Raw genomic sequence first — 112926 nt, 5'->3', positions numbered from 1 at the left:
TGCGCCTTCCTCCTGGTCAACCCGCCCAATCCTCCAGCAGATAGCGCGCGATCGCAAGCGGCGGCGGCGCCATGAATGACGCACCCATTTCGCCCGCAAGAGCGGCGCGCACCTCGGCCTTGTCGACCCACATCGCCGCCTCGATCTCGGTCGTATCGAGCGTTAGCGCAGGGTCTTTTGCGACGGCACGGCACCCGATCATCAACGACGAGGGGAAGGGCCAGGGCTGGCTCGCAACGTAGGATACGTCGCTGACATGGATGCCCGCCTCTTCGAACAATTCGCGCGCCACCGCTTCCTCCAGCGATTCGCCCGGTTCGACGAAGCCCGCGAGCGCCGAGAAGAAGCCCGGCGGGAAACTGCCCTGCCGCCCGACGAGGACGCGATCCTCATATTCGGCGAGCATGATCACCACCGGGTCGACGCGCGGGAAATGTTCGGCGTTACAGTTGCCGCAACGCCGCCCCCAGCCGCCGCGGAACAGGGCGGTCGGCGATCCGCACACCGCACAGAAACGATGCCGCGCATGCCAGTCGACGAGGCTGCGCGCGCCGCCGTATAGCGCCGCTTCTTCGGTCGAGAGCAGGGGCAGCAGCCGCATCACGGTCCGCGAGCGCGCGTCGACACGCGCACCTGCCGGCGCCTCGCGCACGAAACGCGGCGCGCCGGCATCGTCGATCCCGAGCAGCATCAGCGCCCGATCATCCGACGGATCGAGCGGCTCCCACAGCAGGCCGCCCCCCTCGCCCGGCACGAAATCAATACCGTCAAGCGCAAGGCAGGTCGCGCGCGGATCTGCGATCGCGGTCGCAAAAGCCTCCGCATTGGTGCGAAGCTGGTCGGCGCGGTCGAGCCGCGCGCCGGTGAAACCGAGCGGCAACGGCATCAGCGCGTCACATCCTGGAAGAAGGTCTCGCCGAACTTGCCCTGGAACGACACCGCATCGGGCGGCATGATCTGGGTATAGCCCGCCGCGCGATAGCCGAGCCCCCGATGGACGAAGCCGATCGTCCCGGCGGCGCCAGCCCAGCCGAAAATCCCCTCACCGCCCGGCGAAGTCGGCAGCGACACACGCCCGCCGGCGCCGAAGCCCTGCCCGTCGATAAAGGTGCCCTTGCGGTCGACGCTGTCGGAGAGGAGGTTCGACATCGCGATCCGCGCGGTCTCGCGCTTCATCACCCGCACCCCGCCCGTTTCGCCTTCGCCAAGCAGCATCGCAAGGAAACGGTCGTAATCGCGCGCGCTCGACACCAGTCCGCCGCCACCGAACGGATAGGGCGGCGGGTCGAGATAGATCGAACTGCCCGCAGGGTCGAAGGGGATCAGCGCGCCGCCGAACGGCGCATAATTGCTCGTGAAGCGGCCCACGTCCTTCGCGGCGACCATGAAGCCGGTGCTCGTCATACCGAGCGGGTCGAACAGCCGCGCCTTCAGGAAAGCGTCGAAAGCCTGCCCCGACACGACCTCGATCAACCGTCCCATCAGGTCGAGGCTGATCGAATAGCTCCATTTCGTCCCCGGCTCATAGACGAGCGGGAGCGCGGCGAGCCGGTCGGCCATCGCGGCAAGGCTGGGCGCCGGCTTGACCTCCGCAAAGCCCGGGATCGGCAGGCGGCTGGCCTGTCCGCCGACGATGCCATTATCGTCATAGGCCTTTTTGATCGGCCCCTTCTGGATGATATTATAGCCGAGCCCCGCCGTATGCGTGAGCAGTTGGCGCACCGTGATCGGCCCTTTGGCTGGGCGCACGTCGGTGATCGAACCGTCGGGGACATTCTGCACGTTCATCTTCGCAAAGGCGGGCAGGAAGTCGGCGATCGGCTGGTCGAGCTTCATCTTGCCGTCTTCGATCAACAACATCGCAGCGATGCCGGTGACGGGCTTGGTCATCGAATAGAGCCGCCACAGCGTATCGGGACCGACGGGCGTCGGCGAATCGTTCGACTGCACGCCGGCACCAAAGAAAACCGCTGCATCCTGCCCCTTGCCGATCGCGGCGAGCGTACCCGCCAGCTCGCGACGGTCGACGAAGCTTTTGATGAAGGCATTGGTCGCCGGATAAAGCGCGGCGCCATCGATCTTCCACGCCAGCGCGGCGCGCGGCAGCAACGCCCCCGCCCCGGCCAGCGCCATTCCGCCCATCAGCGCGCGGCGCGACACCATCATGTTCATGCGTCTCTCTCCAGCATCTTGTCGGTCAGTTTGCGATAGAGCGTCGGCAGCCCCGCCGCGTCAAGGTCCGCGATCGGCCACCACTCGCCTTCCGCTGCGGCATCGGGGGCTTCGGCTGGTGCCTCGCGGCGCACCACTGCGAGTGTCAGGTCGAAATGGGTGAAACCATGATCGACGCTGACAAATCCCGACTCGGACGGCGGCGCGTCGGTCCAGTCACCGCCGGGCAGCGCCCGCATCCCGCCGAGCATCCCCTTGTTGGGCCGGCGGACGAGCCAGATCGCCCCGTCGCGCTCGATCCAATAAGCCAGCCCATGCCGATGCGGCTTCGCCTTCTTCGGCGGCTTGACCGGCAGGCGCTCGATATCGCTGCGCCCGCGCGCGCGGCAGTCGGCCATCAGCGGGCAGATCGCGCAAGCAGGACCGCGCGGCGTACAGACCGTCGCACCGAGGTCCATCAGCGCCTGCGCGAAATCGCCAGGCCGGTCTTCGGGCACCAGCGGTGTCAGCGCGGCGCGAATCTCGCGTTTCGCCATCGGCAGCGGGGTTTCGATCAGCCGGTGGCGCGCGATCACCCGCTCGATATTCGCGTCGACAACCACTGAAGGACGCCCGAAAGCGATCGCCGCCACCGACGCAGCAGTATAATCGCCGATACCGGGCAGGGCGCGTAAGCCCGTCTCGGTATCGGGAAACCGACCGCCATGATCGGCCACCACCGCGCGGGCACAGGCGAGCAGATTGCGCGCGCGGGCATAATAACCAAGCCCCGCCCACGCCGCCATGACATCGGCATCGTCGGCCGCGGCAAGGTCGGCAACCGTCGGCCAGCGCTCGGTAAAGCGCGCGAAATAGCCGGCGACCGCGGCGACGGTCGTCTGTTGCAGCATCACCTCGGCGAGCCAGATGCGATAAGGATCGGGTATATGGTCGCTGCCCGGCGCGATGCGCCATGGCAACACCCGCGCCGACCGATCGTACCAGCCGAGCAGCCGATCCGCGAAATCGCTCACCATGTCGGAAGTCTGGACGCTCACCCCCCGCCTATGGCATGGCGCCCGCTATGGCGAAAGACACGGGACAGGATGAAAAGGCGAAAGCCAAAAAGGCCCGGCCGGCGACCAAGGCCGCCAAGGCCCCCGCCCGCCCCTACGAACGCCCGCGCGGCGGCGAAGCGCGCGCGATTTCCGACCTCGTCCCCGAAATCGGCCGCACCGCCTTTCGCAAATTCGGTTTCATCCAGAGCTCGGTCGTCAGCCGTTGGCGCGAGATCGTCGGCGACAGGCTTGCCGATGTCACGCAGCCCGCAATGATCCGCTTTCCCGCGGGACAAAAGGCAGGCGGTACGCTGCACCTGACGATCAGCGGCGCACACGCCCCGATGCTCCAGCATGTCGCGCCCGACATCGTGGGGTCGGTCAACCGCTTCTTCGGCTATGCTGCGATCGCCCATGTCCGCATGACGCACGGACAGGTCACACCTGCCGCGCCCGTTCAGCCGCCGGCAATGCTGAAACCCGTACCCGCCGAACTGGGGGACAGCCTGCGCGATATCGGCGACCCAGAACTGCGCACCGTGCTCGAACGCATGGCCGCGGGACTGGCGACGCCACCCAAGCTTCCCCGTATCAGTTAGGAACGACGGATGTCCGCTTTCGACGACCCGCTTCTCGACCGCCGCACCGCGGTGCTGGCCCTCTCGGGCGCCGCCCTGGCGCTGATTGCCGCGACGCCTGCCAAGCCCACACTCTGGTCGCAAACCGTCTCGACCACCCCGATCGGAGCCTTTCTGGTCGGCAACCCCGCAGCGAAGGTGAAGCTGGTCGAATATTTCAGTTACACCTGCCACGTCTGCGCCGATTTCGCGAAGGCGGGCTCGCTGCCGCTCAAGACCGGATATGTCGATCGCGGGCTCGTGCTGTTCGAATATCGCAACCTCGTCCGCGACCCGGTCGACATGACCGCTGCGCTCCTCGCGCGCTGCGGCGGCCCCGGTGCGTTCGCGGGCAACCATCAGGCGATCTTCAACAATTTCCCCGCGCTGATCGCCAAGATCCAGAAAGCGACCGAGGCACAGAAAAAGAGCTGGTTCGAAGGCACCACCGGCGAGCGCGCGCGCAAGATCGCCGCCGGCACCGGCCTCACCGCGCTGATGCGCGCGCGCGGCTATACACAGGCGCAGATCGACGCCGCGCTCGACAGCGAGGTCGCGCAGGCCGAACTCACGGGCATGACCAACATCGGCCTCAACGCCGACAATGTCGAAGGCACGCCCAGCTTCTTCGTCAATGGCCGCAACGCAGGTGTCACCGCCTGGCCCGCGCTCAAATCCAAACTCGACCTTGCGCTCAAGGCCTCGTAAAAGCCCCGCATTCCCGTTTTCGTGGAGAAAGAAAAAGATGACCGCATCGCTTCGTATCGCCCTCTTGTCCTCGCTTGGCGCGCTTGCGCTCGCCGGCTGCGGCGGCGGCGCCGATGATCCCGCCAAGGAAAAGGACGTGGTCGCCAAGGTCGCCCCGCCGGCCGGCAAGACCTGGTCGCAGGTCGTGCGCGTCGATGGCGACGGCGTCGTGATGGGCAACCCCGATGCGCCGATCAAACTGGAAGAATTCGGCGCCTTCACCTGCGGTCACTGTGCACAGTTCGCCAAGGATTCGCACGAAGAGCTGAAGCGCGACTTCGTCGACACCGGCCGCGTGTCGTACAAGCTGACCCCGTTCATGCTCCACCCGGTCGACGCGATCGCCGGCGCGATCGTCAAATGCACCACGCCCGACCGCTTCTTCCCGCTCGCCGATGCGACCTTCCTCGAACATGAAGCCTTCATCGCGGGTCCGTCGAAACCGCAGCCGGGGATCGAGGAAGCGATGAAATTGCCGCCCGCGCAGCGCTTCGTCGCCCTCGCCAAGGGCTGGGGCATCGATCAATTCTATCAGCAGCGCGGTGTCCCCGCCGCGACGATCCAGCAGTGCCTGAGCAAGGTCGAAAATGTCGAGGCGATCGAAAAGGGCACCAACGCGGGGGTCGAGAAATATCAGATCACCGGCACGCCGACCTTCATCATCAACGGCCAGGTCGTCGAAGGCGTTGCGGCATGGGGTCTGCTGCGCGACCGCCTGCGCACGATGGGTGCCCGCTGACCGAATTTTCCAAGGGGGTGAGTTAACCTTACCCCCCTTGCGACTCCCCCCGCCGCGCGGCATGACGGCTGCATGGGGGATATGTGACGACAAGGTTGCACCAGCTCCGATTCGCTGAGCTGCACGGGGGGATCCCGTGCAGATAAAGCGGCTGCGCCTTACCGGTTTCAAATCCTTCGTCGAACCCACCGAACTGCGCATCGAACCCGGGCTGACCGGCGTCGTCGGCCCCAATGGCTGCGGCAAGTCGAACCTGCTTGAGGCGATCCGCTGGGTGATGGGCGAATCCAGCGCCAAGTCGATGCGCGGCGGCGGGATGGAGGATGTCATCTTCGCCGGCACCTCGTCGCGCCCGGCGCGCGATTTTGCCGAGGTCGCGCTCCATTGCGATACCGAGGGCGCACTCGTCGCCGGCCTGTCGGACTCGAGCGACGGCGACGATCTGGAAGTCATCCGCCGTATCGAACGCGGCGCGGGTTCGGCGTACCGTGCCAACGGCCGCGACGTGCGCGCGAAGGATGTGGCGCTGATCTTCGCCGATGCCGCGACCGGCGCACACAGCCCCGCGCTCGTCAGCCAGGGCAAGATCGCGAACGTCATCGCCGCCAAGCCCACCGACCGCCGTGCGATGCTCGAAGAAGCTGCTGGCATCGCAGGCCTGCACGTCCGCCGCAAGGACGCCGAGCAGAAGCTGCGCGCGACCGAGACCAACCTCACGCGCCTGTCCGAAATCGTCGCGGACATGGAGGTGCGTGCCAATGCGCTGCGCCGGCAGGCGCGCGCGGCGGAGAAATACAAGAAGCTCAGCGACGACATCCGCATTGCCGAGGGACGGCTGATCTATGCGCGCTGGCGCGACGCCGCCGCCGCCGCCGATCAGGCACGCCGCGACTCCGACGCCGCCGAGGCCGCGGTGAAGACCGCGCAGGACGAACTCGAAATCATATCGAAGGCCCAGACCGAAGTCGCGACGCGCGTCGCCGCGGCACGCAGCGATGCACAGGCGCAGCGCGACGCGCTCGCCGAAGCGACTGCAACGCAGGTCCGGCTACAGGGCGAAGAGCGCGCGGCTCTCCAGCGGCTCGAGGATCTTGCGAAACAGCAAGCCCGGCTCGCCGACGACCGCAACCACGAAGGCGAACTGGCGCGCGAGGCGCATGCCGCGCTGACCGCACTCGACACCGAAACCAAATCCCTCGCGCAGGACATCGCCGGACACGACGCCGGAAAGACTGCCCTTGCCGAAGCCAATCTCGCAGCGCAGGCCCGCCTTCGCGATGCCGAGGTCGCATTGGCGCAGGCGCGCGCGAAGGCCGCGAGCGAAGCGGCCGACCGGCGCATCGCGGTTTCCGCCCGCGACAGTGCGGAAGCCGCCGTGCGCCGCGTTGCGGGCGACAAGGCCCGCGTCGATGCCGAAATCGCGGCGCTCGGCGACAGCGCCGCGCTCGCCGCCAGACAGGCAGAAAGCGTAAAAACTGCCGACGCGGCCGAGGCGGCGATCGCCGCCGCCGAAGGCGCATTGCACGGCGCAGAAGCCGACCGCGAAGCGACGGCCGCAGACCTCGCGAGCGCCGAAGCGGGCCTTGCCGAAGCGCGCGCGGCGCTCGCCGCACTCGAAGGCGAGGCGTCGACGCTCGAGCGCGCGCTCGCCGCCGCGCGCAGCGACGACGATCGCATCCTCGACCAGCTCCGCGTCGCCCCGGGTTACGAGGCGGCGCTCGCCGCTGCGCTCGGCGATGATCTGAACGCCGGCACCGACCGGGACGCGGCGCGCAGCTGGGGCGGTGCCGCTGCGGCGAAGGGCGACCCGGCACTTCCCGCCGGCACCAAAGCGCTCGCCGAATATGTGAAGGCCCCCGCCGCGCTCGCCCGCCGCCTGGAACAAGTCGCGGTTGCGAAAAGCGACGAAGGCCAGCCGCTCGCGGTCGGTCAGCGCCTCGTCACCACCGATGGCGTGATGCGCCGCTGGGACGGCTTTGTAACCCGCGGCGATGGCCCGACCGCGACCGAAAGGTTGCAACGCCAGAACCGCCTCGACGAACTCGCGGCGCAGCGCCCGCAGGTCGAGCTTGGCGTACAGGAGCTGCGCGACCGCCGCGACGCCGCCGCCGCGAAGGCGTCGGAACTGACCCAGGCCGCAGCTGCGGCACGCAAGGCACTGGCCGCAGCCGACGAAGGCCGCCGCACGGCGCTCCGCGCCGCCGATCAGGCGCAGGCGGCGCTCGATCGCCACCGCGACGCTGCGGCGCTGTTCGATCGCCGCCTCGCCGAGATCGCCGACGCGGCGAAGGAAGCCGCCGAAACGCTCTCGGCGCAGGAAGCCGCACTCGCCGCGCTGCCCGACGACAGCATCGCTCGCGCCGCGCTCGAAGCCGAGGAGCAGGCGGCCGATCGCGCCCGCACCGACGCCAATGCCGCCCGGGACGCGCTCGCCGCGCATGAACGCACGCTCGCATCGCTCAGCGAACGACAAGCGGTGGTGAGCGCCGAGATCAAGAGCTGGAAGGCGCGCGCGGGCGAGGCAGCACGCCGCGTCACCGAAATGGACAAGCGCGCCGATGCGCTTGCCGCCGAAGCCGCGAAGCTGGCCGACGCCCCGGCAAAGCTCGCCGAACAACGCATCGAGGCCGAGGCGCAGCAGGCGGCGCTACGCGAAAAGGTCGCCGCCGCCGAAGCGCAGGAACGCGCCGCCGAGGCGGCATTGCGCGAGGCCGAAACCGCACTGAACGCCATCCGCGAGCGCGTTGCCGCCGCGCGAGAAACCCGCGCGGGAGCGGTCGCCCGATCCGAAAATGCCGAGCTTCGCCGTATCGAGATGGGGCGCCTGTCGGGCGAGCGTTTCGAATGTCCGCCGCCACTATTGCCGCAAAAGGCCGGGTTCGAGAGCGCGAGCGTCGGCGACGCGAACGCCGAATCGTCGCAGCATGACCGGTTGATATCGGACCGCGAGCGGCTCGGTCCGGTGAATCTCGTCGCCGCCGACGAACTGGTCGAACTCGATACCGAGCGCGAAAAAAACGCCGCCGAGATCGAGGAATTGACGCAGGCGGTGAACCGCCTCCGCGGATCGATCGGCAGCCTCAACCGCGAAGGCCGCGCGCGGCTGCTCGCGGCCTTCGAGGCGGTGAACGGTCATTTCCAGCGACTGTTCACGACCTTGTTCAACGGCGGGCAGGCGCATCTCGAACTCGTCGATTCCGACGATCCGCTCGAAGCCGGTCTCGAAATCATGGCCCAGCCGCCGGGCAAGCGTCTCGGCACACTGACCCTGCTTTCGGGCGGCGAACAGGCGCTGACAGCCGTCGCGCTCATCTTTGGGCTATTCCTCACCAACCCCGCACCGATCTGCGTCCTCGACGAGGTCGACGCGCCGCTCGACGACGCCAATATCGAGCGTTTCTGCGACCTGCTCGACCGGATGAGCCGCGAAACCAATACGCGCTATCTGATCGTCACCCACAATGCAGTGACGATGGCGCGCATGCACCGCCTGTTCGGCGTGACGATGATCGAGCGCGGCGTGTCGCGCCTCGTATCGGTCGACCTCGGCGGCGCCGAGGAACTGCTCGCGGCGGAATAGCCCTAGGGCGCCATTCCCACGACCAGCATCGCGGCAAAGACCAGCAGGCCCGCGAAACGATTGCTGCGGAACTTCGCCAACGCATCCTCGCCATTCGCCGGGTCGAGCGTCACGACCTGCCCCGTCAGATGCACTGCGGCGGGCAACAGCGCGATCAACACCAGCGGATCGGGCCGCACCGCCCACAGCGCCCCGCCCCAGCATCCAAGCGCGACCGCATAGCATAGCGCCACGCCGCCCTTCACATGGCGTCCCATTGCGCGCGCGCTCGATTTCACGCCGATCAGCATATCGTCCTCGATATCCTGCAACGCATAGATGGTGTCATACCCGATCACCCACGCGATACAGCCGACATAGAGCAAGGGCAGCGCAACACCGTCCTGCCCGCCGACGGCAACCCATGCGACGAGGGCGCCCCAGCTGAAGACGAGGCCGAGCCACGCCTGCGGCCACCAGGTGATCCGCTTCATAAAGGGATAACCGGCGACGAGGATCAGGCTGCCAAGCGCGACGATCTGCGCCGGGCGCGGCAATTGCAGCAGCACGAGCAGGCCGACGAGCGACAAGAATAATGTCCACAGCAAGGCGTTGCGCACCGACACCGCCCCGCTCGCGACCGGCCGCGAAGCCGTCCGCGCCACTTTCGCGTCGAGGTCGCGATCGACGATGTCGTTATAGACGCAGCCCGCCCCGCGCATCGCGATCGCGCCGGCGAGCAACCACAGGAACAGCGGCCAGTGGCTGACCGCGCCGCCACCAAGCGCGAGCGCCCAGGCGCACGGCCAATAGAGCAGCCACCAGCCGATCGGCCGGTCGAACCGCGCGAGCAGCGCATAGGGGCGCGCCGCAGAGGGCAACAGCGCGACGAATCCGCTGAGCTGGCTATCGGGAGGATGGGTGGCAGTCATCGATGCGCCGCCGATAGCAGCCCCGATGCCGCGAATAAATGCCCGATCAACGCCGACGCGAATCCGGCGTCAGGTGCAGCTAGCCTTGGTGCCGGGAGCCTTGACCCCCGAAAGGTCGCGCGCTTCGCGAACATTATAGGCGGCGGTCGTGTGGATCGTCCTGTCGCCCAGCACCTTGCCATAGAGAAGCGGCTGATATTCATAGGTGATTTCGACGAACATCACCGCCGTTCCAGCCGCTGCTTTCACTTCGCGACCGACCGGCCCCATGCCCTGGAAATTATTGTCGTTCTTACCGGTGCCTTCGACCCCGAAGGCCGAGGGAACGCGCATGTCGCCAAAGCAGCGCTGCCACTTGATCGTCTGGCCGTTCGTCGCATTGCGCTCGAGGCTCGAGAGAATGATGCGGCCGTTGCTCCGCAGGTTGAGACTGGCGGCCTGCCGTTCGGCACCCGCAAACACCTCGTTGATGTCGACCTCGCGAATCTCCGGCAGCGTCAGATTGCTGCCCGCCGCGATCCGCGCCGCATTATCCGCGGTGTTGAGCGCGAGCTGGCTGATGCGCGTGTGAGTCAGCGTCAGATTGGCGATCTCCAGCCCGCCGAAACCGACGAGCACGAGAAAGGGAATGGCAAAGGCCATTTCGAGTAGCACCGCGGCGCGAACATTGTGCGCCAGCCGGCGCGCCGTAGCACGCGCGCGGCGATGGAGGTTGGACAAGAGGCTCATCCGCATTCCTCCGGTATGACGTCGCCGCCGACCGCGAACGGCTGGTTGCGCAGCAGGGTCGTGGCAGTGAGGGTCTTGGATTGCGGCTGGCCCAGCATCCGCCACACGGGTAGGACGCGGTCGAACTTCATCGACGCCGTATATTGGACGACGTCGTCGGCGCCGCCATTGCCCTGCCGGCCGCCATCCTCCCAGCAATCGATGGGCGAGGGATCCTGCTCATGATTGCCGTTCCGGTCTTCCCAGCGCAGCGGTTTGATATCGCTGAAGTCATCGAAGGTACGCCGGTTGAAGGTCACCGTGGCGTCCTTGAACACCTTCTTCACTTGCGTCTCGACCGCCTCGTCGAGTGCCTGCTGGTCGAGCGAATGCGCCTCGAGCGTCGCGTCGCGACCGGCCTTGGCGACCGCGCCCTGCAGAACCTGCTGCGCGTACATCTGCCAGCAATAGTCGAATATCCCGAGCAGGATGAGCAGGAAGACCGGGGCGGTCAGCGCGAATTCGACCATCGCCGCGCCGCGCTTGTTACGGCGCAGGCGGCGGAAGAGTGCGCGGATCATTGCGACAGCCTCAGCTTGGAAATCTGACGCGCGATCGCCTGGAACTGTTCGTTGAGCTGCTCGGCGTTATCGGCTTCGAAAGCCTGCCCCGACGAGGCGCAGCTGTTCAAATTGGTGTTGGTACCCACACCGAACGACACGACCCAGATGGTGACGCCGCGCGCACGCGCCGCCCGGCACAATTGCACGAAGCGGTTGTTGTGCCGCGCGACGGCATTGTCGTCGCTCGACGCGCCGATGCGCGCCATCGAACGTTCGTGCCCCTGGTGCGACAGGTTGGCGCGCGGCGTAACCATCTCGCCGTCGGTCATGAAGACGATATGACGGCTGACCGGCCGGCCGTTGGCGGGCAGTGCATTTTCGGTGGCGAAAAGACCGGTCGGCGAAATAAACCGCGCACCCCACGCCATGCCGGCGTCATGATAGGTATAGCCCTTGGGCTGCAGCGTCGCGATATAGTCGGTGAAATCGTCGAGATCGTCCGACGTCATCGTGGTCAGATTCTTCGCGGCAGCGGGGCATGCGGCATAATCGCCGCCCATTTCGACAAAATTATTCTTGTCGGCGCTGTCGGAGCTGGAGACCGCCTGCTGATTGCGTGGGAAGGTCACCGCTGGCAGGAACATTTTCCACTGCGTATCGACGGCATCGTCGCCCGAGGTGGTGGGCACCATGTCGATGTCCATGTCATACGCATCCGACGGCGCGGTTTCGTTCGCGGCAAACGGCATTGTCGCACGTTCGATGATGCATCCGCCCCACGACGCCGAATAGGATTGTCCGCTATCAGCCGTATCGGTATCGAGATTGCCCCCGGTCTTCAGCGCGGTGACGTCGAAGTTGCGGTCTTCATAGATATATTTATTGTCGAAGATGTCGCTCTTATAATCGACGGTCGTCGTCACATAGGTACGCGTGAAGCGCACATTCTTGTATTGAAGACGACATTTGCTGGACGACCAGCTATATTGATAGGTGCGATAAACATATTTCTGCACCTGGTTATAGGTGGTCGTCCGCTTGCCGTGACCGTCCTCATAGCGTGCCGTCTGATTGAAGTTCGGCGACCCATCGGGCGATGGCGACGTATCGGCGGGCTTTGCAAACCCTTCACATGTCTTTTTGTCCTTGGCCGTAACCGTGCCGTCGTTCGTCCAACTCGCGTCGGTGGTCTGAGCGCTTTCGACATAATCCGTTCCGGTCGTCGTCTCCGGATTCACATATTTGAACACCGGGGTGCGCGACGGCAGCAGGTCGCTGTTCGCGATCCAGTCTGAATTTTTGGCGATCAGGATCTGGCCGACATTGACCGACGAACTATACGGAACAACGCCGAAGCGCAGGCGGCCATCGCCGATATCGGCGCTGGTCAGCGTGTCGAAAAAGTCGACCGCCGCGGCGCGCAGCGCCACAATCTTGGTCTGCTTGTCGGTGGAGACGGCCTTGCTTGCCATCGATCCGGTGACGTCGAGCACCATCATCACATCGACGTTCGAAATTTCGAGCTTTGCGGTGCAATTGGCCGCCAGGCGGAACTCGTCCTTGCCGAAAATAAACATCAGCGCGGTCGGAAGGATCGCTGATGCGCTCGCTTCGACGTCCGACGCGTTGACCGACCGGCTGGAAAAGCTGATCGCGGTGCTGCCATATTTTTGTTCGGGAAAGTTAAAATTGAACATCTTCGACGCCTCGGCCTTCGCCGCGTCGCTATAGGTTCCGTTCGCCATCGCGCGCCGTCCCGCGAGCACACCCGAGTCGCAGGCCTGCTGCAGGCGCAATTGCGTCATATAGGCGCGGCCGATATCGACCGCCGATCCGACGATGCCGATCACCGGCACGATCGCGGCGGCAGTCAGCATGAAAGCGTTGCCGCGCTGGTCGCGCAAAAGCTTTGTGGTGCCGAGCCGCAGCCGGCTGAATACGGTCCCTCGCATGGCCTAAACCCCTCTTCGACCGGCGACGCCCCCCACTAGATGGCCCGCTGGTATCCTCGCACCTAGGGGGGAACTGCTTACCAAAAGGCTAATCGGGGGCGGGGAGACCGGTCCGGATCGGCCTTTTTGACCCGTATCGGGACAAGGAGCTGCGGCTCGCGGCAAAAGATGCACAAAATATCGCCTTCTGTTATCGGCCGCATATGCCCGCGACTCCTGCCTGGCCGCCTGCCAGTACGCCCCGCCTGTTCGTCGATGTGCCGCTGGGCCCCGATGCCGCCCCCGTGATCGACGGCGCCGCGGCGCATTATCTGCTCAACGTCATGCGACTGAGGGCCGGCGACCCGATCCTCCTTTTCGACAATGTCAGCGGCGAATGGCTCGCGGTGGTGGCCGATGCTGCGAAACGCACGCTCACGCTGCGTGTCGAGCGACAGACGAAGACGATCGAGCGCGTTCCCGACCTCTGGCTGTGCTTTGCCCCGGTCAAAAAGGCGCGGCTCGACTGGATCATCGAAAAGGCGACCGAACTCGGTATCGCCCGCCTGCAGCCTGTCATCACCGAACGCACGATCGTCGAGCGCGTCAAGCGCGAACGGCTCGAGGCGCAGATCGTCGAGGCGTGCGAACAATGCGGGCGCACCGCGCTGCCCACGCTCGCCGAGCCCGTCAAATTGCCCCAGCTCCTGAAAGACTGGCCGACGGAGCGCGGCCTGCTGTTCGCCGACGAGGCCGGCGGCGTTTCGCTAGCCAAGGTCGACGCGCCCGGCCCCGCCGCGATCCTGACCGGCCCCGAGGGCGGCTTTACCGAAAGAGAGCGCGACATGCTGATCGCGCACGCCGCCGTCCACCGGATCGCACTCGGCCCGCGCATCCTGCGCGCCGAAACCGCCGCCATCGCCGCGATCGGCGTGTGGATGGCGCAGCATGGCGACTGGCCGGCCGAATAGCAGACACGCCGATTCTGTCCCGCCGCCGAACAGAATTGATGCCAAGTTACCGATTTTAACCGGATATTAGCTATGGGCGGGCCATAGCGGCGCCATGCAACGGCGGGACCAGAGCCGATACCGCTGGCGTGGGGGCCAGTGTTTGCAGTCTGTGCGAGTATGTCTCATGCTCGTTTGGCTGGCGTTGACGCTTGCCAGCAATCCCGCCGCCGCACAGACCACAACCAATTACAGCAGCACGGCCACCGGCACGATCAACGAAACCGCGGCCACCTGCACCGCTCCGATGGTGCGAAGCTTCACCGTCGCCGCCAATGCGCAGGTCACCGACGTCAATATCGGGGTGCAATTCACGCACACATATCGCGGCGACGTGCGCGCGACGCTGGTGTCGCCCGCCGGGACGGTGGTCAACCTGATCACCAATGTCGGCACGTCCGCGGACAATCTGAACGTGCTGTTCGACGACAGTGCCGCCGCAAGCATTTCGACCCACACAAGCAACGACAACACCGCTGCCGCCCCGCCCTATCAGCGGACATTCCGCCCCGAGGGTTCGCTTGCCAGCTTCAACGGCCAGGGGTCGGCCGGGACGTGGCAGCTGACCATCTGCGATTCGCTGAACGGCGACAGCGGCAATTTCACGCGCACCGACCTGACGCTCACCACCGTTCCGATCACGCCGTCGGCCGACCTGTCGCTGACCAAGTCGGTGAGCAACGCATCGCCCGCGTCGGGCGCCAGCATCAATTATATATTGAGCGTGACCAACGCGAGTGGCTCGGCGCTGACCGCGACCGGCGTGATGGTACAGGACTTACTGCCCGCGGGGTTCGCCTTCACCGGCGCCTCGGGGTTCGGCAGCTACAACAGCGCGACCGGCGTGTGGACGGTCGGCAGCATCCCACCGGGGACGACGCGAACGCTGACGATCACCGGCACCGTCACAGCGACCGCGGGGGCGAGCATCACCAATGTCGCCGAGGTCAGCGCCTCGTCGGCGTTCGACTTCGATTCGACCGCCGGCAATGGCGCCGCGGGCGAGGATGATTATGACAGCGCGACCTTCACCGTATCCGGCGCGCGCGTAGCGGGCACCCCGCCGACGCTCGTCTGTCCGGTCGGAACGACGATCCACGACTGGGACAATGTCAGCTGGCCGGCCGGAACCACCAGCGGCAGCCAGTCGCTGACCGCGATCGGCACGACGAGCTTCAACATCGCGATCAGCGGCGGGGCCTTTCTCAGCAACGCAACCTATGGCGGCCAGTCGCCGACGCGGCAGAATGTCGTGACCGGCGGGATCTCGCCGGCACAATATTCGATTTTCCAGCTCGTCGATTTCACCAGTCAGACGGGGACCGTCACCTCGACGATCACGCTGCCGACGGCGGTGCCGGGCGCGCAGTTCCGGCTGCTCGACGTCGATTACAACGCCGCGCAGTTCGCCGATCGCGTCACGGTCACCGGAACATATAACGGGTCGACCGTCTATCCGGTCCTGACCAATGGCGTGGCCAATTATATCATCGGGAACAGCGCCTATGGCGATGTCCTGTCCGCCGACACCAGCGCCGACGGCACGGTCATCGTGACCTTTTCGACCCCGGTCGACACTATCAGGATCGAATATGGCAGCCACAGCCTCGCCCCCGCCAACCCCGGCCAGCAGGGCATGGCGATCCACGACATCACATTCTGCCGCCCCACGACCAATCTGACGGTCGCCAAGACCAGCAGCGTCGTCGGCGACCCCTTCAACGGCACCACCGATCCAAAGGCGATCCCGGGGGCGACGATGCGCTATTGCATCCTCGTCACCAACAATGGCAGCGGCACCGCGACGGGTATCGCGATCGCCGACGCCCTGCCCGCGAACACGACCTTTGTTCCGGGCTCGCTGCGTAGCGGCACCAGTTGCGCGGGCGCGACGACGATCGAGGATGATAATGCGATCGGTGCCGACGAAAGCGATCCCTTCGGCGCATCGATCGCGGGCACGACCATCGCCGCCACGACGTCGACACTGACGCCAGCGGCGGCAATGGCGATCGCGTTCGACGTGACGGTCAATTGATGCGCGTTCGTCCGGGCCATCTCGCGCAGCTTTGCGCGCTCGCCGTCGCCGCGTCGCTCGCGATCGCCCCGCCGGCCGCGGCGCAGCGCGTCATCGTGAACCCGTCGTTCGAATCGAACGATCCGCAGGGGCCCGGCGCCGCGAATTACGAGATTTATTCGAACGGATCGGTCACCGGCTGGGATTCGGCGTCAGGCGAGATCGAGCTGTGGGACACAGGCTTTCAAGGCGTGCCCGCCTATGCCGGGTCGGTCTTCGCCGAAATGAACGCGAACGTCCCCGGCGCGCTGTACCAGAATATCTGCATGGTGAGCGGCGAATCGATCGGCTGGACCTTCGCGCACCGCGCGCGCTCGGGCGGCGCGGCGACGCAGACCGCGCGTTTCCAGATCGCCAGCAGCACCGGGACGCTGATCCAGAATCTCGCGACACAGGCCTCAACGATCAACAATGTCTGGAACGTCAACACCGGCACCGCCACCTATAGCGGCGCATCGGGCGTGCAGCGCGTCCAGTTCATCACGGCCGACGCGGGCAGCTACGGCAATTTTCTTGATGACATCCGCATCACGCTCAACCCCTTCGTCGAGCTGTCGACGGCCAGCGCATCGGGGGTCGAATCGATCGCGACCGCCAATCTGCCGACGCTGACCGTGAACGGGACATTGTTCACTGCGCGGACGGTCAATGTCAGCATCACGGGCGGTACCGCAACGCGCGGCACCGACTATACGACGCCGGGCGGCGGGGCGAATTTCACCGTCACCATCCCCGCCGGCTCCTATCAGAACACCGCGATACCGCTGGGCATCCAGATCATCGACGACACCGCGACCGAGGGCAGCGAGACAATCCAGATCGCGCTGGCGGGCGGCACCGGCTACACCGTATCGAGCACGACAAGCTGCGGCGGCGCGGCGCGCACGGCCAGCACCTATACGATCACCGACAATGACTCGCCCGTCGTCCTCGCCAAAAACTGGTCGAACGCGATTACGGGTGACGCCGTCGGCCTCTCGATCGCCGGCGGCCTCCTCCCGACCGCCGGATCGTCGACCGTCGGCGGTACGGCGACCAACGCGACCGCGGTCGCGACCCCCGGCAGCACGCTGACGCTGACCGAAACCTATTCGGCGGGCGCGGCGGCGAACTACAACAGCAATCTCGAATGCCGCCGCAACAGCGACAACGCCGTCATCGCGACCTCGGGCAGCGGGCTCAGCCGCACCGTCGTCATGCCGTCGGGCACCTCGCTGACCTGCACATGGACGAACAGCCGCAAGTCGGCGACGCTCGTGGTGCGCAAGACTTGGGTCAACGCGCAGATCGCCAACGCCGTCACCGTTGCGACAAGCGGGCTTATCAACAATGCCAGCCTCGCCTCGGTCGCGAACAGCGCGAACGAGACCGACACCAATGCCGCGGTCACCGTCTATGCCGCCGAGAGCGCGGCCCTCAGCGAGAGCTTCACCGTCGGCAACGCCGCCAACTATGCGCAAGCGCTCGCCTGCACCGGCAATTCGGCCGCACTCGCGGGCAATGTGCTGACCGTCGCGCCCGCCGATACGGCGATCGTCTGCACCTTCACCAACACCTATATCGTGCCGCTTTCGATCGCGAAAACCTCGCTCGCCTATAGCGACCCGGTGAACGGCCTTACCAACCCCAAGCTGATCCCCGGCAGCTTCGCCAACTACAGCCTGACGGTCACCGCCCCATCGGGCACCGCCCCGACGACGGGCAGCCTGATCGTTACCGATGCGATCCCCGCGAACCTCGACCTGTTCGTCGGCACTTACGCGCCCGGTCCCGGACCAATCCTCTTCGCGCCGGGGGGAAGCGGACTGACCTATGGCTTTACCAGCCTCTCGAGCAGTGCCGACGATCTCGAATTTTCGAACAATGGCGGCGCCAGCTGGACCTACGCCCCCACCGCCGACGCCGATGGCGTCGATGCCGCCATCACCCATGTCCGTGTCCGGCCGAAGGGCGCGATGACCCCCGGATCGAGCTTCACGATCAACCTGCGCGCACGCGTCAAATAGGGCGCTATCAACAGCCGATTGCTTTCTGTACCGAACCGTATAATGGCGCGATATGAGCACGCGCACCGCCTCGGACAGCAACGATCCCATCGTCGAAAGCCGCGACCAGCTCGCCGGCCCCATGATCCAGGGCGAAAAGCCCAAGGACCGCTGGCGCATCGGCACCGAGCATGAGAAATTCGTCTATCGCACCGCCGACCATCGTGCACCCTCCTATGACGAGCCCGGCGGCATCCACGACCTGTTGATGGCGCTCACCCGCTTCGGCTGGGAACCGGTGATCGAGGGCGGCAAGGTGATTGCTTTGGCCGGCAGCGACGGCACCGTCAGCCTTGAACCTGCGGGCCAGCTCGAACTGTCGGGCGCGCCGCTCGAAAACCTCCACCAGACCTGCGCCGAAACCGGCCGGCACCTCAAACAGGTGAAAGAAGTCGGCGCCGAACTTGGCCTCGGCTTCCTCGGGCTCGGCATGTGGCCTGACAAGACGCGCGCCGAACTGCCGATCATGCCCAAGGGCCGCTACAAGATCATGCTTGAGCATATGCCGCGCGTCGGCACGATGGGCCTCGACATGATGCTGCGCACCTGCACGATCCAGACCAACCTCGACTATTCGTCCGAGGCCGACATGGTGCAGAAATTCCGCGTATCGCTCGCGCTGCAGCCGCTCGCGACCGCGCTCTTCGCCTCCTCGCCGTTCACCGAGGGCAAGCCGAACGGCTATATGTCGTACCGCAGCCATATCTGGACCGACACCGACCCCGCACGCACCGGCATGTTGCCTTTCGTGTTCGAAGATGGGTTCGGTTACGAACGCTATGTCGACTATATGCTCGACGTCCCGATGTATTTCGTCTTCCGCGACGGCAAATATATCGATGCCGCGGGCCAGAGCTTCCGCGACTTCCTGAAGGGCGAACTGCCCGCGCTACCCGGCGAGAAGCCGCGCCTCTCCGACTGGAACGACCATCTTTCGACCGCTTTCCCCGAAGTGCGTTTGAAGAGCTTCCTCGAAATGCGCGGCGCCGACGGCGGCCCGTGGAACCGCATCTGCGCGCTCCCTGCCCTGTGGGTCGGCCTTCTTTACGATCAGGGCGCGCTCGACGCCGCCTGGGATCTGGTCAAGGGCTGGAGCATCGAGGAGCAACAGACGCTCCGCGACGCCGTCCCCAGCGAAGGTCTCGACGCCCCCGCCCCCGGCGGCGGCACCGTGGGCGAACTCGCACACCGCGTCCTCGACATCGCGGCCGCGGGTCTTGCCGCGCGCGGCGAAGTCAATTCGATGGGCGACAATGAGGTCGGCTTCCTCGAACCGCTGCGCCGTATCGCCAAGACCGGCAAGTCGCCCGCACACGACCTGCTCGACCTTTATGAAGGTGCATGGGGCGGCGACCTTTCGAAGATCTACGACGAACTCAGTTTCTGACGGGCCACGCGCCGCAAAAGTGCAGCAAATGCGCAACACTGCTGACATGAACGTCGGCGGTGTGCGCTTCGGCGATTGATTGCGCGCGCGCGGAAAGCCAAAGAGCCTTTGGTTTTTCCGCTCTCCCATCATCAACTCTGTTTCAGGAAGCTCGCCATGCGCCACTTTCCTTCCACTATTGCTATAAGCATTGCCCTCGCCACGTCGGCCTGGGCCGCCCCCGCCGCAGCGCAGGACACCGCACCCGTCGCTGAAGACAGCGGCCTCGGCGACATCGTTGTTACCGCGCAGCGCCGCGAAGAAAGCCTGCAGGACGTGCCGGTCGCCGTCTCGGTGCTGTCGGGCAATACGCTCGATGCGATCACCTCGACTGGCTCGGACGTTCGCGTGCTTGCGGGCCGCGTCCCCAGCCTGAACATCGAAAGCTCGTTCGGCCGTACCTTCCCGCGCTTTTATATCCGCGGGCTCGGCAACACCGACTTCGATCTCAATGCTTCGCAGCCGGTCAGCCTCGTCTATGACGACGTCGTCCTCGAAAACCCGATCCTCAAGGGCTTCCCGATCTTCGATCTCGACCGCGTCGAAGTCCTCCGCGGGCCCCAAGGCACCCTGTTCGGCCGCAACACGCCGGCGGGCATCGTCAAGTTCGACACCGTCAAGCCCGGCAAGACCGGCGGCTATGCGCGCGCCAGCTATGGTCGCTATGGCACGACGCAGGTTGAGGTTGCGGCGGGTGCCGCCGACGACAATGGCTTCTCGGTCCGCCTCTCGACCCTCTTCCAGCATCGCGACAATTGGGTCGACAATATCGCGACGACCAAGAGCAAGGATCTCGGCGGCTATGACGACATCGCCGCTCGCCTCCAGCTCCAGTATGAAAATGGCCCCTTCACCGGCCGCGTGACCGGGCAGGTCCGCATCTATGACGGTTCGGCGATCATCTTCCGCGCCAATACACAGCTTCCGGGCAGCAACAAGCTCGTCGGCCTCGGCGGTGCGGGCACCAAGTTCAAGCGCGACGAAGTCTATCAGGACGGGCTGAACTTCCAGAAGCTCAACACCTATAACGCCGGGCTGAACCTCGAATATGATTTCGGGCCGGTGACCGCTTACTCGATCACCTCCTATTGGAACGGCAATTTCCGCAGCCGCGGCGATATCGACGGTGGCTTCGGCAACCAGTTCGCGCCCGTTAGTGGGCCGGGCCTAATTCCGTTCTCGGCGCAGAGCCAGGACAATGTCCCCAGCCTCGACCAGTTCACGCAGGAAATCCGCATCGCGTCGAACAACAACGGCGGGCTCGGTTACCAGTTCGGCGCCTTCTACTTCGACGAAAAGCTCGACATTTCGAGCTTCGAGTTCGGCGGCCCGACCGACGCGACCCCGTCGGCGATCGCGATCCAGCGTCAGGATAGCGAAGCTTACGGCCTCTTCGGCTCGGTCAACTACGAGTTCGACAATGGCTTCAAACTGCAGGCCGGCGCGCGCTACAACCATGACACGCGTAATTTCGTCGCGTCGCGCCCTGTCGAAACGCGCCCGATCTTCGTCGTCGATCCGAACACGCCGGTCCCCCCACAGGCCGCCAAGGTCAAGGGCAAGCTGCTGACGTGGGACGCCAGCGCGACCTATGAGGCGTCGGACGCAGTGACGCTCTATGCCCGCGTCGCGCGAGGCTATCGCGCGCCTTCGGTGCAGGGCCGCCTGACCTTCTCGCGCGTCATCTCGACCGCCGATCAGGAAGAGACGATGTCGTATGAAGCGGGGATCAAGACCAACTTCCTCGACAACCGCGTCCGTTTCAACCTGACCGGCTATTTCTTCGACACCAAGGATCTCCAACTCACCGCAGTCGGCGGCACGTCGAACGTCGCGAGCCTGCTCAATGTCGACGCCAAGGGCCATGGCATCGAAGCCGAACTGCAGGCAGCGCCGGCGAAGGGCCTGACCTTCTCGATCGGCGGTGCGTGGAACGTCGCCAAGATCGACGATGCCAACGCCTTTGTCGCAGGCTGCGGCTCGGCGACGCCTTGCACCGTGCTCGACCCCGCACGTCCGGGCAGCCCGGGGATCTTCTCGATCGACGGCAACCAGCTGCCGCAGTCGCCGAAGTTCACGCTCAACTGGACCGCAGGCTATGAAGTCCCCGTCGGCGACGGCGCCATCTATGCCTTCACCGACTGGTATTACCGCTCGAAGATCCAGTTCTTCCTCTACCGCTCGGTCGAATTTTCGGACGACAAGCTGCTCGAGGGCGGTGTTCGCCTCGGTTATAAGACCGACCGCTTCGACTTTGCGGGCTTCGTGCGCAACATCACCAACGACGCGTCGCCGACCGGCGGCATCGATTTCAACAATCTGACCAGCTACGTCAACGAACCCCGCATCTACGGGATCGAAGCGAGCGTCAAATTCTGATGCAAATCTGGCCGCGCGGGGACATGTTCCCCGCGCGGATCAGGCCACCGGCCCGACGCGCTCGTCGGGTTCGAGGCGGATCAGCGGGCGCCTTCGTCCGCTGAGTTTCGCAAAGAAGCGCGGAACCAGCGCATGGTCCTGCGCCCAGTTCCAGTAAGCGACATAGGCCGGATCCGCGAGGAGATGCTTTTCCTCGGTCTTCGCGCGCCAGTAATAGACGCCGCTGACCAGCCCCAGCAGGATGACGTTGCGCGCCGCTTCGACCCAGCCGCCCGCGGTGACGAGGAACGGCAGCGAGCCGACCCACCAGCTCATATTCTTCGAAATATAGGCCGGATGGCGCGTATATTTATACGGGCCATGCGTAATCACGCCGCGGTGCGTCAGGTTCGAAAAGCGGATGCCGAACGCCATCGTCGCCCAGCTGTAGACCGCGGTGAGCAGCACCAGCACAATACCCCAGGCGATCAGCAGGCCCTCATCTCCCTGCAACCAATAGCCCCAGTCGGATCCATTAACCTGATAGTCGAGCGGGCCACCGTTCATCAGGATGAAGGGCGGGTAGCAGACGAGCGCGGCGACCCACGCCATGCCATAGGGATTGGCGGTACGGATATGCGCGTCGAGCGGTTTCAACGTCAGGATATAGCCGACCGTCGCGATATGGACGTCGACCAGATAGAGGAAATTGATCGCCCAGATGCCGGTCATATAGGGGTTGGCGAGCACCTCGCTCATCGGCACCGTCACCAGCGACGAGAAATTCCCCGGCACGATCGACAGCATGAAGGCGGTGAAAAACCCCTTCACCGCCCAGGCGCGCAGGTGATGGCCGATCGCACGGCCGTCGACCGGTTGCCCCGGCGCAATCAGCCAGCGGCCGAATTGCCAGCAGCCGTCGCGCGGTTCGATCATGCGGCGGTCGAGCCACAGCATATAGGCTACCGACGCGAGCAGCAGCCATGGCGCGACCGTCTCGAGAAGATTCATCGAAAAGGCGTAATTGCCCTCCCAATAATAGCGCATCGTCGCATAGATCAGCGCGATCAGCCCCCATGTCGCCCACATTCCGGCGAGCTTGGTCAGGCTGATGTCGAGCGTCTCGCGCCACGGACGGCGCAGTTCCCAGTCGATTCCGGTCGACGGATTGCGGTGTACCTTGTCGACGAAGACCGACCACAGCACCATCGGCAATCCGCACGCGAGCACGCTCGCAATCGCCGAATTGGGGCCGTTCATGGCGCCGCGATTGCCCCAGTCGATACCAAGGAACGCCGCGATGTCGGGCGCGAAACGCGCGATAAGCAAATAGCTCACCAGACCCGCGAGGCCGACGATGCCGACGCCCGCGCTCACCGCCGAACGCGGCCGCGCGCCCACCGGCGCGGACGGGGTGCTTGCCGATTCGGAGGCAGCGGAACGAGCAGATTCGGCCATGATATTCACCGCTTAACCCTACCCAAAATTGGTAAGCAAGCCGTCAATATAATCGGCCGATTCGCCCGCGATTTCCTACCAAAATGGCATTGTTCGCACCCTTTGACACCGTTCACCGCGCGATGGTTTCGACTCGGCTCGACTCCTGCCCCAAAGATTCGCTCCGGTGAACGCTGCCTGATAAGGCGCGCATCAATCGGGGCGGAGGGCTCCAATAAAACACAAGATGGGGTCGCCACTTGTCATCGAAAACAACGGGTCTGCGCCAGTTGCGCCAGCGCGTTTCTGCGCTGTTTCAGGACCATGAAATCTTCGTTCGCACGCACGGTCATGTCCGGTTCCTGCGCGTCAGCGCCGTGTGGCAAAAGCGCGTCGCGCTGATCGCCGGCGCGGTTCTGCTGGCGTGGGCGGCGGTCACGCTCGCCATATTGATCAACCAGTTGCTCAAGGCCGACGAACGCGCAGCGGTCGCGGCGCAGCAGGCCGAAGCAAGCGCCGCCGAGGCCCGCATCGCCAAATATCGCGACAATGTCGCCGAAACCGCCGCCGACCTCGAAGACCGGCAGGAACAGCTCGAAGAATGGTCGAAAGTTCATTTCGGCGTCGAGCCCGCGGCCGTGACGCCCGAGGCCGGCACCGAAGCGGCTGCCCCGGCCGCCGAAAAGGCGCCGCTCAAGACCAGTGCGCTGATCGACCCAAACCTGCCGCCCGAAGCGCAGATCCTTGCCCGCCTCGAAGCGCGGCAAGAAGATTTCGCCAACCGCCTGTTGACCGCGGTCAACGAACGCGCGGCCAAGGCCGAAGGCGCCGTCGCCAAGCTGGGCATGAACCCGGCGGCACTGATCCGCAACGCCGCGGCGGGCCGCGGTGGTCCGTTCATTCCCTATCGCGGAGCCAAGGGCCGCGCGAGCTCGCTGGGCAAATCCTTCGCCGCGCTCGAAAGCGCGCTGTTCCGCATGGAGGTGCTCGAACGCACGCTCGTCGCGATCCCGTCGGGCCAGCCCGCGAACGTGCTGATGCTCTCGTCGAGCTTCGGCTATCGCAGCGACCCCTTCACCGGCGCCGGCGCGATGCATTCGGGGCTCGACTTCCCCGGACCGATGGGCACCCCGATCCTCGCCGCCGCCCCCGGCCGCGTCGTCTATGTCGGGCAGAAGTCGGGATACGGCAATGTCGTCGAGGTCGATCACGGCCAGGGCATATTGACCCGCTACGCCCACTTGTCGGGCTTTACGTCCAAGGTCGGTGCGCAGGTCGCCGCCGGCGAGCAGATCGCCAAAATGGGCTCGACCGGCCGTTCGACCGGCAGCCACCTGCATTTCGAAGTCCGTTTGAATGGCGTCGCGGTCAACCCGCGCCGCTTCCTGGAGGCCAAAGCCGATGTTCTCGAAGTCAAAGACGACGCCCGACAGCGAGTCGGTTCCGTCGCTGCCGTCCGCGGTGCCCGCTAAGATGGCGACCGGTTCGCGTCACACGACCTTTTCGATCCTCGGATCGGATGTCGTCGTCACCGGCAATGTGTCGGCCAGCGTCGACCTGCATGTCGACGGCAAGATCGACGGCGACCTGAAATGCGCCAACCTCGTCCAGGGCGAAGCGAGCGAGATCAAGGGTTCGGTCATCGCCGAAACCGCGAAGATAGCAGGCCTGCTCGACGGCGCGATCGAGGCGAAAACGCTGATCGTCCACGCAACCGCGCGGATCACCGGCGACGTCACCTATGAAAACATCACGATCGAAAATGGCGGCAAGGTCGAAGGCAAGCTGAGCCACCGCCGCCATGGCGCCGCCGCGGCGAAAGCCCCGCCGCCGCTCGAAGTCGTCTCCAACTAAGCCGGCTTGTGATCGGGCCGCGGTCGCGCGGCCCCTTCAATTCGATATGGCGACCTCGCGGCCCGCCGCGCGCTCCGGCGCGTCATAATGCCGCTGGACCACGACTTTGTTGCGTCCGCCGCGCTTGGCATCATAGAGCGCCTCGTCGGCAAGCCGGTATAATTGCTGGAAATCGCACGCTGGCCGAACCTCGGCCACGCCGACGCTGGCGGTGACTGGCCGGTCGCCAACCGTCTCACTATGATCGCACGCGGCAATCCCGCGCCGGACACTCTCGGCGAAGCGGCCGAGGATGATCCCTTCCATCCCGATCGTCAGCAGCCCGAACTCCTCGCCGCCGAGCCGCGCGACGGTACACATCGCGCCTTCCCAGCGTTCGATCCGGCGCGCGATGCCGCACAGCACGACGTCGCCCGAATCATGGCCATAGATATCGTTGATCGACTTGAAGCGATCGATGTCGACGAGCAGCAGGGCTGCCGGCAGATTATCCGCCCGCGCGCGATCGAGTAGCGGCGTCACACTCTCGACGAAACCACGGCGGTTGGGCAGGCCGGTGAGCGGATCGCGCCGCGCGAGCTGCTGCGCCTGCGCTTCGGCGCTGCGCGCATGGTCGCGTTCGATCCTGAGATGCGCAAGCCGGCGCGTCGCTGCCGCCGCGAGCCACAGCGCCTGCCAGGTCGCCGCCGCAAGGACCAGCAGCTTCGACCCGCCGCCCCAGAAACCATTCTCGACGTCGACGATATGGATGATCGCGAGCACCGCCATCGGCAGCCCCCACGCCGCCAGGAAGTCCCGAGCCTCGACCGAACCGCGCCGCCACGCCCAGCCGACATAGGCCGTCACCGCCAGCAGATCGGCGATGATCACCAGTCCCAGGATGTCCGCGAGCGGCCCGAGGCTTTCGCCGCGGATCAGCGCCAGCGGAATGCCCGCTATCCCGACACCCAAACCGCAGACGAGCGCCGCGGTGCGAAGCCATTTCGGCGCCCTGCCGCGATCGACGGCGGTCGCTGCGCTGATCGTCGCAAGCGCGATGGCGAGACACGACAGAAAGGTACAGATCTGGGTCGTCACCGTCCCCGCCAGCCCCGGTATCAGCGCCAGATGAATTTGCGACCAGAGCGCGCCCCAAAGCAGCATCGTGCCCGACCAGGCCGCCTGCCAGGCCAGATACTGGCGACGCACCGCAAAGGCGAGCGACAGGCTGTAGATGCAGCTCACAAGCAACAGGGTGAGCGCCGCGCCGGCCGCCGCGGCCATGCCGGCCGCCTGCATTCCCGCCTCGGCTTTCGGGATGATCCGCGCCCGGACGAACCGATGGCTCGACAGGCCGTCGAATCGCATGGTCACCGCGGTCAACGCCGCACCGCGTTCGGGCGCTTCGAACAATATCTGTCCGCCGGTGCGCCAATGGGCACCGTAATCGCCCGCCCGCACCTGCTGCCAGCGCGTTGTGCCATCGGCATAGGAAAAGGCCACGGCAAGCCGATCGAAGCGCGATTGGTGGACCATCAGGGCGGCATCGCCCCGCGCCGCGTCCGCGCCGCCGATCGGCGCGCGAAGCCAGAGGCTTGCCTGCTGATATCCCGCCGGACTTCCGCTGCACGAAAAGCGAAGCGTGGGGAGTGCGGTGTCGGACGCGGCAAGCCCGCTTTGCGCGTGGCACAGGTCGCGGTCGACATCGAGGATCGCTGCGGCAGCCGGCAGCGCCCACAGCCCAAGCACGAGCAGGGCGAAGCCCATCCCGAGCCGGCCGCACAGGTGCGCCAGAAGATTGCCCGCCGCGATCATCCCTACCCCATCGCATCAATATGTTCGAAAATCTTTACCACCATGGCGAGATTCGCGCGAGCCTAGGCGCGGCCGACCCGCATGCGGACCGCGATCCGGTCGCCGACGCCAACCTGCTCCGACTTCTGGACCGCGACCTTCACCGGCAGCAAATAGCCGCCCTCGCGCGGGAACAGCGAGGTCGCAAACAGCGTGTCGCCGATCGTCGCCACCACCGGCACGACGCCCCAGCCATAGCTTTCGGTCATCGCCGCATAGCGGATGGCACCGATATGTTCGTCCGGGACCGGCGCAAAGAGGAAGGGCGCGGGACCCCGCCATTCGATGATGACGGTTTCAAAGACAAGCTCGTCCATCAGTTCCTCGGCGCCTGCCGCCGATAGCTGAGCGCCTCGGCGATGTGGATGCGTCCGATGTCGTCGCTGCCCGCCAGATCGGCGATGGTGCGCGCGACGCGCAGGATCCGCGTATAGCCGCGCGCCGACAGCCGCATCGCTTCGGCCGCCTGTGCCAGCAGCTTGCGTCCCGCATCGTCGGGCGTCGCGACCGCTTCGATCAATTCGCCGTCGATTTCGGCATTGGTCCGCGCCTTGTGCGCCGCATAGCGCGCGGTCTGCACATCGCGCGCCGCCGCGACACGCGACGCGACCTCCGCGCTGCCCTCGGCGGGCGGCGGCAGGACGAGGTCGGCGGCGCTCACCGCCTGTACCTCGACATGCAGGTCGATACGATCAAGCAAGGGCCCCGAGAGCTTCGCCTGATAGTCGGCGGCGCAGCGCGGTGCGCGGCTGCACGCGAGCGCCGGGTCGCCGAGATGGCCGCAGCGGCACGGGTTCATCGCCGCCACCAACTGCACGCGCGCGGGGAAGGTCACATGCGCATTGGCGCGCGCAACGCTGACCTCGCCCGTTTCGAGCGGCTGGCGCAGCGAATCGAGCACCCCGCGCTGGAATTCGGGCAATTCGTCGAGGAACAGGACCCCCAGATGCGCGAGGCTAACCTCGCCCGGCCGTACGCGCAGCCCGCCGCCGACGAGCGCGGGCATCGACGCCGAATGATGCGGGCTGCGAAACGGGCGCGCGCGGATCAGGCGGCCGCCTTCGAGATGTCCGGCAACCGACGCGATCATCGACACTTCGAGCGCTTCGGCAGGGGTGAGGTCGGGCAGGATGCCGGGCATGCACGCCGCCATCAGCGACTTGCCCGCCCCCGGCGGCCCCGACATCATCAGATTATGCGCCCCCGCCGCGGCGATTTCGAGCGCACGCTTCGCGGTCTCCTGCCCCTTTACCTGACGGAGATCCACGGTGCGCTCGGGCACTTCGATCTCGCCCGGCACCGGCGGCGCGAGCGGCGCATTGCCCCTGAAATGATTGAGCAGCGAGAGAAGGTCGGGCGCGCCGAGCACCTCGACATTGCCCGCCCATGCGGCCTCCGGCCCCTGCGCCGCAGGACAGATCAGCCCGAGCCCGGCGCTTCCGGCATGGATGGCAGCGAGCAGCACCCCCGGCGACGCCGCGACGCGCCCGTCGAGGCCGAGTTCGCCGACGACGACGTAGGAGGCGAGTGTTTCGGCATCGATCACCCCCATCGCGCCGAGCAAAGCGAGCGCGATCGGCAGGTCGTAATGCGAGCCTTCCTTGGGCAGGTCGGCGGGCGACAGGTTGACGGTGATGACCTTGGGCGGCAGCGACAGGCCGATCGCGGCGATCGCGGCGCGGACGCGCTCCCGACTTTCGCCGACCGCCTTGTCGGGCAGGCCGACGACGACGAAGCGCGGCACGCCGGGCGTGACCTGGCACTGCACCTCGACGCCGCGCGCCTCGATGCCGAGATAGGCCGTGGTTGAAACGACTGCGACCATATTCCCCCCGGAACTGCGCCGATGTGCCCCCTTTGTTCCAAACCCTCTTTAGGCGAAGTGGCGGGAAGGTCGAGTCTTTTTCGGATGTTGGCGAAAGTGCCGCGCAGCATCGGGTCCGAGCCGGATTTGACAACATACCAACTAGTCGGTATGTTGATTCGCATGAACCAGATACCAGCCTCTCCGAACAGCAGCAGCACGGCCCGGGCTCCGCGGGGTAGCGCGCGGGCGAAACTGATCGCGGCGGCGCATGCGACGGTGCGCAAGCAGGGCTATTCGGCGACCACCGTCGACCAGATCTGCGCGTCGGCGGGCGTGACCAAGGGCGCGTTCTTCCACCATTTCGCGTCGAAGGAAGATCTGGCGATCGCGGCGGCCGAAGGCTGGACCGAGCGCGCGCGGCCGATGTTCGAACTGGCGCCGCATGTGAAGCTGGACGATCCGCTCGACCGCCTGCTCGGCCATATCGATTTCCGCCTGTCGATGCTCGACGGACCCACCGAGGATTACACCTGCTTCGTCGGCACGATGGTGCAGGAAGCCTATGCGACCAACGACCGTATCCGCGCTGCGTGCGAGGCGAGCATCAACGCCTATTGCCAGGCGCTCGCTCCCGACATCCAGGCGGCGATGGATGTTTACGGCGTGCCCGAAGACATCACCGCGCTCGGCCTTGCGCAGCATGTCCAGTCGGTACTGCAGGGCGCCTTCGTCCTGGCCAAAACGACGAACGATCCGGCGATTGCGCGCGGCACCGTCACCCATCTGAAGCGTTATGTGCGGATGCTGTTCGGCGCGGGAAACGCGCCATGATGTGGCGCGTAATTGCCGCCGCGCACCGTGTACGCTGACAACAAAAATCCAACACCCCCAAGGAGAGAGTAGATGCCCCAGATGATTTTCGTGAACCTGCCCGTCACCGACCTCGACAAATCGAAGGCTTTTTACGAGGCCGTCGGCGCGGCGAACAACCCCGCCTTCACCGACGACACCGCCGCCTGCATGGTCGTCGAGGAAGGATCGATCCACGTCATGCTGCTGACGCATGAAAAATGGGCGACCTTCACCTCGAAGAAAATCCCCGACGCGCACACGACCGCGCAGGTCCTGCTCTGCGTATCGGCCGAGAGCCGCGATGCGGTCGACGCCCAGGTCGACAAGGCGGTCAAGGCGGGCGGCAAGGCCGACCCGACCCCGACGCAGGAATATGGCGACTTCATGTACGGCCGCAGCTTCGAGGATCCCGACGGCCATATCTGGGAAGTGATGTGGATGGACCCGACCGCGATCCCCGCCGACGCGCCCGCCGAAGCCAGCGCATAAAGTCGATACGGGAGGAGGAAGAGAAATGACCGATGCTATCCCCCCCAAGGGTCAGTTGATCGCAGGCCATGTTTTAAGCGGCCTTGTGATCCTCTTCCTCCTCTTCGATGCCGGGCTGAAGCTGATCGCGCCGCAAATCGCGATTATGCATAGCCCGCCCGGCCTCGGATGGCCGCTCGACGGCCCGACGATGTATATGCTCGGCACGCTGCTGCTCATCCCGACCTTGCTTTACATCTGGCCGCGCACCGCGATCCTCGGCGCGATCCTGATCACCGGCTATCTTGGCGGCGCGATCGGTACGCATGTGCGGATCGGCAGTCCGTTGTTCAGTCACAGCCTGTTCGGTGTGTACCTCGGCGTGATGCTGTGGGGCGGCCTGTGGCTGCGCGATCCCCGCGTTCGTGCGCTGATCCCGCTGCGCGCAGGAGCGGGCGCATGAGCTTTCAGGCCTATCTCGACAATGTCGAAACCAAGACCGGCAAATCGGCCGAACAATTGAAGAGCATCGCGATCGACAAGGGCCTCGCCGACGAAAGTGGCCTCGCCCCCGGCGTCAAAGCCACCTCGATCGTAGACTGGCTGAAGAGCGACTTCGATCTGGGCCACGGCCACGCGATGTCGATCGTCGCCTACATCAAAGGGAAGAGGAACTAGACATGCCCGTAAACCCCGACAGCAAACTCGAAGTCACCGCCTTCGACTGGGTTCCCGATTTCGCGCGTGGTTTCGTCCGCGACCTGCGTCCGCGCTGGGCGTGCGAGGAAATCGGACTCGATTATGCCGAGCATCTGATCAGCGCGATCAACCGTCCGGCCGACCATTTCCTGTTCCAGCCATGGGGTCAGGTGCCGGTGCTCAACGACGGCGGTATCCGCCTGTTCGAAAGCGGCGCGATCCTGCTCCACCTCGCAGAGAAGGACGCGCGACTGATGCCCCGCGATCCGCAGCAGCGCGCGAACACGCTCGCTTGGCTGTTCGCCGCCTATAACAGCGTCGAGCCGATGCTGTTCGAGCTGGGCAATGTCGATATTTTCTCGGCCGAAGAGGAATGGGCGAAGCTCCGCCGCCCGAGCCTGATTGAGTTCATCCAAGGCCGGCTCGGCCGCCTGAACGATGCGATCGGTGACAAAGACTATCTGACGGGTGAGTTCACCGTCGCCGACATCGCGATGGCGACCGTGCTGCGCGAAGCCGTCGAAGCCGGGCTGATCGCCGAACAGCCGCGGTTGCAGGCCTATCTCGATCGCTGCCTCGCCCGCCCCGCCTTCCAGCGCGCGATGGACGCGCAGCTGGCCGCCTTCAGCGAAGAAGCGGGACCGCCCGCCGCCTGAAATCCCCTCCCACCCCCCAAGGAGAGACAAGATGACCTATGTAGAAGGATTTGTGGTCGCGGTGCCGACCGCCAACAAGGAAGCCTATCGCAAGCATGCCGCCGACGCGGCGCCTTTGTTCAAGGAATTCGGCGTGAGCCGGATGATGGAATGCTGGGGCGACGACGTTCCCGACGGCAAGGTCAATGATTTCAAGGGCGCCGTGCAGGCCAAGCCCGACGAGACCGTCGTATTCAGCTGGTTTGAATATCCCGACCGGGCGACGCGCGACGCCGCGAACGCGAAGATGATGAGCGACCCGCGCATGGAGGCGATGGGCGGCGAGATGCCGTTCGACGGCAAGCGCATGATCATCGGTGGGTTCGATTCGATCGTCGACGATCGGGCCGAGGGCGAGACCAGCTATGTCGATGGCTATGTCGTGCCCGTCCCCGACGGCAACAAGGACGCCTATCGCGCGATGGCCCAGAAGGCGTCCGAAGTGTTCCGCGACTATGGCGCGACGCGCGTCGTCGAAGCGTGGGCCGACGACGTCCCCGACGGCCAGGTCACCGACTATGCGCGCGCCGCGCACAAGAAGGATGGCGAAAGCGTGGTCTATAGCTGGGTCGAATGGCCGAGCAAGGAAGCCCGCACCGCCGGCTGGGAAAAGATGATGACCGACGAGCGGATGAAGCATGATCCGGAGAACAATCCGTTCGACGGCGCACGCATGATCTACGGCGGCTTCGCGCCGATCGTCGAGGCGTAGCGCTCCAGATCCTCCCTGTGCCGCAGGCATGGGGAGGTGGCAGCACGAAGCGCTGACGGAGGGGCGATGACGCAACGTCGCTGCCCCTCCACCATCCTTTGGATGGTCCCCCTCCCCATCGCTTCGCGGCAGGGAGGATCAGAGGGAAGAGACCGATGGCCGATACGCAAAAACTCGCCGCGTCCTGCCAGTGCGGCACGGTGACGCTCGAACTCACGGGCAAGCCGATCGTCGCGGCGACCTGCTATTGCCATAGCTGCCAGACGGCGGGGCACGCATTCGAGGCGCTTCCCGGCGCGCCGGCGGTGGTCGGTGCCGACGGCGGCACGCCGTATCTGCTCGTCCGCAAGGATCGGCTGCTCTGGCTGTCGGGATCGGACAAGCTGGACGAACACCGGCTGAAACCCGACTCCCCGACGCGGCGTTTCGTGGCGCGTTGTTGCAACGCGCCGATCGCGCTCGAATTCACCAAGGGCCATTGGCTGAGTGTCTATTCGGCGCGCATCCCCGAAAGCGAGCGCCCGGCAGCCGAAATGCGAACGATGGTCAAGGACCGGCCGACGGGCGTCGAGCTGCCCGACGACATCCCTAATTATGCGACCCCGTCGGGCAAATTCATGTGGCGATTGCTGAAAGCGTGGGCCGCGATGGGATTCCGCGCCCCGCCCGTTGAGGCAACGAAAGGATATGCGCCGTGACGAGTATCGAACATCTGTCCTTCCCGAATGAAAGCGCGGACTATCGCGCCGCGCGCGCCGAGCTGCTCGCCGACGAGATCGCGCTGCGCCGCCAGATCGAGGCGGTCGCCGCCAAGCGCCGCGCATTGCCGCCCGGCGGCACGGTTCCCGAGGATTATGGCTTCGAGCGGATCGGCGCCTATCAGCGGCCCGAGCGCGTGATGCTGTCCGAATTGTTCGCGGGAAAGCCCAGCATCATCCTGCAAAGCTTCATGTTCGGACCCGAGCGCGACAAGCCGTGCAACGGCTGCACGCACATGCTCGACGCAATCGACGGCAGCGCACGGCACGTCGGGCAGCGCGCGCCTTTCTATGTCGTCGCGAAATCGCCGATCGCGCGGCTGGAAGCGTGGGCGAAGGACCGGCGCTGGCCCCACCTGACCTTCCTGTCCGACGTCGACGGGCGTTATTCGGCGGATTATTTCGGCGACACGTCGAAGATCAGTGACGCGAAGCGCACCGAACGCGGCATGAAGCCGGACGAGAATTGGGACGAGACGATCTTCAACGTCTTTCGCAAGGACGGCGATACGATCCGCCACGTCTGGGCGAGCGAGATGGCTTATGCACCCGAAGACCCCGGCCAGCACCATCGCGCCGGCGACCTCGTCGACCCGCTCTGGGGCCTGCTCGACATGACGCCCGAGGGGCGCGGCGACTGGTTCCCCAGCCTGACCTACTGACCATCATCGAGGAGAGAGACGATGACCGAGGCAAGCAACTTCATCTGGTACGAACTGATGACCCCCGACCCGGCGGGCGCCGCGCGCTTTTACGGCGCGGTAGTCGGCTGGAATATCGCATCCGAGCGCGATCCGGCAGCCGGCGACATGGATTATCGCATGATCGGGCGTAGCGACGGCGGCAATGCCGGCGGCGTGCTGGCACTCAACGCCGACATGATCGCGGGCGGCGCGCGGCCGATCTGGATCGGCTATCTCCACGTCGCCGACGTCGATACCGCGGTCGCGGCGATCACGGCCGACGGCGGCAGCGTGCATATGCCCGCGATGGATATTCCCGTCGGGCGGATCGCGATGGTCGACGACCCGCAGGGCGCGGTCTTCTATGTCATGGATCCCAAGCCGCCCGAAGGTAGCGAGGCACAAGAAAGCGACGTCTTTTCGGTCACCGAGGCGCAGCGCGTCCGCTGGAACGAGCTTGCGACGAGCGATCCCGACGCCGCCATCGCCTTCTATAAAAAGCATTTCGGCTGGGGGCAGGACGGCGAGATGCCGATGGGCGAGCTGGGCGCGTACCGTTTCATCCAGCGCGGCGACGTCGGGCTCGGCGCGGTGATGCCTTTAATGGAAGGCTATCCGGTGCCGGTGTGGAATTTCTACATCGGGGTCGACGACATCGACCGCGCCCGCGATGCGGTGGCCGCGAATGGCGGCACGATCACCAACGAACCGATGGAAATCCCCGGCGGCGAATATGCGATGAACGCGATCGACCCGCAGGGCGCGCCGGTCGGCTTCGTCGGCCCGCGAAAGGCATGATTCCCCGGAAAAGATCAGGAGAGAGACGATGACGAACCAACCGACGAGTGCGCCCGTGAGCCTGTGCCTCTGGTACGACAAGGACGCCGAGGAGGCGGCGAACTTCTATGCCGCGACCTTCCCGAACAGCAGCGTCGGCGCGGTCCACAAGGCGCCCGGCGACTTTCCCGGCGGCAAGAAAGGCGACGCGCTGACGGTCGATTTCACCGTGCTGGGCATCCCGTGCGTCGGGCTCAACGGCGGTCCGATCTTTCCGCACAGCGAGGCTTTCTCCTTTCAGGTCCACACCGACACGCAGGAAGAAACCGACCGTTACTGGAACGCGATCGTCGGCAATGGCGGCAAGGAAAGCGCGTGCGGCTGGTGCAAGGACAAATGGGGCCTCAACTGGCAGATCACCCCGCGCGTGCTGACCGATGCGACGATGGGCGGCGACCCCGAGGTCGCAAAACGCGCCTTCGACGCGATGATGACGATGCACAAGATCGATATCGCGACAATCGAGGCCGCCGTCCGGGGCGAAGCCGTTGGCGCGGCGTAGCCCGGCGCTCTTCGCATGGGCCCTCTGCGGCACGCTCGACATCGTCTATGCGGCGGTGTCGAGTTTGCTGCAGGGCGGCACAATCTCCTTGATGCTCCACGCCGTTGCGAGCGGGCCGTTCGGCGACGCCGCGCGCGGCTGGGGCATCGGCGGCGATATCGCGGGACTGGCGACGCATTATGCGATCATGGGCGCGATGGTCGCGGCGTGGTTTTTCATCGCGCGGCGCTGGAGCGCACTGACCGCATGGCCGTGGTGGCTGACGGGCACGCTCTATGGGCTGCTGCTCTATGTCATAATGAACGCGATCGTGCTGCCGCTCCGCTTCGGATCGCCTTTTCCGCCGACCGACCTCGTCAAGGGCGCGATCGCGCTTTTCCCGCATATATTCTTCGTCGGCTGGCCGCTCGCCTGGCTGACGCGCAAGGATGGTAATTGATGCTCATTTTCTATGGCCACCCCTTTTCGTCCTACACATGGAAGGTGCTGATCGCCCTCTACGAAAAGGGGATCGAATTCGATTATCGCTCGGTCGATCCGGCGTTTCCGGAGCATATGCCTGAACTGAAGGCCTATTGGCCGGTGGGGCAGTTTCCGTTGCTCGTCCATGACGGGGTGCCCTGGTTCGAAACGTCGATCATCATCGAATATCTCGACCATCTGGTGCCCGAACCGCGGCTGATCCCGCAGGATTTCGACGCGGCGCTCAAGGTCCGGCTGTTCGACCGCATCTTTGACCATCATGTGATGAACCGGATGCAGGAGGTGGTGAACGACGCGCTGCGCGGACCCGAAAATCATCTGCCGATCATCGTCGAACAGACGCATGTGCGGCTCGACACGATTTATGCGTGGCTCGACAAGGAACTGGCGGGCGGCGGCTGGGCGATGCCCTATGGCTTCACGCTGGCCGATTGCGCGGCGGCGCCGTCGCTCTTCTACGCCGACTGGGTCTATCGGATTCCAGAAAAATACGAGAATCTGCGTGCCTATCGCGCACGACTGCTCGCGCATCCGACGGTGTCGCGCTGCGTCGAGGAGGCGCGGCCGTACCGTGCCTATTTCCCGCTCGGCGCACCCGATCGGGATTAGGCGTCCCGAAACGGGGTTAACGGGCCGCTGACGCTGCCTGTTTGCCAGTTGATAGGCGCGCACGCGCGAAGGCGGACGCATGGTTTCGCCGTCCGCCTTCCTGCGCACGCTCATTATCGCTGCTTTCGCGGCGGTGCTGGCGTTCGCGCCGGCGCATGCGCAGCAGGTCGTGACGATCACCACGACGACGGTGACATGGACCTATGACGATGCCGGCGACGACGACGGCTCCGAATATATCGACGAGGACGCCGCGCTGCTGGGCGACGAGGCGCTCGCCGAGGATGCCGATTTTGCCTCGACGCGCCGTTATGCGCCCGCCGCCACGCTCGCGACGCTCGGCCATGCCAAGGCGCGCTATGGTCCCTTTTCGGTGATCGACGGCACGACGGTTCGCATGGCGGGCGATGTCACCTCGGCGACCCCGCGCCAGTTCGCGGCGATGCTTGCGGCGCACCCCGGACTCAAGCGGCTCGAGATGATCGACTGCCCCGGCAGCCTCGACGAGGAAGCCAATCTGATCCTCGCGCGTGCGATCCGCCGCCAGGGCATGGAAACCGTGGTGCCGGCGGGCGGCTCGATCCGCTCGGGCGCGGTCGAGCTGTGGCTTGCCGGCGTCACCCGCCGCGCCGCGCCCGACGCCGAGTTCGGCGTGCACAGCTGGGCCGACGAATATGGCCGCGAGGCGAACGATTATCCGGCGAACGATCCCGTCCACGCCGAATATCTCGGCTATTATCGCGAAATGGGCATGGATAACGCCAAGGCGCGCGCCTTTTACGCGCTGACCAACAGCACCCCGTTCGACGACGTCCGCTATCTGACGCGCGGCGATATGGCGCGGTTCGTCACGCTCGACTGACGTCGCAGCGCACCCCGCGCTGCTTTATCCTTGTAACACGCCGCACCCTCCCCCACATCGCCCTCTATGGCGAAGCGGAGCCTCTATCAGCGATTGCGATCGACCGCGCAGGTCCGTCTTGCGCTGTTCATCCTCGGCATGGTGATGATGATCGTCTCGCCGATCGTCGGCATCCTGCCCGGCCCGGGCTTCATCATCCTCTTCCCGCTCGGGCTGATGCTGTGCCTGCAGAACAGCGCATGGGCGAAGCGCATCTATGTGCGTTTCAAATGGCGCCACCCGCGCTATGCGGCGTGGACCGACCGCGTGATGCGGCGCGCGAGCGCGGCGCGGAAACGCGAGCGCGCGGCAATGGATGCGATCAAAAAGGCAGCTTTCCACGGCAAGACACCGGAAAACCGCCGCGATGGGAATTGACTTTGCCCCGACTCTCGCTTATCCGCGCCCCCATCAGTGGCCGCCCACGTTTGGCGGCCCTTTTCTGTTAGAGCCTTTAGAGAGAATTTGGGGATACCGCGATGAAGCGTACCTATCAACCGAGCCGCCTCGTTCGCAAGCGTCGCCACGGTTTCCGCGCCCGCAAGGCGACTGTCGGCGGCCGCAAGGTTCTCGCCAACCGTCGCGCCCAGGGCCGCAAGAAGCTGTCGGCCTGATCGCTGACGCTTCTGCACCGGTTATGCTGGTGCGAACGCTTTCAAAACGCAGCGAATTTCTGGCCGCGAACCGCGGCCTTCGCTTTCCCATGCCCGGCTTTGTCCTGCTCGTCCGCCAGCGCGGCGACGGCGACGATTCGCTGGGCATCGGCTATACCGTCAGCAAGAAAGTCGGCAATTCCGTCACCCGCAACCGGATGAAGCGCCGGCTGCGCGAACTCTGCCGCGCCGCGCTTCCCGAATCGGGGATCCCCGGCGCCGACCATGTGCTGATCGGCCGGCCGGGCGGCAACGACATCGTCTTTGCCGAACTGGGCGAGCATCTCGATTCGGCGCTGAAGCGCGCGGCAAAGAAGCTCGTAAAACCGGCATGATCGCGAAACTGCTGATCCTGATCGCGCGCGGGTGGCAAATCGGCCCCTCGCGTATCCTTCCGCCCACCTGCCGTTATTCGCCGTCGTGCAGCGCCTATGCCATCACCGCGCTTCAGCGCCATGGTGCGATCAAGGGTGGCTGGCTGGCGACAAAGCGGCTATTGCGCTGCCATCCTTGGGGCGGTCACGGCTACGACCCCGTGCCTTGAGCACGGCCTATCCCGACATTATTTGACGAAGAGAGACGAACGCGTGGACGACAAGCGTAACATGATCGCGGCAATTTTGTTGTCGGTGGCCATCCTGATCGGATGGAATTTCGTCTCCGAGAAATTCTTCCCCACGCCTGACAAGCCCGACGTGACCAAGACGGTCGCGGGTCCGGATGGCGCAGCGCCCGCGGCAACGCCGGGCCAGCCCGCCGCGCTCCCCGCGCCCGGCGTGCCCGCCACCGCGCCGCAGGCGATCCGCCCGATCGAAGCGGTGCTGGGCGACGGCAACCGCATCCCGATCGACACCCCCGCGATCAAGGGGTCGATCAACCTCGTCGGCGCGCGCGTCGACGACATCACGCTCAGCAAATATCGCCAGACCATCAAAAAGGATTCGCCGCCGGTCCGCCTGTTCGCACCCGCCGGAACCAAGGCCGCCTATTTCGCGAGCATCGGCTGGTCGGCGCAGGGCATCGCTGTGCCGGGCGCCACCACCGTCTGGACCGCCAGCGGCACGAAGCTGACCCCGTCGACCCCGGTGACTTTGAGCTGGGCGAACACGACCGGCCAGACCTTCCGCATCGAATATAGCATCGACGACGATTATCTGATCACCGCAAAGCAGACGATCGCGAACACCGGCGCCACGCCGGTCGCGGTGCGCAGCGGCACCTATATCGACCGCACCGGCAAGCCCACCGATCCGCATGAGCAGGATAGCTGGACGATCCATGTCGGCCCGACCGGCTATCTCGACGGCAAGTCGAACTTCACCGATTATGGCGAGGTCGAAGAGGCGTCGAACGGCACGGTTTCCTACACCGCCGCCGGCTGGCTCGGCTTCACCGACAAATATTGGCTCGCCGCGGTCATTCCGGCGAAGGGCGAAAAAGTCTCGGCCGCGTTCAACGCCCTGCCAGGCGGCGCCTATCGCGCCGCATTCGCGCGCGATCTTGTCGAGGTCGCACCGGGCAAGCAGGTCACGACGACCAGCCGCGTCTTTGCCGGGGCCAAGGAAGTCAGCACGCTGTCGGCCTATCAGGACGACCAGAGCATCCCGCGCCTGTCGAACGCGATCGACTGGGGCTGGTTCGAATTTTTCGAGGTGCCGATCTTCAAGCTGCTCGACTGGCTGTTCAAGCAGGTCGGTAATTTCGGCGTCGCGATCATGGTGCTGACGCTCATCATCCGCGCGTTGATGTTCCCGATCGCCAACCGGCAGTTCGGATCGATGGCGCAGATGCGCCTCGTCCAGCCGAAGATGAAGGCGCTGCAGGAACGCTACAAGGACGACAAGCCCAAGATGCAGCAGGAGCTGATGAAGCTCTATAAGGACGAGAAGATCAATCCGCTCGCCGGCTGCCTGCCGATCCTGATCCAGATCCCGATCTTCTATGCGCTGTACAAAGTGCTGATGCTGACGATCGAAATGCGGCACCAGCCGTTCATCCTGTGGATCAAGGATCTGTCGGCGCCCGATCCGCTGCACATCCTCAATCTGTTCGGCCTGCTGCCCTTCACCCCGCCGTCGATCCTGTCGATCGGCATCCTCGCGGTGATCCTGGGCATCACCATGTGGCTGCAGTTCCGCCTGAACCCGCAGGCGACCGACCCCGTGCAGCAGCAGGTGTTCAAGATCATGCCGTGGCTGTTCATGTTCATCATGGCGCCGTTCGCGGCGGGCCTGCTGCTTTACTGGATCACCAACAACCTGCTGTCGATCGCGCAGCAGCAGTGGATGTACCGCAAGTTCCCGGCGCTGAAGGCGGCACCGGCGACGACGACAAAGTAGAGAGCCGTCATCATTGGGGTGTGTCCCCGCGCAGGCGGGGATCCATCTCCGGTGGTTTCGGAATTGAACAGCAGGAGATGGACCCCTGCCTGCGCAGGGGTACGGTCGAATATGACTGATGAAATCGAGAATCTTGACCCCGGGGCCGACCCCGAGCGGGCCGAGCGCGCGCGAAAGCTGTTTTCGGGACCGATCACGTTCCTGAAATCGGCGCCCGCGCTCCAGCACCTGCCGCCGCCGAGCGCGCCCGAGATCGCGTTCGCGGGCCGGTCGAACGTCGGCAAGTCGTCGCTGCTCAACGCGCTGACCAACCGCAACGGGCTGGCGCGCACATCGGTGACACCGGGACGGACGCAGGAACTCAACTATTTCGACGTCGGCGAAAACCCGCTGATCTTCCGGCTCGTCGACATGCCCGGTTACGGCTTTGCCAAGGCGCCGAAGGATGTCGTCAAGAAATGGCGCTTCCTGATCAACGACTATCTTCGCGGCCGTGCGGTGCTGAAACGCACTTTGGTGCTGATCGACAGCCGCCACGGGATCAAGGACGTCGACCGCGACGTCCTCGAAATGCTCGACACCGCGGCGGTCAGCTATCGCATCGTGCTGACCAAGGCCGACAAGATCAAGGCGACCGAGCTCGAAGCGGTGCAGGCCGCGACCGAGGCCGAGGCGCGCAAGCACCCCGCCGCGCATCCGCAGGTGATCGCGACGAGCAGTGAAAAGGGCATGGGCATCGCCGAGTTGCGCACCGCGGTGCTGGAAGCGGTCGAGAGTTGACCTTTTCCTCCCACCCCTTGAGGGTGGGGCCAAGGAGACCCCATGAAACTATTCCTCGGAAACAAGGCCTATTCGAGCTGGAGCCTGCGCGGCTGGCTTGCGGTCAAGCATAGCGGCTTGCCGTTCGAGGAAGTCACCGTCCCGCTTTACGACGAGGAATGGAGCCAGCGGCGCGAGGGCGACGAGTTCGCGCCGTCGGGCGGCAAGGTGCCGATCCTGTGGGACGGCGACGATATCGTCGTGTGGGACAGCCTCGCGATCATCGACTATCTCAACGAAAAGACCGGCGGGACCAAGGGTTATTGGCCGGATGACATGGCGGCGCGCGCGATGGCACGGTCGATGGCTGCCGAAATGCATTCGAGCTTTGCCGCGCTCCGCCGCAATCACAGCATGAACATCCGGCGCATCTATCCGCCCGCCGAACTGCTGCCCGAGGTGCAGGCCGATGTCGTGCGTATCTTCCAGATCTGGGCCGAGGCGCGTGCGCGCTTCGGCGGCGAAGGCGATTATCTGTTCGGCACATGGTCGGCCGCCGACATCATGTTCGCGCCCGTCGTGACGCGCTTCGTCACTTACTCGATCCCGCTGCCGCGCTTTGCCGCCGCTTATGCGCAGGCAGTGATCAGCCATCCATGCATGCAGGAATGGATCGGCGGCGCGCAGGCCGAGGACTGGGTGATCGAGAAATTCGAGGGGCCGGTCGAGGGGTAGCAAGCGGTAACATCCGCTTCCCCCGCTCACATATGCGATATGACCTCGGGCGCGTTCCACCAATTGTTCGCCGCGCCATCCATATGCTGCACCGGCAGCGCCGCCATTTCGGCCGGCGTCAGATCGTCGAGGCACGCGATCGACACCGAATAATAAGCGCCGCCGATCTCCTCGACATAGCCATGGCCGAACGACGACACGCCGCACGTCTTGCAAAAGACATGATGCGCGCTGCCCGATCCGAACACATATTCCTCGAGCGCCGCGGGATCGGTGAGCAGGCGGAAGGCGTCGGGCTTGATCTGCGCGCTCCAGTTCCTTTTCTTCGTGCAGATCGAGCAATTGCATTTGCCCGTCCCCGCATCGAGATCGATATCGGCCTCGAACTTGACGGCGCCGCAGTGGCACGAACCATGGTGGGTCTTGAGCATCGTAAATCCTCCGGTCTGGCGGCGCTCGCTGCGCCCTCAGCCGGGGATAGCCCACCCCCCTGACAGATAATGTCAGGAGGCGGCATCCAGTCCGTTCTGCCGCCACCAGTCGGCCATCAGCACCGCGCGCCGCCGCCCGAAACCCTCGTCGCCGATCCGCGCCGCCGCGATCCGGTCGATGCGAAAGCTGCGGAAATCCTGCCGCAGCAGGCACCAGGCCGCGATGATCTGCTTCTCTTCGAAATAGGCGAGCACCGCGGGCCAGATCGCGCGTTCGGTCGCCGTCCCCTTCTCGTCGGCATAGTCGATATGCAGCACCTTCTCGGCGCGCATCGCCTCGCGCACCGTCGCGAGCAAAGGCGCATTGCTCTCGCGCCAACGGCTGTTCACCGGCCACAGCCCCGACTCGTCGATGCGCTGTTTGAGCGGATCGGGGCTCGCCGCCGCGATCTTCGCGAGCGCCAGCCCGGCGGCGCGCGACAACGCTCCGTCCTGCCGACCCTCGACCCAGCGCGCGCCGAGCACCAGCGCCTCCAGCTCGTCGGCGCTGAACATCAGCGGCGGCAGGAAAAACCCCGGCCGCAGCATATAGCCGACGCCCGCCTCGCCCTCGATCGGCGCGCCGAGTGCGATCAGCGCCTGGATGTCGCGATAGAGCGTCCGCACCGACACGCCCTGTTCCTCCGCCAGCACCTCCGCCGTCACCGGCCGCCGCCGCCGGCGCAGCCCGTCGATGATCGCAAAGAGCCGCCCCGTCTTGGCCATCAGCGCCGCCGATAGGTCCAGCGACGCGCCTTCGACCCGTCGATCGCCGAAATCGTCGCGGTCAGCGTGTCGCCGCTGCGGGCATAGGCGATGCGCTGCGGATAATCATGCTCGGCATTCTCGAAGGTCGCGCTCGTCTTGTCGTGCCGCGCCAGCGCAAACGCGACGGGCGTCCCGCCCTGCGGCATCGCTATATAGGCAAGCGCGCCATCCTCGCCGCGCGCGATGCGCAGAAACTCGAACTCGCGCAAGTCATCGCCGCGCCCCGACCGGCTGTAACCGATCATCATCCCGCCGCGTGGGCTCGCCCAGCTCTCCTCGGTCCAGCGCCCGTCCGCCTCGCTCACCCAGTCGCCCGCGAGCCAGCCGAGATCGTCGACGCGCACCGCCGGGCTCGCCGCGACGAGCAGGAACGCCAGAACCGCCGCGATCATCCGCATGACACTCTCCCTCGCCGCCCTTTACCACCGCCGCGTCGCCATCATCAATGGACAGCCTTCGCGCCCGCGCCTATAAGCCTTCCATCCCCGGGGAGCCGCGTCTGCAATGGCCGGTTGAGAGCGGAATAGACCGCGACCCGTTGAACCTGATCCCGGTAACTCGGGCGGAGGGAGGGCCGGTATTTCCCACGCGGAATCCATGCCCTCGCTCCGATAAAATGGAGCGACTGCACATGGCCGACATCGACTCGAAGTTCGAATCCGCAACCCCCATCGGCGTCACCACCGGGCCTATTCGGGGCAGCCGCAAGATCCATGTCGCGACGCAGACCGGCAGCGGCATCCGCGTCGCGATGCGCGAGATCGACCTCGACCCGCACAGCGGCGAGCCCCCGGTCCGCGTCTACGACACCAGCGGTCCCTACACCGACGTCAATGCCAAGATCGACATCAACGCCGGCCTCGCCGAACTCCGCCGCGAGTGGATTTTCGGCCGCGGCGACGTCGAGGAAGTCGCGCAGCGCGAGGTGAAGCCCGAGGACAATGGCCAGCTCGGCCCGGATCGCTCTGGGGGAGTCCCCGCCTTCCCCAACGTCAAGAAGCAGGTTCTCCGCGCCAAGCCCGGCCAGAACGTCAGCCAGATGCACTACGCCCGCCGCGGCATCATCACGCCCGAGATGGAATATGTCGCCGAGCGCGAAAATCTCGGCCGCGCGCGCCTCGCCGAATATAAGCGCGACGGCGAAAGCTTCGGCGCCAGCATCCCCGACTATGTCACGCCAGAATTCGTCCGCGACGAAGTGGCGCGCGGCCGCGCGATCATCCCCAGCAACATCAACCACCCCGAATCCGAGCCGATGGCGATCGGCCGCAATTTCCTCGTCAAGATCAACGCCAATATCGGCAACAGCGCGGTCGCCAGCGACGTCGCGAGCGAGGTCGACAAGATGGTCTGGTCGATCCGCTGGGGCGCCGACACCGTCATGGACCTGTCGACCGGCCGCAACATCCACGACACGCGCGAATGGATCATCCGCAATTCGCCCGTCCCGATCGGCACCGTCCCCATCTATCAGGCGCTGGAGAAAGTCGGCGGCATCGCCGAGGATCTGACCTGGGAAATCTTCGCCGACACGCTGATCGAACAGGCCGAACAGGGCGTCGACTATTTCACCATCCACGCCGGGGTCCGCCTGCCCTACGTGCCCCTCGCGGCCAAGCGCATGACCGGCATCGTGTCGCGCGGCGGCAGCATCATGGCGAAATGGTGCCTCGCGCATCACAAGGAAAGCTTCCTCTACGAACGCTTCGACGAGATTACCGAGATCATGAAGGCCTATGACGTCGCCTACAGCCTCGGCGACGGCCTCCGCCCCGGCAGCATCTACGACGCGAACGACGAGGCGCAGTTCGCCGAGCTCTACACGCTCGGCGAGCTCACCAAGCGCGCCTGGGCGCAGGATGTGCAGGTGATGATCGAGGGTCCGGGCCACGTCCCGATGCACAAGATCAAGGAGAATATGGAAAAGCAGCTCGAAGCCTGCGGCGAGGCGCCCTTCTATACCTTGGGGCCGCTCACCACCGACATCGCGCCGGGTTACGACCATATCACCAGCGGCATCGGCGCCGCGCAGATCGGCTGGTACGGCACCGCGATGCTTTGTTACGTCACGCCCAAGGAGCATCTGGGCCTGCCCGACCGCGACGATGTGAAGGTCGGCGTCGTCACCTACAAGCTCGCCGCGCACGCCGCCGACCTTGCGAAGGGCCACCCCGCCGCGCAGGTCCGCGACGACGCGCTATCGAAAGCGCGCTTCGAATTCCGCTGGCGCGACCAGTTCAACCTGTCGCTCGACCCCGACACCGCCGAGCAGTACCACGACCAGACGCTCCCCGCCGAAGGCGCCAAGTCGGCGCATTTCTGCAGCATGTGCGGCCCCAAATTCTGCTCGATGAAGATCAGCCAGGAAGTGCGGGAATTTGCGAAGCTGCAAAATCAGGACAGCGCGGGCTCCATCGCGGCGGAGGAAGCCGAAAAGGGCATGGCGGAAATGAGCCAGGTCTATGAGGACACGGGCCGCGAGCTGTATATGGGTGCGGGTGACAGGGAGCATGATTGAGGGGCGCGATCATATCGCCGCAACCTCAAAATTTTGGCCACGTGACGCTGGTTAGGTGTTCCTCTGTGTAATCCTCTAGGAGAGCTGAGGCCCAATCGTTTTTGTCGGGCCGGAAGTCCAAAATGAAAGATTTGAAGGAGTTTTTTTCATCGCAGCTGACATAAAATTTGGCAGAAAATCGAATTTTACCGCGAGTGTCAGCCGCTATAAAGTCCAGCGCCTTCTCGTCTGGAGCGCTATGCAGATTCAGAGCAAGCGTACATCTATCGGAGCTTATAGTACCTAATTTGACTTCAACACATTCGCTTGACGGTACAAGATCGATAGGACGCTTTAGCTCTAATAACTCGATTGAGGTAAGCTCCAAATCCTCATCTGATTTGCCGCTTCCTTTCATATCTGAAACAAATATTCTGATATTCTTAGCAGGATTTTTTCCGTAATTTTCGAGATAGAATCCCAATTCTATTTCCCATGGCGTCTCCGGAGGGTCTCCAGTGTAGGATGACAACACTCCATCGCTCCAAAGCTTTACCCTAAACTTTGGCCTTCTGAGATAGCTTATTAAGTTAAAAGACTGCGAGAGCGCGAATCCTATCAGCGCGCTAATTACGGACAGTAGGATTTTTTCCATAACAGTTCTGCTTCCTAATTGGGCGCAGGGATTTCTCAGCCTATCACAGGAATTTTTCGTCCCCGCTATTAAGTACGACCCAATTTTCTAGGAATTGGCGTGTCTACCGGCCAATATCCTCTTTTATCAATGTGCTGGAACTGCCTTGACCGCCAAAGGTTTGTGCCCAGCACTTTTGACTTGTCGCTCCCGTCTATGACGTAGCCCTCCGCCTCCAAGCGCTGAAGAAGCTCGCTTCGGGTCAGCGGCCGCCCTTCTGACAAAATTTGACGTCTCGCTGCAGCCATCATTTCGGCGACATAGGCAGAACGACCACGCCGCGAGCGGCTCCCCTTCCACAGATCGAGCTGCGGCAAATCCTGCTCCTTGTCTAGCATGGACAGCTGCCGATAAGTCTCAATCAATTTTTCGAGTGCCTCGGACTCCAAACGCAACTCATCACGTCTTTTCAGTAGTTTAGATAAAAGTTCTCGGATCGATTCATCCGCCATTCCTGCCTCCGATTCCACGACTTGGCACAGAATAACACACAAATGCTGTCCGGAGAACCGAAATGGGGTTGCACTCGCGATTAAGAGTGCCTATGCAGGATTCGCGAAGCCGTACCTGCGAGTCTCGCAGTAAGGCGGAGCAACAAGCGAAGGGCGAATCAAATGGGGGCCACCCCAAAGGATGACCCCCTAGCAAGCTGAGTGACGATGCACTCGGGCCTACCTAGCAGTTGCCTGCTCGCATGCATCGCCACTTGGGTCAACCTGAAGTCCGACGATTTCAGGGGAAGGACCGGTGGGTAAGATGTTTGCAGGCTGTGGAAAACCGCACGTGATCACGCTTATTCACCCGCGCCCCAACCTGACTTCGTTCGGCCTTCATCGATCGCAACGATGAATGTTCGAAAGGTAAAATAAGATGAAGGTTGCCGCATATCACTCGATCAAGCCCGGCACGCGTGTCCATCACAACGACAACAAGTGCACCGAGGGCAACAACATCGAAAGCTACAATCGCCGCAGCGGCACTGGCGGTCATCCGCTCTGTGACCACTGCAAGCGGCTGTAAAAAACAGGGGGTGCGGCGCCGATGGCGTCGCACCAACACCATGCTACACTCCCACCCATGCGCGCCCGGAACCCGCTCTACATCATGGCCAAGCCGCCGCCCGAGGTTCAGGCGCAGATCGCCGCGCTGCCGCGCAACGACCCCGGGCGCGGCCCCGACCTCCTCCACGTCACGCTCATCTCGCTCTACGACCTGCACCATGTGCCGCCCGAGTGGCTGCCCGCGACCATCGCCGCGCTGGACGGCTTCGTCGCGGCGCCCTTTCCGCTCGCCTTCGACCGGATCGAGAACCGCAAGGCGGTGACTTTGCGCACCCGCGATCCGCTGGCCGGGGCGCGGGCGTTCCAGAAGGCGCTGGTGAACCATCTGCTCGCCGCAAAGGCGCCGATCATGGACGGCACCACCCCCGAACCGCATATCACGATCAACTATCGCGGCGACCGGCTGGGTTCGCAGACATTGAACGCGCTGAAATTGCCGCCGATCGGCTGGATGGTCGACGAGATCATCCTGACCGAAAGCATCGTCGGCAAGACCACCCATGTCGAACATGGCCGCTGGCGACTGCGCGAGGTTGCGGGCTGAGCGATTGCGTCACCCACTACCGTCACCCTCTAACGAGACACGTGGCTCGTTAGACTTGATCCGGGGTGACGAAGTAGAGGCAGGTAATGAACGACCGCGCGGATTGGCCTAAGCCGCCCCGGACGCCCGTCAGCCGAAGCGACGACGGAACCAGCCGCGCTTTTTCGGAACGATCGGGGACTGGCCGGAAATCCGGACCAGATAATTGCCCAATATGGCCGCTTGCTGCTTGGTCATAACGAAACGGAACAGGTCGGGGTCGTGCCTTTTTGCCGCTTCCGACGACTGCACGCTTTCGATCCGGAGCATGATGCGGTCGCCCGCATCATGATGTTCCCACCCGACCAGTGCGCCAAAACTCTCCACCATCTCGCCTTGCCCCTCCCGATCTTCGCACGACCGATGCCGACAGCCCGAGGCGCGAGTTTACCAGAGCATCGGCCGAATGTCGCGCCATCGATCCCGTTTCGCATGCCCTCGCCCCGCTCAGCCTGCCCGGCGCTAACCCGCCGGTTTCAGCCAATTGTAGAGAAAGTCCTGGATCGCGTCGCCATAATGGCGGTCGGTGTCCGCCGCCGCGTCGTACAAAAGCTGTTTTCCCTTGGGCCATTACGGCTGCGGCAGCTTGAGCGTCGCATCGCTGTACAGGCGGATCGTGTCGCGGAACGGCGCCCAACGATTGCCCGCGTTCGACTGCCGCCATTTTTCGGTCAGCATCGCCTGCCCCGCCGCGCGCACGCGTTTGTCCAGCAGTTCGGCCTTCTTCGGGTCGCGGGCATAGATGCCGACCAATGTCGGCCAGCCCGCCGCCTCCGGCTTCTCCCACTCGGTCTGCCACATCGCGACCAGTTCGCGGGCGAAGCTCTGCATCATCCCCGGCGGGGTCGTCACCGCGGTCCGGCTCGCCTTGTCTGGTTTGCCGTCGGCGCCGAGGCGGGTGAGCTGGATCACGCGGTCCTTGGGAAAGGCGAACTCCTCGAGCAAGTCGATCTCGCCTCCGTCGAGCTTGCCGTCGCGGCGCAGGTGGCGGATCACCAGCTTCGCCTCATCCTCGCCGATATATTTGCGATAGAGGCTGGGGTTCTTCGGATCCTTCACCGGCGCCCATTCGGTGAGCAGGCGGAAAATCGAGCGGCTTTGCATATCCCGCCTCCCACTCGGTCGCGGGCAAGCCCCTGACCTCGGCGACGGTGCCGCCGGTCTGGGCGAGCGCGGGGATGGTTGCGGACAGGCTGAGCGTCAAGGCAAGCGCGGCGAACGGCGCACGGATCGATCGAAACATATTCCCTCCATCGACCCACGCCCTGCCTATCAGTCCGCCGCGAACAGGCAAGCGCGAACCGCACGCGGCTCGACTTGGCCGGACGGCGCCGATAGGCTGGCGGTCCTTGGTAATATCGGGAGAATGACGATGCGCGGACAGGCTGGGCTGATGATGGGTGCGATGCTGGCGCTCGCCGGCTGCGGCGATGCCAAGGCACCCACGGCACCCGAAAAGTCGGTGCTCGCCGATGGGCCCAAGGCCGACATCAGCAAGCTCGCCGCGACCGACCTGCCCGCCGGCGTCCGCGACGCGGTGCTCGCCCGCGTCCCCGGCATGACGATCGCCGAGGCCGAGCGCAAGGAACGCGACGGCAAGATCTTCTTTGACGTCGAGGGGACGCGCCCCGACGGCAGCGCGGTCGAACTCGATCTGATCGAGGAGGACGGAAAATACCGCGTCGTCGAAATGCAGCGCGACATCGCCTGGACCAGCGCGCCCGCCCCGGTACGCGCCGCCGCCGATGCCTTCACCCCGGCGCGCGTCATCGAAAGCACGCAGGAGGACGGCACGATCGTCTATGAGCTCTTCGCCCCCGGCAAAGCCGACGAACCCGCCGCCGAGGTGAACTGGAAGGACGGCAAGGCGGCGCTGCGCACGACACGAAACGAATATTGACGTGACCGACGCCGCCGCGATCGAACGGCGGCTTGCCAAAGTCGCGCTACAAATGTAGCGCATGTAGCACATCCTCTTGCCGTCCTGACCGGGAGTTTCGATGCTGACCACCCTGCTCACCCTCGCCGCTGCGACCGCAACGCCCGCGCCAGCCGCATCCCCCGCCGACCTCTCGGCGATCGAGGCGACCTGCTTCGACTATGTCGACGGCCAGCTCGAAGGCGACACCGAGCGCGTCAAACGCGCGCTCCACCCCGACCTCGCCAAGCGCCGCGTGCTCGGCGACACCCCCGACGAGCGGCTCGGCCTGCAGCGCATGAGCCGCGAGGAGCTGGTCGACCTGACGAAGCGCGGGGCGCTCAAGACGCCGCGCGATCAATGGAACCGCTCGTGCCGCATCCTCGACGTCGCGGGCGACGCCGCGGCGGTGCGCGTCGAAACGCCGTGGTTCGTCGATTATTTCCATATGGGCAAATTCGGCGAGCGCTGGGTGATCGTCAACGCGATGTGGCACATGAAACCGCGCGAGGCGACGAAGTGAAGCTCACGCTCGCCGCCGCGCTGCTGCTCGCGCTGCAGGCCCCCGCCGCCGCACCCGACCCCCGCCGCCCGGCGCCGACCTTCGACAGCGTGGCGCCCGAGCTGCCCGTGCTCGCCCGCCCTGCGGTGCTGATCGTCAGCAAGACCAACGGCTATCGCCACGACAGCATCGAACAGGCGGTGCCGGCGATCGAAGCGCTGGTCGCCAGGCGCGGCTGGAGCAGCTTCGCGACCGAAAATGCTGCGGTGTTCAACCCCGAACAGCTCGCCAAATTCGACGTCATCGTCTTCGCCAACGCCAGCGGCGACATCACCACCACCGCGCAGCGCGAGGCATTTCAGGCGTGGATCGCCAAAGGCGGCGGTTTCGTCGGCCTCCACAGTGCGGGCGACGGCAGCCACCCCGACTGGTTCGTCAGGATGCGCGGCAACGGCAATTTTACCGGCCATCCGGGCGGGGCCGACCAGTTCCAGCGGACGAACCTGACCGTCGAGCGCCGCAACCATCCCGCGACGCGCCACCTGCCCGCGATCTGGCCGTGGACCGACGAATATTATAGCTGGGACGCCGCGCCCGGGGCCGACGCGCACATCCTTGCCCGGCTCGACGAGAAGACGATGCGGCTCGATCCGAAGCTGCAAATGGGCGACCATGCGCTGATCTGGTGGCGCTGCGAAGGCCGGGCGCGGATCTTCTACTCCGCGCTCGGGCACAAGGCTGAGGCGTGGTCCGACCCGGTCCATATGCGCATGATCGACGGCGCGATCGCATGGGCCGCGCGCAAGGAAGGCATGGGCTGCGACTAAGCGCCGGGTCTGACCGCCGGTCCCCGGACGGCATCGACCGCCTTACCCAACGCATCGGCAGCATAGATGCTCGCCGCCGACCCCGACCGGGCACCATAGAGCCAGACCAATGTGTCGAGGATCGCCGCCGCGCTGTCGCGCGAAATCGCCGGCGTCCACCCCTCGCGGTCGCGATTTCCGGCCTCGATCGCGTCGAGCAGCGCCGCCGCCGCGGCCCCGTCGCCGCTCATCCTTTCTTCGGACGCGCCGACTTTTCGAGATTGGCCTCGACCGCCGCACGCACCAATGCCCTGAAAGCCGCTTCGTCGACCATATCGCCCTCGAACAGGTCGATCGCGCGGCGCGCGTTGCCGTCGAGGCTCGAATTGAACAGCCGGGCGGGATCGGCAAGCGCTGCGCCCTTGGCAAAGGTCAGCTTGACCTTGTCCTTATAGGTCTCGCCGGTGCAGAGGATACCGGCATGCTCCCACACCGGGACGCCCGCGGGATTGGTCGGCTTCTGCCACTTCACCGTCTCCTCGACCTCCGGGTCGGCAGCGTGGATCAGCGCGCGCAGCCGGGCCAGCGTCGCGCCGCGCCAGTCGCCGAGCCCCGCGATCTTCGCGTCGATCAGATCCGCTGCCATCCCGTCCTCCTCACATCTTCTCGCCCGGCAGCGCCGCCGCCTGTTTCACCCAGTCCGCGAACGCCGCCTCGTCGACCTTGTCGTCTTCATGGATGTGGAAATAGCGCGTGTCGCCGCTTTTCGACGCGACCGGCGGCACGGGTGTCAGCGACTGGCCGCGAAAGAAGGCGACCTTGATATAGCGGTCGAAGCAATGGATGCTCAGGAACCAGTGCGTCGGCTCATCGGGTTGCCCCGGCGGGCCATAGAGTGGCGAGTTCCATTTGACCGCCTTGGCGACCCCCGGAACCGTCCTTTCGATCAGCGTATCGAGCCGCGCCCACACGGCCGACTTCCACCCCGGCATCGCCGCGATATAGGCCTGCACCGGCGTGTCGCCATAGCCTTTGGCAATCTGCGGATTGCCGCCCGACAGCAGCACGGGTCCGGTTTCGGTCACGCAGCGCTCAGCGTTCGTCGCGATAGAAGGGGCGGTCGCCGGCGATCGTCACCCGTTCCATCCGCCGCACCGCGGGGAAATAGTCAGACGCCGCATAATGCTGCCCCGCGCGATTGTCCCAGAACGCGATCGACCCGGCGCGCCAGCGAAAGCGGCACTGGATCTCGGGCACCGCCGCCTGCGCGTAAAGATGCGCGAGCAGCCATTCGCTCTCCTTTGCCGACACGCCCTCGATATGGCTGGTGAAGGCGGTGTTGACATACAGCGCCGGCTCGCCCGTTTCAGGATGTGTGCGCACCACGGGGTGGAGCTGCGGCGGATATTGTTCGTGCAGTTCCTCGATGCTCTTGCCCAGTCTTTTGGCAAAGACGCGCGCGATATCGTGAACCGCGCTCAGCGAGCGGCACCAGTCCTGCATCGCGGGCGACAGGCCCCGGAACGCCGCCGCCATGTCAGCGAACAGCGTGTCGCCGCCGACCTCGGGCACCTCGATCGCGCGCAGGATCGACCCCAGCGACGGTTCGGCGCGCCAGGTGACGTCCGAATGCCATTCATTCTCGCGCCCGCGCGAATCGGGTCCGTGCGCGATATGCAGCACCTCGGGGTTGGGCTGGTCCCTCGGCGTCGCGGGATGGATTTCGAGCGGTCCGAAGCGCCGTGCAAAGGCGATATGCTGTTCGGGCGTGATGAACTGGTCGCGAAAGAAGATCACCTTGTACGCGAGCAGCGCGGCGCGGACTTCGGCGATCGTCGCGTCGTCCTGCTCCTGCGTGAGGTCGATGCCCGAAATCTCGGCGCCGATCGACGGCGTCAGCGGCGCGACCTTCAGCCGCTCGAAAACCTGCTGCGTTGCAACCCCGGCCATGGCGTTCCGCTCCTGCTATTTTCTTGTCGGAGCATGAGAAAGCCATGGCGACGGCGAGTCAAGCCGCCGTGCGGTTATCCGACGATCTCGGCGGTTGCGGCGCGCTCGATCGCGGCACGCCAGTGCGGCCGGACGGGCAGCAGGAAGATCTCCGACAGGACGCGCGCGATCTCGTCGGCGACCAGATAACGCCGGTCGATGCGCCCGTCGGCCAGTCGCACCGTCAGGCGGTTGTCGCGCAGGCCATAACGCGCCTCGGCGGTCGTGCGCGCGGCGATCAGCTGGTGACGGAAATGCGAATCGGGGTGCGCCGACGTGTACCAGTTGCCGATCTCGTAATCGATTGCCGGGGGCGGCGTATCCTCGATCCGGTACAATGTCCGCCATTCGCCCTCGACCGACAGGGCAACCTGCCATTCGGCGCCCTGCCGGACGATACGATAGCTTTCATGCCGCGTCGGCTGCGCCTCTTCGTCGTCCAGCGCCAGCGGCTGCGGCGGCACCGCCGCGCCGAAGCCCACATCGGTCAGCCAGCGCCGCCCATCGATCGACACGCGAACGACCATATGCGTGCGCGGCGTCGGCGGCGCATCGTCGGGCAGCATCCAGCGGACGCGGCCGAGCAGCCCTTCGGCTTCGAACCCGATCGCACGCAGCACGCGCAGGAACAGGCCATTCTGTTCGAAGCAATAGCCGCCCCGGCGCTGTCTGATCAGCTTGGCGTCGACCGCATCGGCACCGATATCGATCCCCGCGCCGGTCAGCGCGTCGATCGCCTCGAACGGGATCGTCGCGATGTGCGCCGCCTGCAAGGCTGCCAGCACCTCCAGCGTCGGCGCCACCGGGCCGCGATAGCCGATCCGCGCCAGATAGCGCGGCAGCAAGGCCGCGGCGGGCGCATCGTCATCCATATCGAAAGCATCGGACGAGGGCGTGGCGGGGTAGTGCAGCATGGACAAAAGCTCCGTTCGCGAATCAACTGTCCGGCCCTTATGAAAGCTCAAGCCCGGTTGAGGTCAAGCGCGGATCGATAGAATCCGCTGGCCTCGCAAAGCGCTATCATCTTGGTAACTTAGCCATTGCGGACGCCCCCTTGCTGCGGCAGACCTGACCGACAAGATAAGGTCGCAGACCATATAATCTTCCAGGAGCCTCCATGCGCACCAACTTCGCTATCCGCCTCGCCGCCGCGCTCGCGCCGGCAACCATCCTCTTCGCCGCGGGCACCGCCAACGCCGCCACCTGCGAAGAGGCCTTCGTCAAAAAGGGCAATGCCATCACCGGGCTGCGCTTCACCGCCGCGGTGACCGTCGCCGACCTGCCGCCCGCCGTCGCGATCGGCCAGATGCGCGGGCTCGTCGCCGCCAAGGGTTACGACATCATGGCCGACGAGGCCGAATATGGCTCGATGCTGATCGAACAGCCGATGACCGGCGGTGCGCGCGCCTTTCCGATCCAGATCACCGCGACGCAGACCGGCGGCATCGGTACCGTCGTGATGGAAGCCAAGCTGCGCGCCGGCCAGACGGTTGGCAGCGATCCCGCGAAGGCCGAAATGTGCGGCATCCTGAACCAGATTCAGGGCGGCAAGGCGGGTGCCGCTGCGGCAAAGAAGGGCGCGGTCGCGACCACCGTCGCCGCCGCGCCGGTCAAGATCAGCGCGCTCGGCTTTTCGCAGCAGGTGTCGAAGGATACCGAACGCAACGCCGCGGGCGTGCTGACACGCTATAAGGGCAAGCAGTTCACGATCGACGGTTCGGTCGAATATGTGACCAAGGACGGCAAGGATTTCCGTGTCGGTTACAAGGTTCCCAACCCCTGGGAACAGGCGATCCGCCTGCCCAATCAGGCGCCGTTCAAGACCGACATCGTCTGCTATATGGCGCCGGGACAGGCGGCCTATTCGCTCCAGCTCAAACCCGACAAGGGCATCAAGCTGACCGGAACGATCGAGGATTTCGACGAATATAAGCATATCATCTGGCTGAAGGATTGTCGCCCGGCGCAGTGATCGGGGCCCGACAGCGACGGAAAGGGACGCCATGCGTGGAACGATAGCGGCAATGCTGGCTTTCGGCATGGCGGCACCCGCCACCGCCGAGGCGCCCGAAAACGAGACCGCAAGCCTCCGCGCCTTCGCCGACGCGTTCGACGCGGCGCAGATCGCGCAGGACGGCGACGCGCTCGAAACCATGGTCGCCGACGACCTCGTCTTCATCGACGGCAGCGGCAAACGCTTGGGCAAAGCCGCTTTCATCGCCGGCTGGACCGGGGCCGACGACGATTATGACCCGGTCACGCTGACCGATCGTATCATCCTGCCGTTTGGCAGGGACGGCGGCCTCGCCAGCGCAGAGGCGATATTGTCGGGCCGTTCGGCGGGCAAGTCGTTCCGCGTTCGCATCCGTTTCACCGACATCTTCCGGCGGCACGGCGACAGCTGGCAGGCAAGCTATATCCACGTCACACGGATGGCGGTCGCGGACAGCCCGCCCTCCTGACATGCGGCCGATTGCCTTGGCGCCGCGTTACGCCGATAGTCGCACCATCCTTGCCGCAGCAGATATGTCATGCGCTTTTCCCGTTCGCCCTTCGCCGCAGCCTTGCTGATCGGCGGTGCCGCGCTGACACTCTCGGCCTGCGGCTCCGAAAAGGCGCCGGCCGCACCGACACCGGATAGCAAGACGGCAGCGACCACGACCGATGCGGCCCCCGCCAAGGCCCCGGCGACCGCCGCGCCAGCCAAGGCAGGCGCGCCCGATCTGTCCGCCTATGTCGGCAAATATCCGTTCGACAAGGTCGACGGCGTCGCCTTCGGCGACCATCCGCTCGTCAAGGCAGGCATCGCGGCGACTGTGACCGACGCGCGCGTGCGCACCGCAATCACCGCCACCGCCGGCCCCTCGGCGCCCATCGAAATGATCGACGGCAAGGTCGCGTCCTGGGCGTGCCAGCAGCATAAATGCGGCGAGCATCAATGGACCGTGCTTGTCGATCCCGCGACCGGCGCGACCGACGTCTGCTATGTCAACGATCCCGCGATGACGAACGAATCGCGCTGGTTCCTCGCGGGAGGCAAGGAAGAAAAGCGCAAGGGCGACTGCGCCGCCGAAAAGAACTGATTGCCGCGACCCCACCATTTCGCGCTCTGGGCCGGATAGGATTCGACTCTCGCCCGACATGAGAACATAATAGGAACATTGATCCGATTCGGAGGAATGGACGATGGACCCGATGTTCCGTTATTTTCTGGGTTTTCAGGTGGCGGCCGACCGCGCCGGCTGGCTCGCGCGCCAGTTGCCGCCCGTTTCAGGTGACCTGTTCGCGGGACTCAAGCCGCAACATTACCATCTGACGCTCTGCACGATCGCCGAAACCGACGAGCAACAGCCGTTCCTGCACAAGCGGGTCGCGGCAGCCTTTGCATCGGGGCTCCCCGCCGCGAGCCATATTCCCTTCGGTCGTATTGTGAGCCGGGACGCGGGCGCCGAACTCGTCACCGTCGGGCACGTCGGCGGGCTGCGCCATCTCTATGAGCGCATCGTCGCGCGTCTCGACACGCAGGGCATCGAACCGATGCACCGCAAGTCAGGGTTACGGCCGCACATCACGCTCGGCTATGGCGCGTGCGACTTCGACCCCGTCCCGACGGTCTGGCGATGGACCCCGCGCGAGCTCGTCCTGATCGAAAGCCATGTCGGCCATCGCCGCCACCGCGTGCTGCAACGCTGGACGCTCGAAGCGCCGGCGCAGGGCAGTTTCGCCTTCATGACCGACGAATTGCCCGCGCCGCTGCTCCGCGCGGCCTAAGCCTCGAGGCTGTGCTCGAGCGTGATCTCGCAGTTGAGCAGCTTCGACACCGGGCAATTCTTCTCGGCCTCGGCGGCGATCGCAGCAAACTCGTCGGCGCCGATCCCCGGTACCTTGCCCACCAGCGTCAGCGCCGATTTGGTGATCTGGAAACCGCCGTCGACCTGATCGAGCGTCACCACCGCGCTCGTTTCCAGCGTGTCCCCGCTATAGCCCGCGCGTGCCAGGCCGAACGACAGCGCCATGGTGAAGCAGGCTGCGTGCGCCGCGGCGATCAGTTCCTCGGGGTTCGTCCCCGGCTGGCCCTCGAAGCGCGTGCCGAAACCATAGGGCTGCGCGTTCAGGACGCCCGATTTGGTCGTGATCGCTCCCTTGCCGTCCTTGCCGAAACCTTCGTAACGGGCCGATGCGCGATTGGTGGTCATGCTTCTGTCTCCTTGCCGGGTTGAGTCTCTTGCGTGTTTCTACACCATGACGACCGCCGGACTATCCCGACAAAAGTATGGTGATCCCCATCCTTCGGTCAGGCGAGGCCGCGCCGCGCGCCGACGCGCTTCCAGGCCTTTTCATGGAAGAAGAATGCGACGGCATTGATACAGGGCTCGATAATCGCGATCCCGCCCGCCAGCGCGACCGACCCGGTCATCACATAGGCGACGCTGAACCCGATCGTCAGATGGATCGAGAGATAGGTGAAGGTCTTGATCAGATCGGTGGGCATGGCCCGTCTCCAGCAAATGCGAACCCGTCCAAATTAAGAATGGTTCGCAATAAGTGCTAGATAGACCTTTAGGTCAGTCTGATCGATTTTCCCGGCCTTCGCCTGCCCGCTATGTCCGGATCTTCCCGACCAGCTCCACCGCAACGTCCTTTGCGGTCGCGTCCGGCGCGCTGCCGATCGTCAGGATCACAAAGCGGCTGTCGTCGAGGAAGACATTCATCTGATTGATTCCCGGTACGAAGAACGCGGCCTTGCCCAAGCCCGCGACATCCACGATCTTCTTGTCCGAAAAGGCCGCCATGGTCTTTTCGGTCGTCTCGCGCGTCTGCCGGATCGCGGCGTCGCTATTGTCGGCGATCGGCGACCGGCGCGCCATCAGCGTCGCGCTGCTCCCGCCCGCGAGGCGATAAGTGCATTCGGATGTCGCAGCGTTGGCGCCTTCGGCCTTGTTGACGAACGCAAGGCTGGTTTCGGTCACCGTGTCGCCCAGCGCTGCGCCGACCGCCGCCTTGTCGAGCAAAGCGCAGGCGTCGCTCGCATCCCAGCCGCTCGCGGCGATCTTCGCCTCGCCCTTTTCGGCGGCCTCATCCTTCGCTCCGCCGTCACAACCGGCGAGCAACAGGACGCCCAGACCCGCAACGATCGCTCCGTTCACACCCTTACGCATAAGCTTCTCCCCATCTGCGTGGTGCGACCCACTGCGACGATGCGCGCAAAATGCCATCATCTCAAGCCGTTCGACGCTTTGGAGAAAAACCGGTCCTCAGACCGGCGGCCGGGCGACCCCGGCGCGGTCGAGTTCGGGGCCCAGCCGCCCCGTCAGCCACAGCCCCCACATTTTGAAATCGGCGGCAAGGCTCCAAAGCGGATAGGTAAAGGTTGCCGGCCGGTTCTTCTCGACCCCGAAATGCGCGACCCAGGCAAAGAAATAGCCCGCCACCGGCAAGGCGATCAGCCAGCCCCAGCGACCCGAAAGGACCGCTGCGATCGCGATCAGCACGACAAGGCTCGTGCCGATATAATGCAGCGCGCGTGTCGACGCCTTGCTGTGCTCGCGCAGGTAAAAGGGCCAGAATTCGGCGAAGCTCGTATAAAGCCGGGACATGCGCCAAAGATGTCGCGGCCGCACCGTGCGGTCAAGCCGCCCCGCGATTTCTCCCATAGCCTCGGCCCGATATCCTGTTACGCTCGCGAACAGAAAGATAATGGGGGAGGAATATCATGAAGAAATCGACGCGCGCCTTGCTGGGGCTGATCCTGCTCGACCTGATCGTCGTCGCGGGTGCCTGGTGGATGATCGAGCGGACCCGCAGCGGAGCATGGAATTCGAACGATCCGGCCGGCTCGATCACGATGGTCACCACGACCGCGGGCATGGTTGTCGGCGTGATCACCGCGGTGCTGTTGCTCGCCTTCGTCATGCACCGCCGCGCGGGGAACTAGCGCCCGAATCGGCGCAGTCCGCATCACTCGCGCGGATAAATTTCGCAAAACATCGAAAAGAAAATTCTACCCGCGCTTCAGCCGGACCAAAGCGCCATCCAGCGCCTGCAGGAATGATGAGCGGTCGGCCTTCGAAAAGGGCGGCGGGCCGCCCATTCCATCGCTCATTCCCGATCGCAGGTCGGCCATGATCGCGCGCGTCGCGATCGCGGGGCCGATCGACGCCATGGTGAAAGGCTTGCCGTTCGGGCCGAGCACGGTCGCGCCCGCCTTCAGCGCCCGGTCGGCGAGCAATATGTCGGCGGTGACGACGATCGACCGCGCATTCGCCGCCTCGGCGATCCAGTCGTCGGCGGCGTCGAATCCGTCCGACACCACGACCCGCTCGATCAGCGGATGCTCGGGCACGCGCAGCCGGCTGTTGCTCACGACCTTCACCGCCACCTCGTGCCGCCATGCGACACGATAGATTTCGTCCTTCACCGGACAGGCGTCGGCATCGACAAGAATCTGGATGGCATTCGTCATGGGCAAAGGGTCAGCCGACCTCGACGCCTTTCCAGAAAGCGATGCGATCCCTGATCGCCTCGGCCGCCTCCTTGGGGTCGGGATAATACCAGGCGGCGTCCTTGTTCACTTGGCCTCGGGCGGTGACATGATGATAATGCGCCAGCCCCTTCCACGGGCAGATGCTCGTCGTCGCGCTGTCCGACAGCACGCCCGCGTCGACGGCATCGCGCGGGAAATAATGATTGCCCTCAACCACGACCGTATCGTCGCTGTCGGCGATCACCGCGCCGTTCCACACTGCCCGCACCATCGATCCGCCTCCCGCGTCAGCCCGCCAAGCCGTCCCACACCAGCTTGGCGCCGAGCAGGACCATCAACAGATAGATGATAACATAGAAACGGGCGCCATCGATGCGCTTCAGCCAGCGCACGGTGAGCAGCGTCGAGCCGATCGCCAGCGGCATCAGCAGCAGCGCGGCGACAAGCACCTCATGCGGAAAGGCGCCGAGCGCGATATAGGCGGGCACCTTCATCCAGTTGATCGCGGCGAACAGGATCGAACTCGTGCCCACGAAGACAAGGTGCGGCAGGCGACGCGGCGTCACCCACATCTGGAACGGCGGCCCGCCGGCATGCGCGATCTGGCTGGTAAAGCCCGTCGCGACCCCGAACAGGCTGCCGACCCAGCCCGGCGAGGTCGATGCGGCAACGACACGCCCGCCGCGCTCGACCCACAGCCGGTAAAGCCCGAACGCCAATGTGATCGCGCCCAGCGCCGCCATCAGCTTCGCCTCGTCGACGCGCTCGGCATAGAGATATCCCGCCGCGATGCCGACGGCAGCGCCGGGCAGCATCCACGCGATCACCCAGCCGTCCCACGTCTTGCGGAACGACCAGACGCTGACGACATCCTGCACGATCAGGATGGGGAGCAGCAGCGCCGCGGCGATCGTCGGCGGCAGCACCAGTGCGACGAGCGGCGTCGCAAGCGCCCCGACGCCCGACAGGCCACCCTTGGCAAGCCCGAGCAGGATCACCGCGGCGGCAACCACGATCAGCGTCAACGGATCGGCCAGCAGGCTCATGCGGCGGCGACGTCCACCGCATCGGGCAGACGCCAGTCGATCGGCCCGCGTCCCTGCGCTTCCAGAAACGCATTCGCCTGACTGAACGGCCGCGACCCGAAAAAGCCGTTATGCGCCGACAAAGGCGACGGGTGCGGCGCACGCAGGATCAGGTGCGGACTCCCCGCGCCCAGCCCCGCGACATTCGCGGCTTTCTTCTGCGCATGGCTGCCCCACAGGATGAAGACCTTGGGCGCCGGGTCGGCGGCAACTGTCGCAACCACCGCATCGGTGAACTTCTCCCAACCCTTGCCCTGATGCGAGGCCGCCATGCCGCTCTCGACCGTCAGGCAATTGTTGAGCAGCAGCACCCCCTGCTCGGCCCAGGATTTAAGATAGCCATGCGAAGCACGGGGGATGCCAAGGTCGCTCTGCATTTCCTTGTAGATGTTGACGAGGCTCGGCGGCGTGCGCACGCCGGGCTGCACCGAGAAACAGAGCCCGTGCGCCTGCCCCGGCCCGTGATAGGGATCCTGCCCGAGGATGACGACGCGCACATCCTGCGGCGGCGTTGCATCGAGCGCGGCGAACCAGTCGCGCGGGCGCGGAAAGATCGCCTTCCCCCTTGCGCGCTCGTCCGCAAGAAATTGCTTCAGCGCCGCCATATAGGGCTGTTTGAACTCGCCGCCGATGCGCGCGAGCCAGTCGGGATGCAGTTTGACCTCGGCCATGACCGCGCTTCACCAGAGCAGCGCGGGCTTGTCCAGTGTCGTTACCTTGCGAAGCGCGACATGTGGATATCTTGGGGGATAACCCCCGTATAATGCTGTGGATCAGCTGTTGAGCGCGCGCCGGATCGCGGCGATTTCGGCGTCGAGCTCACTGTCGGCGATGCGCAGCGCCTCGACCGTGCGCACCGCGTGGATCACCGTCGAATGATCGCGTCCGCCGAAGCGGCGCCCGATCTCGGGGTAGGACCGCGGCGTCAGTTCCTTTGCCAGGTACATCGCGACCTGACGCGGGCGCGCGACGGCACGAACGCGGCGCTTCGACGCCATTTCGGACTTGTCGAGGCGGTAGTGGGCGCAGACCGCGCGCTGGATCTCGTCGATCGTGATGCGCGGACGCGCGGTACGGACATTTTCGGCGAGCCGGTCTTCGGCAAGCGTCAGGTCGACCGTTGTGCCCGTTAGTGCTGCATAGGCGAGCAGCTTGTTGAGCGCGCCTTCGAGTTCGCGAATGTTGCGCGTGAAATGCTTGACCAGATAGGCGACGACATTGTCGGGTACATCGACCATCGGCATTGCGGCGAGCCGCTGGCGGATGATGCGTTCGCGCAGGTCATCCTCGGGCGCCTCGATATCGGCGACGAGCCCGCCCGACAGGCGCGACAGCAACCGTGCCTCGACCCCGTCGAGCATCGCGGGCGGGCGGTCGGCGGTGACGACGAGGCGCTTGCCCGCAGTCATCAGGTCGTCGATCGTGTGGAGCAGTTCTTCCTGCGTCGAATTCTTGCCGATCACAAACTGGAGATCGTCGAGCAGCAACAGGTCGGCGGCGCGCAGCCGCGCCTTGAACGCCATCATGTCGCCGCCGCGCATCGCGCCGACGAATTCGAGCATGAACTTTTCGGCCGACATCAGGATGATGTTCGCGGTCGGGTGCGTCGCGGCATAATCCTGCGCGATCGCCTGGAGCAGGTGCGTCTTGCCCTGTCCGGTGCCCGAGCAAAGGTAGAGCGGGTTGAACTGCGGCGCCTCGACCATCGCCATGCGGCGCGCGGCGTTGGCGGCAAGGATGTTACTACGCGCGACGACAAAACGATCGAACGACAGGCGCGGATCGAAACCGAGCAGCGCGGGGTTGGCGGCAGGCACCGCCGGCGCGGGCGTATCGAAGCTCGGTAGCGGCGAGGCGGCAAGGCTTGCGGCGCGGTCTTCCGCGGCGGCACCGCCGCGCACCATGACGCTGCGCACTGCGGGCAGTTGCTGGCGCCATGCGAGTTCGAGCCGGTCGCCGAAGCGTTCGTTGATCCAATTCGCGGAGAAACGGCTGACGGTTTCGAGCGTCACCACGCCCGAGAGCGAACAATAATCGGCAAAGCGCACCGGCTTCAGCCAATGGTCGAAGGTGCGCACGCCGAGGTCGCGGCGCAGCCCTTCGGCCACGCGCGGCCAGAGCGTTGCGGCATCGCCGCTCACTGCTCCACCCTTTGCGTTATGCCCATGCCAATTGCCGCTCTCTGTCACGCTGTGCCGCCCCCTCAGGTCCCCTCGTCACCAAACGATCGGGCGGCCCCCACGCGCCGATTCGTCGCCCGCGCCGGGCGCAGGCATACTGTCCGGGGCAATGCAGCCCGGGAAGTCGCGAATCATGTCGATGTGGCGGCCACCGGCGAAGGCCGACGACGCACCCTGTCTAGTCAGGCCGCGCCGAGTCGATCAAGGGCACGGCATGTAAAAATACTGAAATAAAAATCTTGACTCATCCGGGGCGCCGGAATCGCGCCGAAACGTCATTTTATCACGTATTTTCAATAGCTTAATTGTTGCATTCGGATGACTAAACAACGAATCGCAGTAATTCCGTCACTTACCGCGCTGCAACACTATTGCCATCGCGCTGTCACAATATCGGACGCAAAAAAGGACCCGCGGGCATGAAGCCAGCGGGTCCTTTTTGTTCCCTTTCGGGACAAGCCGGATCAGGCGATCGCGTTGACGCTCTTGGTCAGGCGCGAGAACTTGCGGGCCACAGTGTTCTTGTGGAGCACGCCCTTGGCAACGCCGCGCGCCATTTCAGGCTGCGCTGCCTTCAGCGCGGTAGCAGCAGCGTCCTTGTCACCAGCGGCGACGGCATTCTCGACCTTCTTCACCAGCGTGCGAATGCGCGAAACGCGATTCTTGTTCACGATGGTGCGCGCGGTGTTGCGGCGGATGCGCTTCTTTGCCTGCGGCGTATTGGCCATAAATTCCTCTAATCTTTCAAACGGTCTACATGGTCGGAGCACAGCCTCAGCGGAGCAGCCGAATCGCGCGAATTGCAGCGAATCAATGTCCGGATGCGGCCGGTTCCGGACGACCGGACCCTGCTCGAAGGGTGCGCGCATAGCGGCGAAGGGCGATTTGGTCAATGGCTTTGCGGGCAATCACCCGCATTACCGCTGGCATTTCGGGCAATAAAAGGTCGAGCGACCCGATTGCACGATGCGCGCGATCGTCCCGCCGCATTCGCACGCCTCGCCCTCGCGGCCATAGACGCGCCAGTCCTTGGCAAAATAACCAAGGTCGCCCTCGGGGCTGAGAAAGTCGCGCAAGGTCGAACCACCCGCAGCGATTGCCGCAATCAGCACCTCCTTGATCGCGGGCACCAGCACCGCGAGCTTCGCCCTGGACACGTCGGCGGCGGGCTTCGTCGGCGAAATGCGCGCCATGTTGAGCGCCTCGCAGACGTAGATATTGCCGAGCCCCGCGACGACCGTCTGGTCGAGCAGCATCGCCTTGATCGGGGCGCGCCGTCCGGCGAGCGCCTTGGCCAGATAGGCTGCGTCGAACGCCTCGGACAGGGGCTCCGGGCCGAGCGTCACGAACGCGGGGAACAGCGTCAGCGGATCGCCGCTCACCAGATCGACCGACCCGAAGCGCCGCGGATCGTGAAGGAAAAGTCGGTGCCCCGCCCCGGTTTCGAGCAGCAGATGATCGTGCTTGCCCGCCTCGCCGCCTTCGGTCCGCCAGCGCCCCGACATGCCGAGGTGAAAGATCATATGATCGTCGCGGTCGGTCGAGATCACGCCATATTTGGCACGGCGCGAAAGCCGCGTGACCGTCGCGCCGGTCAGCCGCTGCGCCAGATCGGCGGGAAACGGCCGGCGCAGGTCGGGACGGAAAGTGGTGACCGCAGTCAGGCGCTGCCCTTCGAGGAAAGGGGTAAGGCCGCGGACGGTGGTTTCGACTTCGGGCAATTCGGGCATATCGTCTGTCGGGCTACGCGCCATTTGCGCGGGCGGCAAGGCCCCGCTAAAGGCCGTTCGACTTTACCTCTCCCCCGCAAAAGGCGCGCACTCCATGGCCACTCCCGACACCGTCAGCTTCGGCTATGAACAGGTTCCCGCGGGCGAGAAGACCGCGATGGTCGGCGAGGTGTTCAGCCGCGTCGCGCGCAAATACGACATTATGAACGATGCGATGTCGGGCGGCATGCACCGGCTGTGGAAAGATCGCTTCGTGCGCCGCGTGAAGCCGCGCGAAGGCGAAACGATCCTCGACATGGCGGGCGGCACCGGTGACATCGCCTTTCGCATGGAGCGGTTCGGCGCCAGCATCACCGTCGCCGACATCAACCCCGACATGCTCGGCGTCGGCGTCGAACGCGCCGCCGAACGCGGCATCGACAGCCTCGTCTGGTCCGAACAAAATGCCGAGAAACTCAGCTTCCCCGACCAGTTTTTCGACGCCTATACGATCGCCTTCGGCATCCGCAACGTCACCGACATCCCGGCGGCGCTCAAGGAAGCACACCGCGTGTTGCGCTATGGCGGGCGCTTCTTCTGCCTCGAATTCTCGACCAACGAATGGCCGGGTTTCGCGCAGGCCTATGATGCCTATTCGCACCACCTCGTCCCCAAGCTCGGCAAGCTGATCGCCGACGACGAGGACAGCTATCGTTACCTGATCGAATCGATTCGCCGCTTCCCGCCGATGCCCGAATTTGCGCGGATGATCCGTGAGGCGGGCTTTACCGCGGTCAAGGTCGAACCGATCCTCGGCGGTCTCGTCGCGATCCACAGCGGGTGGAAAGCTTGACCCGACCCGTCACCCATATCGCCCGCCTGCTGAAGTGGGGGCGCATCCTTGCGCGCCACGGGGCGCTGCGCGGGATCGAGAGTGCGCCGCAGACCCCGCCCGGCGTCAAGCGGCTGTGCCGGCTCGCGCGGCTCGGCACGATCCAGCCGAAGGTGCCCGACTATGCCGCGGCGTTCCAGGCGATCGGCCCCGCCGCGGTCAAGCTCGGCCAGACACTCGCGACGCGCCCCGACCTCGTCGGCGAGGAAGCGGCGCATAATCTGCTGACGCTGCAGGATGCGCTCGCGCCCGTCGCGTTCGAGCGTATCAAACAGGAAATCGAGGCGACCTTCGAAGTCCCGCTCGAAAGCCTCTACAGCGAATTCGATCCCGAACCCGTCGGTTCGGCTTCGATCGCACAGGTCCACCGCGCGGTCACGACCGACGGCCGCAAGGTCGCGGTGAAGGTCCGCCGCCCCGGCATCGACAAGCAATTCGCACGCGACATCGACACCTATGAATGGGCAGCCGCGCACCTTGAGGCACTCGGCGGCGAAGCGACGCGGCTGCGCCCGCGCGAGGTCATCGCCAATTTCCGCCGCTGGACGCTGCGCGAACTCGACCTCCGCCGCGAGGCGGCCTCTGCATCCGAACTGCGCGACGCGATGGTTGGCGTGCCCACTTATGAAGTCCCCGCAATCGACTGGGACCGCACGGCATCGCGCGTGATGACGCTCGACTGGATCGACGGCATCAAGATCTCGCGCCGCGACCAGCTGATCGCCGCCGGACACGACATGGAGACATTGTCGGCGAACCTCGTCAACGCCTTCCTGCGGCAGGCGATTGCCGAGGGTTTCTTCCACGCCGACATGCACCAGGGCAATTTGTTCGTGAAGGCCGACGGCACGATCGCCGCCGTGGACTTTGGCATCATGGGCCGGATCAACCGGCAGGCGCGCTACTGGCTCGCCGAAATCCTCTATGGGCTGACGACCGGCAATTACCGCCGCGTCGCCGAAATCCATTTCGAGGCGCAATATGTGCCCGCCTATCACAGCGTCGAGGAGTTCGCGACGGCGCTGCGCGCGGTCGGCGAGCCGATGCGCGGCAAGCCGGTGAGCGATCTCAGCGTCGGGCAGATGCTCGACGGGCTGTTCGCGATCACGCGCGACTTCGACATGCAGACGCAGCCGCACCTCCTCTTGCTCCAGAAGACGATGGTAATGGTCGAGGGCGTCGCGACGATGCTCAACCCCAAGATCAATATGTGGGACGTCTCGGGCCCCTTCGTCAGCGAATGGATCCGCGACGAACTCGGCCCCGAGGCCGCGCTCGCCGACGGCATCCGCGAACAGGGCAAGACGCTGGCGCTGATCCCCGATATCATCCGCCGCCTCGACGCACAATTGCCGAGGAAGGGTGCCGCTCCGCCCGCCCCGCCGCTGCCCGACATCGCGCTGATGTGGGACACGGGCGAGAAAAAGCGCTGGTGGCGCTATGCGTTGACGGCGATCGCCGGCGCCGCGGCAGGCGCCGCCGCGCTGTGGGCCGCCGGGATCAGCTAGACGCCAGATCCTTGAGCGCATCCTTCTCGGGCTTCTTGCCGAGGTTGCGGATGCGCCACACGACCACCGACAGCACGCCGAGCGCACTGACCAGCGCGAGCAGCATCGCGCGCACGCCGCCGATACTGTCGGTCAGCCGCGAGACCATCATGTCGAAACGCCCGATCGCGTCGGCCTCGACATCGACCGCGATCATGCGGCTGTCGATCGTGTCGAGCGGCTTGCCATTCTGTTCGGCGAGGCTTTCGACCTTCACCCCCAGCTTGAGCTTGCCATCCTGTTTCGGCGAGACGGTCCAGTCGAACGAGAGCATCCGCGACAGCCCGCGCTCCTTGCACTGGCGCGCCGGACCGTTTAGTTCGAACTGCGTCGCGAGCAGTTCGGCGCAGATCCACGAGCCGAGCCGGATATCGACGGTCTTGACGTCGCCCGCGTCGGTCGCGCTGTCTACAACCTGTGCCGCGACCTCCTTCGCGCCGATCACCAGCTTCACCGGATAGTCGCGCCCCATATCCATCCGGCGCGGCGGGTCGAAGGCGGCAACCCCGCTCTGCATCGTCGCGAGCAGGCCCGAATAATTGGCGCATTCTTCCGGTGTTGCGAGGCCGCCGAGCTGGGGGCAGGCAACCTTGCCGACGGTGGCCTGATCGCTTGCGGCACCTACAGCGGAATCGGCCATATGCGCGGGCTCCGCCGATCCGCCACTGGTGTCGGGGAAATTGATATGCCCTTTGCGCGCGGCTTCGACCTGCTTCTTCGCCTGCGCCACGGCCGCCTTGGCTTCTTCATAGGCACGCATGGCTTCGGAACGTGCCGATTGCTGTTCGCGCGCGGCTTGCTGCGCCATCGCCTCTTGCCGGGCGCGATCGGCGGCTTCACGCTCCGCGCCATAGGGCTCGACCCCACCCGGTGCGGGCGGCAGCATCTCGGGCGCCTTTTTCGCATAGCCGCACCCCGAGAGCGCAAGCGCCATCGCGAGCAACAATGCCCTGCCACAAGCCTTGTTCATCCAGCCCCCCATGCCCGAAGGCGACCCCCGGGACATGAAATTGCATGTTTGCCGGGCGGCGTCCACCGGAAGCGCGCTGTGGTTACCGGACATTTACCTTAAATCATTATGACCCGACCTCGACCAACCCCGGACATGAAATCCGGACAAAACCGAGGTTTCATGCGCCACGACACCCTGATTGCCGACACCATATTACCCGTCGATGCGCTTCCCCTAGAGGTCGCGGTCGTCGTGCCGACGCTCAATGAAGCCGGCAATGTCGAAAAGCTGATCGAAAAACTGTCGGTCGTCCTCGCGGGCCGCGGGTGGGAAGTCGTGTTCGTCGACGACAATTCGCCCGACGGGACGAGCGAGCTGGTGCGCCGGATCGGCCGCGGATCGCGCCATGTGCGGATCGTCCAGCGCGTCGGCCGCCGCGGCCTGTCGTCGGCGGTGGTCGAGGGTATATTGGCGACCGCCGCGCCCGTAATCGCGGTGATGGACGGCGACCTGCAGCATAGCGAAGATGCGCTGCCGAAGCTGATCGACGCGATCGTGGCGGACGGAGCGGATATCGCGGTCGGTACGCGCTATGTCGCGGGCGGCGGGATCGGCGATTGGGACAAGGATCGCGCACGGATGAGCCGGCTCGCGACCCGCGCCGGACAAATCGCGCTCGGCACCGATGTGTCCGATCCGATGAGCGGCTTTTTCGCGGTGCGCCGCGACGCCTTCGAACGCGCACTGCCGCGCCTGTCGGCGATCGGGTTCAAAATATTGATCGACATATTGGCATCGAGCCCGGCACCGCTGAAGGTTGCCGAAATCCCCTATCAGTTCCGCACGCGCGAGGCGGGCGAGAGCAAGATCGGCGCGCGCGTGATCGCCGAATATGCCGAACTGATCGCCGACAAGACGATCGGGCGCTTCGTGCCCGTCCGCCTGCTCAAATTCCTGATGGTCGGCGGGCTCGGCGTGTTCGTTCACCTTGCCGTGCTGCGCACGATCCTCGGCACCGGCAGCGCCTTTGTCACGGCGCAGACCGCAGCCGTGATGACGGCAATCGCGTTCAACTTCTTCCTCAACAACAGCTTCACCTATGCCGATCGCAAGCTCAAGGGCTGGCGTCTCGTCGGCGGCCTTGCCAGCTTCTATGCGATTTCGGCGCTGGGCGCGGTCGCCAACATCGGTATCGGCACCTGGATGGCGGGGCATGACGAGCGCTGGTGGGTCGCCGGGGTTGCCGGCGTCGTCGTCGGCGCGATCTGGAATTTCGCGATGTCGTCGGCGCTGACATGGCGCAAATAGCAACCGCCGCACCCGGCTGGAACCGCTTCGTCGGCGTTTCACGCCCCATCGCGGCGGCCATATTGGGCCTTCTCGCCTTGTTGATGGCATGGGGTGCGACGAGCGACGTCGGCCGCGATCATGTGAGGGTCGCAACATCCTCCTCGCCGCATTTCGACGGCCTCGTCGGCGATCATGCGCTCTACGCCCGCATCGCGCAGCGCGTCGCGGCGGGCGAATCCTATTATACGACGGCCGCGGCGGAACATCGCGCCGGCGACTATCCGCTGCGCCCCTTTGTCGCCGTTCGCCTGCCGACGCTCGCCCATATCGTCGCCGCGCTCGGCGAGAAAAAGGCGCAGCTCATATTACTCCTTATCGGCGGAGCGGCGATCTCCGCCTGGTATCGCCGGCTGCGAACCGAACCGGACCTGCCGCGTGCCGCCGCAATCGGTGCGCTGTTCGTCGCGGCGAACCTGACGCAGCTTGCGGCGCGCGAATGGATCTTCATCCACGAAGTCGCAGCCGGGGTGCTCATCGCATTGGCGCTGGCGCTCTATCGGCCTGCCCGCCCATGGGCCGCAATGGCCATCGTCGCAGCAGCGGTCGCGATCCGCGAGACCGTCTTGCCGGTCGCAATGCTGTTCGGGCTCTTTGCATTGATCGACCGCGACTGGCGCGCCGCGGCGGGATGGCTCGCGATCGGCCTCGGCTTCGCCGCGGGCCTCGCAGCGCATGTCGCGGCGCTGGCTGCGGTCACGACCCCCGCCGACGCCGCGAGTCAGGGCTGGAACGGACAAGGCGGCTGGATCGCCTATCTTTCGTTCGTCCAGGCATCGTCGCTGCTTCGCTTCTTTGCCGGATGGGTCGGCGCATTGCTCGTCCCGCTCGCGCTTCTCGGCTGGGCGGCATGGCGCTCGCGCCTCGGGCTCGCCGCGCTCTCGATCCAGCTTGGCTATGCTATGCTGTTGATGATGTTTGCGCGGCCCGCCAATTTCTATTGGGCGATGCTTGTGACGCCGACCCTGTTCATCGGCCTCGTCTTCGCGCCCGCGGCGCTCGCCGAGCTCGCACGCTCGCTGCGCGGAGAAAACGCCCCCAATCGAGCCACTGCCGTATAAGCCCTGCGCTTGAACTGCGGCAAGGAAGCGCATAACTGATGCGCGAAGGAGACGGCGATGAATCACCCCCTGTCGATCGCCGCCCCTGGCGGGCGGGCCTGCCACCACTGATGGCCGCACCGCGCATTCTTCTGATCATCGGCGGCGGGATCGCCGCGTACAAGAGCATCGAGCTCGTCCGGCTGCTGCGCAAGGGCGGCTATGTCGTCCGCTGCGTGATGACGCGTGCGGGCGAACAATTTGTGACGCCGCTGACGCTCGCCGCGCTGTCCGAGAACAAGGTCTACACCAATCTCTTCGACCTCAAGGACGAGGTCGAAATGGGGCATATCCAGCTCAGCCGCGAGGCCGATCTGGTCGTCGTCACGCCAGCCACTGCCGACCTGCTCGCCAAGATGGCGGCGGGGATCGCCGATGATCTCGCGACCACGCTGCTGCTCGCGACCGACAAGCCGGTGCTCGCCGCCCCCGCGATGAATGTCCGCATGTGGCTCCACGCCGCGACGCGGCGCAATGTCGCCACCCTGCGCGGCGACGGCGTGACGGTGATGGAGCCCGACGAGGGCGAGATGGCATGCGGCGAATATGGCCCTGGCCGCCTGCCCGAACCCGCCGCGATCAAGGACGCGATCGACGCTGCGCTCGCCAATGCGCCTGCCGTGCGGCCCCTCACCGGCCAGCCCGACTTTGCCCCGGCGGACCATCGCCCGCTGTTCGGGCGCCGCATCCTGATCACCGCCGGGCCGACGCACGAGCCGATCGATCCGGTGCGCTACATCGCCAACCGGTCGAGCGGAAAGCAGGGTTTTGCGATCGCCGCCGCCGCCGCCGAAGCGGGCGCCGAGGTGCTCCTGATCGCGGGGCCCGTCCCGTTGCCGACCCCGCCGGGGGTGATCCGCGTCGATGTCGAAACCGCGGTCGAGATGGCCGCCGAGGTTGCCGAGGGCCTGCCCGTCGATGCCGCGATCATGGTCGCCGCGGTCGCCGACTGGCGCGCCGCCGACACCGCAGCCCAAAAGATCAAGAAGGATGGCAGCGGACAGGTTCCGCCGCTCGCGCTCGCCGAGAATCCCGACATTCTCGCCAGCGTCGCCAAATCGCCCGAACGCCCGAAATTGCTGGTCGGCTTTGCCGCCGAAACCAACGACGTCATTCCGCACGCACAGGCAAAACTGGCGCGCAAGGGATGCGACTGGATCGTCGCCAATGATGTGTCCGCCGATCCGATGGGCGGCGAAAGCAACCGGGTGCATATCGTTAGCAAAGACGGCGTAGACAGCTGGGACCGGCTGCCCAAGCAGGCCGTCGCCCGCAAATTGATGGAAAAGATCGCCGATGAGCTCGAAAAACGCGCACCCCTTGAAAGAGATTGAGATCGCCCTGCAGCGGCTGCCAAACGGCGGCGGCCTGCCCCTGCCAGCCTATGCCAGCGATGGTGCGGCGGGGATGGACGTCGTCGCCGCCGAGACGCTGACGCTGCGCCCTGGGACGCGACACGCGGTGGCAACCGGCTTCGCGATGGCGATCCCCGCGGGTTACGAGGTGCAGGTGCGCCCGCGCTCGGGCCTCGCGCTCAAACATGGCGTCACCTGCCTCAACACGCCGGGGACGATCGACAGCGACTATCGCGGCGAAGTGAAGGTGATCCTCGCGAACCTCGGCGACGAACCGTTCGAGATCAAACGTGGCGACCGCATCGCGCAACTCGTCCCCGCGCCCGTCCAGCGCGCGACCTTTGCCGAAGTCGAAACGCTCGACGAGACCAAGCGCGGCGCAGGCGGTTTCGGATCGACCGGCGTCGAAAGCGATGCGGCCGACGAGACCGCGGAGACAGCAGGCGTCGCTTCCCTGTCAGGCATCAAGCTGCGCTAACCGGTGCTCAGCGACGCCGAACTCGACCGTTATGCCCGCCAGATCATCCTCCCGGCCTTTGGCGGGGCGGGACAGGCGAAGCTGAAGGCGGCGCATGTCGTGATCATTGGCGCGGGCGGGATCGGCTGTCCGGCGATCACCTATCTGGCGGCGGCGGGCGTCGGCAAGCTGACTATCATCGACCATGATGTCATCGAGCTGTCCAACCTGCAGCGGCAGCCGCTCTTCACCGATGCCGATATCGGCGCGCTGAAGGCAGAGGTTGCGGCCGGCGCGGCGCGGCGCATCAATCCGCACGTCGATGCCGTCGCCGTCGCCGAGCGGATCGACGCGGGCAATGCCGATATGCTGCTCGAAGGCGCAGACCTGATCCTCGACGGGTGCGACAATTTCGAAACGCGGCTCGTCGTGAACCGCGCGGCGGTGGCGCAGAGTATTCCGCTGCTGAGTGCGGCGATCGGCGCGTTCGATGGGCAGGTCGCGCTTTACGAGGGCTGGCGCGTGGGCCATGCCTGCTACGCCTGCCTTGTCGGTAACGACCCCGACCGGCCGGGGATCAATTGCGCCGAAACCGGCGTCATGGGCGCGCTCGCGGGAATGATCGGCACGATGGCCGCGCTGGAGGCGGTACGCGCGCTCAGCGGCTGGGGCTCCGCGTTGACGGGACGGCTCGCGATCATCGATATGCTCGACCGGCGCTGGCGCGAGGTCGGCGTGCCCAAAGATCCCGAGTGCCCGATATGCAAGGCCTGAACATCATCGTCGCGGTCGCCGAGGGACGGCGGCTTTATGCCGCGCTCGAAGCGGCGATGGCGGCGGCGGCGCTCGGACGGCCGGTGCGCATCTTCCTGCAGGGCGAGGCCGCGGTCCTGCTGCGCGCTCCCCTGTCCTTTTCGGGCGACGAAGCGCGCCGCGCCGCGGGGCAGCCCGACCTCGCATCGCTGGTCGAGGAAGCGATCGCGATGGAGGTCGCCCTCTTCGTTTGCCAGTCGGGCATGGCGCTCGCCGGCATGACCGCCACCGAACTCGTGCCGCATGTACGCGCGGCGGGGCTGGTCAGCTTCATGGCCGGGATCGACACCGACGACCGGCTGATCGTCTATTAGGGCCAATTCCCTTCAGGGATTGTCGCAGACCTTGATCGCATCGGGCTCGGGGCGCTTTCCTTCGGGCTCGAAGCGCGCGAGATAGCCGCCCGCATGCTGCTTGTCGTCGTAGGAGACGAGTTTGTAGCCCACCGCCTCGAACTCGCACACCAGCAGGCGGAAGGGCGTGCCGTGCTGCGCGACCGGACGATCGCCGTCGACGACGAGCACCTGCCCACCCTTGCGAAGCGCCGGGCGCAGCCGCCAGAGGAAGGCGTAAGGCTCACCGATCTCGTGATACATATGGACCATGAACACGCGGTCGAAGCTCGCCGCGGGCAGGCGCGGATCGTCGACCGCCCCGAGTTTGAGCGAGATATTGTCGAGCCGCTCGCGCGCAACGCGATCGGCAAGGCGCTCGATCACTTCGGGAATGATATCCTGCGCCAGCACGCGTCCGCCCGCCCCGACGCGCTGCGCGAGGCGCACGGTATAATAGCCGTCGCCCGCGCCGATGTCGGCAACCGTCATGCCCGGGCGGACGTCGGCCGAGTCCATCACATCATCGGCTTCGTTGACGCGGTCGCGCGCTTCCTCGGTCGACCATTTGGTCGAGACCGTCGGTGCCACCGGCCGGTCGGCGGGCGGAAAGTCGCGCGCGGTTTCGGCGCGGTCGCTGCCATCGTCCCACGGCGCGTCGCAGCCGCTCAGCAGCGGCAGGAACGCCAGCAGGACGGCGGCTGCGCGCTTCATCAGTCGATGTCTTCCACTTCGACCTTTTCGCCCGTCACCTTCTGCGACAGCGCCGCCGCCATGAAGGGGTCGAGCGCTCCGTCGAGCACGTCGGACGGCGCCGTCGAGGTCACCCCGGTGCGCAGATCCTTCACCAGCTGATACGGCTGGAGGACATAGGAACGGATCTGGTGGCCCCAGCCGATCTCGGTCTTCGCCTGATATTCGCCCGACGCCGCGGCCTCGCGCTTTTGCAGCTCGGCTTCGTACATCCGCGCCTTCAGCATGCCCATCGCGGTCGCACGGTTCTTGTGCTGCGAACGGTCGTTCTGGCTCGCGACGACGATGCCGGTCGGGATGTGCGTGATGCGCACCGCCGAATCGGTCGTGTTGACGTGCTGGCCGCCCGCGCCCGAAGCGCGATAGGTGTCGATCTTGAGGTCGCCCTCGTTGATCTCGATATCGATATTATCGTCGATCACCGGATAGACCCAGACCGACGAGAAGCTGGTGTGACGGCGCGCCGAACTGTCATAGGGCGAGATGCGGACGAGGCGGTGGACGCCGCTTTCGGTCTTGGCATAGCCATAGGCATTTTCGCCCTTCACTAGCATCGTGGCCGACTTGATGCCCGCCTGTTCGCCCGCCTGATATTCGACCAGCTCGACCTTCAGTCCGCGCTTTTCAGCCCAGCGGCTGTACATGCGTTGAAGCATTTCGGCCCAGTCCTGGCTTTCGGTACCGCCCGCGCCAGCATGGACCTCGATATAGGCGTCGTTCGCGTCGGCTTCGCCCGCGAGCAGCGCCTTGATCTTGTCTTCCTCGGCGCGCGCGGCGAGCGTCGCAAGGCTGGCGACCGCCTCATCGACCATCGCCTCGTCGCCTTCCATTTCGGCCAGCTCGATCAGTTCGGCGGTGTCGGCGCATTCGGTTTCGATCGCGCGCGTCGCGGTGATCGCCTCGTCGAGCCGGCGGCGTTCGCGCATGACTTCCTGCGCGGCCTTGGCGTCGTTCCACAGCGTCGGGTCTTCGACCTTCGCATTGAGTTCGTCGAGCCGCCGCACCGCGCGGTCCCAGTCGAGGAAACGCCGCAACAGCGCCAGCGCGGCGCCAATCTTGTCGATATGATCCTGCGCTTCGGCGCGCATGTCCTTGCTCCTGAAATATGTTGATCCCGCCCTTACGGCCTGACGGGCCGCAGGGGAAGGCGGTGCGCGACGTCAGATAATGCCGCCGCGGTCGTCGAGGAAATCGCTGTCGGTCCGGCCGGTCGATCCCTTTTGCGCGGGACCGCTCGAGCGCTTCGGTGCCTTGATCGGCTTGATTTCCTCTTCGCGAATCGTCCGGCGCGGCTCGCTCTCGGGCTTGAAGGCCTCCCAGATGATCGACGCCTTGGGATCGGTACCCGGCCAGCTGCCATAGACGCGGCGCCCCGACTGACGGTCGATGCGTACCATGCGCACGCCCTTGGGCGCACTGAAGGGGATCGGCTGGCGATCGGCAAGCGCGGCGAGCGCGAAATCCTTGAAGATCGGCGCCGCATAGCTGCCGCCCTGTGCATAGCCGCCCATGCTGCGCGGCTGGTCGAAGCCGATGTACATGCCCGCGATGACGTCGGGAGTGCCGCCGACGAACCACACATCGTTCGGGCCGGAGGTCGTGCCCGTCTTTCCGAACAGCGGGACATTGAGGTCGCGCAGCCGCACCGCGGTGCCGCGCTGGACGACGCCTTCGAGCATATGGACGACCTGATAGGCGGTGATCGGATCCATCAGCTGCTTGCCCGACTTGGCGAAGCGCGGCATCGGCCGGCCGTCCCAGTCCTTCTTGTTACAGCCTTCGCACGGCCTCCAGTTCGCCGGGAAGATCACCTTGCCGCGGCGGTCCTGCGCATAATCGATCACGCGCGGTTTCAATTCGCGGCCGTGATTGGCGAGCATCGCATAGGCATTGGTCATCTTTTCGACCGTCGTCGACCCGGCGCCGAGCGCGGTCGAAAGATAGGGCTCGTGCTTGCCGATCCCCATCGTGCCGATCATTTCGACCACCGGTTCCATGCCGATCTGGCTCGCGGTGCGCACCGTCATCAGGTTGCGCGACTGTTCGAGACCCCAACGCATCGTATGCTCGCCGCTGCCGCCCGCACCGCCGAAGTTGCGGAAACATTTGTTGCCGAAGCGCGCGCCCTGATAGACGCAAAAGGGTCCGTCGACGATCATCGTCGCGGGGGTCATGCCGTTGTCGAGCGCGGCGGCGTAGACGAAGGGCTTGATCGTCGAGCCCGGCTGACGTTCGGCCTGCGTCGCGCGGTTGAAAGGCGACAGACGGACGTCGAAACCGCCCTGCATCGCATAGATGCGGCCCGAATGCGGGCTTTCGACGACCATGCCCCCCGACACTTCGGGAATGTTGCGCAGCGCATAGCTGCTGCCACCGCTCGATTTGACGACGATCAGATCGCCCGGACGCATCGCCGAAAAGGCGCTGCCGCCGGTCTTGCGATACCCCATCGTCGCGGCGCTGGCGGGCAGCGTGCCCGTGTCGCCATTCGCGAAACCGATGCGCGCCGCACCCGCCGATTTCGAAAGCACCGCGGCGACACGCCAATTGTCGTAATCGATACCGATGAAGCTCGACGCGAGGCGGCTCTGCCACTGGTCGTCGGCCTCGATCGTCGCGATCGGCCCCGACCAGCCTTTGCCCGCGTCATAGCGCTGGAGCCCCTTGCGCAGCGCCATCGTGGCGCCTTGCTGCATCTTGCCGTCATAGGGTGTGCGCACCCAGAGGCCACCGGCATAGACGCTGTGCGGGCCCTTGTCGGCGGTTTCGCCGAACTGGGCGATCAGCTGGCGCCGGACCTCTTCCATATAATAGCCGCCGACCTGCGCGACCGCGGTGTTGCCCGTGTTGGTGAGGCCAAGCGGCATCGCACGCGCGGCGTCACGCTGCGCCGCTGTGATCCAGCCATTGCTCTCCATCGACCCGAGCACGAAATTGCGGCGCGCGAGCGCTTCCGCCGCGTTACGCGCGCGACCATATTTCTCCGGCGCCTTGGGCAGGATCGCAAGAAATGCCATTTCGTGCAGCTGGAGCTGGTCGACATCCTTGTCGAAATAGGCGCGGCTCGCCGCCTGCACGCCGAAGCTGCGGCGGCCGAGCGGGATTTCGTTGAGGTAGAGTTCGAGAATCTGTTCCTTGGTCAGCGCATCCTCGATGCGCATCGCGAGGATCGCCTCGCGCACCTTGCGGCGATAGCTGAGCTCGTTGGTCAGGAGCAGATTCTTCGCGACCTGCTGCGTGATCGTCGAGGCGCCGACGGGACGGCCGCTGCTGGTCAGGTTGGTGAAGATCGCGGTCGCGATGCCGGGATAGTCGATCCCGCCATGGCTGAAGAAGGTCTTGTCTTCGGCCGCGAGGAAAGAGCGCACGAGCAGTTGCGGATATTCGCTATATTCGAGCTGGACGCGCCGGTCGCGCGCATAGGCATGCACGGGCTTGCCCTCGCCGTCGCGAACCATCGTCGGCAGCGCCGGCTCATAGTCGCGAAGCTGGTCGACCGAGGGCAGATCGCGCGCAAAAACCGCCCAGATCAGCGCGATACCAAGCAGGCCCGCAAGCGCGAGATAGCCAAGCCAACGGAACCAGCGCCGCCCCCACATATCGCTCAGCCATGCGATGACGGCGTTGCTGTCGCGGCGCAGGCGCAAACGGAAATCGGGCGGACTATCGGCGGCCATATGCCCCCGCCTCTAAAGCCTGTGTCGACGAAAGGGAAGCGTGCATGCGGCGAGGCGCAAGACTAGACGCTGGTTGCCAGATCGCGCAGCGCCGAGCCGAGCATATCCGACACTTCGGCACGCACGGCAGCGGCCGAAACGCGGTCCTCTTCATACAGCATTTCGTCGGCGGCAAAGCCGAGTTCGACCGCGAGCCGCAGCCGCGCCCAGAGCGCTGCGGTGTCTATACCGCGAAGGTGCGGCACACAGGCATCGGCGAGCCGGTCGGTCACATGCCGATGCGATTCGAGCCGGACGTGGACAAGACGCGGCGTCGCGTGCAGCGCGCGCAATATCCACACCGCCCCCGGCTCGGCGCGCGTCACCGCGGCGTTTTCGGCCAGAAGCGCACCGATATGATCGGCCATGCCCGCGATCCCGCTCGCCGCATGCAACGCAAGCCAACGGTCGAGCACATCATTCTGGCGCTCCATCAACCGCCGCCCCAGCGCTTCGATCACCGCATATTTGTCGTCGAAATAGCGATAGAGCGCGGGCGGGGTCAGTCCGGCACGCGCGGCGATCATATTGGTCGAAATCCGCTCGAGCCCGACTTCGGCAAGCAAGTCGCCCGCGACGTCGAGCAAGCGTTCGCGCGTCTGCCGCGCGCGATCCTGTTTTGGCGGCTGGCGCGCGGCGACGATCACCGCGCGCGGCCGCGCGCGCTCACCGGCCAGATATCGATGAGCGTGTCGCCCGCGACGATATGATAATGGTCATAGAGATTCACCGTCGGGTCGCAGTGCGGCACGGTCAGGCTGACCGGATCGCCGGGCTGGAGCTCGTTCCCGATTCCCGGCGCGATCAGCGCGGCATGTTCGTCGCCCATGAACGCGAAGAAGGCGGTTTCGGGCGCTCCGCGCTGGACGACCGCGACGCCGCCGTCGGTCGAAAGCGACTTGTAGCCCGCATCGATCGTGACGAGCCCGCTGTGATTGGCACTGACAACGCGTGCGTCGACGGCAAGCGAAACCTCGAACGGGGGTTCGGCGCCGTCGGCGATGTCGCAGTCGAGATATTGCTTGTCCATGAAGACATAGCTGCCCGCCTGCAGCTCGTTGAAGACGCCGAGGTCGAGGTCGATGCGGTGCGTGCCGGTTCCCGATCCGGTAATGATTTCGGGCGCAAAGCCCGCCTCGGCCAGCGCGGCGATCACGTCCTGCAGATAGGCGGTGCGCTCGACGATCGCGGCGCGGCGATCGGCATAGCTTTCGATATGCTGCTGCGACCCGCAATAGAATTGCACTCCGCGATATTCGAGGTTCGGCGATGCGGCGATCGCCTTCGCCAAGGCCACGGCCCCTTTAGCCGACGCGACGCCGGTGCGCGCGATGCCGGGGTCGATGTCGATAATGACGTCAAGCTTCGCCCCCGCGGCCACCAGCGCCGCGTCGATCCGCTCGGCGACGGCCGGGTGATCGACCACCGCCATCAGCCCGTCGGCGGTCGCCGCCAGTTTCGCTAGCCGTTCGATCGCTGCGGGCGCCGCAACGGGCGAGGTGATCAGAATATCGGTCACGCCGCCCCCGGCCAGCGCTTCGGCCTCGCCGATCTTCGCACAGCATACGCCGACCGCGCCCGCTGCGATCTGGCGTTTGGCGATATCGACGCTCTTGTGCGTCTTCGCATGCGGGCGCAGCGCGACGCCGCGATCCGACGTGAGCGCCGCCATTCGCCCGATGTTGCGGTCGAGCGCATCGACATCGAGGATCAGCACGGGCGTGTTGAGGTCGGCACGCGATCCCTGCTGGCCGATCAGATGGTCGTGCAATTCACGGTCGGTCGTCATGCGAACAATGTCTCCAGATGCGGGTTGAGGAATTTACCGCCGGGATCAGCGGCGCGGCGAACCGCTGTATAGCGCGCAGCCATCGGGTAAAGCGCGGCGACGTCGGCACGGCTCAGCGTATGACGCTTGGCCCAGTGCGGCCGCCCCCCGGCACCGCGAAAGATCGCCTCGGCATCGGCGAACAGCGTAGCCCAGGGCATTTTTGCATATTGGTGCATCGAGATCGCGGCCACGGGCCCCGCGTTCATCGGGCTCATCCAGATATCGTCGGCGGCGACGGTGCGATACTCGAAGGGGAAGGTGACCGGCAGCCGTTTCTTGCGGATCCAGCCGACAACCTCGTCGAGCGTTTCAAGCCCGGCGGCACGCGGTATTTCATATTCCATCTCCTCGAACCGGATCGTGCGATCCGAGGGGAAAATGGCGTGCGCAGGGCCCCGGCGCCGACCGCTGATGTTCGTTCGCATCATCAGACGCTGCAGAAAGGGCGTGAGGAAAGGCAGCCGCGCCGCAATGTCGAGAATGCGCCGGAATGTCGCCTCCTCCATGTCGGTCGTGCTCGGCGGCGGGTCGCACGGGTCGCAGATATCCAGCGTTTTCAGGATCACATGGTCGCTGTGCGGAAAGAACCAGAATTCGATATGGCGGTGCTGCCGCGCCAACTCGTCATAGCTCTCGCGAATTTCGGCCCAGCGGCGCTTTTCGATCCGCTCGGACAGGTGAAAGGCGGGAACCACCGCGACCTCGATTTCGGTCGCGACACCGAACAGGCCGAGCGAGAGGCGCTGCGCCTGATAGAGGTCGGCGTTGGTTTCGGCATCGCACCAATGCGTCTCGCCATCGGCGCCGACGAGGCGGAAACCCCTCGCAAAAGTCGCAAGCGACCCCAGATCGACCCCGGTGCCATGCGTGCCCGTCGCCATCGCTCCAGCGAGCGACTGCGGATTGACGTCGCCCTGATTGGCGAGCGCCAGCCCCTCCTCCCACAGTGCCGCGGTCAGGCGGCGGATGCTCCAGCCCGCGGGAATGCGCGCGGTCCGGCGGTCGGCGGCGATACGCATCGTCCCCGCCAGATTGTCGAGGCTGACGATCAATTCACCCGATTCGCAAAGCGGCATGAAGCTGTGCCCGGCGCCGGTGACGCGCAGCCTGCTCGCGCTGCGGACGAGCGCCGCCAGTTCGTCCTCGCTTTGCGGGCGCGCGACCGCGCCGTTTGCGGTGACGCTACCCGACCAGTTGCTCCATGCCATGCGTCTCTCCCGCGACAAGCCGCGGAAAGTTGTGCGCCACAGAAAAGTTAGTCAAGACTATATTATAGCCGGCAAGTCGGCTTCAACGCGGGGCAATCCGCCGCGCGAAATGAACCTGCACCGCGTTACGCACGCCCCGCGCGACCTGTTTCTGTCCGGCGGACGAAGCGAGGAATTCGCTGTCCTCCTTGTTCGAGATGAAACCCGTTTCGAACAGGACCGACGGGGTATCGGGCGCCTTCAGCACGATGAACGAGGCGAAGCGATGCGCGGTGGTGCGGAATTTGACATCGCCCGATGCCTCACGCTGGAGCAAGCGCGCAAAATCGGACGCGACATTCATCGTCTCGCGCTGCGTGAGGTCGAGCAGGATCGCCGACACATCGCCGCTGTGCGCGCCCAGATCGACGCCATTGATGATATTCGCCTTGTTCTCGCGCGCCGCGAGCCGCGCCGCCTCGCGGTCGGAGGCAACCTCGGACAATGTGTAGATCGACGCGCCGCTCGCCTCGCTATTCTCCGCGGCATCGGCATGCACCGAGATGAACAGATCGGCTTTCAGCCGCCGGGCGATGCCATAACGTTCCTCGAGCACCAGAAAGCGGTCGTCGGCGCGTGTCAGCGCGACACGCACGCGGCCCGAGGCGAGAAGGTCGGCACGGATCGCGCGAGCCAGCGCGAGCGTGATGTCCTTTTCGCGTTTTCCGCTGTGCGGGCTGATCGCGCCGGGATCGTGCCCACCATGCCCCGCGTCGATCACGACAAGCGGCAGGCGGCCGTCCGCCGGCCCTTCGATGCGTGGAAGCGACACCGACGGCCTCGGCTTCCCGATCGGAACGGTCACGCTGTACCGTTTTCCAGGGCGCTTGGCACGGAAGCCAGCCGAAACCCGTAACTCGCTACGCGGCCTGTCGAACGTCGGATCGACGGTTGGCCGTCCCGCAACAGCTGCGGACGGAGACGCGATCATGCCAAGCAGGGCGAGCAGGCTCATGGCGCGTCTATGCCGCCGGAAACGCGCGCGGGTCCAGCGCTTATTGGATGACGCAGGTGGCAGGCCGCATAATAATGTGAATCGAGCATTAGGCATCGCGCGCCAAACGCGCTTGAACCGGCGGGGTTGGCAGGCAATTCAACCTGTTCGCCGATGCGGGTTTTCTTGCAACACCTTCGCACCAACCTATCTTTGTGCGGTGGTTGTGGTTGCCGTCGGCAGATGCCAATGCTAGCACGCCCTCACTGACGGTGTCGTTCCCGGTGCCGTCCGGCCTTTTGAGGGGAAGGCCTGCTCCGCTTATGTGCGGATCATGGCCGCCTTGGTGCCGGACATGCGGGGAAGGGCGACCTGCCGCCAGTCCACCCGGTTGACCGGACAGTCAGGGCGTTCGCAAACGCCCGCCCTGCCCGCCCGCTCATCCCGTAACAGGTTGATGCCGTATGAGGCTTGCCATGCCCTCTTTGAATCCCGACGCGGGCGCTTTCGCCCCGGCCGTCGCCGGATTTGAAGACCGCATGCGCGTCCAGGACCGGACGCAGGCTCCTTTCGGCAATAACGTATTTTTTCTTTTCACCCGTATCCGCCGTGGCTTTCCCTCGGGGAGGTTCGCGGGATTTTTTGATGGCGCGCTGACGCGCGCTTGGAGTGTATCTAATGACCACGCGCATGTTGATCGACGCGCGGCACCGGGAAGAAACCCGGGTCGCCGTCACCAAGGGAAACCGAATCGAGGAGTTTGATTTCGAGTCCGCCGAGCACAAGCAGCTCAAGGGCAATATCTATCTGGCCAAGGTGACCCGTGTCGAACCGTCTTTGCAGGCGGCATTCGTCGAATATGGCGGCAATCGCCACGGCTTCCTCGCCTTCAGCGAAATCCACCCCGACTATTACCAGATTCCGAAAGAAGACCGCGACGCGCTGCTGCGCGAAGAAGCCGAACATGCCGCCGCCGCCGCACAGCGCGCCGAGGAAGACCTCGACGAGCTCGAAGGCGATGTCGCCGACGTCGAATATCATGACGAAGACGAAAATGGCGACGCGCCCGCCCCCGAAACCATCGGCGAAGACGGCGACGGCGACGGCGACGAGGATGGCGACGTCGAAAATGGCGATGCCGGCGAAGCCGAAGATGGCGCCGAAGAAGGCAAGGACGGCCGCGGCGGTGACCGCAAGCGCCGCGGACGCGACGGCCGCAAGGGCGGCCGGGGCCGCGGACGTGGCCGCCGGAACGACGACGAGGATGGCGAAAGCCGCATGTCGCTGCGTCGTCGCTACAAGATCCAGGACGTCATCCGTCGCCGCCAGGTGATGCTGGTGCAGGTCGTCAAGGAAGAACGCGGCAACAAGGGCGCCGCGCTCACCACCTATCTGTCGCTCGCCGGCCGTTATTGCGTGCTGATGCCGAACACGATGCACGGCGGCGGGATCAGCCGCAAGATTTCGAACGGCGCCGATCGCCGCAAGCTGAAGGCGATGATCGACGAACTCGCGCTGCCGCCGACGATGGGTTGCATCGTCCGCACCGCGGGGATGAGCCGCACCAAGGTCGAGATCAAGCGCGACTTCGACTATCTCGCGCGCCTGTGGGACGAGATTCGCCAAAAGACGCTCGAATCGAGCGCGCCCGCGCTCGTCCATTCGGACAGCGACCTGGTGAAGCGCGCGATCCGCGATATTTATCATAAAGACATCGAAGAAGTGCTCGTCGAAGGCGACGAGGGCTATAAGGCCGCGAAGCAGTTTATGAAGCTGCTGATGCCGAGCCATGCCCGGCGCGTGAAGCAATATGCCGATCCCGTTTCGCTCTATCAGCGCTATGGGGTCGAGGACCAGCTCGCCGGGATGCTCAATCCCGTCGTCCAGCTCAAATCGGGCGGCTATCTGGTGATCAACCCGACCGAGGCTTTGGTGTCGATCGACATCAACTCGGGCCGCTCGACGCGCGAGCATAATATCGAGCAGACCGCGCTCAGCACCAACCTCGAGGCTGCGGCCGAAATCGCCCGCCAACTGCGCCTGCGCGATATGGCGGGGCTGGTCGTGATCGACTTCATCGACATGGATCATGGCTCGAACGTCCGCAAGGTCGAGCGCGCAATGAAGGATGCGCTGAAGAACGACCGCGCGCGCATCCAGGTCGGCCGCATCTCGGGCTTCGGCCTGATGGAGATGAGCCGCCAGCGGCTGCGCACCGGCGTGCTCGAAGCTTCGACGCGTCCGTGCCCGCATTGCGAAGGCACCGGCCTCGTCCGCACCGCCAGCTCGGCCGGTCTCAGCGCGCTGCGCCTGATCGAAGAGGAAGCCGCACGCGGCAAGGGCAACAAGATCACCCTGCGCGCAAGCCAGGAAGCGACCTTCTACCTCCTCAACGAAAAGCGCCGCGAATTGCGCGAAATCGAGGAACTCTATGGCGTAACCGTCGAAATCCTGCCCGACGGCGAGACCGAGGGTGCGCGCATGGCGGTCGAGGTCAGCGGCCCGCCGCCGGTCGCGCGCCGCAGCTTCGCCCCGATCGCGCCGATCGAGGACGATGACGACGACGATTATCCCGAGGACGAGGAAGAAGAAGCCGAAGAAGAGGCCGCCGACGAACGCCCTGCCCGCTCGCGTGATCGCGAAGAAGGCGCGCGCGACCGTGAGGAAGGCGACGGAGACGGTGAAGGCCGCAAGCGTCGCCGCCGCCGCCGCCGTGGCCGCCGTGGTCGCCGCGATGACGAAGGCAATGAGATCGTCGAAGGTGGCGAAGAAGCCGACGATCACGAAGGCGAGAGCGCCGAAGCCGACGCAGCCGAAGCTGCACCGGTCGAAGCTGTCGAGGCTGCGCCTGAAACGGACGCCGAGGAAGCCGAAGCCAAGCCCCGCCGCCGCCGTGGTGGACGTGGCCGCAAGAAGGCCGATGCGACCGACGTTGCCGAAGAGGCTGCCGTCGAAGCAGAAGCGCCTCCGGTAGAGGTCGCGGAAGCCGCCGAGCCGGTCGCCGAAGAGGCCCCGGTCGCCGAGGAAAAGCCGAAGCGCAAGCGCGCACCGCGCAAGACCAAGGCCGCTGCGGCAGCCGAGGCCGCCGCCGAAGCTCCGGTTGTCGAAGCGCCCGCCGCCTCGGCTCCGGCCGAAGCCGAGGCCGAACCCGCGAAGCCCGCGCCGAAAAAGCGCGCAAGCCGTGCGAAAAAGGCGGTTGCGGCCGAAGCGGCAGCCGAACCCGCAACCGCGGGTGAAGCCGAACCGGTTGCCGCGGATGCCGACAGCGAGGGCGCAGGCCCCGACGGCGAACCCCGCCGCGGCTGGTGGCAACGCACCTTCGGCAATTGATCGGCCGAACCGATCGGGCGGCAATTGATCGGGCAAACCGATCGTGCTGTGACTGATCGGGGCCGATTGATCGCATAAGCATGATCTGCACCTTGCGTCCGCGCGACCTGCCCCCCAATAAGCCCTTATGGCTTCACTCGGGGTTCAGGCGCGCGGCGCAAGAGAGGCGGGGATGACTGCCCCCTTCCCGCCGCCCGCGTGCGGTGCGCACAGGCTGCGCGCCATTTTTCGTATCGCGCTGACATTGCTTGCGATGTTCGCCATCGCGATGCGTCCGGCGGCGGCACAGTCGATCCTGCGCGACGCCGAAACAGAGGCCTTGTTCCAGGACATGATGGACCCGCTGCTCGTCGCCGCGGGGCTCAAGCCCGGGCAGGTGCGCGTCCATCTGCTCGGCGACCGCAGCATCAACGCCTTTGTCGCCGGAAGCCAGGACATCTATGTCTTCAGCGGGTTGATCGAAGCCGCCGACAGCGCCGAAGAGGTACAAGGCGTGCTCGCCCACGAACTGGGCCATGTCATGGGTGGCCACGCGATCCGCGTGAACGACGGCGCCAAGGCGGCGACGAACATCTCCCTGCTCAGCCTGCTGCTCGGGGCCGCGGCGATCGCGGCGGGGGGCGGCGAAGCCGGCATGGGGATCATGATGGCGGGACAACAGGCCGCGCTCGGCAAATTCCTCGCGTTCAGCCGGGTGCAGGAATCGACTGCCGACGCCGCCGGTGCACAATATCTGTCAAAGGCCGGGATCAGCGGTCGCGGCAGCCTTGCCTTTTTCAAGAAGCTGCAAAATCTCGAATTTCGGTACGGGGTCAAGCAGGACGACGATCAGGCCTATGGCCGCACCCATCCGATGTCGGGCGACCGCATTCAGGCGCTGCGCGAGGTCTATGTTATCGATCCCGCATGGGAAAAGCCCGCCGACCCGAAGATCGAGGCGCGCTTCCAGCGGATCAAGGCCAAGCTGTCGGGCTATATGGCCGAGCCCGAACGGACGCTGCGCAAATTCCCCGAGAGCAATACGACCATCCCGGCGCGATATGCGCGTGCCTATGCCTGGCACAAGAGCGCCTATCCGCAAAAGGCTTTGACCGAGGTCGAAGGCCTGCTCGCGACGAGCCCGAACGATCCCTATTTCCTCGAACTCGAAGGTCAGGTGCTGCTCGAATCGGGACGGCCGAAGGAAGCGATCCCGGCGCTGCGCAGGGCGGTCAGCCTGTCGCGATCGCAACCGTTGATCAGCGCCACGCTGGGCCATGCGCTGATCGCGACCGAGGATCCGGCCAATTATGCCGAAGCCGAAGAGGTGCTGAAAACCGCGGTCGCGCTCGACAACCAGAATCCCTTCGCCTGGTATCAGCTTGGCATCGTCTATGCGAACAAGGGCGATCAGGCGCGCGCCGCGCTCGCCTCGGCCGAACGTTACAGTCTTCAGGGTGGACAGTCGGGGCTCGCACTGCGTAATGCCGAACTGGCGATGCAGGGCTTGCCCCAGGGCTCGCCCGACTGGATCCGTGCACAGGATATTTCACTGGTCGCTCGCGCCGAGGTGGAACGCGAGCGCAAACGGCGTTAGATTCAACCGGAAAAAGCGGGGACCGCATCGCCAATGATGATGCGCAAGGGCAACAAGTGACTGACAGAAAAGACGATTATTACCAGCCATGGCTGCGCGACCCCGCGTCGACGCCGACAGGCGGCGCGCCTGCGCATGACGAGGGACTGGCCAAACCGAAAGAGGAGCCCCCGGTCGGCATCGACCTCACGCGCTATAGCAAGACCGAAAAGCCGCGCGATCCGCTGGTGAAGCCCGAAGCGATCAAGGCGGGCGCCGCGAATCTGTGGGATCGCATCCGTGACGGCGCCGAAGCCTTCGCTGACTGGACGATCCGTGTCGGCGACCGCGCCGATATTCCCGCGCGCGTCGAAGCGATGGAAATCCCGCGCCGTTCACGCGAATTCGCCTCGAAGACCGGCGTCCTCACCGCGCGCGCCGCGCGCGCCGCCGGACGCGGATCGGCACAAGCCGGCCGCGCCGCAGCAAAGGCGAGCGGCGAGGCGTGGGAGAAGATGGCGCTTGGCGACAAGGCGCGCAAATTGTCGAGCGAGGCCGGGCGCGGTCTCGGCGAAGTCGCCGGCAAGACAAAGGCCGGCGTCGTCGATATCGCCAAGGCGAGTGGCGAGAGCCTGCGCGACGGGATCGGCGATGCGGCGAGCAAGCTGCGCCCTGCGCCGCGCGAGGAATTGGCGCCGCCGCCCTCCGGTCTCGAACAATTGCTCGCGCGCGAGGAAGCCGCCGCCGCACAGGCGAACGCGCCTGCCGCGCCGGACCTGCCGCTCTTTGCGGGCGAAGCCGCAATTCCGGCCCTGGCGAAACCCGCGCCGGCAGACAGTATCCACACGATGGAGGGTGACGATCGTTCGCCGATCGCGCCGGCGGAGAAAAAGGCCGCAACGACCAAGGCGATGTCAGCGCAGAGCTTGCCGCAAATAAAGGGGATGGGGATGGAAGGCGTTTCAACGCGCCCATGGGCCATGGCTGCGGGCGGGATACTCCTGCTCGCCGCCGTTTTCTGGCTCGGCGGGCGCTTCGGCGGCGGGATGAGCAAGAGTGAGGTCGAGGGCGTAGTCGCCGATTATATCAAGGCGAACCCGCAGATCATTCCCGAAGCGCTCGAAGCGCAACGCAATGGCGAAATCGCCAAGGCCATCGACGCGATCCGCCCGGCGCTTGAAAAGCCCTATGCGGGCGCGTGGGCGGGCAATGCCGACGGCGACGTCACATTGGTCGTATTCACCGATTATGCCTGCGGCTTCTGCCGCGCGAGCGTACCCGACGTCGACCGGCTGATCCGCGAGGACAAGCGACTGAAAGTCGTGTTCCGCGAACTGCCGATCATCGCGCCGCAGAGCCGCGATGCCGCGATCATGGCACTCGCCGCAGCCCGGCAGGGCAAATATGATGCCTTCCACCATGCGATGTTCGCGGCGGGTTCGCTTGACAAGTCGGCGATTGCAGCGGCGGCCGAAAAGGTCGGGGTCGTTACCGACGGCACCGCCGACGCGACCGCGAACGAGGCGCTGTTCCAGCGCGAGCTCGACAGCAATCTCGCGATCGCGACCCAGCTCCAGCTCAACGCCACCCCGACCTGGATCGTCGGCAACCAGCTGTTCCAGGGCCAGATCGGATATGACGCGTTGAAGCAGGCGGTCGCGAAGGCCCGCGCGGCGAAAAGCTGAGACAGCGAGCTTGGCGACCGTCACGATCGATCAGGCGCTCGCCAACGCCCGCCAGCTTCTGACCGGCGAGCCCGCCGCCGCACTTGCGCAGGCGCGGGCGATCATCGACGCGGTCCCGACATCGGCGGCGGCGCATCGCCTTGCCGCGCATGCGCTGCGCGCGCTGGGCCGCGAGACCGAGGCACAGGCCGCGTCGCTCGATGCCGTCGGCGCGACGATCCATGACGAGGCGATGGTGGATGCCGCCCTTGCCCTCGCCGAGAACCGGCTACCCGATGCCGAAAGCGCGCTCCGCCAGCGCCTCCGCGAAGATGCGACCGACGTCGCCGCGATCCGCATGCTGGCCGAAGTCGCGGGACGGATCGGGCGGTATGAGGACGCCGAAAAATTGCTGACGCGCGCGTTGCAACTCGCGCCCGGTTTCGGTGCCGCGCGCGCCAATCTCGCGACGGTCTATTACAAGCAGAACCGCTTTGCCGAGGCCTCCGACATGCTCGATGCGGTGCTCGGCGACGATCCCGACAATCCGGCGCACGCCAATTTGCGCGCCGCCGCGCTCGGCCGCATCGGCGGTTATGACGAGGCGCTTGCGCTCTATGAGGAACTGACCCGCCGCTTTCCCGGCCATGCGAAATTGTGGATGAGCTATGGCCACATGCTCAAGACCGTCGGGCGACAGGACGACAGCATCGCGGCCTATCGCCATGGACTCGCGGCCGAACCGGGACTCGGCGAAATCTGGTGGAGCCTCGCCAACCTCAAGACGATCCGCTTCGATGGCGATGACCGGACCGCGATGGAAACCGCCCTCGACGATATCGGCACCGGTACAGATAGCGACGCGCGCGCCGACGACCGGCTGCACCTCCATTTCGCGCTCGGCAAGGCGTATGACGATGCCGGCGAGCATGAACCGGCGTTCCGCCATTATGCCGCGGGCAACGCGATCCGCTCGACGCAACTCGGCTATCGCGCAACCGAAACGACGGCGGCGGTCGATGCGATCATCGCCGCCTGCACCCCCGAATTTTTCGCGGCGCGCGCCGACGCGGGCGACCCGGCCTCCGATCCCGTCTTCATCCTCGGCATGCCGCGCGCGGGGTCGACGCTGATCGAACAGATCCTTAGCTGTCATTCGGCAATCGAAGGGACGATGGAGCTTCCGGACATTCCCGCGCTTGCGCTTGGGCTCGGCCGCGAAAAATATGACGACGGGCGCCGCTGGATCGATGCACTGGCCGAAACACCGCCCGAACGGCTGGCCGAATTGGGCGCGGCCTTCCTTCAGCGCACCGCGGTCCAGCGCAAGACCGGCAAGCCCTTCTATATCGACAAGCTGCCGAACAACTGGCTCTACACCGCCTTCATCCGCGTCGTCCTGCCCAATGCGAAAATCATCGACGCGCGGCGGCATCCGCTCGACTGCTGTTTTTCCAACTTCCGCCAGCATTTCGCGAAGGGTCAGTCGTTCAGTTACGGCCTTTCCGATATCGGCGGATATTATCGAGACTATGTCCGCCTGATGGCGCACATCGACGCGGTCCAGCCCGGCCGCATCCACCGCGTCATTCACGAGGCTTTGCTCGACGATCCCGAAAGCGAAGTGCGGTCGATGCTCGCCTTTCTGGGCCAGCCCTTCGAAGACGCGTGCATGGCGTTCCACACCAATGCGCGCGCGGTGCGGACGGCGTCGAGCGAGCAGGTGCGCAAACCGATCAATCGCGACGGCGTGGACCAGTGGCGGCCCTATGAAGAATGGCTCGATCCCCTGAAACGCGCGCTCGGACCGGTTCTCGACGCCTATCCGGCGACTCCCGCCGCTTTCCGGTAACGCCCCCGCGACAAAACGTTGCCTTTCGGCAACAGCGCACGACATTTTCAACCAACGACTGCCGCACTGCACAACAATGCTTGCGCTTGCGCTACGGCGCGTCATGTTCGCGTCATACAGCTGTCATCAAGGGGGGATTCCATGCGGAAACTATCGGCAGTATTGACCAAGGGCGGTGCATTTCTGTTGGGCAGCACGATGTTGTGCACGTCGGGCGCGGCGCTCGCGCAGCAGAGCAATACCGACGACGATCGCGACATTGTCGTCACCGCGTCGAAACGCGAACAAAATCTGCAGGATGTGCCGCTGGCGATCACTGCGATCGGGACTGAGCGGCTCGACGAATTGCAGGTCAAAGAATTCCAGGACGTCGTCAAATTCCTGCCGTCGGTGACCATCCAGACGCTCGCGCCGGGTTTCAGCCAGGTCTATTTCCGCGGCGTCGCCTCGGGCGAAAATGCCAACCACTCGACCTCGCTGCCGACCGTCGGCACCTATCTCGACGAAATGCCGATCACGACCATCCAGGGCGCGCTCGACATCCATGCCTATGACCTCGCGCGTGTCGAGGCGCTCGCGGGTCCGCAGGGCACACTCTACGGCGCCAGTTCGATGGCAGGGACGATCAAGCTCGTGACAAACCAGCCCGATACCAGCGGGACATACGGTTCGGCGGGGCTGGAGCTCAACACCGTTTCGCGCGGCGGCATCGGCGGCGTCGCGGAGGGTTTCCTCAACGCGGCGCTCAGCGAGCGCGCGGCGTTGCGCCTTGTCGCCTGGTATCGGCATGATGCGGGCTATATCGACAATATCGCCGGCAGCCGCACCTATCCTACCAGCGGCATCACCCAGAATAATGCGCCTTTCGTCGAAAAGGATTATAACGACGTCGACACCTATGGCGCGCGCGTCGCGCTCGGCATCGAACTCGACGACGACTGGACGATCCGCCCGAATCTGATGGGCCAGATCCAGAAAGCCAATGGCAGCTTTGCGCAGGAACGCTCGGCCGCAGTGACGCGCAGCCTGCAAACGGTGCAATATAATCCCGAACGCAGCGACGATAAGTGGATTCAGGCCGCGCTGACGATCGAGGGCAAGATCGGCAACTGGGATCTGACCGCAACCGGCGGCCACCTTCGCCGCAAGACGCTGACCGACAGCGATTATTCGGACTACGCCTATTTCTACGACGCGATCAACGGATCGGGCGCCTATTTCGAGGACAATGACGGCGACCTGATCAGCCCGAACCAATATATTCAGGGCATCGACCGTTATAAGCGCAGCTTTGGCGAAATTCGCGTCGCATCGCCCGTCGATGCGCGCGTCCGCTTCATCGGCGGCCTGTTCTGGCAGCGCCAGTCGCACAATATCGAACAGCATTATATCATCGACGACCTCGCCGACGATCTGCAGGTTCAGGGCACCGTCGATAATATCTGGCTGACCAAGCAGCTTCGCGTCGACCGCGATTATGCCGCCTTTGGCGAACTCAGCTTCGACATCACCGACAAGTTGACGCTGACCGGCGGCGGCCGCCTCTACAAGTTCGACAACAGCCTCGTCGGCTTTTTCGGCTACAGCAACCCCGGCTACAGCACCAATCCGGTCTATGCCTGTCAGGGGCCGGCGGTGGTCGCGGGATCGCCATGCACCAACCTCGACAAACGGACGAAGAAAACCGACTTCATCCACAAGCTGAACCTGACCTATAAGCTGACCGACGATGTGATGGTCTATGCGACCTGGTCGCGTGGTTTCCGCCCCGGCGGGATCAACCGGCGCGGTTCATTGCCGCCCTATGGATCCGACACGCTCGACAATTATGAGGCGGGGTGGAAAACCAGCTTCGGCGATGTCCGCTTCAACGGTGCGGTCTATCAGGAGGACTGGAACAATATCCAGCTGTCCTTCCTGGGTGCGAACGGGCTGAGCGAAGTCCGCAACGCGGGCATCGCGCGCATCCGCGGGATCGAGGCCGATCTCAACTATCGCGCCGGCGGCCTGACTTTGAGCTTTGGTGGTAGCTACAACGACGCGACGATCCGCCGTCCCTTCTGCGCGATCGCCAACGCCGATTTCGACTGCACGACGCTCGGCAATGACGAACTCGCGCCGTCGGGCTCGCGTCTGCCGGTCACTGCGAAGTTCAAGGGCAATGCCGTTGCACGCTACGAATTCCCGCTGATGGGAACCGATGGCCATTTCCAGTTTGCGTTGAACCATATCGGCAAGCGCCGGTCGGACTTGCGCACCATCGAAAACGACATCGTCGGCAACTTCAAGGCCTATACCACCGCCGACGTCAGCTTTGGCGTCAAGGGCGAGAGCTGGACTGCCGAACTGTTCGCGACCAATTTGTTCAACAGCCGCGGGGTCATCAACAGCGCGGTTCAGTGCGGAGAAACGATCTGCGGCGATGCCGAAGGCGACACCGTCAATGGCGGGGTCTTCTATGACAATGTCATCCGCCCGCGCCTGATCGGGATCAAGGTCAGCAAGGATTTCTGACCGGGTGACCGACACCGCAACCAACAACGAAAGGCCGGGCCAAAAGCTCGGCCTTTTGATGTGCGTCGCGCTCGGCATGGGCAATATGATCGGGTCGGGCGTATTCCTGCTCCCCCGCGATCTCGCCCCATTGGGCTGGAATGCCGTCGTCGGCTGGGGGGTATCGATCGCGGGCACTTTATGCCTCGCGGTCGTCTTCGCGCGGCTCGCGCGAAGGCTGCCCGAAGGCTGCGCCGCCTTTACTTATGCCGCTTCGGCTTTCGGTCCCGGAACCGGCTTTATCGTCGCGTGGAGTTACTGGATCAGCTGCTGGACGGTGGTGGCGACACTGGCGGTCGCAGCGATCAGCAACATGTCGATTCTGATGCCCTGGCTCGGCGAAAAAGGCGCGGCGCCGGCGCTGATCGCCATCGCCTGCATCTGGTTCTTCACGCTGGTCAACCTGTTCGGTGTCCGCCGCGCGGGCGGCGCGCAACTGCTGACGCTCGGGCTCAAGCTGATCCCCGTGATCGGCGCGGTGTTCGTCGGCGTCTGGGCGCTCGGCACGGGCGCGGCGCCGCCGCCGACGATGGCGGGCACCGAGCCGATCAGCCTGTCGGGCGTCAGTTCGGCCGCGACACTGACCCTGTTCGCGCTGCTCGGCTTCGAAAGCGCGTGCGTCGTCAGCGACCGGGTCAAGGATCCCGAGCGCACCGTTCCGCGCGCGACGGTCATCGCCGCCGCGGCCGTCGGCCTGCTCTATCTGTTGTCATGCACGACGGTCACGCTGCTGGTACCGGTCGATGCGCTGCATGATTCGAACGCCGCTTATGCGACCTTCTTCTCGCGGCTGGTGAGCCCGGGCGCAGGACAGGTCGTTGCGCTGTTCGCCGCGATTGCCGCGCTTGGTGCGCTCAACGGCTTCGTGCTGCTGCAAGGCGATATCCCGCGCGACCTCGCGCACCGGTGCCTGCTCCCCGCCGCCTTCGCGCGCGATAATAAATTCGCGTCGCCATGGATCACCCAGATCGTGTCGAGCGCGCTTGCCAGCGTGATCGTCTACGCCAATTATTCGCGCGGGCTCGCCGACCTCTTCGCCTTCATGGTCAAGGTGACGACCTCGACCGCGATCATCCTCTACATCGTCGGCGCCGCCGCCGCGCTGCTGCTCGAGCGGCGCGGCGCGATCAAGGTTTCGGCGGGCTTCGCCGCCGCGACCGTCATCGGCTTTCTATACAGCGCCTGGGCCTTTTACGGCGCCGGGCTGGAAGCAAGCCTGTGGAGCCTCGCGATGACGGCGGCGGGCCTGCCGATCTACCTCGCCATGCGGCGATCGGCGCCAGCCTTAACGCCAGCGGGGAGCAAAGAAGCCCCGATCGCGTAGAATGACCTCGGCGGCATTATGCCCCGGCGCGCCGGTGACGCCGCCGCCGGGATGCGTTCCCGCGCCGCACATATATAGACCCTTCACCGGCCCGCGATAACCGCCGTTGCCGAGCACCGGACGCGCCGACCATAGCTGGTCGAGGCTCATATTGCCGTGCATGATGTCGCCCCCGACAAGCCCGAATTTGCGTTCGAGCCCCTTGGGCGAGAGGCGCGTCTGAGCGATGATGCTCGCGCGGAAACCGGGTGCATGTTTTTCGACCGTGTCGATAATCGCATCGGCTGCCGCTTCTTCCTCATCGTCCCAGTCGCGACCGTCCGGCAGTTCGGGCGCGAACTGCTGGCAGAAGAGGCTCGCCACATGCTGGCCCGGAGGGGCGAGGCTGTCGTCGACGGTCGAGGGGATCAGCATCTCGACGATCGGCGCTTTCGACCAGCCATGCTGCTTCGCGTCGAGGAAGGCGCGGTCCATATAGTCGAGCGTCGGCGCCAGGATGATCCCCGACTGGTGATGCTCGCCGGGTTCGGGAAGACAGGTGAACTTCGGCAATTCACTGAGCGCGACATTCATGCGGAAGGTGCCGCTGCCTGCCTTGAACCCCTTGATCCGGCGTTCGTAGCCTGCGGGCAGGTCGCCCGCGTCCATCATCCGTTCGTAAAGCAGCTTCGGCCCGACATTGGCGACAACACGCGCCGCCGCGATTTCCTCGCCGCCGACCAGCTTGACCCCGACCGCCTTGCCGCCGTCGACGAGCACCTTCGCGACCGGGCTTTCGAGGCTGATCTCAACACCCATGTCGCGGCAGACCTTCGCCATGATCTCGGTGATCTTGCCCATGCCGCCGACGCTGTGGCCCCACGCGCCCTTTTTGCCGTTCACTTCGCCGAAGACGTGGTGGAGGAGGACATAAGCGCTGCCCGGGGTGTCGGGGCTGGCATAGTTGCCGACGACCGCGTCGAAGCCGAAGGCCGCCTTGACCGCCTCGCTCTCGAACCAGCTATCGAGCATCGTGCGCGCCGATTTGGTGAAGAGGTCGAGCACATCGCGCTGCTGGTCGAGACTGAGCCCAGCAAAGCGCCGTCCCTGCCGTGCCCCGTCGAGCAAAGTGCGGAGCCCTTCGCCGACATTGGGCGGGACGCGCAGCGCGAGGTCGCGAAGCAGCTCGGCGACATTTTCGAGCGCATCATAATATTGCGGCAGCACTTCGGCGTCGCGGTTCGAGAATTTGCGGAACTCGGCCTGCGTGCGTTCGAGCCCGCCGCCGAGCTTCAGATAGCCGCCATCCTCCTGCGGCAGGAAATTGCTGATCGGCCGTTCGATCACGCGATAGCCGTGATCGGCGAGCTTCATGTCGGCGATGACCTTGGGCTGAAGCAGGCTGACGGTGTAGCTCGCGACCGAATTGCGGAAGCCCGGCGCGAATTCCTCGGTCACCGCAGCGCCGCCGACGACGTCGCGCGCCTCGACGATGCGGACCTTCAGCCCCGCCTTGGCGAGATAGAAGGCGCAGACGAGGCCGTTGTGGCCGGCGCCGATAATCAGGGCGTCATAGGCTTTGGTCATGAAAAGTCTTTCGCAAGCGGGGATTGGACATGTTGGCGGCCGAAGCCGAGGCCGAGAATGCGACCGGGGATGCGGCGCAGCAGCGGGACGGCGTCGAGCAGGCGGACGGCGAAGGGCACGCGCGTGATTTCGCCGCGCAGCATCGGTTCGATGACGCGCTGGTGGGCGAAGCGCTGGATCGCCTGCATCTGCGTCGTCGGCGTCCAGCGGCGCTCCTGCACCCTGGCGAGCAACGGGTCGGGATCGGCGCCCGCGGCGAGCGGCGCAGCGAGGATGTTCGCGGTCGCGACGGCGTCCTGCACCGCGAGATTGATCCCGACGCCGCCGACCGGCGACATCGCGTGCGCGGCGTCGCCGATCGCGAGCAGCCCGGGGCGCGACCAGCGCGTCAGCCGGTCGAGCGCGACCGAGAGCAGTTTGACGTCGTCGAAGCTGTGGATCGCGTCGATCCCCGCTGAGAGTCCGGGTGCGATCTCGACGACCTTGTCGCGGAAGGCAGCGATCCCGCGCGCCTCGATCGGCGCAAAGCCGCCTTTTTCGATGATCTGCGCGCATTGCCAATAATCGCCGCGGGGGATCGCGACGACCATGCCGCCCTTGTCGATCGTGCCGAGCGCGACTTCGGACATATCCATACCCGCCGGAACCGGGATACGGAACCACAGCACATCCATCGGCGCACCGAGATCTTCGAGCGGTAATTCGGCGGCATCGCGCAGTACCGAGCGGCGCCCGTCGGCGGCGATGACGAGCCGTGCGGGCAAAATCTCCCCGCTCGTCAGCGTCACGCCGCTGACGCGGCCCGCGTCGTCATAGGTCAGCCCGGTCGCCTCGGTCGACATGCGGAGGTCGAAGGTCGGATATTTCCGGCCCTGCCCGGCGATGAAATCGAGCAAATCCCATTGCGGCATCATCGCGACGAAACGCGCCGCGACGGGCAGATGCTTCATCGTCGCGATCGTATATCGCCCGCCGAGCAGATTGAGCGTCATCGTGTCGATCGCGGCGTGCGGTTCCTTGAGCAATTCTTCGAGCAGCCCGATCTCGTTGAACAATTCGAGCGTCGAGGGATGCACCGTGTCGCCGCGAAAATCGCGGAGGAAGTCGGCATGCTTTTCAAGGATGGTGACGCGCACGCCGGCGCGCGCAAAGAGCAGGCCCGCGACCATGCCGGCGGGGCCGCCGCCGACGACCACCACGGGCGCGCTGTCGTTCAAGCGCGGCTCCATCCCGCCTTCGGCGCCCGCTCCAGTCGCGCCTCGGGGATCAGGTCGCGCATCCGCGAACAGAAATGCTTGAGGCACACTTCCTTGTCGCTGAGCGGGCCCATCGAAAAGCTTTTCGACTGCATCCCCATCTGGACGCGCGTGATCAGTTCGGTGTCCTCGGCATTGACCTGACGGTTGATGCGCCAGTTCAGGTAACGCGCGGCCTTCATTTCGCGGCGCTCATCGGGAAGCACATAGGATATTTCGCGGATCAGGCACGTCGTCGGCCCGGTGGGCAGCCACTGCATGAAATCGACCTGATCGGGATAGATATCGAAGGCGACGTTCGGCCACAGCTTGAAATAGAGCCAATGGCGCTGGTTCGCTTGCGGAAGATGCGGCACCAGCGGCAGCAGCCGCTGATACATGCGTTCGGACCAGTTGACCGAGGGCCGGTCGATCAAATCGCCCCACATCCGGTCGACATTGTCCTCGGCCTCGACGCCATAGCTTTTGCCGAACAGCCGCGTCAGGCCGGGGTGGGCGACGGGAATGTGGAGCCCGTCCGAATAATTGTCGCCGACATTCTTCCAGTTCACCTCGCGCGGGCGAAGCGTGACGCGGCCGAGCGCACCGAGTTCCTCGAAACGATAGGGCGCGACCTGCGCCTCATAGGGCGCCATCATCGACGCGACCGACGGGCCGCCGTCGTCCTCGAGCCGCACGAACCAGAAGCCGCGCCATTGCTCGAGCCCGACGGGAACGAGCCCCGCCTTGCCCTTGTCGAGCGTCGGATAGCTCGCGCTGTCCGGCACACCGGTCAGCCGCCCGTCGAGTTCGTAGGTCCACGCATGATAAGGGCAGACGAGCTTTTTCGCGCAGCCGACCGCGCCATCGACAAGGCGCGAGCCGCGGTGGCGACAGACATTGGTGAAGGCGCGCACAGTGCGATCGGTGCCGCGCACGAGAATCACGCTCTCGCCGCAATAGTCGATGCTGTGCCAGTCGCCGACGTTCGGAATGTCGCTGTCATGACAGACGACCTGCCAGCTCGGACGGAAAATCCGTTCCATTTCGGCGGCGTAGAAATCGGGATCGCTGTACGTCCACGCGGGCAGCGACCAGCCATCAAGAGGATCGAAATTCGAATCGCGAACGGGTGCAGTTGCCATGGCCTCTTCCTTGTTGTACGAATGTATAACAAGATGACCGCCGCTCGCCAAGCCTTTACGCGCGAAAGCGCCGACGCCCGCAGGGCGGACCTGATCGAGGCGACGGCGGCCGTGCTGGCCGAACATGGACTGGCGGGAACGAACGTCCGCGCGATCTGCGCGAAGGCGGGGGTATCGCCCGGCCTTTTGCGCCATTATTTCGGCGGTATCGACGATCTGGTGGCTGCGACCTATCAGGCGACGAGCGACCGTATGGATGCGATTTTCGCCGCTGCGGTCGAGGGCGCAGGCGCCGATCCGCGCGCGCAATTGACCGCATACCTGACCGCCAGCTTCCGCCCCCCGGTGACCGATCCCGAACTGCTCGGCGCTTGGACCGCCTTCTGGGCCCTTTCGCGAAACGATGCGCGAATGGCGGATATCCACGCGGAAAGTTACGCCGGCTATCGCGCACGGCTTGGCGAGCTGCTAACCGCATGCGGCGCGCGCGACGCCGAACGGCTGGCGATCATGCTGACCGCGATGGTTGACGGGCTGTGGCTCGAACTGTCGCTCGACGCCGCCAGCTTCGGCGCGGAAGCGGCGGCTGCGATGGTCGAAACGGCCGTGACGGCGCTGCTCGACTGAACAGCGCCGTCAACGGAAAGCGTCAGAAGCTGCCCTTCACCGGGCGCACGATGATTTCGCTGACGTCGACATCATCGGGCTGTTCGACCGCGAAGCGGATCGCGCGGGCGATCGCGTCGGGGGTGATCGCGATGCTACGAAATTCGGCCATGGCCGCCGCGCTGCCCGGATCGGTGATGTCATGGCCGAGTTCGGATTCGACGACACCGGGCGAGATGATCGTCGCGCGGACATCCTGATGCTCCTGCCGGATGCCGTCGGTGATCGCCCAGACCGCGAACTTGGTCGCGCAATAGACCGCGCCGGTGGGCACGACATAATGCGCGCCGAGCGAGGCGACATTGACGAAATGGCCCGAACCCTGCGCAGTGAAGCCAGGGAGCGCGGCCGCAATGCCGTTGAGGACACCGCGGATATTGACGTTGATCATGGCGTCCCAATTGGCGGTTTCGAGTGCAGCGAGCGGCGACAGCGGCATGATGCCGGCGTTGTTGACCAGCACATCGACACGGCCGAAGCGCGCGATCGCGTGATCAACAAACGCCTGCATGTCGGCGCGGCTGGTGACGTCGAGCGCCCGAAACTCGGCGATCCCGCCTGCGGCCGCGATTTCCGCCGCCAGGGCTTCGAGCCGGTCGGTGCGGCGGGCGCCGAGAAGCAGTTTCGCGCCGGTGCCGGCGAGTTCGCGCGCCGTCGCGGCGCCGATGCCGCTGCTCGCGCCGGTGATCAGGATGACTTTGTCGTTTGCGGTGGTCATGATCATCTCCATCGAAGGCCGGGCGGCCCTGTGCCGTCCGTTGATCGGCTTTTGGCCCGTTTCGGGCAGGAAGCGGTAGAACACGGCTCCACGATGATTGCACGATCCTCCGGACAAAGCGCTTTACGCTTGTCCGGACACGGCAAGACTGCAAGACCGTCGCCATGACGACGCTTCCAGAAATGCAGTCACTACTCCTTCGGCACCGGCCGACCGACGGGATTCACCCGTGCGCGCTGCCCCGCGTATCGCTTGTCCGTAGCTCCGAACCGAGCGACCCGATGCCCGTCGTGTACGAGCCGTCGCTGTGCCTCGCGGTCAGCGGACGCAAGCGGGTGCTGCTGGGCGACGCCAGCTTCATTTATGACAGCGCGCAGTATCTGGTGGTGTCGGTCGACCTGCCCGTGAGCGGCATGGTCGTCGATGCCAGCACCGACGATCCTTATCTGTGCCTGAAGCTGGATCTCGACGTCGCGGTGCTCGGCGAACTGCTGCTGGCGCACGACGCGCGCGTGCCGCGCAGCGAGCATGCTCCCTCGATCGCGGTCGGCGACACCGATGCGGGCCTGCTCGACGCCGCGCTCCGCCTGCTGCGCCTGCTCGACACGCCGGACGATATGGCCGCACTCGCGCCGCTGGTCGAACGCGAGATATTATACCGGTTGCTGACGGGATCGCAGGGCGCGATGCTGCGCCATATCGCAACCGCGGATACGCGACTGCACCAGATCAGCCGCGCGGTGGCGTGGATCAAGGATCATTATGCCGGTGCGGTCAGCATCGACCATCTGGCGGGATTGGCGGGAATGAGCCCGTCATCCTTTCATGAGCATTTCAAGAGCGTGACGCGCTTCAGCCCGCTGCAATATCGCACCCGGCTCCGCCTGCTCGAAGCGCGGCGGCTGATGGTCTCTGAAGCGATGGACGCGGCGAGCGCCGGCTTCCATGTCGGGTACGAAAGCCCGTCGCAGTTCAACCGCGATTACAGCCGCACCTTCGGCCTGCCGCCCCTGCGCGACGCCGCGCGGTTACGCGCGGCGCCGGAGTTCGGTTTGTCGGCGTAACGCCCGCCCCTATTTCGACAGATCGCGCAGCACGCTGTCCCAATGTGCGAGCGCCGGAGCAATTGCATCGACCGGCACGCGCTCGTTGAGGCCGTGCGCGTAGCTGTCGCTCGCTTTCGAGAAGAGGCCGGCAACGCCGTAGCTTGGCACGCCCTGGATGCGGAAATGATAGCTGTCGGTTGCCCCTGCGCTCATCGACGGGATGATCGGCAGGCCCGGCGCGCGCGCATGCACGGCCTTCGTCACCGCCGCGACGACGTCTGGACGCAGCGGCGAGGCGTCGCTCGCGCTCGCATCGGGATCGGTGTTCACCTTGACCGCGGGGTCGGCGATCACCTTTTCGAGCTCGGCGCGCACCGTTTCGACCGGCACGCCGGGAAAGATGCGGCAGTTGATGTTCGCCGTGGCCCGCTGCGGCAGCGCATTTTCGGCATGGCCGCCCTTGGTCAGCGTCGGCACGCAGGTGGTGCCGATCTGGCCGATATATTCGGGGTCGGCGCGGATCGCGGCAATGGCTTTCGCATCGGCGGGGTTCGCGGCAAAGGCTTTAAGCGCCGCGCCGATATCGCCGCCGACCTGATCGGCGACGATCGGCATGCCGACCTTGGTCAGCTCATTCTGCTGCGGCGTGAAGCGATAGGCGCCAACCTTGGCGAGCGCGTTCGACAGCTGGACGATCGCATTGGTATCCGACGGGCGCGAACTGTGGCCGCCGGGGTTGGTCACCTCCAGCGTGAAGTCGGCATAGGTCTTCTCACCCGCCTGCAGCCCGTAATATTTGGGCTTGCCGTCCTCGCCGATCAGCCCGCCGCCGCCATCACCGTTCAGGGCGAACTCGGCGCCCTTATACTTCGCCGCGAGTGCGCGCGTCGTCGCCATCTGCGTTTCCTCGTCGCCCGAGAGCAGCAGGATGATCGAACGCTTCGGCTTGAAACCGTCCTTCTTGAGCTGCGCCATCGTCGCGACCATCATCGAGACGTCGAACTTGTTATCCTCCGACCCGCGGCCGAAAATATAACCATCTTCCTCGACCGGTACGAACGGATCGCGCGTCCAGTCCTTCGGATCGGCCTCGACGACGTCCATATGGCCGAGCAACACGATCGGCTTGCCCTTGCCCGTCCCGGCGAGCGTCGCGGCAAAGGTCGCGGTCTCGCCCATCGGCGTGATCTCGATATCGCTGTCGGCATAGCCCACCGCTTTCAGGACGCTCGCATAATAGGCCGCAAGCTTGGGCACCTGGCCGCGCCCCTCGACCGTCGGGATCGCGATGCTGTCCTTCAGTATCTTTTTCGCGACATCGGGGTCGGCGGGCTTGGCGTGGACAGGCGCGGCGGCCAGCATGGCGGCAGCGAGGGCGAGCGGAGCGGTGAGATTGCGCATGGGGATGGACTATGCCGCATCGTATACGGACGGCAAGCGACAAAATCGGGATCATGCGCCGTCCATGTTCATGCGGCCGCCGCCCCTTTGCATCTTGGGCACTTTGCAGCCTTGGCCGTGTTGGCTAGCAACGGGTCGTCTCTCATCCTGCCTGACCGGAGGTGGAATCCAATGAAGCTCCTTTCCCGCCCTTCCGCCCCGTCGCCCGCCCGCTCCGACGGGGTGCAGCCGGGTTTCGGCGGGCCGATGCTCGGGCGGCGCACATTGCTCGGCCTGTCCGCGGCGCTGATCGCAAGCGGCCCGGCATCCGCCCGTGCCGCCACGCCAAGCCGATCGTCAGGCGGCCATGCGAGCTGGATTCCGTCGGCGGATTTGATCCGGGAGCTTCCCCGCCTGATGCGCATCGCGGGCGTACCCGGCGTCGCGATCGCGGTCGTCGACGACAGGAAGCTCGCGTGGAGCGGGGCGTTCGGCGTGAGGAACATCCTGACACGCGACCCGGTGCGCGAGGATACATTGTTCGAAGCGGCGTCGATGACCAAGCCGGTCTTCGCTTATGTCGTGATGCGGCTGGCCGACGAAAAGCGCCTCGACCTCGACACGCCGCTTGTCGCCTATCGCCGGCCTGAGAATTTGGGCAATGACCCGAATCTCGAGCGCATCACCGCCCGGCACGTGCTCGAACATTCCAGCGGCCTGCCCAACTGGGCCTCCGCGCCGCTGGTCACGAGCGCCCCGCCCGGATCGCGCTACACCTATTCCGGCGAAGCGTTCATCTGGCTCCAGCTGGTGGTCGAAAAGATCATGGGAGCGGGCCTCGGCAGCGTGATGCACGACAAGCTGTTCGTCCCGGCCGGAATGTCGCACAGCAGCTTCGGCTGGGACGAGACAATCGCCCGGTCGGCGGTCTTCGGGCATTCCGAACCACCGGAAGGCGAAGAGAAGCTTCCCGCCCAGCCCACGCGCGAACTCGGCGACCGATTGCTGCCCGTCGCGTCGAAGTGGGACAAGCCGATCGCATCCTGGACCTTCGAAGATTCGGTCGCGGCGATGCGGGAGACGGCGCCCGAAACCCCGCCTTCGACACATGATCTGATGGTCAATTCGGCGGGCGGGCTGCTGATGACGGCGTCGGACTATGCGAAGTTCATGCTGCTGATGATGGATCGGCGAACGCACGCGGCGTGGGAAATCAGCGAGGCGGCACGGCAGGAGATGCTGACCCCCCGGCTCGACGTGCGCGGGCGCGATATCTCGCGGGGACTGGGCTGGGAACTCGAACAATCCCCGGCGGGTCCGATGTTCCAGCACAGCGGCAGTAATTACGGCATCTTCAAAACGCTGGGCGTCGGAGACGCCCGGAATGGACGGGCGATCGTCATTTTCACCAATGCCACGAACGGAAACGCGCTCGCCGCGCGCATCGTCCGCGAAGCGGCAGGGATCGACCGGCTGAAATCGCTGATCTGATCGGCGTTGGCGAGGGAGAGGGCTGCTAACGAATGTTGGCCACCCTCTCCGGCTTCACCCTCCCAGGCCTGAAAGCTCCTAAATCTTCCCGCGCACGCTCAGGAAGAAGCGCCGTCCCAGATAATCATATTGCGTTCCAAACGCCGGCGCCTGCCCGATCACCGGCGGCGTCGCGGTGATGACGGTCGACACGCGCGGCGGCGGCGTGTCGAACAGGTTCGCGACCCCCAGGGTGATGCGGAAGCGTTCGGCGACGTCGCGGCTCAGCGACAGCGAGTGATAGAAGGTCGCGGGCACGCTGACGTCGGGGCAGAAACGCCCGCCCGGACGGAAGCTCGATGTACGGCACGCATCGCCGCCCTGCGCACGAAGCAGATCTTCAGCGTTCGACGCAGCGCCGATGACGTCGAGGCCATAGAACAAGGTCCACCCGTCCTTCATCCAGCCAAGGTTGAAATCGCCGACCCATTTCGGATTGCCGATCTTGCCATTGTCGTCGACCTCGGTGCCCGGGAAGAGCGAAACCTTGTCCTTCATCTGCCAGGTCATCTGCGCACGAAATGCGAGCGAACCGAGGTTGCCGAGATCCTGATCGAGCGCGAGCGACAGGTCGACGCCGCGGTTCCGCTGGCGGCTGATGTTGACATAGCGGTCGGTGACGGTCGCGACGCTCTGTGCATCGGGGCCCGTGGCGGTGCGCGTGAACAGGCCGCACAGCGGCTCGTCGGCGACGTCGGAGTCATAACAGCCGCGCAGGATGTTGCCCGCGCCGAGCAACGTGATCTCTTGCCTAACCTCGATGTCGAAATAATCGACCGCAAGCCGGGTCTTGAGACCGCCCCAGAGCGCGCCCGACAGATCGGGAGTGAGGATGACCGACACCGTCTTCGCGGTCGAGGTTTCGGGCTTGAGCTGGCCGATACCGCCGCCCGACGCGATGACCGCCGGCCCGAACCCCCCGGCAAAATTCGGACCGATGCCGTCGGCGGCGCAATTGTCAAAGATGCGCTGACTGATCGCCCCAGCCTGCAGTCGTGCCGCAGTCTGGATGCACGGGTCGATCGCCTGCTGACCGAGGAAGCCCGTCTGTTCGTTGAGGAACAGCTCGAACAGCGCGGGTGCGCGGAACGACGTGCCCCAGGTGCCGCGGAAACGCAGCCAGTCGGTCACCGCCCAATCGGCCCCGACCTTCCACGTCGTGTCGCTGAACTTGTCCTGCACGCCGTCGCCGCGCGTCGCCTCGACATGCGTGTAGCGCGCCGCGCCCGACAGCGTCAGCCGCTCGATCATCGGCACGCCTTCGAGCAGCGGCACCTCGACCTCGCCGAAGAGTTCCTTCGATACGGTACGCCCGGCGGTGATGCCCGAGGTGGTAAAATTGGCAACATTGCCCGCAAGCGTCGCCTCGCCCGGCGTGTCGTTGATTTCGTCGCGGCGGATATTCGCCCCGAACGCCGCGCCGACCGGCCCCGCGGGCAGGTTGAACAATTTGCCCGTCAGCAGCGCCTCGGCCGAGGTCTGCTTGAACAAGGTCCGTCCCGTCTCGCGCCCCATCAGGAAGGCGCGCTCTGCAGGCGTGAAGTCGCCGCGCAGCACGCGCGGATCGGTGAAATCGATATCGATGCACGGCACGCCGCGTACCACCGTCGTTGTGCCGGCGCAGGAACGCGTGCGCAGGGTCTGTGACGCGAGCGCGTCCTGATAAATGACGTCCTGCGTATAGCTTGCGTCCGAACGGCTGTGCTGGCCGCTCACATCCCATTTCCAGCCGCCGCCGAACTCGCCGCGCAGGCCGAGCACGCCACGATAATAATCGACGTTGGCGCTGCTCTCCGACTTCACCAGCACCTGCGGACGCAGGATCAGGTTGCCGCCGAACTCCGCGTTGAACGGGTCGCCCATGTCATTGGGATCGCAATTATACGCTGTAGGATCGCAGAGGAAAAAGGGCAGCATCGATGCGCCCGTAAACTGTTCGAGCGACATCAGCTGAAAGCCGTTGTTGTGCGACTTGCGGTTGCTGAACAGCGCTTCGCCGTACAGCGTGATAGCGTCGGTCACATCATAGGCGCCTTCGGCGAAAGCGCTGATCCGGCTTACCCCCGAAAACACGTCCGAATCCTGCTCGGCAGGTCCGAACTTGTTGAGCGCGCCGGTCGACGGCCCATCGAAATTGAGTCCGAAGAAATCGGCCGGCCCGAACACGCCGATCGGATTATACACGTTGATCGGCATGCCGACGCCCGCAAATTCGGCGCCATATTGGCCCGAAGGGATCAGCTGTCCGTTCGGGGCGAACAGCCCGGGACTAAAGGTCGGAAAGCCGTCCTGATCGACCCCCGAGAAATCGCTGAACGCTATGGCATTGCCGAGCGTGCCCGTGCACTGCGGGCGCCCGGTGCGGAAATCGACGATGTCGGCACGGCTGCCATCGGCCTCGCGCTTGAGATATTCTTCGGCGCAGAACAGGAAGCCGCGATCGCGGCGCGTCAGGCTCTGCTGGCGAAAATAGTCGACCGTCGCGAAAAAATGACCGCGATCGAACTTCTTCCCGAAACTGGCATCGACGCCATAGCTTTCGCCGCCGCCATGTTCGGTGATCGACGAGAAACCGCCGCCTTCGAAGCCATCGAGATCGTTGCGCGTCAGGATGTTGACCACGCCGGCGACCGCGTCCGATCCGTAAATCGACGAGGCGCCGGTCTTCAGCACCTCGACCTGACGCACCACCGACAGCGGCAGCACGTTGAGATCGAACGGCGCGACCGAACCGCGGATGCCCGCGGGGCCCGCCCGCCGGCCGTTGACCAGCACCAGCGTGCGTTCGGCGCCCAGCCCGCGCAGCGACACCGTCTGCACGTCGTTGCCGCCATTGGCGACAAAACGGTTCGAAATCGCCGAGGTGATCTGGATCGACCCCTGCGCCGCGGGTGTCTGCTGCAGGACATCGGCCAGTTGGACCTGCCCTTGCAGCTTCGCGCTCTCGGCATCGATGATCTGGATCGGGTCGGCGCTCGTAAACTCGCTCTTTGCGATGCGCGATCCAGTCACGACGATTTCGTCGCCGCTCTGCGCTGCTGCGGGCGAAGCCGCGAGCGCGATCACCGAGGCTGTCGCAGTCAGAAACACCGAAGGGTTCGCGCCCATTTTCATAATCTTCGTCCGATTTGTAAAAGTTGATATAGCCCCCCGGCGCGGCGGAAATTACGCGAAAAGGCGTTTCGATATGGTTTACGCGGCGGTAAGTTTTTGCCGGCGCGGCGCCCGCTTGTCGTGGTCGCGCGTCGCGGCTAGGCACGCTGCCGAGGTCGGGGACGAAAGGATCGGGCGATGAGCAAGGCGATGGGCGAAACGCTGGGACGGCTGGAGGCGGTGATCAACGACCGGCTCGCGGCGGGCGAGGCCGAGGCGTCCTATGTCGCGAGCCTTGCGGCCAAAGGCCGCGGCAAGATCGCGCAGAAGCTGGGCGAGGAAGCCGTCGAGGCGGTCATCGCCGCGGTCAGCGAGGATGATCCCGAACTGATCGGCGAAGCGAGCGACCTCGTCTTTCACCTGTCGATCCTGATCGCCGAACGCGGCCTGACGTGGGACATGATCGCCGCCGAACTCGACCGCCGCCACGGCACGTCGGGCCACGCTGAAAAAGCCAGCCGCCAGTAACAGGAACCCCTCCCATGCCGATCGACGCGACCCTTCCCTATGACGACAGCAACATCTTCGCGCGCATCCTGCGCGGCGAACTGCCGTCGAAGACCGTCTATGAGGACGAGTTTGCGCTCGCCTTCCACGATATCAACCCGCAGGCGCCGCTCCACATCCTCGTGATCCCCAAGGGCCCCTATGTGAGCTGGGATGATTTCTCCGAGCGCGGCAGCGACGCCGAAATCGCGGGCTTCGTCCGCGCGGTCGGCAAGGTCGCGCGCGATCAGGGCCTCGTCGCCCCCGGCTACCGGCTGCTCGCCAATATCGGCCGCGACGGCCATCAGGAAGTTCCGCACCTCCACGTCCATATCTTCGCCGGACGCAAGCTCGGACCCATGCTCGCGCGCTGATCGTTCGCCGCTGTCTATGACGGCGGTCACAGCAATTTCGCGAAGCAGGATTAACCGTGTGCGGCATGCGACGACGGGTGGACTCTGTCCCCTGTTTCCAGCAGGATAGATGTTCGGACCGAACGGGGAGTTGACGATGGGCAAGGGATGGCGCGCGCTGGCTACGGCATTGGCCGGCAAGGCAAAACTGGCGCTGATCCTGCCCCTCACCCTCGCGATGGCCGCGACCGCGACCGCCGACACGGTTCCGCAGGTCACGCTCGCTACACCGGGCAGTTCGGGCACTGGCGACGGCACGATCACGCGCTTCACGCTGCGTTTCTCCGAAGACATGGTGCCGCTTGGCGATCCCCGCGCCGCGGCCCCGGCAACCAACGATTGCAAACTCCCCGCGTCATCCCGCTGGGTCGACACGCGCACCTGGGTGCTCGAATTCGACAAGCCGCTTCCCGGCGGGCTCGCCTGTCATGTCGAGCTCCGCGACGGGCTGAAAACAGCGCGCGGCGTGTCGGTCGCGGGAAATAGCCGCTTCGCGCTCGACACTGGCGGCCCCTCGGCGCGCGCCGTGCTCGCCGGCGGGATGGACGGCGATATCGAAGAGAACCAGATCTTCCTCGTCGCGACCAACGTCGCCGCCGATCGCGCCTCGATCGGCCGCTTCGGCTATTGCGCGGTCGACGGCATCGGCGAGAAGATCCCGCTCGATGTGCTGCCGCGCGCGACCGCGACCGAGATATTGACCGGACTCGGCGACAACAACTGGTCGCGCCAGTCCTTCACCTACGACGCCGGCCTGCCGCAGCGCCTGCCCGCCGCGGGCGCCGACCGCGAAGCCGCGCTCGACCGCGTCGTCGCGGTCAAATGCCGCCGTCCGCTGCCCCCCGGCCGCGAGATGGCGCTCGTCTGGGACGCGCGCATTTCGCAGGCGGGCATCCCCGGCCGCACCGCCGGACGCGACCAGCGCTTCGACCATGACGTGCGTCCCGCATTTACCGCAAAGATGTCGTGCAGCCGCATCAATCCGCAGGCGGGCTGCAACCCGATCAAGGATGTGACGCTCAGCTTCGCCTCGCCCGTCTCGCGCGAGACGATCCTCGCCGCGACGCTCAACACCGCCGACGGCAAGAAACTGACGCCGAAGATCGACGCGGACGACCGCAACGACGCCTGGCTGACCAGTGTCCGCTTCGCCGGCCCGCTGCCGCAGAATGTCGACGCGACGCTCGTTCTCCCCGCCGACGTCACCGACCAGAGCGGCCGCAAGCTGCAGAACCAGTCGAACTTCCCGCTGAAATTCCACATCGACCGCGCCCCGCCCTTGGTCAAATTCGCAGCCGAATTCGGCATCCTCGAAGCCGGCGAGGGCGGCGTATTGCCCGTCACCGTGCGCGGCGTCGAAAGCAGCCTCGTCCAGTCGAACCTCAAAATGCCCGCGACCACGCTCAAGGTCGGCGACGACGACGCCGCGATCGCACGGTGGATGAAGCGCGTCGCCGACGCCGACGACACCGACTATCGCGAAGAAAAGAATGCGGCGGGCAAAGAGGTCACGGTCAATTACACCGGCACCAAGTCGGTGTTCGAGGACGCCCCCGCCGGCGGCGAACGCCGCGACATGCAGCTCTCGCCGGCCGCGGGCGGCAAGGAATTCGAGGTCGTCGGAATCCCGCTCGGCGAAAAAGGCTTCCACGTCGTCGAGATTGCGAGCCCCGAGCTCGGCGCCGCGCTGCTCGGCCGCAAATCGACGCGCTATGTGACGACCGCCGCGCTCGTCACCAATATGGCGGTGCATTTCAAATGGGGCCGCGAAGGTTCGCTCGCGTGGGTGACCTCACTGAGCACCGGGCTGCCCGTTGCAGGCGCGGAAATCCGTGTCACCGATAGCTGCACCGGCCGCCTGCTCGCGCGCGGGAATGCCGACAAGGCCGGACGCCTCGCCTTCGCGAGCGGACTGCCGCAGCCCGAAACCTATTCGAGCTGCCGCGAAGATGCCGACGCCGCGAGCAGCGAAGGCCATGCGCTGATGGTCAGCGCCCGCTCGGGCGACGATTTCAGCTTCACGCTCACCGACTGGGGCAATGGCATCCGCCCCTATGACTTCGACCTCCCCTATGGCTGGTCCGAACGCGAGGATATCCTCCACACCGTCTTCGACCGCTCGCTCGTGAAAGCGGGCGAGACCGTCCATATGAAGCATGTCCTCCGCCGCCCGGTCGGCACCGGCTTCCGCACCCCCGAAGCGCTCGCGGGCAAGCTGCGCCTCGTGCACCGCGGCTCGGACACCGAATTCGAAATGCCGTTCAGCGTCGCCGCGAGCGGCAGCGGCGACACGACATGGAATGTCCCCGCCTCGGCGCCGATGGGCGATTATGAACTTGTCTTCGTCACCAAGGACAAGGACGGCGAGGACAAGACGATCTGGTCGGGCCAGTCGGTCAAGGTCGACGAATATCGCCTGCCGACGATGAAGGCGACGATCACCGGGCCGAAAACCGCGCTCGTGCGTCCCGCCGCCGTACCGCTGAACCTCTTCGTCGGCTATCTGTCGGGCGGCCCCGCACCGAACATTCCGGTCGAACTGCGCACCAATTTCCGCTCATCATGGTCGCCGCCCGAAGACTACAAGGATTGGGATTTCGACGGCCAGCCGGTGAAGGAAGGCGTCGTCCAGCTCGACGACAGCGGCGACGAACCCGGTGCCGAACTGCCGCTCGCACGCTCGGTGCCGCTGAAACTCGACGCCAATGGCGCGGCGACGACCAGCGTCACGGTCGACCAGCCGATCACCGAACCGACGCTGATGGCGGCCGAAATGGATTATGAGGACGCCAATGGCGAGACGCTGACGTCGAGCCGCCGCATCACCCTCTACCCGTCGGCGGTCCGCCTTGGCGTCAAGACCGACGGCTGGCTGATGCGCGACAGCGACCTGCGCCTCAATTTCATCGCGCTCGACCTCGACGGCAAGCCGATCGCCGGCAAGCGCATACAGGTCGCGGTCTACAACCGCGAGATCATCACCGCACGCCGCCGCCTGATCGGCGGCTTCTACGCCTATGACAACCAGATGCGCACGACGCGCCTCGACGCGACCTGCTCGGCGACCACCGACAAGCTCGGCCGCGCGAGCTGCGCGATGGCGCCCGGCGTTTCGGGCGAGGTGACCGTCGTCGCGACGACGCAGGATGCCGACGGCAATGAAGCGCGCGCGGTGCGCTCGGTCTGGCTCGCGGGCGACAATGACTGGTGGTTCGGCGGCGACAATGGCGACCGCATGGACGTGATCGCCGAAAAGCCGCGCTACGCCGCGGGCGACACCGCCCGCTTCCAGGTCCGCATGCCGTTCCGCGAAGCCACCGCGCTCGTAACCGTCGAGCGTGAAGGCGTGCTCTCCAGCTTCGTCGTGCCGCTGAAGGGTACCAACCCCGTCGTGCAGGTCAAACTGCCCGCCACCTATGCCCCCGACGTCTACGTGTCCGTGATGGCGGTGCGCGGGCGCGTGACCGGCGAGGAAAGCTGGTTCCGCCAGATGAAACGCGCGGTCGGCTTCAAGATCGAGAATAGCGAAGGCGCCCCGCCGACCGCGCTGGTCGATCTCGCCAAGCCGAGCTACCGGATGGGCATCGCGCGCATCAAGGTCGGCTGGGAAGGCCATCGGCTCGGCGTCAAGGTGAAGGCCGACAAGGAGAAATATTCGGTCCGCGAAACCGCCAAGGTCGCGATCGAGGTCAAGACCCCCGACGGCAAGGCGCCGAAGAATGCCGACTTGGCATTTGCCGCGGTCGACGAGGCTTTGCTCCAGCTCTCACCCAACGAAAGCTGGGACGTCCTGCCGGCGATGATGGGCGAACGCACGCTCGACGTGCTGACATCGACCGCGCAGATGCAGGTCGTCGGCAAGCGCCACTATGGCCGCAAGGCATTGGAGCCGGGCGGCGGCGGCGGCGGCGACCTCTCCGGCCTGACGCGCGAGGATTTCCGTCCGGTCCTGCTGTGGAAAGGCAATGTCCCGCTCGACGCCAAGGGCCGCGCCACGATCGACGTACCGCTCAGCGACAATCTCTCGGGCTTCCGCCTCGTCGCGATCGCCACCGACGGCTCGCAATATTTCGGGACCGGCGAGACGACCGTCCGCACCGTGCAGGATCTCGGCGTCTTCGCAGGCATGCCCGAACTGGTGCGTACCGGCGACACCTATGACGCGCGCTTCACGCTGCGCAACGGCACCGACCAGCCGATCGAGGTCACCGCGACCCCGACGCTGTCGCCCGCCGTCGCGACCGCGCCGCCGCTCACCGTCACCATCCCGGCGGGCGGCGCGGTGCCGATCAGCTGGTCGATGACCGCGCCCGAACAAACGGGCCCGATCGAGTGGACCGTCGATGCCGTCGCGAAGGGCGGCAAGGTCCGCGACCGCCTCGTCTTCGAACAGACTGTCGAACCCGCGGTACCGGTCGAAACCTGGGCCGCCAGCCTGTTCCGCGTCGGCCCCGCGACGACGCTGCCGATCGCGATCCCCACGGGCGCGCTTCCCGGCGGCTATGTCGACATCGCCCTCGAGGGCACGCTCGCGCCACCACTCACCGGGGTGCGCGACTATATGGCCGCCTACCCCTATACCTGTTTCGAACAGCAGACGTCGCGCGCGGTCGCGCTCGGCGATGTCGGGCGGTGGCAGGCGCTCGCGGGCGCGATGCCGACCTATCTCGATGACGACGGGTTGCTACGCTATTGGCCGAACGAGCGCATGACGGGCTCGATCGAACTCACCGCCTATGTCATGAACGTGACCGCGGCGAACGGCTTCGCGATCCCCGAGGCGTCGAAAGCAAAGATGGTGAAAGCCCTGCAAGCGGTCGTCGAAGGGCGGCTGACGCGCAAGGGCTATGGCCCGTGGGACATCCGCCCCGTCCGCATCGCAGCCTTGGCGGCACTCGCGCGCAACAATGCGTCGAGCGCCAGCCTCGTCGCCGCCATCGACGTAGCGCCGGTCGACATGGCGACCGGCACGCTCGCCGACTGGCTCGTCGCGCTCGAAAAGACGCCGGGCGTCCGGAACGCGCCCGCGCTGCGCACCGCGGCCGAGGCGGAACTTCGCAAGCGTCTCGTCTATGAAGGCACGCGTCTCGATCTTGTCGACGATGCTCGTGCGCCCTGGTGGATGATGACCAGCGGCGACGAAATGGCGATCAAGGCACTCGAAGCCGTGCTCGGCCGCAAGGGCTGGGAGGATGACGCGGGCAAGCTGATGGTCGGCGTCGCACAGCGCCAGCGCAAGGGCCATTGGGACACCACCCTCGCCAACGCATGGGGCGCGGTCACCGTCCGCCGCTTCGCCGAACTCTATCCGGCGAGCGCGATCACCGGCGTCACCAATGTAAGCCTCGCGGGCGCCACCGCGTCGCAAAGCTGGCCGCTTCCCGCCGAAACGCCCTCACCGCTTCGCGTCGCGCTGAACGCCGCGACGATGAGCCTGAACCATCAGGGCACCGGCACGCCTTGGGCGACCGTCAGCGTCAAGGCGGCGGTCCCGCTCAAGGAACCGCTCAACGCGGGTTACCGGATCAAGCGCTCGGTCAGCATCGTCAAGGCGGCGAACAAGGACCGGCTGACGCGCGGCGATGTGATCAAGGTGCGGATCGAGGTCGTCGCGGCGGCGGGACGGACGTGGGTCGTCATCAACGACCCCATCGCCCCCGGCGCGACGATCGTCGGCAACCTCGGCGGCCAGTCCGAAATGCTCGCCGAACAGGCGGGCGGATCGGGCGCGCAGCCAAGCTATGTCGAACG

At 65.3% G+C, this 112926-nt stretch carries 109 protein-coding genes, 2 pseudogenes and 1 riboswitch (1 of these 112 running past the window's edge); of the genes and pseudogenes, 63 read left to right on the top strand and 48 right to left on the bottom strand.

Annotated features, from left to right (window positions below):
* Positions 1-16: 16 nt before the first annotated feature.
* From nudC to BLW56_RS09420, 3 genes are read right to left on the bottom strand one after another with little or no spacing between them, the layout of a single operon-like run.
* Entirely contained in the window at positions 17-886 is an 870-nt protein-coding gene (nudC, locus tag BLW56_RS09430) for an NAD(+) diphosphatase (protein WP_093510259.1), read from the bottom strand.
* Positions 886-2172 (bottom strand): serine hydrolase domain-containing protein, encoded by a 1287-nt coding sequence (locus BLW56_RS09425; protein ID WP_093510258.1) that lies wholly within the window; start codon positions 2170-2172, stop codon positions 886-888. The genes nudC and BLW56_RS09425 overlap by 1 nt, the downstream gene beginning before the upstream one ends.
* Positions 2169-3188, bottom strand: coding sequence for an A/G-specific adenine glycosylase (locus tag BLW56_RS09420; protein ID WP_093510257.1), 1020 nt, complete (start codon positions 3186-3188; stop codon positions 2169-2171). The genes BLW56_RS09425 and BLW56_RS09420 overlap by 4 nt, the downstream gene beginning before the upstream one ends.
* A gap of 47 nt (positions 3189-3235) precedes the next feature.
* On the opposite strand from BLW56_RS09420, the gene BLW56_RS09415 reads away from it, so the two are divergent.
* The 4 genes from BLW56_RS09415 to smc all read left to right on the top strand — a co-directional run bounded on the left by BLW56_RS09415 (position 3236) and on the right by smc (position 8892).
* Positions 3236-3808, top strand: a complete 573-nt coding sequence (locus BLW56_RS09415) for a DUF721 domain-containing protein (RefSeq protein WP_371262221.1) — start codon at positions 3236-3238, stop codon at positions 3806-3808.
* Positions 3809-3817: 9 nt separating this feature from the next.
* Complete coding sequence (locus BLW56_RS09410) at positions 3818-4534, top strand: thioredoxin domain-containing protein (protein WP_093510255.1); 717 nt, start codon at positions 3818-3820, stop codon at positions 4532-4534.
* Positions 4535-4571: 37 nt separating this feature from the next.
* Complete coding sequence (locus BLW56_RS09405; RefSeq protein WP_093510254.1) at positions 4572-5312, top strand: DsbA family protein; 741 nt, start codon at positions 4572-4574, stop codon at positions 5310-5312.
* Positions 5313-5448: 136 nt separating this feature from the next.
* Positions 5449-8892, top strand: coding sequence for a chromosome segregation protein SMC (gene smc / locus BLW56_RS09400; protein WP_093510253.1), 3444 nt, complete (start codon positions 5449-5451; stop codon positions 8890-8892).
* Positions 8893-8894: 2 nt separating this feature from the next.
* Here the strand turns inward: smc and ubiA are convergent, their stop codons facing one another.
* The 4 genes from ubiA to BLW56_RS09380 all read right to left on the bottom strand — a co-directional run bounded on the left by ubiA (position 8895) and on the right by BLW56_RS09380 (position 13026).
* The gene (ubiA, locus tag BLW56_RS09395; protein ID WP_093510252.1) at positions 8895-9803 is read right to left on the bottom strand and encodes a 4-hydroxybenzoate octaprenyltransferase; all 909 of its coding nucleotides are present in this window, start codon (positions 9801-9803) and stop codon (positions 8895-8897) included.
* 69 nt (positions 9804-9872) lie between these two features.
* Positions 9873-10532, bottom strand: a complete 660-nt coding sequence (locus BLW56_RS09390; RefSeq protein WP_093510251.1) for a TadE/TadG family type IV pilus assembly protein — start codon at positions 10530-10532, stop codon at positions 9873-9875.
* Complete coding sequence (locus BLW56_RS09385) at positions 10529-11092, bottom strand: TadE/TadG family type IV pilus assembly protein (protein WP_093510250.1); 564 nt, start codon at positions 11090-11092, stop codon at positions 10529-10531. Before BLW56_RS09385 ends, BLW56_RS09390 begins: the two co-directional genes overlap by 4 nt.
* Complete coding sequence (locus BLW56_RS09380) at positions 11089-13026, bottom strand: TadE/TadG family type IV pilus assembly protein (protein ID WP_093510249.1); 1938 nt, start codon at positions 13024-13026, stop codon at positions 11089-11091. The genes BLW56_RS09385 and BLW56_RS09380 overlap by 4 nt, the downstream gene beginning before the upstream one ends.
* A 203-nt stretch (positions 13027-13229) precedes the next feature.
* On the opposite strand from BLW56_RS09380, the gene BLW56_RS09375 reads away from it, so the two are divergent.
* The 5 genes from BLW56_RS09375 to BLW56_RS09355 all read left to right on the top strand — a co-directional run bounded on the left by BLW56_RS09375 (position 13230) and on the right by BLW56_RS09355 (position 21942).
* Positions 13230-13976 (top strand): 16S rRNA (uracil(1498)-N(3))-methyltransferase, encoded by a 747-nt coding sequence (locus BLW56_RS09375; protein WP_093510248.1) that lies wholly within the window; start codon positions 13230-13232, stop codon positions 13974-13976.
* Positions 13977-14142: 166 nt separating this feature from the next.
* Positions 14143-16053: a proprotein convertase P-domain-containing protein gene (locus BLW56_RS09370; RefSeq protein WP_177175896.1), complete on the top strand. Its 1911-nt coding sequence runs from the start codon at positions 14143-14145 to the stop codon at positions 16051-16053.
* Positions 16053-18098: a hypothetical protein gene (locus BLW56_RS09365; protein ID WP_093510246.1), complete on the top strand. Its 2046-nt coding sequence runs from the start codon at positions 16053-16055 to the stop codon at positions 18096-18098. Before BLW56_RS09370 ends, BLW56_RS09365 begins: the two co-directional genes overlap by 1 nt.
* 52 nt (positions 18099-18150) lie before the next feature.
* On the top strand, positions 18151-19524 hold the full coding sequence (locus BLW56_RS09360; protein ID WP_093510245.1) for a glutamate--cysteine ligase: 1374 nt from the start codon (positions 18151-18153) through the stop codon (positions 19522-19524).
* 156 nt (positions 19525-19680) lie between these two features.
* Positions 19681-21942, top strand: coding sequence for a TonB-dependent receptor (locus BLW56_RS09355; RefSeq protein WP_093510244.1), 2262 nt, complete (start codon positions 19681-19683; stop codon positions 21940-21942).
* A 39-nt stretch (positions 21943-21981) separates the two neighbouring features.
* Here BLW56_RS09355 and BLW56_RS09350 read toward each other — a convergent pair whose 3' ends face one another.
* Positions 21982-23379, bottom strand: a complete 1398-nt coding sequence (locus BLW56_RS09350) for a methyltransferase family protein (RefSeq protein ID WP_093510889.1) — start codon at positions 23377-23379, stop codon at positions 21982-21984.
* Between the two features lie 239 nt (positions 23380-23618).
* Between BLW56_RS09350 and BLW56_RS09345 the strand changes: the two genes are divergently transcribed.
* Positions 23619-24830, top strand: a complete 1212-nt coding sequence (locus BLW56_RS09345; protein ID WP_093510243.1) for a M23 family metallopeptidase — start codon at positions 23619-23621, stop codon at positions 24828-24830.
* A 1-nt stretch (position 24831) separates the two neighbouring features.
* On the top strand, positions 24832-25212 hold the full coding sequence (locus tag BLW56_RS09340) for a bactofilin family protein (protein ID WP_093510242.1): 381 nt from the start codon (positions 24832-24834) through the stop codon (positions 25210-25212).
* Between the two features lie 36 nt (positions 25213-25248).
* On the opposite strand, the gene BLW56_RS09335 is transcribed toward BLW56_RS09340, so the two are convergent.
* The 3 genes from BLW56_RS09335 to BLW56_RS09325 form a co-directional block, all read right to left on the bottom strand.
* The gene (locus BLW56_RS09335; RefSeq protein ID WP_093510241.1) at positions 25249-27006 is read right to left on the bottom strand and encodes a sensor domain-containing diguanylate cyclase; all 1758 of its coding nucleotides are present in this window, start codon (positions 27004-27006) and stop codon (positions 25249-25251) included.
* 62 nt (positions 27007-27068) lie between these two features.
* Complete coding sequence (locus BLW56_RS09330; RefSeq protein WP_093510240.1) at positions 27069-27362, bottom strand: DUF1905 domain-containing protein; 294 nt, start codon at positions 27360-27362, stop codon at positions 27069-27071.
* Entirely contained in the window at positions 27362-28870 is a 1509-nt protein-coding gene (locus tag BLW56_RS09325) for a YifB family Mg chelatase-like AAA ATPase (protein ID WP_093510239.1), read from the bottom strand. Before BLW56_RS09325 ends, BLW56_RS09330 begins: the two co-directional genes overlap by 1 nt.
* Positions 28871-29032: 162 nt before the next feature.
* On the opposite strand from BLW56_RS09325, the gene BLW56_RS09320 reads away from it, so the two are divergent.
* The 21 genes and pseudogenes from BLW56_RS09320 (at position 29033) to BLW56_RS09225 (ending at position 41537) form a co-directional block, all read left to right on the top strand.
* Positions 29033-29683 (top strand): TetR/AcrR family transcriptional regulator, encoded by a 651-nt coding sequence (locus BLW56_RS09320; protein ID WP_093510888.1) that lies wholly within the window; start codon positions 29033-29035, stop codon positions 29681-29683.
* Positions 29684-29755: 72 nt separating this feature from the next.
* Positions 29756-30193 (top strand): VOC family protein, encoded by a 438-nt coding sequence (locus BLW56_RS09315; protein ID WP_093510238.1) that lies wholly within the window; start codon positions 29756-29758, stop codon positions 30191-30193.
* 25 nt (positions 30194-30218) lie between these two features.
* Positions 30219-30635 (top strand): DoxX family protein, encoded by a 417-nt coding sequence (locus tag BLW56_RS09310; protein ID WP_093510237.1) that lies wholly within the window; start codon positions 30219-30221, stop codon positions 30633-30635.
* Positions 30632-30850: a DUF4287 domain-containing protein gene (locus BLW56_RS09305; protein WP_093510236.1), complete on the top strand. Its 219-nt coding sequence runs from the start codon at positions 30632-30634 to the stop codon at positions 30848-30850. Before BLW56_RS09310 ends, BLW56_RS09305 begins: the two co-directional genes overlap by 4 nt.
* Positions 30851-30852: 2 nt before the next feature.
* Positions 30853-31527: a glutathione S-transferase family protein gene (locus BLW56_RS09300; RefSeq protein WP_093510235.1), complete on the top strand. Its 675-nt coding sequence runs from the start codon at positions 30853-30855 to the stop codon at positions 31525-31527.
* 31 nt (positions 31528-31558) lie between these two features.
* A pseudogene (locus BLW56_RS20855) lies at positions 31559-31855 on the top strand (DUF1428 domain-containing protein); the annotation flags it as partial.
* An 18-nt stretch (positions 31856-31873) separates the two neighbouring features.
* Complete coding sequence (locus tag BLW56_RS20850; protein ID WP_305809698.1) at positions 31874-32278, top strand: DUF1428 domain-containing protein; 405 nt, start codon at positions 31874-31876, stop codon at positions 32276-32278.
* A 155-nt stretch (positions 32279-32433) separates the two neighbouring features.
* Positions 32434-32976: a GFA family protein gene (locus BLW56_RS09290; protein WP_093510233.1), complete on the top strand. Its 543-nt coding sequence runs from the start codon at positions 32434-32436 to the stop codon at positions 32974-32976.
* Positions 32973-33698 carry a DUF899 family protein gene (locus BLW56_RS09285; protein WP_218140501.1) on the top strand — a complete coding sequence of 242 codons (726 nt, stop codon included), beginning with the start codon at positions 32973-32975 and terminating at the stop codon, positions 33696-33698. Before BLW56_RS09290 ends, BLW56_RS09285 begins: the two co-directional genes overlap by 4 nt.
* 21 nt (positions 33699-33719) lie before the next feature.
* Positions 33720-34517: a VOC family protein gene (locus BLW56_RS09280; RefSeq protein WP_093510232.1), complete on the top strand. Its 798-nt coding sequence runs from the start codon at positions 33720-33722 to the stop codon at positions 34515-34517.
* A 28-nt stretch (positions 34518-34545) separates the two neighbouring features.
* Complete coding sequence (locus BLW56_RS09275) at positions 34546-35058, top strand: VOC family protein (RefSeq protein WP_093510231.1); 513 nt, start codon at positions 34546-34548, stop codon at positions 35056-35058.
* Positions 35045-35497 (top strand): hypothetical protein, encoded by a 453-nt coding sequence (locus tag BLW56_RS09270; protein WP_093510230.1) that lies wholly within the window; start codon positions 35045-35047, stop codon positions 35495-35497. The genes BLW56_RS09275 and BLW56_RS09270 overlap by 14 nt, the downstream gene beginning before the upstream one ends.
* Entirely contained in the window at positions 35497-36150 is a 654-nt protein-coding gene (locus BLW56_RS09265) for a glutathione S-transferase family protein (protein WP_371262220.1), read from the top strand. Before BLW56_RS09270 ends, BLW56_RS09265 begins: the two co-directional genes overlap by 1 nt.
* A 79-nt stretch (positions 36151-36229) precedes the next feature.
* Positions 36230-37012, top strand: coding sequence for a COG3904 family protein (locus tag BLW56_RS09260; protein WP_093510228.1), 783 nt, complete (start codon positions 36230-36232; stop codon positions 37010-37012).
* A gap of 66 nt (positions 37013-37078) precedes the next feature.
* Positions 37079-37429 carry a hypothetical protein gene (locus tag BLW56_RS09255; RefSeq protein WP_093510227.1) on the top strand — a complete coding sequence of 117 codons (351 nt, stop codon included), beginning with the start codon at positions 37079-37081 and terminating at the stop codon, positions 37427-37429.
* Positions 37430-37530: 101 nt separating this feature from the next.
* Positions 37531-37665: a 50S ribosomal protein L34 gene (gene rpmH, locus BLW56_RS09250; RefSeq protein ID WP_054586364.1), complete on the top strand. Its 135-nt coding sequence runs from the start codon at positions 37531-37533 to the stop codon at positions 37663-37665.
* Between the two features lie 23 nt (positions 37666-37688).
* Positions 37689-38039: a ribonuclease P protein component gene (gene rnpA / locus BLW56_RS09245; protein WP_093510226.1), complete on the top strand. Its 351-nt coding sequence runs from the start codon at positions 37689-37691 to the stop codon at positions 38037-38039.
* Positions 38036-38248 carry a membrane protein insertion efficiency factor YidD gene (yidD, locus tag BLW56_RS09240; protein WP_093510225.1) on the top strand — a complete coding sequence of 71 codons (213 nt, stop codon included), beginning with the start codon at positions 38036-38038 and terminating at the stop codon, positions 38246-38248. Before rnpA ends, yidD begins: the two co-directional genes overlap by 4 nt.
* A gap of 43 nt (positions 38249-38291) precedes the next feature.
* Positions 38292-40043, top strand: coding sequence for a membrane protein insertase YidC (gene yidC, locus BLW56_RS09235; RefSeq protein ID WP_093510224.1), 1752 nt, complete (start codon positions 38292-38294; stop codon positions 40041-40043).
* A 111-nt stretch (positions 40044-40154) separates the two neighbouring features.
* Complete coding sequence (yihA, locus tag BLW56_RS09230; protein ID WP_093510223.1) at positions 40155-40823, top strand: ribosome biogenesis GTP-binding protein YihA/YsxC; 669 nt, start codon at positions 40155-40157, stop codon at positions 40821-40823.
* Between the two features lie 42 nt (positions 40824-40865).
* A complete protein-coding gene (locus tag BLW56_RS09225; protein ID WP_093510222.1) occupies positions 40866-41537 on the top strand; it encodes a glutathione S-transferase family protein in 672 nt (223 codons plus the stop codon).
* Positions 41538-41563: 26 nt separating this feature from the next.
* On the opposite strand, the gene BLW56_RS09220 is transcribed toward BLW56_RS09225, so the two are convergent.
* The 3 genes from BLW56_RS09220 to BLW56_RS09210 form a co-directional block, all read right to left on the bottom strand.
* Positions 41564-41968, bottom strand: coding sequence for a GFA family protein (locus BLW56_RS09220; protein ID WP_093510221.1), 405 nt, complete (start codon positions 41966-41968; stop codon positions 41564-41566).
* 72 nt (positions 41969-42040) lie between these two features.
* Positions 42041-42733 (bottom strand): helix-turn-helix transcriptional regulator, encoded by a 693-nt coding sequence (locus BLW56_RS09215; RefSeq protein ID WP_177175895.1) that lies wholly within the window; start codon positions 42731-42733, stop codon positions 42041-42043.
* Entirely contained in the window at positions 42733-43173 is a 441-nt protein-coding gene (locus BLW56_RS09210) for a DUF6265 family protein (RefSeq protein WP_093510219.1), read from the bottom strand. The genes BLW56_RS09215 and BLW56_RS09210 overlap by 1 nt, the downstream gene beginning before the upstream one ends.
* A 78-nt stretch (positions 43174-43251) precedes the next feature.
* Positions 43252-43363: riboswitch (TPP riboswitch) on the top strand.
* Between the two features lie 43 nt (positions 43364-43406).
* Between BLW56_RS09210 and thiC the strand changes: the two genes are divergently transcribed.
* Positions 43407-45293, top strand: coding sequence for a phosphomethylpyrimidine synthase ThiC (gene thiC, locus BLW56_RS09205; RefSeq protein WP_093510218.1), 1887 nt, complete (start codon positions 43407-43409; stop codon positions 45291-45293).
* A gap of 25 nt (positions 45294-45318) precedes the next feature.
* Here thiC and BLW56_RS20380 read toward each other — a convergent pair whose 3' ends face one another.
* Entirely contained in the window at positions 45319-45927 is a 609-nt protein-coding gene (locus BLW56_RS20380) for a hypothetical protein (RefSeq protein ID WP_143043419.1), read from the bottom strand.
* A 68-nt stretch (positions 45928-45995) separates the two neighbouring features.
* A complete protein-coding gene (locus BLW56_RS09200; RefSeq protein WP_054732584.1) occupies positions 45996-46418 on the bottom strand; it encodes a hypothetical protein in 423 nt (140 codons plus the stop codon).
* A 418-nt stretch (positions 46419-46836) separates the two neighbouring features.
* Between BLW56_RS09200 and BLW56_RS20625 the strand changes: the two genes are divergently transcribed.
* Positions 46837-46986 (top strand): hypothetical protein, encoded by a 150-nt coding sequence (locus BLW56_RS20625; RefSeq protein WP_177175894.1) that lies wholly within the window; start codon positions 46837-46839, stop codon positions 46984-46986.
* 57 nt (positions 46987-47043) lie between these two features.
* Positions 47044-47571 carry a 2'-5' RNA ligase family protein gene (locus BLW56_RS09195; protein ID WP_177175893.1) on the top strand — a complete coding sequence of 176 codons (528 nt, stop codon included), beginning with the start codon at positions 47044-47046 and terminating at the stop codon, positions 47569-47571.
* 129 nt (positions 47572-47700) lie between these two features.
* Here BLW56_RS09195 and BLW56_RS09190 read toward each other — a convergent pair whose 3' ends face one another.
* Together BLW56_RS09190 and BLW56_RS09185 are read right to left on the bottom strand one after the other, a co-directional pair.
* Positions 47701-47940 carry a hypothetical protein gene (locus tag BLW56_RS09190; protein ID WP_093510216.1) on the bottom strand — a complete coding sequence of 80 codons (240 nt, stop codon included), beginning with the start codon at positions 47938-47940 and terminating at the stop codon, positions 47701-47703.
* 240 nt (positions 47941-48180) lie between these two features.
* Positions 48181-48714, bottom strand: a complete 534-nt coding sequence (locus tag BLW56_RS09185; protein ID WP_093510215.1) for a hypothetical protein — start codon at positions 48712-48714, stop codon at positions 48181-48183.
* 268 nt (positions 48715-48982) lie between these two features.
* On the opposite strand from BLW56_RS09185, the gene BLW56_RS09180 reads away from it, so the two are divergent.
* The 3 genes from BLW56_RS09180 (at position 48983) to BLW56_RS09170 (ending at position 50857) form a co-directional block, all read left to right on the top strand.
* Complete coding sequence (locus BLW56_RS09180) at positions 48983-49510, top strand: hypothetical protein (RefSeq protein ID WP_218140500.1); 528 nt, start codon at positions 48983-48985, stop codon at positions 49508-49510.
* A gap of 100 nt (positions 49511-49610) precedes the next feature.
* Positions 49611-50051 carry a nuclear transport factor 2 family protein gene (locus BLW56_RS09175; RefSeq protein WP_093510214.1) on the top strand — a complete coding sequence of 147 codons (441 nt, stop codon included), beginning with the start codon at positions 49611-49613 and terminating at the stop codon, positions 50049-50051.
* The gene (locus BLW56_RS09170; protein WP_177175892.1) at positions 50018-50857 is read left to right on the top strand and encodes a ThuA domain-containing protein; all 840 of its coding nucleotides are present in this window, start codon (positions 50018-50020) and stop codon (positions 50855-50857) included. Before BLW56_RS09175 ends, BLW56_RS09170 begins: the two co-directional genes overlap by 34 nt.
* Here BLW56_RS09170 and BLW56_RS09165 read toward each other — a convergent pair.
* The 5 genes from BLW56_RS09165 to BLW56_RS09145 form a co-directional block, all read right to left on the bottom strand.
* Complete coding sequence (locus tag BLW56_RS09165; RefSeq protein WP_093510212.1) at positions 50854-51087, bottom strand: hypothetical protein; 234 nt, start codon at positions 51085-51087, stop codon at positions 50854-50856. The genes BLW56_RS09170 and BLW56_RS09165 overlap by 4 nt on opposite strands.
* A complete protein-coding gene (locus BLW56_RS09160; RefSeq protein WP_093510211.1) occupies positions 51084-51482 on the bottom strand; it encodes a DUF1801 domain-containing protein in 399 nt (132 codons plus the stop codon). Before BLW56_RS09160 ends, BLW56_RS09165 begins: the two co-directional genes overlap by 4 nt.
* A gap of 10 nt (positions 51483-51492) precedes the next feature.
* Positions 51493-51921 (bottom strand): DUF1801 domain-containing protein, encoded by a 429-nt coding sequence (locus BLW56_RS09155; protein WP_256203364.1) that lies wholly within the window; start codon positions 51919-51921, stop codon positions 51493-51495.
* A gap of 7 nt (positions 51922-51928) precedes the next feature.
* Positions 51929-52786, bottom strand: coding sequence for a TauD/TfdA dioxygenase family protein (locus tag BLW56_RS09150; protein WP_093510210.1), 858 nt, complete (start codon positions 52784-52786; stop codon positions 51929-51931).
* Positions 52787-52860: 74 nt separating this feature from the next.
* Positions 52861-53739 (bottom strand): arylamine N-acetyltransferase family protein, encoded by an 879-nt coding sequence (locus tag BLW56_RS09145; protein ID WP_093510209.1) that lies wholly within the window; start codon positions 53737-53739, stop codon positions 52861-52863.
* 203 nt (positions 53740-53942) lie between these two features.
* On the opposite strand from BLW56_RS09145, the gene BLW56_RS09140 reads away from it, so the two are divergent.
* The 4 genes from BLW56_RS09140 (at position 53943) to BLW56_RS09125 (ending at position 56596) form a co-directional block, all read left to right on the top strand.
* Positions 53943-54797 (top strand): hypothetical protein, encoded by an 855-nt coding sequence (locus BLW56_RS09140; protein ID WP_093510208.1) that lies wholly within the window; start codon positions 53943-53945, stop codon positions 54795-54797.
* 31 nt (positions 54798-54828) lie between these two features.
* A complete protein-coding gene (locus BLW56_RS09135) occupies positions 54829-55287 on the top strand; it encodes a nuclear transport factor 2 family protein (RefSeq protein WP_093510207.1) in 459 nt (152 codons plus the stop codon).
* Between the two features lie 69 nt (positions 55288-55356).
* On the top strand, positions 55357-55908 hold the full coding sequence (locus tag BLW56_RS09130) for a hypothetical protein (RefSeq protein ID WP_093510206.1): 552 nt from the start codon (positions 55357-55359) through the stop codon (positions 55906-55908).
* 103 nt (positions 55909-56011) lie between these two features.
* Positions 56012-56596 (top strand): 2'-5' RNA ligase family protein, encoded by a 585-nt coding sequence (locus BLW56_RS09125; protein ID WP_093510205.1) that lies wholly within the window; start codon positions 56012-56014, stop codon positions 56594-56596.
* On the opposite strand, the gene BLW56_RS09120 is transcribed toward BLW56_RS09125, so the two are convergent.
* From BLW56_RS09120 to BLW56_RS09105, 4 genes are all read right to left on the bottom strand, one after another.
* On the bottom strand, positions 56593-57021 hold the full coding sequence (locus tag BLW56_RS09120; RefSeq protein WP_093510204.1) for an OsmC family protein: 429 nt from the start codon (positions 57019-57021) through the stop codon (positions 56593-56595). The two genes, BLW56_RS09125 and BLW56_RS09120, sit on opposite strands and share 4 nt — an antisense overlap.
* 98 nt (positions 57022-57119) lie before the next feature.
* Complete coding sequence (locus tag BLW56_RS09115; RefSeq protein ID WP_093510203.1) at positions 57120-57317, bottom strand: DUF2061 domain-containing protein; 198 nt, start codon at positions 57315-57317, stop codon at positions 57120-57122.
* A gap of 109 nt (positions 57318-57426) precedes the next feature.
* Positions 57427-57984 carry a hypothetical protein gene (locus tag BLW56_RS09110; RefSeq protein WP_093510202.1) on the bottom strand — a complete coding sequence of 186 codons (558 nt, stop codon included), beginning with the start codon at positions 57982-57984 and terminating at the stop codon, positions 57427-57429.
* 96 nt (positions 57985-58080) lie between these two features.
* Positions 58081-58422: a DUF962 domain-containing protein gene (locus tag BLW56_RS09105; protein ID WP_093510884.1), complete on the bottom strand. Its 342-nt coding sequence runs from the start codon at positions 58420-58422 to the stop codon at positions 58081-58083.
* Between the two features lie 116 nt (positions 58423-58538).
* On the opposite strand from BLW56_RS09105, the gene BLW56_RS09100 reads away from it, so the two are divergent.
* Positions 58539-58760: a hypothetical protein gene (locus BLW56_RS09100; RefSeq protein WP_093510201.1), complete on the top strand. Its 222-nt coding sequence runs from the start codon at positions 58539-58541 to the stop codon at positions 58758-58760.
* A gap of 66 nt (positions 58761-58826) precedes the next feature.
* On the opposite strand, the gene BLW56_RS09095 is transcribed toward BLW56_RS09100, so the two are convergent.
* The 7 genes from BLW56_RS09095 to mutM all read right to left on the bottom strand — a co-directional run bounded on the left by BLW56_RS09095 (position 58827) and on the right by mutM (position 64304).
* A complete protein-coding gene (locus tag BLW56_RS09095) occupies positions 58827-59288 on the bottom strand; it encodes a YaiI/YqxD family protein (RefSeq protein WP_177175891.1) in 462 nt (153 codons plus the stop codon).
* 10 nt (positions 59289-59298) lie between these two features.
* Positions 59299-59580, bottom strand: a complete 282-nt coding sequence (locus BLW56_RS09090; RefSeq protein WP_093510200.1) for a DUF427 domain-containing protein — start codon at positions 59578-59580, stop codon at positions 59299-59301.
* 16 nt (positions 59581-59596) lie between these two features.
* Positions 59597-60355, bottom strand: coding sequence for a sulfite exporter TauE/SafE family protein (locus BLW56_RS09085; protein ID WP_093510199.1), 759 nt, complete (start codon positions 60353-60355; stop codon positions 59597-59599).
* Positions 60352-61065 (bottom strand): uracil-DNA glycosylase, encoded by a 714-nt coding sequence (gene ung / locus BLW56_RS09080; RefSeq protein WP_093510198.1) that lies wholly within the window; start codon positions 61063-61065, stop codon positions 60352-60354. The genes BLW56_RS09085 and ung overlap by 4 nt, the downstream gene beginning before the upstream one ends.
* Positions 61066-61167: 102 nt before the next feature.
* The gene (dnaA, locus tag BLW56_RS09075; protein WP_093510197.1) at positions 61168-62535 is read right to left on the bottom strand and encodes a chromosomal replication initiator protein DnaA; all 1368 of its coding nucleotides are present in this window, start codon (positions 62533-62535) and stop codon (positions 61168-61170) included.
* 503 nt (positions 62536-63038) lie between these two features.
* Entirely contained in the window at positions 63039-63302 is a 264-nt protein-coding gene (gene rpsT, locus BLW56_RS09070; protein WP_093510196.1) for a 30S ribosomal protein S20, read from the bottom strand.
* Between the two features lie 189 nt (positions 63303-63491).
* Positions 63492-64304 carry a bifunctional DNA-formamidopyrimidine glycosylase/DNA-(apurinic or apyrimidinic site) lyase gene (mutM, locus tag BLW56_RS09065; protein ID WP_093510882.1) on the bottom strand — a complete coding sequence of 271 codons (813 nt, stop codon included), beginning with the start codon at positions 64302-64304 and terminating at the stop codon, positions 63492-63494.
* A 94-nt stretch (positions 64305-64398) separates the two neighbouring features.
* Here mutM and BLW56_RS09060 point away from each other — a divergent pair, with 94 nt between their 5' ends.
* Together BLW56_RS09060 and ubiB are read left to right on the top strand one after the other, a co-directional pair.
* Positions 64399-65136 (top strand): class I SAM-dependent methyltransferase, encoded by a 738-nt coding sequence (locus BLW56_RS09060; protein WP_062185391.1) that lies wholly within the window; start codon positions 64399-64401, stop codon positions 65134-65136.
* Complete coding sequence (gene ubiB, locus BLW56_RS09055) at positions 65133-66683, top strand: 2-polyprenylphenol 6-hydroxylase (RefSeq protein WP_093510881.1); 1551 nt, start codon at positions 65133-65135, stop codon at positions 66681-66683. The genes BLW56_RS09060 and ubiB overlap by 4 nt, the downstream gene beginning before the upstream one ends.
* Here ubiB and BLW56_RS09050 read toward each other — a convergent pair.
* Positions 66676-67692: a hypothetical protein gene (locus tag BLW56_RS09050; protein WP_143043418.1), complete on the bottom strand. Its 1017-nt coding sequence runs from the start codon at positions 67690-67692 to the stop codon at positions 66676-66678. The genes ubiB and BLW56_RS09050 overlap by 8 nt on opposite strands.
* A gap of 162 nt (positions 67693-67854) precedes the next feature.
* Between BLW56_RS09050 and BLW56_RS09045 the strand changes: the two genes are divergently transcribed.
* The 6 genes and pseudogenes from BLW56_RS09045 to BLW56_RS09020 all read left to right on the top strand — a co-directional run bounded on the left by BLW56_RS09045 (position 67855) and on the right by BLW56_RS09020 (position 73060).
* On the top strand, positions 67855-68982 hold the full coding sequence (locus BLW56_RS09045) for a glycosyltransferase family 2 protein (protein WP_093510194.1): 1128 nt from the start codon (positions 67855-67857) through the stop codon (positions 68980-68982).
* A complete protein-coding gene (locus BLW56_RS09040) occupies positions 68970-70082 on the top strand; it encodes a hypothetical protein (protein WP_093510193.1) in 1113 nt (370 codons plus the stop codon). Before BLW56_RS09045 ends, BLW56_RS09040 begins: the two co-directional genes overlap by 13 nt.
* A 110-nt stretch (positions 70083-70192) precedes the next feature.
* The gene (gene coaBC, locus BLW56_RS09035) at positions 70193-71455 is read left to right on the top strand and encodes a bifunctional phosphopantothenoylcysteine decarboxylase/phosphopantothenate--cysteine ligase CoaBC (RefSeq protein ID WP_093510192.1); all 1263 of its coding nucleotides are present in this window, start codon (positions 70193-70195) and stop codon (positions 71453-71455) included.
* Positions 71418-71879: pseudogene (gene dut / locus BLW56_RS09030) on the top strand (dUTP diphosphatase); the annotation flags it as partial. The gene coaBC and the pseudogene dut, both read left to right, overlap by 38 nt.
* Before the next feature lie 78 nt (positions 71880-71957).
* The gene (locus BLW56_RS09025; protein WP_093510190.1) at positions 71958-72707 is read left to right on the top strand and encodes a HesA/MoeB/ThiF family protein; all 750 of its coding nucleotides are present in this window, start codon (positions 71958-71960) and stop codon (positions 72705-72707) included.
* Positions 72695-73060, top strand: a complete 366-nt coding sequence (locus BLW56_RS09020) for a DsrE family protein (RefSeq protein WP_093510189.1) — start codon at positions 72695-72697, stop codon at positions 73058-73060. The genes BLW56_RS09025 and BLW56_RS09020 overlap by 13 nt, the downstream gene beginning before the upstream one ends.
* A gap of 12 nt (positions 73061-73072) precedes the next feature.
* Here BLW56_RS09020 and BLW56_RS09015 read toward each other — a convergent pair whose 3' ends face one another.
* From BLW56_RS09015 to BLW56_RS08985, 7 genes are all read right to left on the bottom strand, one after another.
* Positions 73073-73792 (bottom strand): class I SAM-dependent methyltransferase, encoded by a 720-nt coding sequence (locus BLW56_RS09015; protein ID WP_093510188.1) that lies wholly within the window; start codon positions 73790-73792, stop codon positions 73073-73075.
* Complete coding sequence (gene prfB, locus BLW56_RS09010; protein WP_093510187.1) at positions 73792-74919, bottom strand: peptide chain release factor 2; 1128 nt, start codon at positions 74917-74919, stop codon at positions 73792-73794. The genes BLW56_RS09015 and prfB overlap by 1 nt, the downstream gene beginning before the upstream one ends.
* Positions 74920-74991: 72 nt before the next feature.
* A complete protein-coding gene (locus BLW56_RS09005) occupies positions 74992-77508 on the bottom strand; it encodes a penicillin-binding protein 1A (protein ID WP_093510186.1) in 2517 nt (838 codons plus the stop codon).
* Between the two features lie 62 nt (positions 77509-77570).
* Entirely contained in the window at positions 77571-78194 is a 624-nt protein-coding gene (locus BLW56_RS09000; protein ID WP_093510185.1) for a TetR/AcrR family transcriptional regulator, read from the bottom strand.
* Entirely contained in the window at positions 78191-79336 is a 1146-nt protein-coding gene (locus tag BLW56_RS08995; protein WP_093510184.1) for a DSD1 family PLP-dependent enzyme, read from the bottom strand. The genes BLW56_RS09000 and BLW56_RS08995 overlap by 4 nt, the downstream gene beginning before the upstream one ends.
* Positions 79333-80586 (bottom strand): D-arabinono-1,4-lactone oxidase, encoded by a 1254-nt coding sequence (locus tag BLW56_RS08990; protein WP_093510183.1) that lies wholly within the window; start codon positions 80584-80586, stop codon positions 79333-79335. The genes BLW56_RS08995 and BLW56_RS08990 overlap by 4 nt, the downstream gene beginning before the upstream one ends.
* A gap of 82 nt (positions 80587-80668) precedes the next feature.
* On the bottom strand, positions 80669-81676 hold the full coding sequence (locus tag BLW56_RS08985; RefSeq protein WP_093510182.1) for an N-acetylmuramoyl-L-alanine amidase family protein: 1008 nt from the start codon (positions 81674-81676) through the stop codon (positions 80669-80671).
* 561 nt (positions 81677-82237) lie between these two features.
* On the opposite strand from BLW56_RS08985, the gene BLW56_RS08980 reads away from it, so the two are divergent.
* The 6 genes from BLW56_RS08980 to BLW56_RS08955 all read left to right on the top strand — a co-directional run bounded on the left by BLW56_RS08980 (position 82238) and on the right by BLW56_RS08955 (position 93837).
* A complete protein-coding gene (locus BLW56_RS08980) occupies positions 82238-84889 on the top strand; it encodes an Rne/Rng family ribonuclease (RefSeq protein WP_177175889.1) in 2652 nt (883 codons plus the stop codon).
* Between the two features lie 172 nt (positions 84890-85061).
* The gene (locus BLW56_RS08975; protein ID WP_093510181.1) at positions 85062-86465 is read left to right on the top strand and encodes a M48 family metalloprotease; all 1404 of its coding nucleotides are present in this window, start codon (positions 85062-85064) and stop codon (positions 86463-86465) included.
* 56 nt (positions 86466-86521) lie between these two features.
* Positions 86522-88129: a DsbA family protein gene (locus BLW56_RS08970; RefSeq protein ID WP_093510180.1), complete on the top strand. Its 1608-nt coding sequence runs from the start codon at positions 86522-86524 to the stop codon at positions 88127-88129.
* Between the two features lie 10 nt (positions 88130-88139).
* Positions 88140-89960, top strand: a complete 1821-nt coding sequence (locus tag BLW56_RS08965; RefSeq protein ID WP_093510179.1) for a tetratricopeptide repeat-containing sulfotransferase family protein — start codon at positions 88140-88142, stop codon at positions 89958-89960.
* Positions 89961-90101: 141 nt separating this feature from the next.
* The gene (locus BLW56_RS08960; protein ID WP_093510178.1) at positions 90102-92474 is read left to right on the top strand and encodes a TonB-dependent receptor; all 2373 of its coding nucleotides are present in this window, start codon (positions 90102-90104) and stop codon (positions 92472-92474) included.
* A 4-nt stretch (positions 92475-92478) separates the two neighbouring features.
* Positions 92479-93837 (top strand): APC family permease, encoded by a 1359-nt coding sequence (locus tag BLW56_RS08955; RefSeq protein ID WP_093510177.1) that lies wholly within the window; start codon positions 92479-92481, stop codon positions 93835-93837.
* Here BLW56_RS08955 and BLW56_RS08950 read toward each other — a convergent pair.
* The 3 genes from BLW56_RS08950 to BLW56_RS08940 are packed head-to-tail and all read right to left on the bottom strand — an operon-like array spanning position 93799 to position 97783.
* Complete coding sequence (locus BLW56_RS08950; RefSeq protein ID WP_093510176.1) at positions 93799-95403, bottom strand: phytoene desaturase family protein; 1605 nt, start codon at positions 95401-95403, stop codon at positions 93799-93801. The two genes, BLW56_RS08955 and BLW56_RS08950, sit on opposite strands and share 39 nt — an antisense overlap.
* Positions 95400-96620: an FAD-dependent oxidoreductase gene (locus tag BLW56_RS08945; RefSeq protein ID WP_371262219.1), complete on the bottom strand. Its 1221-nt coding sequence runs from the start codon at positions 96618-96620 to the stop codon at positions 95400-95402. Before BLW56_RS08945 ends, BLW56_RS08950 begins: the two co-directional genes overlap by 4 nt.
* Positions 96617-97783 (bottom strand): aromatic ring-hydroxylating oxygenase subunit alpha, encoded by a 1167-nt coding sequence (locus BLW56_RS08940; protein ID WP_093510174.1) that lies wholly within the window; start codon positions 97781-97783, stop codon positions 96617-96619. The genes BLW56_RS08945 and BLW56_RS08940 overlap by 4 nt, the downstream gene beginning before the upstream one ends.
* 33 nt (positions 97784-97816) lie before the next feature.
* Between BLW56_RS08940 and BLW56_RS08935 the strand changes: the two genes are divergently transcribed.
* The gene (locus BLW56_RS08935; RefSeq protein WP_256203363.1) at positions 97817-98410 is read left to right on the top strand and encodes a TetR/AcrR family transcriptional regulator; all 594 of its coding nucleotides are present in this window, start codon (positions 97817-97819) and stop codon (positions 98408-98410) included.
* Positions 98411-98432: 22 nt separating this feature from the next.
* Here BLW56_RS08935 and BLW56_RS08930 read toward each other — a convergent pair whose 3' ends face one another.
* Positions 98433-99167: an SDR family oxidoreductase gene (locus tag BLW56_RS08930; protein WP_093510879.1), complete on the bottom strand. Its 735-nt coding sequence runs from the start codon at positions 99165-99167 to the stop codon at positions 98433-98435.
* Between the two features lie 164 nt (positions 99168-99331).
* Here BLW56_RS08930 and BLW56_RS08925 point away from each other — a divergent pair, with 164 nt between their 5' ends.
* Complete coding sequence (locus BLW56_RS08925; protein WP_093510172.1) at positions 99332-100231, top strand: AraC family transcriptional regulator; 900 nt, start codon at positions 99332-99334, stop codon at positions 100229-100231.
* A 9-nt stretch (positions 100232-100240) separates the two neighbouring features.
* Here the strand turns inward: BLW56_RS08925 and BLW56_RS08920 are convergent, their stop codons facing one another.
* Complete coding sequence (locus BLW56_RS08920; RefSeq protein ID WP_093510171.1) at positions 100241-101614, bottom strand: M20/M25/M40 family metallo-hydrolase; 1374 nt, start codon at positions 101612-101614, stop codon at positions 100241-100243.
* A gap of 171 nt (positions 101615-101785) precedes the next feature.
* On the opposite strand from BLW56_RS08920, the gene BLW56_RS08915 reads away from it, so the two are divergent.
* A complete protein-coding gene (locus tag BLW56_RS08915; RefSeq protein ID WP_218140499.1) occupies positions 101786-103084 on the top strand; it encodes a serine hydrolase domain-containing protein in 1299 nt (432 codons plus the stop codon).
* A 78-nt stretch (positions 103085-103162) separates the two neighbouring features.
* On the opposite strand, the gene BLW56_RS08910 is transcribed toward BLW56_RS08915, so the two are convergent.
* Positions 103163-106231, bottom strand: a complete 3069-nt coding sequence (locus BLW56_RS08910; RefSeq protein ID WP_177175888.1) for a TonB-dependent receptor plug domain-containing protein — start codon at positions 106229-106231, stop codon at positions 103163-103165.
* A 183-nt stretch (positions 106232-106414) separates the two neighbouring features.
* On the opposite strand from BLW56_RS08910, the gene BLW56_RS08905 reads away from it, so the two are divergent.
* From BLW56_RS08905 to BLW56_RS08895, 3 genes are all read left to right on the top strand, one after another.
* The gene (locus BLW56_RS08905; RefSeq protein ID WP_093510169.1) at positions 106415-106744 is read left to right on the top strand and encodes a phosphoribosyl-ATP diphosphatase; all 330 of its coding nucleotides are present in this window, start codon (positions 106415-106417) and stop codon (positions 106742-106744) included.
* 14 nt (positions 106745-106758) lie between these two features.
* On the top strand, positions 106759-107136 hold the full coding sequence (locus BLW56_RS08900) for a histidine triad nucleotide-binding protein (RefSeq protein ID WP_093510168.1): 378 nt from the start codon (positions 106759-106761) through the stop codon (positions 107134-107136).
* Positions 107137-107272: 136 nt separating this feature from the next.
* Positions 107273-112926, top strand: the 5' portion of a protein-coding gene (locus BLW56_RS08895; RefSeq protein WP_093510167.1) for an alpha-2-macroglobulin family protein. Its footprint extends 190 nt past the window's final position; 5654 of the gene's 5844 nt are visible here — the first part of the coding sequence; its start codon is at positions 107273-107275; its stop codon lies beyond the right edge, outside the window.

It is taken from the genome of Sphingopyxis sp. YR583 (genome assembly GCF_900108295.1).
Lineage (GTDB): Bacteria > Pseudomonadota > Alphaproteobacteria > Sphingomonadales > Sphingomonadaceae > Sphingopyxis.
This window is presented reverse-complemented; position numbering and strand designations above follow the sequence as displayed.

Bases quoted from the DNA above. Each gene is read 5' to 3' on its own strand.
- nudC (WP_093510259.1), bottom strand. From the start codon at position 886: ATGCCGTTGCCGCTCGGTTTCACCGGCGCGCGGCTCGACCGCGCCGAC.
- BLW56_RS09425 (WP_093510258.1), bottom strand. From the start codon at position 2,172: ATGAACATGATGGTGTCGCGCCGCGCGCTGATGGGCGGAATGGCGCTG.
- BLW56_RS09420 (WP_093510257.1), bottom strand. From the start codon at position 3,188: ATGGTGAGCGATTTCGCGGATCGGCTGCTCGGCTGGTACGATCGGTCG.
- BLW56_RS09415 (WP_371262221.1), top strand. From the start codon at position 3,236: ATGGCGAAAGACACGGGACAGGATGAAAAGGCGAAAGCCAAAAAGGCC.
- BLW56_RS09410 (WP_093510255.1), top strand. From the start codon at position 3,818: ATGTCCGCTTTCGACGACCCGCTTCTCGACCGCCGCACCGCGGTGCTG.
- BLW56_RS09405 (WP_093510254.1), top strand. From the start codon at position 4,572: ATGACCGCATCGCTTCGTATCGCCCTCTTGTCCTCGCTTGGCGCGCTT.
- ubiA (WP_093510252.1), bottom strand. From the start codon at position 9,803: ATGACTGCCACCCATCCTCCCGATAGCCAGCTCAGCGGATTCGTCGCG.
- BLW56_RS09390 (WP_093510251.1), bottom strand. From the start codon at position 10,532: ATGAGCCTCTTGTCCAACCTCCATCGCCGCGCGCGTGCTACGGCGCGC.
- BLW56_RS09385 (WP_093510250.1), bottom strand. From the start codon at position 11,092: ATGATCCGCGCACTCTTCCGCCGCCTGCGCCGTAACAAGCGCGGCGCG.
- BLW56_RS09380 (WP_093510249.1), bottom strand. From the start codon at position 13,026: ATGCGAGGGACCGTATTCAGCCGGCTGCGGCTCGGCACCACAAAGCTT.
- BLW56_RS09375 (WP_093510248.1), top strand. From the start codon at position 13,230: ATGCCCGCGACTCCTGCCTGGCCGCCTGCCAGTACGCCCCGCCTGTTC.
- BLW56_RS09370 (WP_177175896.1), top strand. From the start codon at position 14,143: ATGCTCGTTTGGCTGGCGTTGACGCTTGCCAGCAATCCCGCCGCCGCA.
- BLW56_RS09365 (WP_093510246.1), top strand. From the start codon at position 16,053: ATGCGCGTTCGTCCGGGCCATCTCGCGCAGCTTTGCGCGCTCGCCGTC.
- BLW56_RS09360 (WP_093510245.1), top strand. From the start codon at position 18,151: ATGAGCACGCGCACCGCCTCGGACAGCAACGATCCCATCGTCGAAAGC.
- BLW56_RS09355 (WP_093510244.1), top strand. From the start codon at position 19,681: ATGCGCCACTTTCCTTCCACTATTGCTATAAGCATTGCCCTCGCCACG.
- BLW56_RS09350 (WP_093510889.1), bottom strand. From the start codon at position 23,379: ATGGCCGAATCTGCTCGTTCCGCTGCCTCCGAATCGGCAAGCACCCCG.
- BLW56_RS09340 (WP_093510242.1), top strand. From the start codon at position 24,832: ATGGCGACCGGTTCGCGTCACACGACCTTTTCGATCCTCGGATCGGAT.
- BLW56_RS09335 (WP_093510241.1), bottom strand. From the start codon at position 27,006: ATGATCGCGGCGGGCAATCTTCTGGCGCACCTGTGCGGCCGGCTCGGG.
- BLW56_RS09330 (WP_093510240.1), bottom strand. From the start codon at position 27,362: ATGGACGAGCTTGTCTTTGAAACCGTCATCATCGAATGGCGGGGTCCC.
- BLW56_RS09325 (WP_093510239.1), bottom strand. From the start codon at position 28,870: ATGGTCGCAGTCGTTTCAACCACGGCCTATCTCGGCATCGAGGCGCGC.
- BLW56_RS09320 (WP_093510888.1), top strand. From the start codon at position 29,033: ATGAACCAGATACCAGCCTCTCCGAACAGCAGCAGCACGGCCCGGGCT.
- BLW56_RS09315 (WP_093510238.1), top strand. From the start codon at position 29,756: ATGCCCCAGATGATTTTCGTGAACCTGCCCGTCACCGACCTCGACAAA.
- BLW56_RS09310 (WP_093510237.1), top strand. From the start codon at position 30,219: ATGACCGATGCTATCCCCCCCAAGGGTCAGTTGATCGCAGGCCATGTT.
- BLW56_RS09305 (WP_093510236.1), top strand. From the start codon at position 30,632: ATGAGCTTTCAGGCCTATCTCGACAATGTCGAAACCAAGACCGGCAAA.
- BLW56_RS09300 (WP_093510235.1), top strand. From the start codon at position 30,853: ATGCCCGTAAACCCCGACAGCAAACTCGAAGTCACCGCCTTCGACTGG.
- BLW56_RS20850 (WP_305809698.1), top strand. From the start codon at position 31,874: ATGATCATCGGTGGGTTCGATTCGATCGTCGACGATCGGGCCGAGGGC.
- BLW56_RS09290 (WP_093510233.1), top strand. From the start codon at position 32,434: ATGGCCGATACGCAAAAACTCGCCGCGTCCTGCCAGTGCGGCACGGTG.
- BLW56_RS09280 (WP_093510232.1), top strand. From the start codon at position 33,720: ATGACCGAGGCAAGCAACTTCATCTGGTACGAACTGATGACCCCCGAC.
- BLW56_RS09275 (WP_093510231.1), top strand. From the start codon at position 34,546: ATGACGAACCAACCGACGAGTGCGCCCGTGAGCCTGTGCCTCTGGTAC.
- BLW56_RS09265 (WP_371262220.1), top strand. From the start codon at position 35,497: ATGCTCATTTTCTATGGCCACCCCTTTTCGTCCTACACATGGAAGGTG.
- BLW56_RS09260 (WP_093510228.1), top strand. From the start codon at position 36,230: ATGGTTTCGCCGTCCGCCTTCCTGCGCACGCTCATTATCGCTGCTTTC.
- BLW56_RS09255 (WP_093510227.1), top strand. From the start codon at position 37,079: ATGGCGAAGCGGAGCCTCTATCAGCGATTGCGATCGACCGCGCAGGTC.
- rpmH (WP_054586364.1), top strand. From the start codon at position 37,531: ATGAAGCGTACCTATCAACCGAGCCGCCTCGTTCGCAAGCGTCGCCAC.
- rnpA (WP_093510226.1), top strand. From the start codon at position 37,689: ATGCTGGTGCGAACGCTTTCAAAACGCAGCGAATTTCTGGCCGCGAAC.
- yidD (WP_093510225.1), top strand. From the start codon at position 38,036: ATGATCGCGAAACTGCTGATCCTGATCGCGCGCGGGTGGCAAATCGGC.
- yihA (WP_093510223.1), top strand. From the start codon at position 40,155: ATGACTGATGAAATCGAGAATCTTGACCCCGGGGCCGACCCCGAGCGG.
- BLW56_RS09225 (WP_093510222.1), top strand. From the start codon at position 40,866: ATGAAACTATTCCTCGGAAACAAGGCCTATTCGAGCTGGAGCCTGCGC.
- BLW56_RS09220 (WP_093510221.1), bottom strand. From the start codon at position 41,968: ATGCTCAAGACCCACCATGGTTCGTGCCACTGCGGCGCCGTCAAGTTC.
- BLW56_RS09215 (WP_177175895.1), bottom strand. From the start codon at position 42,733: ATGGCCAAGACGGGGCGGCTCTTTGCGATCATCGACGGGCTGCGCCGG.
- BLW56_RS09210 (WP_093510219.1), bottom strand. From the start codon at position 43,173: ATGCGGATGATCGCGGCGGTTCTGGCGTTCCTGCTCGTCGCGGCGAGC.
- thiC (WP_093510218.1), top strand. From the start codon at position 43,407: ATGGCCGACATCGACTCGAAGTTCGAATCCGCAACCCCCATCGGCGTC.
- BLW56_RS20380 (WP_143043419.1), bottom strand. From the start codon at position 45,927: ATGGAAAAAATCCTACTGTCCGTAATTAGCGCGCTGATAGGATTCGCG.
- BLW56_RS09200 (WP_054732584.1), bottom strand. From the start codon at position 46,418: ATGGCGGATGAATCGATCCGAGAACTTTTATCTAAACTACTGAAAAGA.
- BLW56_RS20625 (WP_177175894.1), top strand. From the start codon at position 46,837: ATGAAGGTTGCCGCATATCACTCGATCAAGCCCGGCACGCGTGTCCAT.
- BLW56_RS09195 (WP_177175893.1), top strand. From the start codon at position 47,044: ATGCGCGCCCGGAACCCGCTCTACATCATGGCCAAGCCGCCGCCCGAG.
- BLW56_RS09190 (WP_093510216.1), bottom strand. From the start codon at position 47,940: ATGGTGGAGAGTTTTGGCGCACTGGTCGGGTGGGAACATCATGATGCG.
- BLW56_RS09185 (WP_093510215.1), bottom strand. From the start codon at position 48,714: ATGCAAAGCCGCTCGATTTTCCGCCTGCTCACCGAATGGGCGCCGGTG.
- BLW56_RS09180 (WP_218140500.1), top strand. From the start codon at position 48,983: ATGCGCGGACAGGCTGGGCTGATGATGGGTGCGATGCTGGCGCTCGCC.
- BLW56_RS09175 (WP_093510214.1), top strand. From the start codon at position 49,611: ATGCTGACCACCCTGCTCACCCTCGCCGCTGCGACCGCAACGCCCGCG.
- BLW56_RS09165 (WP_093510212.1), bottom strand. From the start codon at position 51,087: ATGAGCGGCGACGGGGCCGCGGCGGCGGCGCTGCTCGACGCGATCGAG.
- BLW56_RS09160 (WP_093510211.1), bottom strand. From the start codon at position 51,482: ATGGCAGCGGATCTGATCGACGCGAAGATCGCGGGGCTCGGCGACTGG.
- BLW56_RS09150 (WP_093510210.1), bottom strand. From the start codon at position 52,786: ATGGCCGGGGTTGCAACGCAGCAGGTTTTCGAGCGGCTGAAGGTCGCG.
- BLW56_RS09145 (WP_093510209.1), bottom strand. From the start codon at position 53,739: ATGCTGCACTACCCCGCCACGCCCTCGTCCGATGCTTTCGATATGGAT.
- BLW56_RS09140 (WP_093510208.1), top strand. From the start codon at position 53,943: ATGCGCACCAACTTCGCTATCCGCCTCGCCGCCGCGCTCGCGCCGGCA.
- BLW56_RS09135 (WP_093510207.1), top strand. From the start codon at position 54,829: ATGCGTGGAACGATAGCGGCAATGCTGGCTTTCGGCATGGCGGCACCC.
- BLW56_RS09130 (WP_093510206.1), top strand. From the start codon at position 55,357: ATGCGCTTTTCCCGTTCGCCCTTCGCCGCAGCCTTGCTGATCGGCGGT.
- BLW56_RS09125 (WP_093510205.1), top strand. From the start codon at position 56,012: ATGGACCCGATGTTCCGTTATTTTCTGGGTTTTCAGGTGGCGGCCGAC.
- BLW56_RS09120 (WP_093510204.1), bottom strand. From the start codon at position 57,021: ATGACCACCAATCGCGCATCGGCCCGTTACGAAGGTTTCGGCAAGGAC.
- BLW56_RS09115 (WP_093510203.1), bottom strand. From the start codon at position 57,317: ATGCCCACCGATCTGATCAAGACCTTCACCTATCTCTCGATCCATCTG.
- BLW56_RS09110 (WP_093510202.1), bottom strand. From the start codon at position 57,984: ATGCGTAAGGGTGTGAACGGAGCGATCGTTGCGGGTCTGGGCGTCCTG.
- BLW56_RS09105 (WP_093510884.1), bottom strand. From the start codon at position 58,422: ATGTCCCGGCTTTATACGAGCTTCGCCGAATTCTGGCCCTTTTACCTG.
- BLW56_RS09100 (WP_093510201.1), top strand. From the start codon at position 58,539: ATGAAGAAATCGACGCGCGCCTTGCTGGGGCTGATCCTGCTCGACCTG.
- BLW56_RS09095 (WP_177175891.1), bottom strand. From the start codon at position 59,288: ATGACGAATGCCATCCAGATTCTTGTCGATGCCGACGCCTGTCCGGTG.
- BLW56_RS09090 (WP_093510200.1), bottom strand. From the start codon at position 59,580: ATGGTGCGGGCAGTGTGGAACGGCGCGGTGATCGCCGACAGCGACGAT.
- BLW56_RS09085 (WP_093510199.1), bottom strand. From the start codon at position 60,355: ATGAGCCTGCTGGCCGATCCGTTGACGCTGATCGTGGTTGCCGCCGCG.
- ung (WP_093510198.1), bottom strand. From the start codon at position 61,065: ATGGCCGAGGTCAAACTGCATCCCGACTGGCTCGCGCGCATCGGCGGC.
- rpsT (WP_093510196.1), bottom strand. From the start codon at position 63,302: ATGGCCAATACGCCGCAGGCAAAGAAGCGCATCCGCCGCAACACCGCG.
- mutM (WP_093510882.1), bottom strand. From the start codon at position 64,304: ATGCCCGAATTGCCCGAAGTCGAAACCACCGTCCGCGGCCTTACCCCT.
- BLW56_RS09060 (WP_062185391.1), top strand. From the start codon at position 64,399: ATGGCCACTCCCGACACCGTCAGCTTCGGCTATGAACAGGTTCCCGCG.
- BLW56_RS09050 (WP_143043418.1), bottom strand. From the start codon at position 67,692: ATGAACAAGGCTTGTGGCAGGGCATTGTTGCTCGCGATGGCGCTTGCG.
- BLW56_RS09045 (WP_093510194.1), top strand. From the start codon at position 67,855: ATGCGCCACGACACCCTGATTGCCGACACCATATTACCCGTCGATGCG.
- BLW56_RS09040 (WP_093510193.1), top strand. From the start codon at position 68,970: ATGGCGCAAATAGCAACCGCCGCACCCGGCTGGAACCGCTTCGTCGGC.
- coaBC (WP_093510192.1), top strand. From the start codon at position 70,193: ATGGCCGCACCGCGCATTCTTCTGATCATCGGCGGCGGGATCGCCGCG.
- BLW56_RS09020 (WP_093510189.1), top strand. From the start codon at position 72,695: ATGCAAGGCCTGAACATCATCGTCGCGGTCGCCGAGGGACGGCGGCTT.
- BLW56_RS09015 (WP_093510188.1), bottom strand. From the start codon at position 73,792: ATGAAGCGCGCAGCCGCCGTCCTGCTGGCGTTCCTGCCGCTGCTGAGC.
- prfB (WP_093510187.1), bottom strand. From the start codon at position 74,919: ATGCGCGCCGAAGCGCAGGATCATATCGACAAGATTGGCGCCGCGCTG.
- BLW56_RS09005 (WP_093510186.1), bottom strand. From the start codon at position 77,508: ATGGCCGCCGATAGTCCGCCCGATTTCCGTTTGCGCCTGCGCCGCGAC.
- BLW56_RS08995 (WP_093510184.1), bottom strand. From the start codon at position 79,336: ATGACGACCGACCGTGAATTGCACGACCATCTGATCGGCCAGCAGGGA.
- BLW56_RS08990 (WP_093510183.1), bottom strand. From the start codon at position 80,586: ATGGCATGGAGCAACTGGTCGGGTAGCGTCACCGCAAACGGCGCGGTC.
- BLW56_RS08985 (WP_093510182.1), bottom strand. From the start codon at position 81,676: ATGCCTAATGCTCGATTCACATTATTATGCGGCCTGCCACCTGCGTCA.
- BLW56_RS08980 (WP_177175889.1), top strand. From the start codon at position 82,238: ATGACCACGCGCATGTTGATCGACGCGCGGCACCGGGAAGAAACCCGG.
- BLW56_RS08975 (WP_093510181.1), top strand. From the start codon at position 85,062: ATGACTGCCCCCTTCCCGCCGCCCGCGTGCGGTGCGCACAGGCTGCGC.
- BLW56_RS08960 (WP_093510178.1), top strand. From the start codon at position 90,102: ATGCGGAAACTATCGGCAGTATTGACCAAGGGCGGTGCATTTCTGTTG.
- BLW56_RS08950 (WP_093510176.1), bottom strand. From the start codon at position 95,403: ATGACCAAAGCCTATGACGCCCTGATTATCGGCGCCGGCCACAACGGC.
- BLW56_RS08940 (WP_093510174.1), bottom strand. From the start codon at position 97,783: ATGGCAACTGCACCCGTTCGCGATTCGAATTTCGATCCTCTTGATGGC.
- BLW56_RS08935 (WP_256203363.1), top strand. From the start codon at position 97,817: ATGACCGCCGCTCGCCAAGCCTTTACGCGCGAAAGCGCCGACGCCCGC.
- BLW56_RS08930 (WP_093510879.1), bottom strand. From the start codon at position 99,167: ATGACCACCGCAAACGACAAAGTCATCCTGATCACCGGCGCGAGCAGC.
- BLW56_RS08925 (WP_093510172.1), top strand. From the start codon at position 99,332: ATGACGACGCTTCCAGAAATGCAGTCACTACTCCTTCGGCACCGGCCG.
- BLW56_RS08920 (WP_093510171.1), bottom strand. From the start codon at position 101,614: ATGCGCAATCTCACCGCTCCGCTCGCCCTCGCTGCCGCCATGCTGGCC.
- BLW56_RS08915 (WP_218140499.1), top strand. From the start codon at position 101,786: ATGAAGCTCCTTTCCCGCCCTTCCGCCCCGTCGCCCGCCCGCTCCGAC.
- BLW56_RS08910 (WP_177175888.1), bottom strand. From the start codon at position 106,231: ATGGGCGCGAACCCTTCGGTGTTTCTGACTGCGACAGCCTCGGTGATC.
- BLW56_RS08905 (WP_093510169.1), top strand. From the start codon at position 106,415: ATGAGCAAGGCGATGGGCGAAACGCTGGGACGGCTGGAGGCGGTGATC.
- BLW56_RS08900 (WP_093510168.1), top strand. From the start codon at position 106,759: ATGCCGATCGACGCGACCCTTCCCTATGACGACAGCAACATCTTCGCG.